Source organism: Polaribacter ponticola (genome assembly GCF_026191475.2).
Lineage (GTDB): Bacteria > Bacteroidota > Bacteroidia > Flavobacteriales > Flavobacteriaceae > Polaribacter > Polaribacter ponticola.
Genome location: NZ_JAOSLC020000003.1, coordinates 1,928,427 through 2,043,769 on the forward strand (window position 1 = coordinate 1,928,427; position 115,343 = coordinate 2,043,769).

123 protein-coding genes, 1 tRNA gene and 7 pseudogenes (2 of these 131 cut by a window edge) are annotated in these 115,343 nt (G+C 28.3%); 58 read left to right on the top strand and 73 right to left on the bottom strand.

The window, feature by feature from the left end; all coding sequences use genetic code 11:
- The 4 genes from N5A56_RS13870 to N5A56_RS13885 all read right to left on the bottom strand — a co-directional run.
- Positions 1-198, bottom strand: partial view of a YHS domain-containing (seleno)protein gene (locus N5A56_RS13870; protein WP_265725983.1) — the 5' portion only. 252 nt of this gene lie to the left of the window's left edge; 198 of the gene's 450 nt are visible here — the first part of the coding sequence; its start codon is at positions 196-198; its stop codon lies beyond the left edge, outside the window.
- Positions 199-278: 80 nt separating this feature from the next.
- The gene (locus N5A56_RS13875; RefSeq protein ID WP_265725984.1) at positions 279-992 is read right to left on the bottom strand and encodes a 3-ketoacyl-ACP reductase; all 714 of its coding nucleotides are present in this window, start codon (positions 990-992) and stop codon (positions 279-281) included.
- 23 nt (positions 993-1,015) lie between these two features.
- Positions 1,016-1,672, bottom strand: a complete 657-nt coding sequence (locus N5A56_RS13880) for a DsbA family oxidoreductase (protein WP_265725985.1) — start codon at positions 1,670-1,672, stop codon at positions 1,016-1,018.
- 155 nt (positions 1,673-1,827) lie between these two features.
- Positions 1,828-2,802, bottom strand: a complete 975-nt coding sequence (locus tag N5A56_RS13885) for a LuxE/PaaK family acyltransferase (protein ID WP_265725986.1) — start codon at positions 2,800-2,802, stop codon at positions 1,828-1,830.
- Between the two features lie 124 nt (positions 2,803-2,926).
- Between N5A56_RS13885 and N5A56_RS13890 the strand changes: the two genes are divergently transcribed.
- The 3 genes from N5A56_RS13890 (at position 2,927) to amaB (ending at position 5,402) form a co-directional block, all read left to right on the top strand.
- Positions 2,927-3,127, top strand: a complete 201-nt coding sequence (locus N5A56_RS13890; RefSeq protein WP_265725987.1) for a hypothetical protein — start codon at positions 2,927-2,929, stop codon at positions 3,125-3,127.
- A 238-nt stretch (positions 3,128-3,365) separates the two neighbouring features.
- Positions 3,366-3,647 carry a hypothetical protein gene (locus N5A56_RS13895; RefSeq protein ID WP_274270489.1) on the top strand — a complete coding sequence of 94 codons (282 nt, stop codon included), beginning with the start codon at positions 3,366-3,368 and terminating at the stop codon, positions 3,645-3,647.
- Positions 3,648-3,863: 216 nt separating this feature from the next.
- Positions 3,864-5,402 (top strand): L-piperidine-6-carboxylate dehydrogenase, encoded by a 1,539-nt coding sequence (gene amaB / locus N5A56_RS13900; protein ID WP_265725989.1) that lies wholly within the window; start codon positions 3,864-3,866, stop codon positions 5,400-5,402.
- A 174-nt stretch (positions 5,403-5,576) separates the two neighbouring features.
- On the opposite strand, the gene N5A56_RS13905 is transcribed toward amaB, so the two are convergent.
- The 27 genes and pseudogenes from N5A56_RS13905 to trxA form a co-directional block, all read right to left on the bottom strand.
- A complete protein-coding gene (locus tag N5A56_RS13905; RefSeq protein ID WP_265725990.1) occupies positions 5,577-7,226 on the bottom strand; it encodes a serine hydrolase in 1,650 nt (549 codons plus the stop codon).
- Positions 7,227-7,261: 35 nt separating this feature from the next.
- Positions 7,262-8,848, bottom strand: a complete 1,587-nt coding sequence (locus tag N5A56_RS13910; protein WP_265725991.1) for a serine hydrolase domain-containing protein — start codon at positions 8,846-8,848, stop codon at positions 7,262-7,264.
- Between the two features lie 156 nt (positions 8,849-9,004).
- The gene (locus N5A56_RS13915) at positions 9,005-9,544 is read right to left on the bottom strand and encodes a helix-turn-helix domain-containing protein (protein ID WP_265725992.1); all 540 of its coding nucleotides are present in this window, start codon (positions 9,542-9,544) and stop codon (positions 9,005-9,007) included.
- 431 nt (positions 9,545-9,975) lie between these two features.
- Positions 9,976-10,282: pseudogene (locus tag N5A56_RS13920) on the bottom strand (RNA-binding domain-containing protein); the annotation flags it as partial.
- A 2-nt stretch (positions 10,283-10,284) separates the two neighbouring features.
- Positions 10,285-11,148, bottom strand: a complete 864-nt coding sequence (locus tag N5A56_RS13925) for an aldo/keto reductase (protein ID WP_265725993.1) — start codon at positions 11,146-11,148, stop codon at positions 10,285-10,287.
- 1 nt (position 11,149) lies between these two features.
- Positions 11,150-11,902 carry an SDR family NAD(P)-dependent oxidoreductase gene (locus tag N5A56_RS13930; protein WP_265725994.1) on the bottom strand — a complete coding sequence of 251 codons (753 nt, stop codon included), beginning with the start codon at positions 11,900-11,902 and terminating at the stop codon, positions 11,150-11,152.
- 175 nt (positions 11,903-12,077) lie between these two features.
- On the bottom strand, positions 12,078-13,016 hold the full coding sequence (locus N5A56_RS13935) for a hypothetical protein (RefSeq protein WP_265725995.1): 939 nt from the start codon (positions 13,014-13,016) through the stop codon (positions 12,078-12,080).
- Positions 13,017-13,107: 91 nt separating this feature from the next.
- Positions 13,108-13,545: a hypothetical protein gene (locus tag N5A56_RS13940; protein WP_265725996.1), complete on the bottom strand. Its 438-nt coding sequence runs from the start codon at positions 13,543-13,545 to the stop codon at positions 13,108-13,110.
- A 138-nt stretch (positions 13,546-13,683) separates the two neighbouring features.
- Complete coding sequence (gene atpG / locus N5A56_RS13945) at positions 13,684-14,547, bottom strand: ATP synthase F1 subunit gamma (RefSeq protein ID WP_265725997.1); 864 nt, start codon at positions 14,545-14,547, stop codon at positions 13,684-13,686.
- Positions 14,548-14,591: 44 nt separating this feature from the next.
- Complete coding sequence (gene atpA / locus N5A56_RS13950) at positions 14,592-16,172, bottom strand: F0F1 ATP synthase subunit alpha (RefSeq protein WP_265725998.1); 1,581 nt, start codon at positions 16,170-16,172, stop codon at positions 14,592-14,594.
- Positions 16,173-16,193: 21 nt separating this feature from the next.
- Positions 16,194-16,751: an ATP synthase F1 subunit delta gene (gene atpH / locus N5A56_RS13955; protein ID WP_265725999.1), complete on the bottom strand. Its 558-nt coding sequence runs from the start codon at positions 16,749-16,751 to the stop codon at positions 16,194-16,196.
- A gap of 5 nt (positions 16,752-16,756) precedes the next feature.
- Entirely contained in the window at positions 16,757-17,257 is a 501-nt protein-coding gene (locus tag N5A56_RS13960) for a F0F1 ATP synthase subunit B (RefSeq protein ID WP_265726000.1), read from the bottom strand.
- 98 nt (positions 17,258-17,355) lie between these two features.
- A complete protein-coding gene (atpE, locus tag N5A56_RS13965; protein ID WP_013993139.1) occupies positions 17,356-17,544 on the bottom strand; it encodes an ATP synthase F0 subunit C in 189 nt (62 codons plus the stop codon).
- 36 nt (positions 17,545-17,580) lie between these two features.
- On the bottom strand, positions 17,581-18,717 hold the full coding sequence (gene atpB, locus N5A56_RS13970) for a F0F1 ATP synthase subunit A (protein WP_265726001.1): 1,137 nt from the start codon (positions 18,715-18,717) through the stop codon (positions 17,581-17,583).
- Between the two features lie 79 nt (positions 18,718-18,796).
- The gene (locus N5A56_RS13975; RefSeq protein ID WP_265726002.1) at positions 18,797-19,186 is read right to left on the bottom strand and encodes a DUF6168 family protein; all 390 of its coding nucleotides are present in this window, start codon (positions 19,184-19,186) and stop codon (positions 18,797-18,799) included.
- A complete protein-coding gene (locus tag N5A56_RS13980) occupies positions 19,179-19,421 on the bottom strand; it encodes an AtpZ/AtpI family protein (RefSeq protein ID WP_265726003.1) in 243 nt (80 codons plus the stop codon). Before N5A56_RS13980 ends, N5A56_RS13975 begins: the two co-directional genes overlap by 8 nt.
- Positions 19,402-19,740 (bottom strand): bactofilin family protein, encoded by a 339-nt coding sequence (locus N5A56_RS13985; RefSeq protein WP_265726004.1) that lies wholly within the window; start codon positions 19,738-19,740, stop codon positions 19,402-19,404. Before N5A56_RS13985 ends, N5A56_RS13980 begins: the two co-directional genes overlap by 20 nt.
- Before the next feature lie 29 nt (positions 19,741-19,769).
- On the bottom strand, positions 19,770-21,989 hold the full coding sequence (gene porW / locus N5A56_RS13990; RefSeq protein WP_265726005.1) for a type IX secretion system periplasmic lipoprotein PorW/SprE: 2,220 nt from the start codon (positions 21,987-21,989) through the stop codon (positions 19,770-19,772).
- Positions 21,990-22,100: 111 nt separating this feature from the next.
- Positions 22,101-22,796, bottom strand: a complete 696-nt coding sequence (locus tag N5A56_RS13995; protein WP_265726006.1) for an ABC transporter ATP-binding protein — start codon at positions 22,794-22,796, stop codon at positions 22,101-22,103.
- A gap of 47 nt (positions 22,797-22,843) precedes the next feature.
- A complete protein-coding gene (locus N5A56_RS14000) occupies positions 22,844-24,283 on the bottom strand; it encodes a DUF5687 family protein (protein WP_274270490.1) in 1,440 nt (479 codons plus the stop codon).
- A 51-nt stretch (positions 24,284-24,334) separates the two neighbouring features.
- Positions 24,335-25,042: a hypothetical protein gene (locus tag N5A56_RS14005; RefSeq protein ID WP_265726008.1), complete on the bottom strand. Its 708-nt coding sequence runs from the start codon at positions 25,040-25,042 to the stop codon at positions 24,335-24,337.
- Positions 25,039-25,737 (bottom strand): hypothetical protein, encoded by a 699-nt coding sequence (locus N5A56_RS14010; protein ID WP_265726009.1) that lies wholly within the window; start codon positions 25,735-25,737, stop codon positions 25,039-25,041. Before N5A56_RS14010 ends, N5A56_RS14005 begins: the two co-directional genes overlap by 4 nt.
- Positions 25,738-25,739: 2 nt before the next feature.
- Positions 25,740-26,414, bottom strand: coding sequence for a hypothetical protein (locus tag N5A56_RS14015; protein WP_265726010.1), 675 nt, complete (start codon positions 26,412-26,414; stop codon positions 25,740-25,742).
- Between the two features lie 2 nt (positions 26,415-26,416).
- The gene (locus N5A56_RS14020; protein WP_265726011.1) at positions 26,417-27,085 is read right to left on the bottom strand and encodes a hypothetical protein; all 669 of its coding nucleotides are present in this window, start codon (positions 27,083-27,085) and stop codon (positions 26,417-26,419) included.
- 2 nt (positions 27,086-27,087) lie between these two features.
- A complete protein-coding gene (locus N5A56_RS14025) occupies positions 27,088-27,741 on the bottom strand; it encodes a hypothetical protein (protein ID WP_265726012.1) in 654 nt (217 codons plus the stop codon).
- Position 27,742: 1 nt separating this feature from the next.
- On the bottom strand, positions 27,743-28,081 hold the full coding sequence (locus N5A56_RS14030) for a PadR family transcriptional regulator (RefSeq protein WP_265726013.1): 339 nt from the start codon (positions 28,079-28,081) through the stop codon (positions 27,743-27,745).
- Between the two features lie 237 nt (positions 28,082-28,318).
- Positions 28,319-28,678 (bottom strand): thioredoxin, encoded by a 360-nt coding sequence (gene trxA, locus N5A56_RS14035; protein WP_265726014.1) that lies wholly within the window; start codon positions 28,676-28,678, stop codon positions 28,319-28,321.
- A 211-nt stretch (positions 28,679-28,889) separates the two neighbouring features.
- On the opposite strand from trxA, the gene N5A56_RS14040 reads away from it, so the two are divergent.
- The 23 genes and pseudogenes from N5A56_RS14040 (at position 28,890) to N5A56_RS14155 (ending at position 50,136) form a co-directional block, all read left to right on the top strand.
- Positions 28,890-30,947 (top strand): prolyl oligopeptidase family serine peptidase, encoded by a 2,058-nt coding sequence (locus tag N5A56_RS14040; RefSeq protein WP_265726015.1) that lies wholly within the window; start codon positions 28,890-28,892, stop codon positions 30,945-30,947.
- Positions 30,948-31,175: 228 nt separating this feature from the next.
- Complete coding sequence (locus tag N5A56_RS14045) at positions 31,176-32,444, top strand: tyrosine-type recombinase/integrase (RefSeq protein ID WP_274270491.1); 1,269 nt, start codon at positions 31,176-31,178, stop codon at positions 32,442-32,444.
- The gene (locus tag N5A56_RS14050; RefSeq protein ID WP_274270492.1) at positions 32,407-32,913 is read left to right on the top strand and encodes a hypothetical protein; all 507 of its coding nucleotides are present in this window, start codon (positions 32,407-32,409) and stop codon (positions 32,911-32,913) included. Before N5A56_RS14045 ends, N5A56_RS14050 begins: the two co-directional genes overlap by 38 nt.
- 337 nt (positions 32,914-33,250) lie before the next feature.
- Entirely contained in the window at positions 33,251-33,670 is a 420-nt protein-coding gene (locus N5A56_RS14055; protein WP_265726018.1) for a hypothetical protein, read from the top strand.
- A gap of 80 nt (positions 33,671-33,750) precedes the next feature.
- A complete protein-coding gene (locus N5A56_RS14060) occupies positions 33,751-34,041 on the top strand; it encodes a hypothetical protein (protein ID WP_265726019.1) in 291 nt (96 codons plus the stop codon).
- 97 nt (positions 34,042-34,138) lie between these two features.
- Entirely contained in the window at positions 34,139-34,555 is a 417-nt protein-coding gene (locus tag N5A56_RS14065; RefSeq protein WP_274270493.1) for a hypothetical protein, read from the top strand.
- A gap of 5 nt (positions 34,556-34,560) precedes the next feature.
- Positions 34,561-35,244, top strand: coding sequence for a primase-helicase family protein (locus N5A56_RS14070; protein WP_274270494.1), 684 nt, complete (start codon positions 34,561-34,563; stop codon positions 35,242-35,244).
- Between the two features lie 318 nt (positions 35,245-35,562).
- Positions 35,563-36,405, top strand: coding sequence for a toprim domain-containing protein (locus N5A56_RS14075; protein WP_265726021.1), 843 nt, complete (start codon positions 35,563-35,565; stop codon positions 36,403-36,405).
- Between the two features lie 246 nt (positions 36,406-36,651).
- Positions 36,652-36,870, top strand: coding sequence for a plasmid mobilization relaxosome protein MobC (gene mobC / locus N5A56_RS14080; protein WP_274270495.1), 219 nt, complete (start codon positions 36,652-36,654; stop codon positions 36,868-36,870).
- Between the two features lie 2 nt (positions 36,871-36,872).
- Positions 36,873-37,496, top strand: a complete 624-nt coding sequence (locus N5A56_RS14085) for a hypothetical protein (RefSeq protein WP_265726023.1) — start codon at positions 36,873-36,875, stop codon at positions 37,494-37,496.
- Positions 37,493-38,287, top strand: coding sequence for a relaxase/mobilization nuclease domain-containing protein (locus tag N5A56_RS14090; RefSeq protein WP_265726024.1), 795 nt, complete (start codon positions 37,493-37,495; stop codon positions 38,285-38,287). Before N5A56_RS14085 ends, N5A56_RS14090 begins: the two co-directional genes overlap by 4 nt.
- The gene (locus N5A56_RS14095; protein WP_265726025.1) at positions 38,241-38,831 is read left to right on the top strand and encodes a ParA family protein; all 591 of its coding nucleotides are present in this window, start codon (positions 38,241-38,243) and stop codon (positions 38,829-38,831) included. The genes N5A56_RS14090 and N5A56_RS14095 overlap by 47 nt, the downstream gene beginning before the upstream one ends.
- A gap of 50 nt (positions 38,832-38,881) precedes the next feature.
- The gene (locus N5A56_RS14100) at positions 38,882-39,112 is read left to right on the top strand and encodes a hypothetical protein (protein WP_265726026.1); all 231 of its coding nucleotides are present in this window, start codon (positions 38,882-38,884) and stop codon (positions 39,110-39,112) included.
- 132 nt (positions 39,113-39,244) lie between these two features.
- Positions 39,245-40,330 carry a hypothetical protein gene (locus N5A56_RS14105; protein WP_265726027.1) on the top strand — a complete coding sequence of 362 codons (1,086 nt, stop codon included), beginning with the start codon at positions 39,245-39,247 and terminating at the stop codon, positions 40,328-40,330.
- A gap of 271 nt (positions 40,331-40,601) precedes the next feature.
- The gene (locus N5A56_RS14110) at positions 40,602-41,168 is read left to right on the top strand and encodes a restriction endonuclease subunit S (RefSeq protein ID WP_265726028.1); all 567 of its coding nucleotides are present in this window, start codon (positions 40,602-40,604) and stop codon (positions 41,166-41,168) included.
- Positions 41,158-42,684 carry a type I restriction-modification system subunit M gene (locus tag N5A56_RS14115; protein WP_265726029.1) on the top strand — a complete coding sequence of 509 codons (1,527 nt, stop codon included), beginning with the start codon at positions 41,158-41,160 and terminating at the stop codon, positions 42,682-42,684. Before N5A56_RS14110 ends, N5A56_RS14115 begins: the two co-directional genes overlap by 11 nt.
- Positions 42,685-42,693: 9 nt before the next feature.
- The gene (locus tag N5A56_RS14120; protein WP_274270496.1) at positions 42,694-43,893 is read left to right on the top strand and encodes a restriction endonuclease subunit S; all 1,200 of its coding nucleotides are present in this window, start codon (positions 42,694-42,696) and stop codon (positions 43,891-43,893) included.
- Positions 43,894-43,930: 37 nt separating this feature from the next.
- Positions 43,931-44,608 carry a DUF3800 domain-containing protein gene (locus N5A56_RS14125; RefSeq protein ID WP_265726031.1) on the top strand — a complete coding sequence of 226 codons (678 nt, stop codon included), beginning with the start codon at positions 43,931-43,933 and terminating at the stop codon, positions 44,606-44,608.
- A gap of 4 nt (positions 44,609-44,612) precedes the next feature.
- Positions 44,613-45,152: a hypothetical protein gene (locus N5A56_RS14130; RefSeq protein ID WP_265726032.1), complete on the top strand. Its 540-nt coding sequence runs from the start codon at positions 44,613-44,615 to the stop codon at positions 45,150-45,152.
- Positions 45,153-45,382: 230 nt separating this feature from the next.
- Positions 45,383-46,396, top strand: a complete 1,014-nt coding sequence (locus N5A56_RS14135) for a type I restriction endonuclease (protein WP_265726157.1) — start codon at positions 45,383-45,385, stop codon at positions 46,394-46,396.
- A pseudogene (locus N5A56_RS17545) lies at positions 46,381-48,540 on the top strand (type I restriction endonuclease subunit R); the annotation flags it as partial. The gene N5A56_RS14135 and the pseudogene N5A56_RS17545, both read left to right, overlap by 16 nt.
- Before the next feature lie 169 nt (positions 48,541-48,709).
- A complete protein-coding gene (locus N5A56_RS14150; protein ID WP_274270592.1) occupies positions 48,710-49,234 on the top strand; it encodes a M48 family metallopeptidase in 525 nt (174 codons plus the stop codon).
- Positions 49,235-49,587: 353 nt separating this feature from the next.
- A complete protein-coding gene (locus N5A56_RS14155) occupies positions 49,588-50,136 on the top strand; it encodes a hypothetical protein (RefSeq protein WP_265726034.1) in 549 nt (182 codons plus the stop codon).
- Positions 50,137-50,590: 454 nt separating this feature from the next.
- On the opposite strand, the gene N5A56_RS14160 is transcribed toward N5A56_RS14155, so the two are convergent.
- Both N5A56_RS14160 and N5A56_RS14165 read right to left on the bottom strand, forming a co-directional pair.
- Positions 50,591-50,664 (bottom strand) — tRNA-Ile (locus N5A56_RS14160).
- A gap of 63 nt (positions 50,665-50,727) precedes the next feature.
- Positions 50,728-51,699 (bottom strand): polyprenyl synthetase family protein, encoded by a 972-nt coding sequence (locus N5A56_RS14165; protein WP_265726035.1) that lies wholly within the window; start codon positions 51,697-51,699, stop codon positions 50,728-50,730.
- A 128-nt stretch (positions 51,700-51,827) separates the two neighbouring features.
- On the opposite strand from N5A56_RS14165, the gene N5A56_RS14170 reads away from it, so the two are divergent.
- From N5A56_RS14170 to N5A56_RS14185, 4 genes are read left to right on the top strand one after another with little or no spacing between them, the layout of a single operon-like run.
- Positions 51,828-52,424: a TetR/AcrR family transcriptional regulator gene (locus N5A56_RS14170; RefSeq protein WP_265726036.1), complete on the top strand. Its 597-nt coding sequence runs from the start codon at positions 51,828-51,830 to the stop codon at positions 52,422-52,424.
- Positions 52,425-53,756, top strand: coding sequence for a TolC family protein (locus N5A56_RS14175; RefSeq protein WP_274270497.1), 1,332 nt, complete (start codon positions 52,425-52,427; stop codon positions 53,754-53,756).
- Between the two features lie 11 nt (positions 53,757-53,767).
- Complete coding sequence (locus N5A56_RS14180; protein ID WP_265726038.1) at positions 53,768-54,940, top strand: efflux RND transporter periplasmic adaptor subunit; 1,173 nt, start codon at positions 53,768-53,770, stop codon at positions 54,938-54,940.
- A gap of 7 nt (positions 54,941-54,947) precedes the next feature.
- Positions 54,948-58,433 carry an efflux RND transporter permease subunit gene (locus N5A56_RS14185; RefSeq protein ID WP_265726039.1) on the top strand — a complete coding sequence of 1,162 codons (3,486 nt, stop codon included), beginning with the start codon at positions 54,948-54,950 and terminating at the stop codon, positions 58,431-58,433.
- Between the two features lie 78 nt (positions 58,434-58,511).
- On the opposite strand, the gene N5A56_RS14190 is transcribed toward N5A56_RS14185, so the two are convergent.
- Positions 58,512-58,916, bottom strand: coding sequence for a hypothetical protein (locus N5A56_RS14190; RefSeq protein ID WP_265726040.1), 405 nt, complete (start codon positions 58,914-58,916; stop codon positions 58,512-58,514).
- 116 nt (positions 58,917-59,032) lie between these two features.
- Here N5A56_RS14190 and N5A56_RS14195 point away from each other — a divergent pair, with 116 nt between their 5' ends.
- Positions 59,033-59,515 carry a regulatory protein RecX gene (locus N5A56_RS14195; protein WP_265726041.1) on the top strand — a complete coding sequence of 161 codons (483 nt, stop codon included), beginning with the start codon at positions 59,033-59,035 and terminating at the stop codon, positions 59,513-59,515.
- A gap of 35 nt (positions 59,516-59,550) precedes the next feature.
- On the opposite strand, the gene N5A56_RS14200 is transcribed toward N5A56_RS14195, so the two are convergent.
- From N5A56_RS14200 to N5A56_RS14215, 4 genes are read right to left on the bottom strand one after another with little or no spacing between them, the layout of a single operon-like run.
- Positions 59,551-60,357, bottom strand: coding sequence for a T9SS type A sorting domain-containing protein (locus N5A56_RS14200; RefSeq protein ID WP_274270498.1), 807 nt, complete (start codon positions 60,355-60,357; stop codon positions 59,551-59,553).
- A gap of 25 nt (positions 60,358-60,382) precedes the next feature.
- Positions 60,383-62,983 (bottom strand): glycosyl hydrolase, encoded by a 2,601-nt coding sequence (locus N5A56_RS14205; protein WP_274270499.1) that lies wholly within the window; start codon positions 62,981-62,983, stop codon positions 60,383-60,385.
- A 1-nt stretch (position 62,984) separates the two neighbouring features.
- A complete protein-coding gene (locus tag N5A56_RS14210) occupies positions 62,985-63,500 on the bottom strand; it encodes a nuclear transport factor 2 family protein (protein ID WP_265726043.1) in 516 nt (171 codons plus the stop codon).
- A 19-nt stretch (positions 63,501-63,519) separates the two neighbouring features.
- Positions 63,520-64,155, bottom strand: a complete 636-nt coding sequence (locus tag N5A56_RS14215) for a hypothetical protein (protein WP_265726044.1) — start codon at positions 64,153-64,155, stop codon at positions 63,520-63,522.
- 175 nt (positions 64,156-64,330) lie between these two features.
- Here N5A56_RS14215 and N5A56_RS14220 point away from each other — a divergent pair, with 175 nt between their 5' ends.
- From N5A56_RS14220 to N5A56_RS14235, 4 genes and pseudogenes are all read left to right on the top strand, one after another.
- A complete protein-coding gene (locus N5A56_RS14220; protein ID WP_265726045.1) occupies positions 64,331-65,281 on the top strand; it encodes an NAD-dependent epimerase/dehydratase family protein in 951 nt (316 codons plus the stop codon).
- A gap of 59 nt (positions 65,282-65,340) precedes the next feature.
- Positions 65,341-65,952: a thioredoxin family protein gene (locus N5A56_RS14225; protein WP_265726046.1), complete on the top strand. Its 612-nt coding sequence runs from the start codon at positions 65,341-65,343 to the stop codon at positions 65,950-65,952.
- 87 nt (positions 65,953-66,039) lie between these two features.
- Positions 66,040-66,525: an ABC transporter ATPase gene (locus N5A56_RS14230; protein WP_265726047.1), complete on the top strand. Its 486-nt coding sequence runs from the start codon at positions 66,040-66,042 to the stop codon at positions 66,523-66,525.
- A gap of 2 nt (positions 66,526-66,527) precedes the next feature.
- Positions 66,528-67,472: pseudogene (locus N5A56_RS14235) on the top strand (ABC transporter ATP-binding protein).
- A 234-nt stretch (positions 67,473-67,706) separates the two neighbouring features.
- Here the strand turns inward: N5A56_RS14235 and N5A56_RS14240 are convergent.
- From N5A56_RS14240 to gdhA, 8 genes and pseudogenes are all read right to left on the bottom strand, one after another.
- A complete protein-coding gene (locus tag N5A56_RS14240) occupies positions 67,707-68,582 on the bottom strand; it encodes an AraC family transcriptional regulator (RefSeq protein WP_265726049.1) in 876 nt (291 codons plus the stop codon).
- 36 nt (positions 68,583-68,618) lie between these two features.
- Positions 68,619-69,068: a 3-oxoacyl-ACP synthase gene (locus N5A56_RS14245; protein ID WP_265726050.1), complete on the bottom strand. Its 450-nt coding sequence runs from the start codon at positions 69,066-69,068 to the stop codon at positions 68,619-68,621.
- Entirely contained in the window at positions 69,065-70,171 is a 1,107-nt protein-coding gene (locus N5A56_RS14250; protein ID WP_265726051.1) for an NAD(P)/FAD-dependent oxidoreductase, read from the bottom strand. The genes N5A56_RS14245 and N5A56_RS14250 overlap by 4 nt, the downstream gene beginning before the upstream one ends.
- Positions 70,172-70,642, bottom strand: a complete 471-nt coding sequence (locus tag N5A56_RS14255) for a GNAT family N-acetyltransferase (RefSeq protein ID WP_265726052.1) — start codon at positions 70,640-70,642, stop codon at positions 70,172-70,174.
- Positions 70,629-71,719: pseudogene (dinB, locus tag N5A56_RS14260) on the bottom strand (DNA polymerase IV). Before dinB ends, N5A56_RS14255 begins: the two are co-directional and overlap by 14 nt.
- Positions 71,720-71,809: 90 nt before the next feature.
- A complete protein-coding gene (locus N5A56_RS14265) occupies positions 71,810-72,649 on the bottom strand; it encodes an alpha/beta hydrolase family protein (RefSeq protein ID WP_265726053.1) in 840 nt (279 codons plus the stop codon).
- Positions 72,650-72,873: 224 nt separating this feature from the next.
- The gene (locus N5A56_RS14270; RefSeq protein WP_265726054.1) at positions 72,874-73,281 is read right to left on the bottom strand and encodes a LysE family transporter; all 408 of its coding nucleotides are present in this window, start codon (positions 73,279-73,281) and stop codon (positions 72,874-72,876) included.
- 120 nt (positions 73,282-73,401) lie between these two features.
- A complete protein-coding gene (gdhA, locus tag N5A56_RS14275; RefSeq protein WP_265726055.1) occupies positions 73,402-74,745 on the bottom strand; it encodes an NADP-specific glutamate dehydrogenase in 1,344 nt (447 codons plus the stop codon).
- Positions 74,746-74,952: 207 nt separating this feature from the next.
- On the opposite strand from gdhA, the gene pheS reads away from it, so the two are divergent.
- The 4 genes from pheS to N5A56_RS14295 all read left to right on the top strand — a co-directional run bounded on the left by pheS (position 74,953) and on the right by N5A56_RS14295 (position 77,145).
- Positions 74,953-75,972 (top strand): phenylalanine--tRNA ligase subunit alpha, encoded by a 1,020-nt coding sequence (gene pheS, locus N5A56_RS14280; protein WP_265726056.1) that lies wholly within the window; start codon positions 74,953-74,955, stop codon positions 75,970-75,972.
- The gene (locus N5A56_RS14285; RefSeq protein ID WP_265726057.1) at positions 75,972-76,229 is read left to right on the top strand and encodes a hypothetical protein; all 258 of its coding nucleotides are present in this window, start codon (positions 75,972-75,974) and stop codon (positions 76,227-76,229) included. Before pheS ends, N5A56_RS14285 begins: the two co-directional genes overlap by 1 nt.
- A 31-nt stretch (positions 76,230-76,260) precedes the next feature.
- Positions 76,261-76,656: a hypothetical protein gene (locus N5A56_RS14290; RefSeq protein WP_265726058.1), complete on the top strand. Its 396-nt coding sequence runs from the start codon at positions 76,261-76,263 to the stop codon at positions 76,654-76,656.
- Between the two features lie 192 nt (positions 76,657-76,848).
- Complete coding sequence (locus tag N5A56_RS14295; protein WP_265726059.1) at positions 76,849-77,145, top strand: GIY-YIG nuclease family protein; 297 nt, start codon at positions 76,849-76,851, stop codon at positions 77,143-77,145.
- A gap of 89 nt (positions 77,146-77,234) precedes the next feature.
- On the opposite strand, the gene N5A56_RS14300 is transcribed toward N5A56_RS14295, so the two are convergent.
- A complete protein-coding gene (locus tag N5A56_RS14300) occupies positions 77,235-78,710 on the bottom strand; it encodes a Na+/H+ antiporter NhaC family protein (protein ID WP_265726060.1) in 1,476 nt (491 codons plus the stop codon).
- Between the two features lie 89 nt (positions 78,711-78,799).
- On the opposite strand from N5A56_RS14300, the gene N5A56_RS14305 reads away from it, so the two are divergent.
- Both N5A56_RS14305 and N5A56_RS14310 read left to right on the top strand, forming a co-directional pair.
- Positions 78,800-79,342 carry a pyridoxamine 5'-phosphate oxidase family protein gene (locus N5A56_RS14305; protein ID WP_265726061.1) on the top strand — a complete coding sequence of 181 codons (543 nt, stop codon included), beginning with the start codon at positions 78,800-78,802 and terminating at the stop codon, positions 79,340-79,342.
- 324 nt (positions 79,343-79,666) lie between these two features.
- Positions 79,667-79,999 carry a hypothetical protein gene (locus N5A56_RS14310; protein WP_265726062.1) on the top strand — a complete coding sequence of 111 codons (333 nt, stop codon included), beginning with the start codon at positions 79,667-79,669 and terminating at the stop codon, positions 79,997-79,999.
- 59 nt (positions 80,000-80,058) lie between these two features.
- Here the strand turns inward: N5A56_RS14310 and N5A56_RS14315 are convergent, their stop codons facing one another.
- The 6 genes and pseudogenes from N5A56_RS14315 to N5A56_RS14340 form a co-directional block, all read right to left on the bottom strand.
- Positions 80,059-81,090, bottom strand: a complete 1,032-nt coding sequence (locus N5A56_RS14315; protein ID WP_265726063.1) for a Kelch repeat-containing protein — start codon at positions 81,088-81,090, stop codon at positions 80,059-80,061.
- A 44-nt stretch (positions 81,091-81,134) separates the two neighbouring features.
- Positions 81,135-81,395: a peptidase associated/transthyretin-like domain-containing protein gene (locus N5A56_RS14320; RefSeq protein ID WP_265726064.1), complete on the bottom strand. Its 261-nt coding sequence runs from the start codon at positions 81,393-81,395 to the stop codon at positions 81,135-81,137.
- A gap of 51 nt (positions 81,396-81,446) precedes the next feature.
- Positions 81,447-82,715, bottom strand: a complete 1,269-nt coding sequence (locus N5A56_RS14325) for an MFS transporter (RefSeq protein WP_265726065.1) — start codon at positions 82,713-82,715, stop codon at positions 81,447-81,449.
- Between the two features lie 6 nt (positions 82,716-82,721).
- Entirely contained in the window at positions 82,722-82,928 is a 207-nt protein-coding gene (locus N5A56_RS14330; protein WP_265726066.1) for a hypothetical protein, read from the bottom strand.
- A 152-nt stretch (positions 82,929-83,080) separates the two neighbouring features.
- Entirely contained in the window at positions 83,081-83,380 is a 300-nt protein-coding gene (locus N5A56_RS14335; RefSeq protein WP_265726067.1) for a hypothetical protein, read from the bottom strand.
- Positions 83,381-83,423: 43 nt separating this feature from the next.
- A pseudogene (locus N5A56_RS14340) lies at positions 83,424-84,418 on the bottom strand (NAD(P)H-dependent glycerol-3-phosphate dehydrogenase).
- Between the two features lie 91 nt (positions 84,419-84,509).
- On the opposite strand from N5A56_RS14340, the gene dut reads away from it, so the two are divergent.
- On the top strand, positions 84,510-84,941 hold the full coding sequence (dut, locus tag N5A56_RS14345) for a dUTP diphosphatase (protein ID WP_265726069.1): 432 nt from the start codon (positions 84,510-84,512) through the stop codon (positions 84,939-84,941).
- On the opposite strand, the gene N5A56_RS14350 is transcribed toward dut, so the two are convergent.
- The 5 genes from N5A56_RS14350 to recA form a co-directional block, all read right to left on the bottom strand.
- Positions 84,938-85,402, bottom strand: coding sequence for a GNAT family N-acetyltransferase (locus N5A56_RS14350; RefSeq protein ID WP_274270500.1), 465 nt, complete (start codon positions 85,400-85,402; stop codon positions 84,938-84,940). The two genes, dut and N5A56_RS14350, sit on opposite strands and share 4 nt — an antisense overlap.
- A gap of 74 nt (positions 85,403-85,476) precedes the next feature.
- Positions 85,477-86,073: an amidohydrolase family protein gene (locus N5A56_RS14355; protein ID WP_265726928.1), complete on the bottom strand. Its 597-nt coding sequence runs from the start codon at positions 86,071-86,073 to the stop codon at positions 85,477-85,479.
- A gap of 32 nt (positions 86,074-86,105) precedes the next feature.
- Complete coding sequence (locus N5A56_RS14360) at positions 86,106-87,173, bottom strand: amidohydrolase (protein ID WP_265726789.1); 1,068 nt, start codon at positions 87,171-87,173, stop codon at positions 86,106-86,108.
- A 19-nt stretch (positions 87,174-87,192) separates the two neighbouring features.
- Positions 87,193-88,044: an AraC family transcriptional regulator gene (locus N5A56_RS14365; RefSeq protein ID WP_265726790.1), complete on the bottom strand. Its 852-nt coding sequence runs from the start codon at positions 88,042-88,044 to the stop codon at positions 87,193-87,195.
- 127 nt (positions 88,045-88,171) lie between these two features.
- A complete protein-coding gene (gene recA / locus N5A56_RS14370) occupies positions 88,172-89,179 on the bottom strand; it encodes a recombinase RecA (protein ID WP_265726791.1) in 1,008 nt (335 codons plus the stop codon).
- A gap of 99 nt (positions 89,180-89,278) precedes the next feature.
- Between recA and dinD the strand changes: the two genes are divergently transcribed.
- Genes dinD through N5A56_RS14385 form a run of 3 tightly spaced genes read left to right on the top strand, consistent with a single transcriptional unit; the run spans position 89,279 to position 91,491 of the window.
- Entirely contained in the window at positions 89,279-90,118 is an 840-nt protein-coding gene (gene dinD, locus N5A56_RS14375) for a DNA damage-inducible protein D (protein ID WP_265726792.1), read from the top strand.
- 1 nt (position 90,119) lies between these two features.
- Entirely contained in the window at positions 90,120-90,917 is a 798-nt protein-coding gene (locus tag N5A56_RS14380; RefSeq protein WP_265726793.1) for an aldose 1-epimerase, read from the top strand.
- 1 nt (position 90,918) lies between these two features.
- A complete protein-coding gene (locus tag N5A56_RS14385; RefSeq protein WP_265726794.1) occupies positions 90,919-91,491 on the top strand; it encodes a pseudouridine synthase in 573 nt (190 codons plus the stop codon).
- Positions 91,492-91,827: 336 nt separating this feature from the next.
- Here N5A56_RS14385 and N5A56_RS14390 read toward each other — a convergent pair whose 3' ends face one another.
- Positions 91,828-92,268, bottom strand: coding sequence for a GNAT family N-acetyltransferase (locus tag N5A56_RS14390; protein ID WP_265726795.1), 441 nt, complete (start codon positions 92,266-92,268; stop codon positions 91,828-91,830).
- Between the two features lie 165 nt (positions 92,269-92,433).
- Positions 92,434-92,862, bottom strand: a complete 429-nt coding sequence (rpiB, locus tag N5A56_RS14395) for a ribose 5-phosphate isomerase B (RefSeq protein WP_265726796.1) — start codon at positions 92,860-92,862, stop codon at positions 92,434-92,436.
- A gap of 677 nt (positions 92,863-93,539) precedes the next feature.
- Here rpiB and N5A56_RS14400 point away from each other — a divergent pair.
- Together N5A56_RS14400 and N5A56_RS14405 are read left to right on the top strand one after the other, a co-directional pair.
- Complete coding sequence (locus tag N5A56_RS14400) at positions 93,540-93,959, top strand: hypothetical protein (RefSeq protein WP_265726797.1); 420 nt, start codon at positions 93,540-93,542, stop codon at positions 93,957-93,959.
- A complete protein-coding gene (locus N5A56_RS14405) occupies positions 93,940-95,055 on the top strand; it encodes a T9SS type A sorting domain-containing protein (protein WP_265726798.1) in 1,116 nt (371 codons plus the stop codon). Before N5A56_RS14400 ends, N5A56_RS14405 begins: the two co-directional genes overlap by 20 nt.
- On the opposite strand, the gene N5A56_RS14410 is transcribed toward N5A56_RS14405, so the two are convergent.
- A complete protein-coding gene (locus N5A56_RS14410; RefSeq protein WP_265726799.1) occupies positions 95,056-95,235 on the bottom strand; it encodes a hypothetical protein in 180 nt (59 codons plus the stop codon). It abuts the gene before it with no gap.
- A gap of 111 nt (positions 95,236-95,346) precedes the next feature.
- Entirely contained in the window at positions 95,347-96,255 is a 909-nt protein-coding gene (locus tag N5A56_RS14415) for a diacylglycerol/lipid kinase family protein (protein WP_265726800.1), read from the bottom strand.
- 111 nt (positions 96,256-96,366) lie between these two features.
- Between N5A56_RS14415 and N5A56_RS14420 the strand changes: the two genes are divergently transcribed.
- The 4 genes from N5A56_RS14420 (at position 96,367) to tatA (ending at position 100,163) form a co-directional block, all read left to right on the top strand.
- A complete protein-coding gene (locus N5A56_RS14420) occupies positions 96,367-98,691 on the top strand; it encodes a ribonuclease R family protein (protein WP_265726801.1) in 2,325 nt (774 codons plus the stop codon).
- Positions 98,692-98,795: 104 nt separating this feature from the next.
- Positions 98,796-99,119 carry a heavy metal-binding domain-containing protein gene (locus tag N5A56_RS14425; protein WP_265726802.1) on the top strand — a complete coding sequence of 108 codons (324 nt, stop codon included), beginning with the start codon at positions 98,796-98,798 and terminating at the stop codon, positions 99,117-99,119.
- A 122-nt stretch (positions 99,120-99,241) separates the two neighbouring features.
- Positions 99,242-99,931: a head GIN domain-containing protein gene (locus N5A56_RS14430; RefSeq protein WP_265726803.1), complete on the top strand. Its 690-nt coding sequence runs from the start codon at positions 99,242-99,244 to the stop codon at positions 99,929-99,931.
- A 43-nt stretch (positions 99,932-99,974) separates the two neighbouring features.
- The gene (tatA, locus tag N5A56_RS14435; RefSeq protein WP_265726804.1) at positions 99,975-100,163 is read left to right on the top strand and encodes a twin-arginine translocase TatA/TatE family subunit; all 189 of its coding nucleotides are present in this window, start codon (positions 99,975-99,977) and stop codon (positions 100,161-100,163) included.
- A 187-nt stretch (positions 100,164-100,350) separates the two neighbouring features.
- Here the strand turns inward: tatA and N5A56_RS14440 are convergent, their stop codons facing one another.
- The 6 genes and pseudogenes from N5A56_RS14440 to N5A56_RS14465 form a co-directional block, all read right to left on the bottom strand.
- Positions 100,351-100,734: a LytR/AlgR family response regulator transcription factor gene (locus tag N5A56_RS14440; RefSeq protein WP_265726805.1), complete on the bottom strand. Its 384-nt coding sequence runs from the start codon at positions 100,732-100,734 to the stop codon at positions 100,351-100,353.
- Between the two features lie 689 nt (positions 100,735-101,423).
- Positions 101,424-102,281 carry a LytTR family DNA-binding domain-containing protein gene (locus tag N5A56_RS14445; protein WP_265726806.1) on the bottom strand — a complete coding sequence of 286 codons (858 nt, stop codon included), beginning with the start codon at positions 102,279-102,281 and terminating at the stop codon, positions 101,424-101,426.
- Positions 102,282-102,334: 53 nt separating this feature from the next.
- The gene (locus N5A56_RS14450; RefSeq protein WP_265726807.1) at positions 102,335-103,261 is read right to left on the bottom strand and encodes an SPFH domain-containing protein; all 927 of its coding nucleotides are present in this window, start codon (positions 103,259-103,261) and stop codon (positions 102,335-102,337) included.
- 127 nt (positions 103,262-103,388) lie between these two features.
- Complete coding sequence (locus N5A56_RS14455; RefSeq protein WP_265726808.1) at positions 103,389-103,943, bottom strand: hypothetical protein; 555 nt, start codon at positions 103,941-103,943, stop codon at positions 103,389-103,391.
- 2 nt (positions 103,944-103,945) lie between these two features.
- Positions 103,946-105,465: pseudogene (gene gltX / locus N5A56_RS14460) on the bottom strand (glutamate--tRNA ligase).
- A gap of 121 nt (positions 105,466-105,586) precedes the next feature.
- Positions 105,587-106,426: a hypothetical protein gene (locus N5A56_RS14465; protein WP_265726809.1), complete on the bottom strand. Its 840-nt coding sequence runs from the start codon at positions 106,424-106,426 to the stop codon at positions 105,587-105,589.
- A 318-nt stretch (positions 106,427-106,744) separates the two neighbouring features.
- Here N5A56_RS14465 and N5A56_RS14470 point away from each other — a divergent pair, with 318 nt between their 5' ends.
- The 7 genes from N5A56_RS14470 (at position 106,745) to N5A56_RS14500 (ending at position 113,244) form a co-directional block, all read left to right on the top strand.
- Complete coding sequence (locus N5A56_RS14470; protein ID WP_274270501.1) at positions 106,745-107,893, top strand: DUF4175 family protein; 1,149 nt, start codon at positions 106,745-106,747, stop codon at positions 107,891-107,893.
- A gap of 26 nt (positions 107,894-107,919) precedes the next feature.
- Positions 107,920-108,291: a hypothetical protein gene (locus N5A56_RS14475; RefSeq protein WP_274270502.1), complete on the top strand. Its 372-nt coding sequence runs from the start codon at positions 107,920-107,922 to the stop codon at positions 108,289-108,291.
- Positions 108,292-108,356: 65 nt separating this feature from the next.
- Positions 108,357-108,782, top strand: a complete 426-nt coding sequence (locus N5A56_RS14480; protein WP_274270503.1) for a hypothetical protein — start codon at positions 108,357-108,359, stop codon at positions 108,780-108,782.
- A gap of 5 nt (positions 108,783-108,787) precedes the next feature.
- Positions 108,788-109,915 carry a hypothetical protein gene (locus tag N5A56_RS14485; RefSeq protein ID WP_274270504.1) on the top strand — a complete coding sequence of 376 codons (1,128 nt, stop codon included), beginning with the start codon at positions 108,788-108,790 and terminating at the stop codon, positions 109,913-109,915.
- A gap of 1 nt (position 109,916) precedes the next feature.
- Positions 109,917-110,330 (top strand): rRNA maturation RNase YbeY, encoded by a 414-nt coding sequence (ybeY, locus tag N5A56_RS14490; RefSeq protein ID WP_265726812.1) that lies wholly within the window; start codon positions 109,917-109,919, stop codon positions 110,328-110,330.
- A 45-nt stretch (positions 110,331-110,375) separates the two neighbouring features.
- Positions 110,376-112,253 (top strand): tRNA uridine-5-carboxymethylaminomethyl(34) synthesis enzyme MnmG, encoded by a 1,878-nt coding sequence (gene mnmG / locus N5A56_RS14495; RefSeq protein WP_265726813.1) that lies wholly within the window; start codon positions 110,376-110,378, stop codon positions 112,251-112,253.
- 112 nt (positions 112,254-112,365) lie between these two features.
- On the top strand, positions 112,366-113,244 hold the full coding sequence (locus N5A56_RS14500; protein WP_265726814.1) for a class I SAM-dependent methyltransferase: 879 nt from the start codon (positions 112,366-112,368) through the stop codon (positions 113,242-113,244).
- A gap of 144 nt (positions 113,245-113,388) precedes the next feature.
- Here the strand turns inward: N5A56_RS14500 and N5A56_RS14505 are convergent, their stop codons facing one another.
- From N5A56_RS14505 to N5A56_RS14525, 5 genes and pseudogenes are all read right to left on the bottom strand, one after another.
- On the bottom strand, positions 113,389-113,787 hold the full coding sequence (locus N5A56_RS14505; protein ID WP_265726815.1) for a DoxX family membrane protein: 399 nt from the start codon (positions 113,785-113,787) through the stop codon (positions 113,389-113,391).
- Positions 113,788-113,798: 11 nt separating this feature from the next.
- On the bottom strand, positions 113,799-114,164 hold the full coding sequence (locus tag N5A56_RS14510) for a hypothetical protein (RefSeq protein ID WP_274270505.1): 366 nt from the start codon (positions 114,162-114,164) through the stop codon (positions 113,799-113,801).
- An 18-nt stretch (positions 114,165-114,182) separates the two neighbouring features.
- Positions 114,183-114,569, bottom strand: coding sequence for a VOC family protein (locus tag N5A56_RS14515; protein ID WP_265726816.1), 387 nt, complete (start codon positions 114,567-114,569; stop codon positions 114,183-114,185).
- A 2-nt stretch (positions 114,570-114,571) separates the two neighbouring features.
- The gene (locus N5A56_RS14520) at positions 114,572-115,030 is read right to left on the bottom strand and encodes a DUF1801 domain-containing protein (protein WP_274270506.1); all 459 of its coding nucleotides are present in this window, start codon (positions 115,028-115,030) and stop codon (positions 114,572-114,574) included.
- A 36-nt stretch (positions 115,031-115,066) separates the two neighbouring features.
- Positions 115,067-115,343, bottom strand: a pseudogene (locus tag N5A56_RS14525) (2-hydroxyacid dehydrogenase); it runs 661 nt beyond the window's last position.

Genomic DNA, 115,343 nt, shown 5'->3' on the forward strand with positions numbered 1-115,343 from the left:
TAAATTATCTTTAGTAGAAAATTTAAACTTTACACCATCATAAGTAGCTACAAATTTCTTGCTTCCTTCTACTGCTTTATTATTAAAATAAGCAACAACATCATATCCTTCTGCAACAAAACCTTTTTTTGTATTGTAATCTTGAGCGTTAAAAGTTATAGAAATTGTAAAAAAGAGTATTACCAATAAATTTTTCATCGAACTTGTTTTTTATTTGGTCGAAGAATATTTTAATTACATACAAATTACAAGTCTAAAAATAACATTTTAACTAATTTTTAAGGATTCGTAGACCATAAAGAACCACCAGCCATCATTGCTCTTCTAGGTAATTGCAAACCAGCAATAATAAATTTTGCAAAATCTTCTGGTTGTAAAACCGTATCTGTATTACCATCTGTAATTCCTAAATCTAAAGCCATATCTGTGGCAATTGTACTTGGTGTTAAAGTGTTTACTCTAATATTATTTTTACGAACCTCTTTCATTAAAGATTGTGATAAACCAATTACTGCAAATTTTGAAGCAGAATAAGCAGACGTAGTTGCATTACCATTTAAACCTGCTGTTGAAGAAATATTAATAATATCACCTTCATTTTTATCAATTAAATAAGGAAGCACTTCTTTGGTAACATAATACATTCCTAAAACATTGGTTTTAATAATGTTTTCCCAAAGTGAAGGTTCCATATCATTTAAAGAACCAAAAGCAGCAATACCAGCATTATTTACTAAAATATCTACGGTTCCTAAATTTGAAATTATATTTTTAATTCCGGTTTTAACCTCATCGTAATTTCCAACATCAAAAACTTCATAAAAGGCATTTACGCCTAAAGCTTTTAGTTCTAAAACTGTTTCGTTTAATTTAGCTTCGTTTCTACCTGTAATAGCAACATCTATTCCTAGTTTTGCAAACCCAATTGCAGTTGCTTTACCTAAACCTCTACTTCCGCCAGTAATAATGGCTTTTTTATTCTTTAACTCCATTTTATTAATGCCTATATTTTTAATTAAACTACTTGTTGTTCTTTTATGAGCTCTGTTAATACTTGTTTAAAAGTAGTAACAGGTTGTGCTCCTGTAACAGCACTTTTTCTATTAAAAACAATTGTAGGCACAGAATTTACCCCCATATTTTTCCATTGATTCTCAATTGTTCTTACTTTACTTTTAGCCGCTTCATTGTCTAATTTTTCTAAAGCTTCATCTGCATTTAAACCAACATTTAAAAGAGCTTCTCTTAAAATATCTCTATCTGAAACATCTTTACGATCACTAAAAAATGCTTTGGTAAGCGTCATTTTTAATTCAGTTTGCTTTCCGAAGTCTTTGGCGTATTCTAATAAAATGTGTGCTTCAAAAGTGTTTACAATTCTCATTTCATCAAAATAATCGAATTTAAAACCTAATTCTGCGCCAGCTTCTGTCATCATTTCTTTTGATTGGTTTTGTTGCTCTGTGGTAGAACCATATTTTTCTGTAATATGTTCATTTACATTTTGCCCTTCTTTTGGCATATTCGGATTTAACTCAAAAGGTTGCCATTCTATTTCTACTTGATCCTGAATACCAAGTTCTGTAATCGCTTTTTCTAAACGTTTGTAACCAATGGTACACCAAGGACACACAACATCTGAAACGATATCTATTTTTAATTTTTCTTTCATCTTTTAAATAAATTGTTTTTTAAAACTGATAAACCTTCCGTATAATAAACAGAAGGTTCAAAGCTACTTATATATAAATTAAATAGCACATTATGTTTTTGTAAGAAAAGTATTAAAACGAATAGTCTAAGATAATTTGAAATACTTGAATTTCTTTATAAAACCATTAAATTACAGCCTCTAATATCCGAATTATCAAAACGGCCAATAATTTCAAAAGTGCAATTTTTATGTACTTTTCCTAAATCTTGGGTTGCAATAAAAGAACAAGAATTATAATTAGCCAAATCAATTACATTAATTCCACCGTTTTTTCCTATCGGATTTATAGTTAATGCATCTTCTGTATCTCTAGTTAGAATTTTCATCCAAGGTGGTGTTTCAAAAACACCGTTTCCTTTCGAATAACCTTGACTTAATAATTCTGTCATTCCGTATTCTGAATGGATTTCTTTAACTCCAAATCTGTTTTGTAAAACAGCATGTAATTCTTCTCTTACTAATTCTTTTCTTCTTCCTTTCATTCCACCAGTTTCCATAATAATGGTGTTTTTTAGGCTGAATTGTTTCATTTCTATCAAATCTAACAAAGCAAAAGAAACACCAATTAAGAGTGTTTTTTGTCCGTTTTTATCTAATTCTATGAGTTTTTTTGCTAATTCTTCTAAGTTATCCAGATAGAATCCGCTTTCTAGATTGTTAGATTTTCTTATTAAATCATCTACCATAAAAACTAATGAAGATCCTTTTCGTTCTAAATAATTGGGTAATAAAGCTAAAACAACATATTCTTCTATATTTCCATAAAAATGAGCAAAGCCTTTTAAATAACTTTCTTTATAAACCTCAATGTCTGTTACAAAATGCTTACTAGTAATACTACCAGTTGTTCCTGAACTTGTAAAAATTTCTTGTATTTCATCTAAAGAAGAAACTACTTTTTTACTTTTAAAAAACTGAATAGGTAAAAACGGAATTTCTTCAACTTTAGAAACATCTGAAGGATGTATGTATAACAAATCGCAAAAAGACCTGTATACTTTATTGTTTTTAAATTGATATTTAAAAGTTTCTATGGCAATTTTTGAAAATTGCTCTTCAGATTGTATGTTAAAAATATTTTCTTGCATATTATTTTACAAAAATAGTTAATATATGAGAGTTTTTATCATCTTACTGATTCCATTACTACTCGTTTTAAATTCTTGCGAAACTTCAGACTAATTAACCTGCCAAGAAAAGGATCTAAGTAATTTGGTTGCCTTATTTACAGAAATTGAAGAATTAACCTTAAGTGTATCTTGTTTAGATGCTAATAGCTGGAAACTTACTGCTTATGGTGTAAAAGCTTGTGGTGATTCTCAAGGTTACATAGCATATTCTTCTGAAATTAATACTTCGCTATTTTTGGAAAAAATTGACGAATACACACTAGCTGAAAAAAATATAATATAAAATGGGGAATAATATCAACTTGTGATATGCAAAACCCTCCTATTTCTATAGAATGTAATAACAACTCACCTGTTTTAAAATATTAATATAATTAAATAATTTCTATTACTTTATAAAAATATTTTTTATGATTTTATGAAATTCTATTTTATGAAATTTATAATTAAATTAACATTAAAATAAAGAAAATGTAACTAATTTTGATTTCTTGTGTCATAATTTAAAGAAAACATAAAAAATGAACTTTCAATTATCTACTTATAGAACATTAAGCGGAATAACAGAAGTGTTAGAAATTCCAAGAAAAAAAGAAACACAATGGATTATTTATCAAGATAATAAGCCTAAATTTTTTGTAGACTTTTTTGACTTAGAAAGTGAGTCTAATACGATGATGAATAGTTTAGTATTGTGTGCTAAAAAAATATCTCGTTTGGGTCTTAAGAAAAAAATAAAATCGGAAATTAAAGTACTTTTCTTAGATCCTTTGCCAGAAGAATGGTTAGCATACTCAATGTAGTTTTAATATAAAACTACAAAATACTTATTCTTTCTCTTACATTTAGATAATCAATATCAGTTTACATTTATATCCTTTTAAATAAAAAGGGTATTTTTTTGTTGATTTTTTTGTTTAAATTTAAACAAAAAGTAATGTTTCTGTTTAATTTACTAATGTGTAAAATTATTCGTATTTTCGAACCTCAATTTAAACTACTAAAATTAGACAGCAAAAATGACAGATTTTGGAATAAAAGAAGCTTTGGCAGAATTAGGCTTAAAAGATATAAATAACGGAACTTCTACAGGTTCTAATAATTTTTCTAACGGAGAAATTATTGAATCGTTTTCTCCCGTTGATGGAAAATTAATAGGTAAAGTTGTTACATCTACTAGAGAAGATTATGAAAAAGTGATGGAAGCTGCTACAAAAGCATTTTTATCCTTTAGAAATATGCCTGCTCCTCAAAGAGGAGAAATTGTTCGTCAGTTTGGTAATAAATTAAGAGAAAAAGAAGCTCTTGGTAAACTTGTTTCTTATGAAATGGGAAAAAGTTACCAAGAAGGTTTAGGTGAAGTGCAAGAAATGATAGATATCTGCGATTTTGCAGTAGGATTATCTCGTCAATTAAACGGACAAACAATTCCGTCTGAAAGACCAGGTCATGTAATGCGTGAACAATGGCATCCAATAGGAGTTGTTGGTATTATTTCTGCATTTAACTTTCCTGTTGCAGTTTGGGCTTGGAATACAGCTTTAGCGTGGATTTGTGGTGATGTTTGTGTTTGGAAAGCTTCAGAAAAAGCACCTTTATGTTCAGTTGCTTGTCAAAATATTATTGCAGAAATTTTAAAAGACAATAATTTACCAGAAGGTATTTCTTGTATTATAAATGGAGATTATAAAGTTGGTGAAATGATGACTACGGATACTCGTATTCCTTTAGTTTCTGCAACTGGATCTACAAGAATGGGAAGAATTGTTGGTGCAACAGTTGCACAACGTTTTGGAAAATCTTTATTAGAATTAGGAGGAAATAACGCAATTATTATTACACCAACTGCAGATTTAAAAGTTGTTGTTCCTGGTGCTGTTTTTGGTGCTGTTGGAACTTGTGGGCAACGTTGTACATCTACTAGAAGATTAATTATACACGAATCTGTTTATGATAAAGTAAGAGATGCAATTGTTGGCGCTTACGGACAAATTAAAATTGGTAATCCGTTAGATGAAACAAAACACGTAGGTCCGTTAATTGATCATGATGCTGTAAATACATACTTAGCTGCTATTGAAAAAGCAAAAGCAGAAGGAGGAAATGTATTGGTTGAAGGTGGCGTTTTAGAAGGTGAAGGATATGAATCTGGTTGTTACGTAAAGCCTGCAATTATTGAAGCTGAAAATCACTTTGAAATAGTACAACACGAAACTTTTGCACCTATTTTATATTTAATGAAATATTCTGGAGAAGTAGAAAATGCTATTGAAAAACAAAATGGTGTTGCACAAGGATTATCTTCTGCAATTATGACAAATGAAATGAAAGAAGCAGAGAAATTTTTATCTTATGCTGGTTCAGATTGTGGAATTGCAAACGTAAATATTGGTACTTCTGGTGCAGAAATTGGTGGTGCTTTTGGTGGTGAAAAAGAAACTGGTGGCGGTAGAGAATCTGGTTCTGATGCTTGGAAAGTATACATGAGAAGACAAACAAATACGGTTAATTATTCTGATGAATTGCCTTTAGCACAAGGTATAAAATTCGACCTCTAAGAGGTTTAAGTATTTATAAATATTGTAAAAGCCAACTCATTTGAGTTGGCTTTTTTGTTATTATAAACAACGAAATATACTCGAATTTCTCAAAAAAACAGCTAACTTCGTTTAACTTCTGATAAAATGAATTAAAACTCACCTTATCATTATAGTTGTTCCTAATTTAGGTAATTACTTGTTAGATAACTGCTTTACTTTTTTAAGATTTTCTTTATAAAGTTCTAAAGACCTATGATTTACTTGTTCCCCTAACTCTACAGCTTTTTTATAGCAAACTATGGCATTTTCGTATTTTTTATAAGTCAAATATGCTTCTCCTAAACTATCCCAAGCATTTGAAGATTTTGGAAATCGTATTGTATTCTCTTTAAAAAAATCTAATGCGTAACTTGGTATATCTGAATATAAAAAATCATATCCAAATTCATTAAGTGTTCTTTCATCTGGATTATAATTACTAAAAAATACTGTTTTTAAACTATCTGCAACTTCAATTTTTCCTGCTTCCAAATGAATTTTCATTACACCTCGCATAGTACTATTTGATGGATTCACCTTATAACCACTATATTCTGAAAGTCTATTGAAGTAATCTTGTAAAGCTTTCATCCCTCCAGCTTCCCTAAATTTCTTGTGCGAACTTCTATTTGGATATCCTTTTAATTTAAAGTCATCTTTCAAATTATTTGCCCTTAAATGTATTTGATGCAAAATCTCTTCCGCTTTTAGATTACTTCTATTGGCTAGATAAATAATTGTTGTCTCATCATCATACATAGCAATAAAAGCACTATTTCCTGCTAAAGCACCTCCATGCCCATATAATCTTACCTTTATGTTTTTCTCTATGATATCATCCCAATTTCTTACCCAACCATAGCAATGACCATGTTTGTTTGGTGTTAGCATTACTCTTGTTAATTCCGAGGATAATAACTTATGTGATTTTACTGCTTCACTCCAAATAAATAAATCTTTAACTGTAGAATGCATTCCTCCTGCCGCATAAGAAGTAGATTGATCTCTAAAAGGAGCTTCAGTTATTTTACCTCCATGTTCAGAAACCCACCAATTCCATCCATAAACTTCCCTATAACTATAACCTTTAGCTAATTCTTTTGAAACATATGTATTAGTCCCAAATCCAGTATTTTTTAACTTTAATGGATTTACTATCTTTTCATTTAATAATTCTGCAAATGATTTACCCGAAACTTTTTCTAAAATAACTCCCAAAAGATCATACCCTAAACTACTATAATAATATTCAGTTCCTGGAGTGCTCACTAAACGAGTTCTATCTATTAGTTTTGCTAAAGCCTTTGGTGTGTAATTGGTGTTTCCAAACTCTTTTAAACTAACACCAATAGGCTGTAATCCATTATAATGCGAAATTCCAGAAGTATGAGACAAAAGCTGATGAATAGTGATCTGACTTGCTTTCTCTTTTGATAAGTATGGAAGGTATTTGCCAATAGTATCTTGAAGCTTTATACTTTTTTCTTCTACCAATTGCATAATTAGCATTGCTGTAAATTGTTTAGTTACAGAACCAATGCCATATTTAGTCTCAATTGTATTAGAAATTTTATTTACTCTATCAGATTCTCCATAGGCTTCTTTAAAAATAATTTTCCCTTTTTTAGCAACTAATACTGAACCACTAAACGGACTTCTAATTTTAATTTTTATTCCTGGGTCTTCATAACTCTCCATTAAATCACCAATAGTTCTTGGTTCTGGTTTAAAAGCAATATATGCTCCCCAAACTAACAATGCTACAATAATTACTAGACTACTTTTTAATATACATTTCTTCATATTTATATTTTCTATTCGAATATTGCTGATACTGTTTATTCTTTTATGATCTTGTCATTCATTTTTTTTAAATGATCTTCAAATGATAATAAATCTGTATGAAAATTATTCTTAGCTACCGCAACTGCTTTTATATATGCTTCTCTTGCTTTATTTAGACTACCTTCTTTTTCATAGAACTCTCCCAAACTACCCCATGTATTAGCAGATTCTGAAAATAATTTTGTATTCAATTTAAAATAATGCAAGGCTTTCACTTTATCAATTTTTAGAAACTCGTAAGCAACTCTATTTAGCATGTCTTCTGCATTTTGGTTTTTCTTAATAAACCTAACGAATATTTTTTCTAAAGGAATTAGATCCATTTTCTCTTTTAAATGCATCCTAAGTACTCTTTGCAAATAACTTCCAGAAGGAAACACCATAAATCCTGCACTTTTAGTTAACCTTTTGTGGTATGCTGTAATTCCTTTGTAGCCACCTTCTTTCATAAAAAGTGCTTTACTTTTAAAACCTGGCAAAATTATTCGTGTATTTTTAGATAAATCTTCGTTGTGTACTTTTCTGTAAATATCACTCACCAATTTATAGGGTTGAATTGGTGCAGTATTACATAATACAATAATTGTTGTTCCATCGTCTGCTAAAAACAGGTAACTAGCAAAACCATTTACACTTCCACTATGTCCGTAAAATTGTGCTTGCGGAATGTATCTTAAAATCTCTGTATCATTTCGCTGCCATCCATAGGTATAACCATTTAAGTTTTCTTTGAATAGTTTTTTAGTATTGCTTTTATTTAACAATTTGTTTGCTCGAAGAGCTTGTGACCACAAGTATAATTCGCTAGTTGTACTGTGCATTCCTCCTGCAGTATAAGTGTTACTCTGATCTCTATTTATATTTTCGGTATATGTTCCTTTTCTAAAGCGATAATTTTTTACAACCTCATTTTTCAAAAAGGTATTATTACCAAAACCTGTGTTCTTTAAACCTAGTGGTAATGCAATGTGCTTTTCAATCAACTCTGTAAAAGACAATCCAGTAACTTCCTCTAAAACAGCACCTAACAAAATATAACCCAAACTGCTATATTGAAATTTTGAATTTGGTATTGCAGACAGCCCTGTTTTATCAACCAACTGCGCATATTCTTTTGGTGTAAATTTTTGAGCAGAAAAATTTTTCATACTTTTTATATAATCTCTCAATCCTTCATAATGTGGTAAACCCGACATATTTGCAAGCAAGCTATGTATGGTTAAATGCATCCCTTTTTCTTTATTAATATATGGAAGAAAATCAGTGATTGGTTGCTTTAGTTTAATCGTTCCTTTTTCTACCTGCTGAAGTACTAAAAGAGCTACAAAGGGTTTAGTTAAAGAACCTATTAAAAATTTTGATTTTGTTGTTAATCGATCTTTTAGTTCTATGTCTGCATATCCGTAAGCCTTATTCAATATAACTTCATTGTCTTTTGCGACTAGAATTATACCATTAAAATTTGAACGGATTCCTAACTCTTTTCCGTTTTTAGCATATTGTGAAATAAATCCATCTATGTTTTGTGCATTAACACTACAAATAATAAGAAATAAAAATAATTGAACTATGTACTTCATTTTTTTGTTTTAAATTAAAACACAAAATTAGAATGAAGAATGGTGTTTTGTTGTGTCAGACTTGTAGCATTCTTACTTCATTTATACTTCATTACAAATGACCATGTTGTAAATCAGTAACTTATAAAAAAGCACTTGAATTAGTAAACAAAAAAATTAGAATAAATTTGGCACAAAAGAAAGCACATTTTTGCTCTTTTTATTAAGTTGAGAAGATGTTTTAACAATTATAAAAACATTGAACAATACAGCTAGTAAGTAAAAAAGGATACTAATAAAAAGCCCATCTCCTGCTTTTCCAATGATTATATTAGATATGAAAAGTGTAATTCCCATTCCAATAATAGCAACAATACTCCATAACAACTGAAAACTTATAATTTTACCAGCTACAATATTTTTAGATTGAATCTTTTTGCTTTTTTTCCATAAAACAATTGGAATAATAAGATTTATAAATGGTACGAATACTAAAAACAAAGTAGATAAATTCATTTTCTTTAATGATGAAAAAGATAATTGAGAGTTTTCATTATCAGTTGGTGTAGAAATTAACTCTGAAATATCAAAACCTAAAGTTTCTGCCAAAACTTTTATAGTAAAAGCACGAGGTTTTACTGTTCCTTTTTCTATACGTTGAATAGTACTTAATGACACATTTGCTTTTTCTGCTAAAGCTTCCTGTGACAGTCCCATTTTTTTACGAGAATTACAAATATTACTTGCTAAATTTGAATTTTTATTCGACATAAATCAAAGTATACATTATAAGTTTATAATTATATTTTCAATTCTTTAAAAATGATTAAACAGTAAAGATAATTAATAATCGTAATTCAAAATTAAATTGATAGAATTTTTAAAACAAACTAGGTACAACAAAGAACTGAGTTAAAAATCATATAAATTCTTCATTAAATTTAAGCATTAGTTTTCTGGCATTGTTGAATTAGAATAAATCTCATTTGATCGATTTATTTCCAATTTAACAAGCTAAAATTATCATTTTTATTTTTTTATTTCACTTTTAAGACTCAAACGTGAGTTTCATCATAAAGACAGCCTGATTTTGCAATCGCAAAACTTTGTTTTAATAGTTTATTGGAAACGGCTATTAATGCTAGCTGTAATCTTGGAAAAGCATATTTTTCATATTCAATTTTTGATGGATTGCTTAAGTACGCATTCACCAAATTTTGAATCTTGCTATCGTCAAAAAAATCGACACCAATTATTTTGTTTTCTTCATCTTCAATACCAATTACAATATAATAGTTGTTTTCAGGGTTTGAGTTTGAAAATGCACAAACATGTTTTAAAAACTTTGCTTTTCCTTCTTTAGAACTTAAAGATGATTTTTGCTTTTTATCATAAAAAATATTCTCATCATTATGATGAAAGCAGGTTTTTTATAAGTAAGCGTTTGTTTATTATTTTTAAGGCATTTCTTCTCCAATACTAGCTTCTAATAGCAAAAACCAATCTTGCAGTTCTAATTCTATTGAGGTTGCTTTATTCGCGTTTAAAATGCGTTCTTTATTTGTGGTTCCTATTACTGGAGATATTTTTGCAGGATGCTTTAAAATCCAACTTAACAAAATAACATCTTCTGTAACATTGTATTTTTCTGATACTACTTTTAAGACTTCTTTTATTCTCAAAGACTGAGGAGTTTCGTGTCTAAAAACACTTCCTAAAGGACTCCAACACATGGGTTGCATACTTTTCTGAAGCATTTGATCTAAACTACCATTTTGCATTGCAATATGATGCGTTAATGAGAATTCAATTTGATTTATAGAAACAGGAATTTTATCAGCAATTAAATCCACCTGTGAAGGTGTAAAGTTTGATACTCCAAAATTTCTAATTTTCCCACTTTTTTGTAATTCTGATATCGCTTCTGCGATTTCATTGGGTTGCATTAACGGACTTGGTCTGTGTAGTAAAAAAGTATCTAAATAATCGGTTTTTAAATTTTTTAAAGACTGTTCTACACTTTTAATAATATATTCTTTACTGTAATTATAATGTTTTACTTTATTATCTCTTGCTTCTCCAACAAGTTGGATACCACATTTTGAAACTAAATTAATTTCTTCACGAGCAATTTTACTTTCTACAAACGCTTTTCCAAATTCTGCCTCTGTAGAATAATCTCCATAAATATCTGCATGATCAAAAGTAGAATTTCCATTTTCTACACAAAACTGAATCATATCAACTTGTTCTTTGGTAGAAAATTGTTTTCCCCATTTTCCCCAAGACATACAACCAATTATTATTTCTGATTTAGGCATCTTATTCTTTATTTAAAATTGTTGGAGTTGCTTGTGCTGTTGGGTACACAACTAAATCTTCGATATTTACATGATATGGTCTTGTAACTACAAAGTGAATAATATCTGCAATATCTTCTGCTTGTAACGCTTTATAACCTGCATAAACAGATTTTGCTTTTTCTGTATCACCTTTAAAACGAACATCTGAAAACTCAGTTTCTACAGCTCCTGGATGAATTGCAGAAACGCGTATATTATACTTATTCAAATCTATTCTCATACTTTTGTTTAAAGCGTCTACAGCATGTTTAGAAGCGCAATAAACATTTCCGTTAGGATATACATCTTTTGCGGCTATAGAGCCAATATTTACAATAAAACCACTATTTCTTTCTATCATTTTTGGAATGATTGCTTTAGAAACATATAACAATCCTTTTACGTTAATATCTAGCATTGCATCCCAATCATCAATATCTCCATTTTGAATGCTTGATAAACCATGAGCATTACCTGCATTGTTAATTAAATAATCTATTTGCTGAAAATTTTCTGGAAGGTTTTCTATTTTATCGGCTACATCATATTTGTCTCTAACGTCAAACTGTAAAATAATTACTTCAGTAAGCTTATTTAATTCTTTTTGAAGATCTTGTAGACGTTCTTTTCTTCTACCACAAAGAATTAGTCTAACATTATTTTTTGCAAATAATATTGCTGTTGCTTTTCCAATTCCAGAAGTTGCTCCTGTAATAAATGCTGTTTTTTTCATCAATTTTATAGATCATTTAATTCTTTTTAAAATTATGAAAAGTAGCGGTGTGGTATTGTTATTTATATATAAAATTTTAAAAAATTATGAACAAGAAAAAACCACCCTCCTCAGGGTGGTTTTCCTTTTCAATTGATTATTAAGAATAACCAATCAAAAATCAACTAACCAAACTTTATTTTAAATTTCTTCTGTTCTTTTTCTCTCTTTTTACTTTAGTACGTTTTCTATTGTTATTTCTTACAACATCTTTAGTTGTTTTAACAATTTTTTCACTTTTTAAATATTGTACAAATCCTCTTCCAGAAAATTCGTAAGTTGTTTCAGAATTTATATGATAAAGATTAATTTTACTGTCATTAATAACGCTCAACTCAAACTCTTCTATATCTCCGTTATCATAATTAAGTGTTAAAATCTTTAAGTCTTCAAAACCTGTTACATCAAACACTTCATATCCTCCAATATAACTCCAATCTATAGAATCAATATCTGTGCCAAAACCATCTTGGGAACTATAAAATGTTGTTATATTATCGGGTGTAAATGCTAAAAAATTTTCATAATCAAAAGCATTAGCAACACCTCCTATAGCATCCGTTTTTTTCCATGCATCATACTCTTGCAAAAAGTATTCTATATTCTCATAGAAAAGTTTATCATAGTCAAAGTTATTTGCATCATACCCAATTAAATAATAATTTACATTTTGTCTATAATTATATAGTCTAATTTCGTTATTAGAAATAATAGTAATATCAAAATCATTGGCACCATCAAGATCATGATCTGTTTCTAACAAACCGTTAAAGGTATTATAGGTTCCTACATCAATTCCTAAACCACGACCAGTTCTTCCAATATCCGCTATATTATTATTAGCATATAAAATTCCATTGTTAAAAGATAATGTAAATGCTCTAGACATAAATGGAATATCTCCGTTACCAGAAGTTCTATGATAATCTACATACCATAAATCGTATTCAGAAACGACTTCTTCTAATGAAGGCTGATAATCATAATCATCAAAAGATTCTTCGAAAATAGTAGTACAAGAACTAAGTAATGTTCCTGTTATTATAATCGTGAAAAGTAATTTTAAAGTTTTCATAAGCTTTCATTTTAATGGTTATACTTATGATAATTCAAATTGTGTGCCAAAAAAAATCCACTCTAAAAGAATGGATTAATAATTTGATTTTTTATTGTTTCGGTGCTGAAGGGTAAAAAACTTGCTTACCTTGTTTTACTTCTTTTATTTTATAATATTTAAGCTTGTTATCTTCTTTATAACTAATAATTGCTTCTTTTTTACTTAAATTAAAAAATTCTTTTTTATCTGTATCTAAGAACTCACTATTGTCTGAAAAAAAACCAACCACTAATTTATTTTTTCTAGAAGGTTTTACTTCTAAATTTGCAACTTTGTCCTCGAAATAAATTTTATCAAATTCAATTGTTTTATTTGAACTATAATGGATTTCTACATTCATTCCTTTAACTCCTTGTTGCCCACCAGACCAATTGATAAAACTAGCAGTGCTTACTTTAAAAGGAGGATTGTTCTCTAATTGTAAACTTGCACATTGAGAAAAACTAAAAATAATAGTAAATATTGATAAAAGTTTAAAAGTTTTCATATTCTGATTTTAGGTGTATTTTCCAATTTTTATGCCAAGATAAAAAAAGCGAACCAATTTGGTTCGCTTTTTTAATATAATGTATGTTGTAAACATAGTTTTTAAAGTTAAAAATATTTAACTTTAAATAAACTACGATTAATTATTTAAAGCCTCTGCTCCACCAACAATTTCTAAAATCTCATTAGTAATTGCAGCTTGTCTAGCCTTATTGTAAGTTAATAATAACTCATCTCTTAAGTCTGTAGCATTGTCTGTAGCTTTATGCATTGCTGTCATACGCGCTCCATGTTCACTCGCAAAACTATCTCTAATAGCTTTATATAATTGTGTTTTTAAAGATTTCGGTATTAATGCTAATACTATTTCTTCTTTAGATGGTTCAAATATATAATCGGAATTTGTAATTGCTTCTCCACCTTCAATTGGCTTAATTGGCAAGAACTGTTCTACTTGTGGTAATTGAGTAGCAGCATTTTTAAATTGGTTATACACTAACTCAATTTTATCATAACTACCATCTGCGTATAACTCCATTAACTTTTCTGCAATTTCCGCAACATTATCAAAAGTTAAATCATCAAAAATATCGTTTCTCGAATCGGTTAAATTGTATGATTTAGATAAAACATCTCCTCCTTTTTTACCAATTGTAAATAAATCTACAGTAGCATCAGAATATTTTTCATTAACAGTTTTAACAACCTCTTTTGTAATAGAAGAATTAAAACCACCACACAAACCTCTATTAGAAGTAATAACAACCATTAAAACTTTAGAAACTTCTCTTTGAGTAGAATATGCTCCACCAACTTCACTATCTAAAGTTGCGCTTAAATTTTGCAACAACTCTGTTAATTTAGAAGAATAAGGCCTCATTGCTACAATAGCATCTTGAGCTTTTTTCAACTTTGCAGCAGATACCATTTTCATGGCAGATGTAATCTGCATTGTTGAACCAATTGAGGTGATTCTATTACGTATTTCTTTTAAGTTTGCCATCTACTTTAGTATTTGGTAATTATAGTTAAAATGCTATAATTAAATTATTTTGCAAAATGACTTGAGATTTCTTTAGCTGCTGCTGTTAAAGAAGCAATAACTTCATCTGTTAATTTACCAGACTTTAAAGTATCTAAAGTACCTCTATGTTTTGCATTTAAATAATCGATATAATCTCTTTCGAATTTCTTAACCTGATTAACAGGAACATCTTTTAACAAGTTTTTAGAACCTGCATAAATAATTGCAATTTGATCTTCTACAGAATATGGATCGTTTTGAGCTTGCTTTAAAATTTCAACATTACGTTGTCCTTTAGAAATTACACTCATAGTAGCTGCATCTAAATCAGATCCAAACTTTGCAAATGCTTCTAATTCACGAAATGCTGCTTGATCTAATTTTAAAGTACCAGATACTTTTTTCATAGATTTAATTTGTGCATTACCTCCAACACGAGATACAGAAATACCTACGTTAATTGCTGGTCTTACACCTGAATTAAATAAATCTCCATCTAAGAAAATTTGTCCATCTGTAATAGAAATTACGTTTGTTGGAATATATGCTGATACGTCTCCTGCTTGTGTTTCAATAATTGGCAATGCAGTTAAAGAACCTCCACCTTTTACAATTCCTTTTAAAGAATCTGGTAAATCGTTCATTTCACTAGCAATTTTATCATCATTAATAACTTTTGCAGCACGCTCTAATAATCTTGAGTGTAGGTAAAATACATCTCCAGGGTATGCCTCACGTCCCGGTGGTCTTCTTAATAATAAAGAAATCTCACGGTAAGCTACAGCTTGTTTTGATAAATCATCAAAAATAATTAAAGCTGGTCTACCAGAATCTCTAAAATATTCTCCAATTGCAGCTCCAGCAAATGGTGCATATACTTGCATTGCTGCAGGATCTGATGCATTTGCAGCAACAATTGTTGTATAAGCTAATGCTCCTCTTTCTTCTAACATATTAGCAATAGCTGCAACTGTAGAAGCTTTCTGACCGATAGCTACATATATACAATATACTGGTTCTCCAGCATCATAAAATTCTTTTTGGTTTAAGATAGTATCTAAAGCTACTGTAGATTTACCTGTTTGACGGTCTCCAATAATCAACTCACGTTGACCTCTACCTACAGGAATCATTGCATCAATAGATTTAATACCAGTTTGTAATGGCTCTGTTACTGGCTCACGATAGATAACTCCAGGAGCTCTACGCTCTAGAGGCATCTCGTAAGTAGTTCCTTCAATAGGACCTTTACCATCAATTGGGCTTCCTAATGTATCTACAACTCTTCCTACAATTCCTTCACCTGCTCTTAAAGAAGCAATACGTTCTGTACGTTTTACCGTAGAACCTTCTTTAATTGAAGTAGAAGCACCTAATAATACAACACCTGCATTATCTTCTTCTAAGTTTAAAACGATACCCTCTAATCCGTTTTCGAATTCTACTAACTCACCATATTGTACGTTAGACAATCCGTAAACACGAGCAATACCATCTCCTACTTGTAATACTGTACCTACTTCACTTAATGAAGCTTGAGCTTCAAAGTTTGTTAATTGTTCTTTTAAAATTGCTGATACTTCAGCTGGTTTAATACTTGCCATCTTATTTAATTTGATGAATAATTAAATTTTTGGAATATAATGACTATTGTCAAATTCCTTTCTTAATTCATTTAAGTGATTAGAAATACTAGCATCATACTGCACATCTCCAACACGTAAAATAAATCCTCCTAAAATAGCTGGATTTACTTCATTTTCTAAGTTTGCTTTTTCACCTGTTAAGGCTAAAACTTTAGCTAAAACTTTCTCTTCTACTTCTTTAGTTAAAGGTACTGCTGTAGTAACTTTAGCAACTTGAGTGTTTTTATAAAAATCAAAAATGATAGAATATTGCTTTGCAATAGCTTCTAACATACTAATTCTTTTATTTTCTTGTAAAAGGTTAAAAAGACCTAATGTAATATTACTTACATTATCTGAAAACATTGCTTTTAAAACTTTCATTTTATCAGCAGATTTAATTACAGGGCTTTTTAATACTACTTCTAATTCGTTATTCTCAAATATAGTAGTTGCAATTAACTGCATATCTTTGTTTACAGCAGATTCTTCTTTAGAATCTTTAGCAAGATTTAAGATTGCTTTTGCGTAACGTAATGCTGCTCTTGCGTCTTTCATATATATTAGTTTAAAGTAACATCTTTTAAGATTCCTTCAACTAAATCTAGCTGATCTTTCTCTGAAGACAATTCTTTTTTAATTACAGATTCTGCGATACCAATAGATAACTCAGCAACATTCTTTTTTAATTCGGCTAAAGCAGCTTGTTTTTCTTGCTGAATAGAAGCTTGTGCTTTTTCAATTAATGATGAAGTTACTTCTTTTGCATCTTCTTTAGCTTCAGCAATCATATTATCTCTAATATCTCTTGCATCTTTCATCATTGCATCTCTTTCTGCTCTTGCTTCTTTTACTAACCTTTCGTTATCTGCTTGTAAGTTTTGCATTTCTTTACGAGCATTTTCTGCTGCAGCTAATGCATTTTCTATTCCAGATTCTCTTTCTTCTAAAGAATTTAAAATTGGTTTCCAAGCAAATTTTATCATCAATGCAATTAATGCTAACAATAAAATTGTTGATACTGCAAATAATCCTGGTGAAAAATCGTTTAATAAAGTTTCCATTCTATAAACTAATTATTTTTTTATTTCTTTTTTGTTTAATTAAAAACACTCTCTGTAACCAACCGTTACAGAGATATGTTTTGTGTTTTTTGTTTGGATTATTTCCCTAAGAATAATGCACCAAATGCTAAACCTTCTAATAATGCAGCGATAATAATCATTGCTGTTTGAATTTTTCCAGTTGCTTCTGGTTGTCTAGCAATACCTTCCATTGCTTTTCCACCAATTTGACCTAAACCAATTCCTGCTCCGATTACGATTAATCCTGCTCCAATTAAATTGTACATAATAAATGTATTTTTATTAAATTAAACAAATGTGTATTAATGAGCCTCTGAATGGTCTGCTACAGCCATACCAATAAATAATGCTGAAAGCATTGTAAAGATATAAGCCTGTAAAAAAGCCACTAAAACCTCAATTAATGTTATAAAAAATGATAATACTAAAGACAATCCTGTTGCACCTACAACCCCTAGAGATTCTTTAAGTGTAAACATAATTGCTATTAGACTCATTACCACAATATGACCTGCTGATATGTTTGCAAACAAACGTACTAATAATGAAAATGGTTTAATTATCAAAGCTCCAGCTAATTCTATAATTGCTAAAACTGGTCTAATTAAAACAGGAACACCTGGCATCCAAATCATGTGCATCCAGTAATCCTTATTACCACTAACCGTGTAAATTACCAATGTAAATATTGCCAAACAAGCTGTAACTGCTAACTGACCTGTAACGTTAAACCCTAACGGAGTTAAACCTGCTAAGTTTAAAACCCAGATAAAGAAAAATACTGTTAATAAATATCCTGTAAATCTTCTGTAATGCTTATCTCCAATGTTTGGCCTTGCTATTTCATCACGAACATAGATTACTAATGGCTCTAAAACTCTTGCAAAACCAGTTGGTACTTGCTTTGTTTTATATTGATTTGCCAATCTAGAAAACCAAAACAACAATAAGAAACCTATAAATAAAATACCTACAACACTTTTTGTTATAGAGAAATCTAATAATTTATGAGCGTTTGTAGCATGGTGAGTATCATCAAAAGAAACTGTTGATGCACCTTTGTCTAATTCGAAAATCTTTGAGTGAATTTTCGCGAATTTTAATCCGTTTTTTTCAACGATTACATGACCATCATCATTATGATGAAATTCTGAAGACATAAAAGTAACTAAACCTTCACTAGACCAAATAATTACAGGTAATGGAAAACCAACATGCTTTCTCTCACCTTCATCACTTGTATATGAAAATAAAGAAAAGTCATGAGAATCTTTAATGTGATGCAAAATGTAAGCATCAACTTCAGCTTTCGTATTTACACGTCCGCCATCGTTTTGGTTGTCTTGTTTTTTATCTGTACCAGACGCAAAACTTGTAGCCGTAAAAAAGGCTATCATTGCTATTGTAAGAAACTTGATCGTTTTTTGTGCAATCTTCATTGTAAAATACGCTTTCTAAATTCGCCGCAAAGGTACGTAATAATTCAAAAACTCAAAGTCTTTTTTAATGTATTTTTAATTATTCTTTTTTATTTAAAATTCTAGACACAAAAATCACCTCTGTTAATAAGTATATAAACATTGGTATAAACAACGATATTCTTGCAATTTGAGTTAAATTTTCTTCTGCAAATAGCACCTTGTAAAAGATTGCAATAAAAACTATAATCTTTAAAAAAAGGATAAATAAATACACAAAACCTAATTGTTCAAAAATTTTATCAACAGTTGAGAAGGCCTTAAAATTGACACAAATTAACATTGAAAAACCTAAGTGAAAAAGATAAACTTTTCGAAGTGAAAAAGGTAAAATTACTTCTAAATTTTCGATATAATTTTCATGTAAATGAAAAGCTATAAAGAACAAAGAAAAAAACACTAATGAATAGCTAAAAATAGATTTAATCATTAATTCTATTTGCCTGTTTTATTAATGAATACATAGATAAAAAAATTGCTAAAAGCGTTATTGTTTCTTTTAAAAAATTAGTTTGAAAAGTAATGTCCAACCATTTACCTATTAGAAAACCAAAATAAATGGTGAGTCCCATTTGTAAACCTGCTCCAGAAAGTTGAAGTGCTTTATTTAAAGGTTTTTTTGGTTTTTCTTTTTGGGTTGGTTTTTCATTGGTTTTTTTCTTCATTTTTTAAAACCTGCATCGCGCAACTTGCATTAAAAGTTGCACCTGGTTCTATTGATAATTTTCCAACAGTAACGTCTCCAGAAATACTAGCGTTAGCTTTTACTGTTAACGTTTTTTCTACTTTAAGTTTCCCTGAGGTTTCTCCTTCTATATCTGCACTTGACGCAACAATATCTCCTTTAACAACACCACTTGTGCCAATTATTACTTTACCTTTAATTGTTAAATTACCTTCTAACGAGCCATCTATTCTATAATCGCCTTCAGATTTAATTTCTCCAACAATTGTAGTACTCTTGGCAATAACGTTTCTTTCCATAGTTTTTGGTCCAATTTTAAACCTAATTTTTACCTTTCTAGTTGCTTAATAATAGCTTTCGCTTTTTTACCTTCTTCTGTATTACCAAAACTTACAGCAACAAAATCTAGTGCAATTTTATAAGCTTGCTTATCTTTAAACTTACCAATTGCATAAGCTTTTAACAATTCGAATTTTGGAATTAAATTAGCATTAGGAATCGTAGCAACATATTCATCTATTTTTAAGACCACTTCTTCAAATTTATTTGACTTGTATAAATAATACATTTTTTTATACTCTTTTTCTATTTCGCTAACAGCAACTTCTTCCTCAATTTTTTTATTCGGATTTAAAATTACTTGGGCAAACTTAGTTTTGGAATATTTCGTTAGAATAACATTCTTAAATTTATTTGCTTTTTTAGTGTCTCCTAAATTATTATAAATTTGATATAAGTGCCAGTTTATTGGTAAAATTAATTCCTTTTTAGGCTGTAAACTTGCTACTCTTTCTAATCTTAATTTTGCTAAGTTTACATTTTTAAATTGCTCTTTATAAATTAAACCTAATTCATATAAGGCTTGATTTCTATCAGTTTTTAAACTGTCTATTGTTTCTTTTTTAGCAGGAATTAAACTTAAATAAGTATCTAAATCATATCTTAAATTGGTTTTTTTAACTTGTACAGAATCCTTTTCTATATTTCCGCTAATAGTTGCTTTTTCAGACCATCTCCAATCGTCTTCTAGTTTTCTGTCTCCCCAAATTTTCTGGAATTCTGTTTTACCAAAACTTAAAGATTGATTATTATAAAAATACCAGCCACCATTTCTTGAAGATTGCAAACCTCCACTTGAGTTGCCAAAAGCAATTTGATTTAACCTTAATTGAGCTGCAGCTTCATCTGCTTTCTTTAAGTTTTCGATATAATTTTCGAAAAATAATTTTTGATCCTCTTTTGTTAAAGAAGCAATTCTTACAATACTATCATTTAACGTTACTAAGTTTTCAAATTTAATTAAAGAAGCTAAATTTCTATGTTTTCTTTTAACTCTTCTTATTCGTCTATCTACACTATCTTTAGATACTTGTAAAACACTATCGTAAAAAGAACTTGCTAATAGATATTCTGAATCTTTAAAATACAAATCGCCTAATTTTTCATAGGTAAATGTTTTTTGTTTGTCTGTTCCGTTTTTAGCTCTTAAAGAGTTATTATAATTAACTAAAGCTAAATTAATACTATCATTATTTTGGTGTAAAACCGCTGTTTGATAATACAGTTCATCTAAATAAGGCCTATTATCTCTATTCTTAATTAACTTTTCCATTCTTTCCAAAAGAGTTGTTGATAAAGAATCTTTAGAAAAGTTTTTAGCTAATTCTATATTAGAATGAATTTTATACTTGTAAGGTGCTTTTTTAAAATTTGCTAGTTTATTAAAAATATAAAATGCAGAATCTTTTTTGTTTTCATCACTGTACATTTGCCCTAAAACAAACAAGTTTCTTGCTCCTTGGTTCTTGTTTTTTAAAGTTCTGGTTGCTAATTTTAAATGTTTTTTTGCTTTTTGTAAACTGTCGCTTTTAACATATGCCATCGCTAAAGCAGTGTGCGCTTGTTCCTTAATTACATCTGGTAAATCAGCCTCTAAAGTATCTCTAACAACTAATAATAATTTCATTGCTTCTATAGCAGTTTCTTCATTATCGTTTCTAGTATTAGCTTTAGCTCTCCAAACTTTAGTTTCTGCAATTAAATCTGCTTGTGGATAATTTGCAATTACATAATTAAAAGCTTCAATAGCAGGTATAAAACGTTGCGCATAGTAACGAGATTTTCCTAAAAGTAAATAAGCGTCATCAATTTGTCTATTTCGCTCAGAACCTTGAATATTCATACCATGTCTTTGAATGGCTTTTACTGCTTTTTCTTCTGCTTTTTCAAACGTAGTTAACTCTTTTTTCTCTTCTTCTTTTGCGCCTCCAAAACCTGCTCCTGGTCCATTATTAAAAGTTGACAAAACTATTTTATCTTCCTCAAATTCAATTGGCTCAATTGGTAGGCGTTTAAACCAATCATCCTTATAATTACTATTTATTTCTTCAACACCTTTTTTAAAGGCTTCCTTACCGTTAAATAACACATTATATTTTGTTGTTATAGCATGAAAATTTCTGCTAATAACAGTATCTTTTTTTGTGCTACAAGAATATATAGCTAAAAAAAGGATAAGAATAATAACTATTTTTTTGGTGTTTTTCACACAGATATATCTTAATTAATAAATTGTTTTTATAAAACTAAAAACTCTTAGTTAAAACTAATTTCTTTCGAAAATAGTATAAATCGGTGTGTAAAAATAAGAATAGTTTATTTAAACTGAAAAATAGCTTTCTAATTCTTTTAAAGTTTCTGTTGATGTTTCTAAATCTTTTACCATTTTACCTTTATCTAAAACAACTATTCTTTCACAAACTTCGGTAACATGTGTTAAATCATGACTAGAAACTAAAACAGTAATATCTCTATTTTCTGTAAGTTCTTTTATAATTGTTTTAAGTCTAATCTGTGTCGTTGGATCTAAGTTTGCAAATGGCTCATCTAAAATTACAACTTGCGGATTTCCCATCATTGCAGCCACAATACCTGCTTTTTTCTGATTTCCTTTACTTAAATCTCTTAAATATTTTTTCTTTCCTATTATTTCATCATTAAAAAACTCATCAAACTGACTAATAAATTTTGCTACATCAGCTTTATTCATTCCTCTTAAATCGCCAATAAAATCGAAATATTCTTCTGCTGTTAAATAACCAATTAAAAAAGATTCATCAATAAAAGAACCTGTAAAAGATTTCCATTCTTCACTCTTATTAACAACTACTTCATGGTTTGTAATTGCACCTGTTGTTGGTCTTATTAAATCTAATAAAATATTAAACAAAGTTGTTTTTCCCGCTCCGTTATTACCAACTAAACCAAAACTTTGTCCGCGTGGAATATCAATTTTTTCAACATTTAAAACCTCTGCTTTTCCGTATTTTTTTGATATATTATCTATTGTAATCATTGTGTATATTTTAATTTTAAATTATGCTTCTTTACCAAAAGCATTAATCATAACGTATTTGTCTTTAATGTATTTTTTTCAATAAAATTCATGGCGTAATTTCTTAACAACAAGCTTATAATACCAATTGCTGCAACCACTATAAAACCAGAGTTATACCCTACAAATTTATCGAAAACCCAAAATATTAACATTGGGAATAACATTAACGGAACAATTACTAAAAACTGTGTTGCACTTGTTCCTTGCGTATTACCAAAACCACCTTTTGTTAAATCTATTCTTTTTCTATTAAATGAACCAGCATACAATAAAAACAGAGAATTAAAACCAATATTAAAAATGGCACCTGCTGTTATCATTAAAAAAATCTTTGTTCCAAAATAAAGATAAGGAAAACTTAAAAGGTATAAAATTGTAGTCATAGAAACCATTAAAACCCATTTAGACTCTAGGAATTTTCGGTATCTAAAACTCTGGCTCATTAACATTTTATAATGTGCGCTATCCCAAGCTGGTATAAACTGACCGTAGTTTAAAGTAAAACCTCCAGTAATAAAAAGCGATGCAAACATTAACATTGCTGGCATTTTTTGATAGGTTTCTTGTGTAAAGAAAATTAATCCATAAAAAAGAAATAAAAACGACATTAGAAATACTGTTTTTGTTCTTTTATTTCTCCAAATTAATCGAATATCATTTTTAATAAACGGCGCTACATCTCCCAATCTATTTGCCCAAGATAAGTCTGCGGTATTTGCTTCTTCTACCTTTGTTGCAACAGCTTCATCTAAATAGACTTGTGTTTTTAATTGCTTATAATTTAATTGATACAAAGCAGCTAAAACAACAACTCCTAATAAGGAATAAATTGGATTTGCATAAATACCATCAAAAATTTTACCTCCAAAACCAACTACATCTGCTAATCCAAAATTTTGTAAACCAATTAAACTTACTAAAGTAACTGCAATAACAATAAGTGCTTTGTTGTTTTTATTGATTAAAAAATTTAAAAAATTTGACGATTGAATGATTAGAATCATGGTTAATAGCCAACCTAAAACACCTGCAGTATCATAACCTTCTTTTATTAAAACAAAAGAGAACGGAATATAAATAAATAACCCTAAAATATTAAATATAGAAAATGCAGATTTACCTAATACATAATGTATTAATTTACTTTTTTTAATTGGCAAAATAAGCAGTGGTTTAATATTCATTATTGGTAATTTTTGCATTAAATACCTAAATATTAAATCTCCTAAAACCGCAAAAAGTAAATAAGAGTTTACAATTTGTAAAGGGTCTGATTCTGGGAATTTTTTTCTCAATAAAAAGTATCCGCCAACTCCAATTGCTAAAAAAACAATTAAAAAATACAGTACAAAAAAGCCCATTATTATCTTTAATGCTATTCCTTTTTGCCAATGAGCAGACCTAAAATATTGTTTCCATTCTAAATTTAAAAAGTGTGAAATCATGTTTTGGTTAATTAGTTTAGTTATAAGTTAGTTGTTTTAAAATAGAATTTGTTACAAGTTATTTACAATTTTATACTCCGGATACGTTTCTTCTAGTAATTCTTCTGCTTTTTGTGGTATTAAATATGCCGTTACGTAGAATAGAATTATTAACATTGTTATTGAAAATGCTATTAGCAATAACCAATGTATTTCTAAGGTACTAAAAGGAACTTTTACTAAATTAAGAGAGTTAAATACATGAATAAAAGCAAAACCAGAAAACCCTTTTCTAGCTTCACCAATCATAGATTCTAGTAAAAAAACCTTTTCTTTTTTCTGTTTTGCTTTTTTGTGTTTTTTCTTAACTTTTGATTGTTTTATTAAATCATAAATAACCAATACTAAAAGTGAAACTAATAGAATATATTCTGAATTTTGTATTTGTAAAACCACAAAAAGAGCAAAAAAGATACTTAAAGTAGAAATCACTTTTGGCAATGTAAACCATTCTTTAAAAAAGCGCCACAAAATTTTTCTGTACCGCTTATTCATTTGTTTTTGCTTTTCTTCTACAACATCCATAAAACCAAAAATGCCGAATTTTTTGAATGATTTATCCCTTGCTTGTTCAAAAGATAATTTTGAATGTTCTATCCATATTTCTTCTATATCATTAGCTAAATGATCTACCAATTCCGATTGCACATCATAAAAATACACGTAATGTTTACGAGTAAATTTAAATAGGTCTTCTATTTGATGTTCTGTTAACTTCATGAAAGCAAATTATTACGCATCGTTTCTACTCTTTTAATCGCTTTTTTATATACTTGAAAACCTGAAATAGAAAGTACTAAATGTAACGGAACAATAGTAAAAATTATCATTTTATGGTAGGTTTCAGGTATCGATAAAAAATCGTTATTGCCCATAAACTGAAAAAATACATTTAAAATTAAAAAAGAAAAGCTCATATAATGCAAACCATAATTTTTATGAATAGAACTACCAAGTTTCTTTCTAAAAACAATTAAATATTCCCATAAAAACAATAAAGCTGGTAATAAAAATATTATAAAGTTTATTTTTAAAAAAGCATTATTAGAAACATTTTTAGATAACACAAATAATAAAAGTAAGCTCAAAATAAAAGCAATACTATTTTTTGGATTCTTAAAGAAATTACGAACTCCTAAAAAATATTCTTTTCGATATTTTTTACCAACATTTTTCCATCCTTCTTTATTCAATTTCTCAAAATTAGAACCATTAAAATTCTCTTTCCAGCCTAAAGAAACTAATGCTTCTTGTACTATTTCTTTAAATTGATATTCGGTGTTTTCAGGTTTTAAAATTCTCTCTACATCAGAAACTATATGATCTAACACTTCTATTCTAATGTCCCAATATTTTATACCATCATTTTCTAAACGATGATCTATAAATCGTATTTGTTCTTTTGTTAATTCCATTATTACACAACTACATAAGGGTATTGTTTTTTTACAACTTTTTTTGTTTGATAATACACGTGTTCTCCAGACCAATAAAAGAGTATTAGCAACATAAAAACAATTAATTCTAAATAATTAAAAGTATTATTTAAATAACTTTCTTCATTTCTATTTCTTGTTATAAAATTGAAGATCATAACTCCTAGATAAAAAGCATTAAAAAAATACATAGACATATTTAACACCAAAAACGTTTCTTTTTTGGTGTCTCTCATATTTACATTAAACAATAAACGAAAACCCATAAAGATTAGAATAAAACCTAGAATACTAAAAAATGTTTCTTTGTCATTTATAAAATTCATGATAAAAATAAGTAAGCCAAAAATTGAAACAGTGATTAAAATTTTTGGAAGTTTTAAAAATGAAATTAAGTGCTGTAAACTCTGTTTTAAAAATTGATTTTTAACAGATTTTGTTTTTTCTTCTAGCAATTTTTTAAAACCAGTATCAGAAAAACTATCTTGAATATTCGCTATTTCTTGTTTAAAATCTAATTTCGGGTTTTCAGCTAGCTTTTGTTCTAAAATAGTGGCAAAATGATCTATAATTTCATTTTTAACATCGTAATATTTTATTCCACTATTAGAAACGTAATTGTCTATTTGTAAAAGTTGCTCTTTTGTTAATTTCATAGTTATACAAGTATATTTGGATATTGTTCTTTAACTAATTTTTTATTTTGATGATATACAGATTCTCCACACCAAAAGAAAAGAAATAACAAAACATAACAGGCTATAAAAATATTGTTGTGAGTAGAATTCGTTAGACTTTCAATTGACCTGCTATAACTACTTTGTAAAAAAATTACAAAAATGTGATAAAACTGATAAAACCCTAAAGTCATACTTAAAGTTAAAAAAGTCTCTTTTTTAGTTCTTCTAAAAGCTCTAAAAAGAATTACAAACATTAATAGAACACTAACAAAAAATAATCCTTCAAAAAAATCTTGTGTTTCTATAAATAAAATTTGAATTTGAGTTAAAGAATAAAATAAAACTCCTGTAATTATAATTTTTGGAAATTTAAAAAATGAGATTAAATGCTTAAAAGATTGTTTGTAAAACTTTTTTGTAACTGAGCTTCTTTTCTCTTTTAATAAATTACTAAAACCTCTATCAGAAAAATTTCTATGAATGTTTTCAATTTCTCTTTTAAAATTGATATTAGGGTTTTTATCTAACTTTTGCTCTAAAATATTTGCAAAGTGATCTACAATTTCTGTTCTAACATCGTAATATTTAATACCACAAACAAAAACGTAATTGTCTATTTGTAAAAGTTGCTCTTTTGTTAATTCCATTGTTATGAAATTTTATATTTTTTAATTGCTTCTTTGTGCTTTTTGTAGAAATAACTACAGATATAGGCAACTGCAAAACCAGCAATTTGAAAACTGATTAGAAAAGGAATGAAACTTCCATCATCATTAAAATGATTTCCTATTAGAAGAGAAATTAATAAGAATATAATACCTGCATATTGAGTTTTAAGAATAAATCGATAAGTAGTTTTTATTTTTGTTTTTATGACTTTAATAAAAATAAAAATCGAATAAAGTAAAAAGAGAATATTTAAAACATTTAATGATGTATTTATAAAACCTATCGTGTTTTTAGAAAAAGTGATTGAAAAATTTGTGGTGATAATAATTGGTAAAACATAAGCTGTTAGATATAAAAAGAAAAAAGGTTTAAAAATTTTAATTGCTTTTTTTACTACAATTTTAGATTCTGAAAACTGTATGCCAAAATAAAAACTAGATGTCTCTCTAAAATGTTTTTCCCATCTAATTTTAGTCATAACAAAAGCATCTTCAAAAGAATGATCTTTAATTATTAAATTTTCAATATCAGACAATATATGATCTAAAATTTCTACTTTTAAATCGATAAAATCAAAATTTTTCTGCTTTAAAAAAGCTTCTACTTTGTGTATTTCTTCTTTTGTTAATTCCATATTACTCCAAACTAAATTTAGGGTTTACCAAATGTTGCATCGTTTTTAAAAACTCTTGCATTTCGGCTAATTTATTTGCAGTTTCTTTACTTCCACTTTCAGTTAACTTGTAATATTTTCTTAGTCTGTTTCCTACTTTCGCAACCTCAACATCTAACAATCCATCGGCTTCTAATTTATGTAAAGCAGGATATAGAGCGCCTTCTGTAATTTTTAATTCGCCTTTAGTTAATTCCTTTACTTTTTGCGTAATTTCATAACCGTACATTTTATCATTAGTTTCTAATAATTTTAAAATGATGGTTTGCAAAGAGCCTTTGTATAATTTCTGATTTCCCATTTTTAAAAATGTGTAATTGTCTAATCGTTTATTTGTGTAATTGCAAGAAACAGTGTAATCTTATAATTAAAGCAACAGATTGCTTCGCAAACTCGCAATGACGTTTTATCGCTCACCAAATATACATAATTTTCTTATACATTAGATTCTTATGTATATATTTTTAATCATAAAAAATCCCGAAAAAATAAATTTTCAGGATTTAGGAATGTTTTTTTGCTAGAAACAGTCTGTCTTTTATTTTGTCACCTTTAAAACATCAGCAATTATTCTTTCTAATTCTGCTTTTGGTAAAGCGCCATTTGCCATTTGTGGTTGCCCTTCTGCAGGACAAAATAACATAGATGGTATACTTCTAATACCAAATGCTGCAGCTAATTCTTGCTCTGCTTCTGTGTCTATTTTATAAATATCAATTTTCCCTTCGTATTCATCAGACAACTGCTCTAAAACAGGAGCTAAAGATTTACAAGGTCCGCACCAATCTGCATAAAAATCTATAAACGCGGGTCTTTTTCCTTCAAATTTCCACTCTTTGTTTTCTTCAAAATTAAAAACCTTCTTTAAAAAAGTTTCTTTTGTTAAATTTTCTGTCATAATTATAATCTTCTTATCGACAAAGTCGAAATTTCATTAAACTGTCATTCCCAATAATAGGGAATCTTATTATTTTCTTTACAAAAGTAGTCGTTTTTATATCGCTTAAATTACAAAATATCAATAATTATAAAAATGAATTAACTCAAAAACTTAAATTGGAAGTACTATTTTAGTGTCTTATAAAGTTAGATTTAAAAAAAAGTTTTTAATGTATCCAAAAACAAGAAAAAAACCAGTTGTAGATTCCTTTTTTGGGACTGATATTGTAGATAATTACAGATGGCTAGAAGATGATAAAAGCCCAGAAACAAAAGCTTGGGTAAAAGCAGAAAATGAGGTTACATTCAATTATTTAAATCAAATTCCATATCGAAATCAACTAAAAGAACGTTTGTCTGAATTATGGAATTATGAAAAGATAGGGATTCCTTTTTTAGAAGGAGATTATACTTATTTTTCTAAAAATGATGGACTGCAAAACCAAGCTGTAATCTATAGAAAAAAGGGAACTTCTGAGCCTGAAGTATTTTTAGATCCGAATACTTTTTCTGAAGACGGAACAACTTCTTTAGGTGTTTTAAGTTTTTCTGAAGATGGAAAAACACTTGCATATTCGATTTCTGAAGGTGGTTCTGATTGGAGAAAAATAATTATAATTGATACTGAAACTAAAACAAGAAAAGAAGATGTTTTAATTGATGTAAAGTTCTCTGGAATTTCTTGGTACAAAAACGATGGTTTTTATTATTCTAGTTACAATAAACCTGATGGTAGCGAGTTGTCTGCAAAAACAGATCAACACAAATTATACTATCATCAATTAGGTACTTCTCAAAATGAAGATACAGTTATTTTTGGTGAAATTGAAACTGAAAAACATAGATATGTTGGCGGTTATTTAACCGAAGATTATAGATATTTAATTATAACAGCTCAAGTTTCTACTTCTGGTAATAAATTATTTATCAAAGATCTATCCGAAGAAAAATCAACCTTAAAAACCGTTATTAATAATTTTGATAGCGATACACTTATTTTAGAAAATAAAGGAAGTACATTGTTTTTGGTTACTAATTTAAATGCTCCAAATAAAAAAGTAGTTACTGTAGATGCTAAAAATCCTACTCCAGAAAATTGGCAAGACTTTATACCAGAAACAGAAAATGTACTAAGTTTAAGTTCGGGTTCGTCCTATTTTTTTGCCAATTATATGGTAGATGCTGTTTCTAAAGTTTTACAATATGATTTTAATGGTACATTAATTAGAGAAATCATTTTACCCGGAATAGGAACAACTTCTGGTTTTAGCGGAAAAACAAAAGCGAAAGAATTATATTTCTCATTTACAAATTACAATACTCCAAATGCTTCCTATAAACTAAACCCTAAAAACGGAACGATTGAATCTTATTGGAAACCTACTGTAGATTTTAAAAATGATGCTTATATAAGTGAACAAGTTTTTTATAATTCTAAAGATGGTACAAGAATACCAATGATTATTACCCATAAAAAAGGTTTGAAATTAAATGGTGAAAATCCAACTATTTTATATGGTTACGGCGGATTTAATGTTAGTTTAACTCCTAATTTTAGTATTGCAAATGCAGTTTGGTTAGAACAAGGTGGTGTTTATGCAGTTCCTAATTTACGAGGCGGAGGAGAATATGGTAAGAAATGGCACGATGCAGGAACACAATTAAAAAAACAAAATGTCTTTGACGATTTTATTGCTGCTGCAGAATATTTAATCACAAAAAAATATACTTCTACTAATTATTTAGCAATAAGTGGTGGTTCTAACGGTGGCTTATTAGTTGGTGCAACCATGACGCAAAAACCCAATTTAATGAAAGTTGTTTTACCTGCAGTTGGGGTTTTAGACATGCTAAGATACCATGCGTTTACTGCTGGCGCAGGATGGGCATATGATTACGGAACTGCAAATGACAACAAAGAAATGTTCGATTATTTAAAAGGATATTCGCCAGTTCATACTATAAAAAAGGGTGTTAAATACCCAGCAACATTAATAACCACAGGCGATCATGACGATAGAGTTGTACCTGCACATAGTTTTAAATTTGCTGCAGAATTGCAAGAAAAACAAACAGGAAATAATCCTACTTTAATAAGAATAGAAACAAATGCAGGTCATGGAGCAGGAACTCCGGTTGCAAAAACAATTGCACAATACGCAGATATTTTTGGATTTACTTTATTTAACATGGGGTTTAAGGAGCTGCCGAATTCTACAAAAAAGTAATTGGTTTTAATGCATAAAAAAAGCATTAAAGATATTTCTTTAATGCTTTTTTGTGTGGTCCCACATGGGCAAAGTTAGTTTTTTAATGTTTTTTAACATACATTTACTACTGTTAATCAGCTTGTTACGAATGTAGTTGAATGAATTTTAATGTGGTTGAATGTGTTTTAATTCATTTTACCTCCCCTATTCAGCCCCCCAATTAAAAGGGGTAAAAAAAATTAAAAAATGAATTATTACTTTGAATTAAGAAAAGATAAAATAGATAAAAACGGTTTTGTTCCTATTAGATTAATTGTATCTGATAAAACAATAAGAATTAGAAAAAGTATTGGAGCAAAAACAAGAGTTAATGAATGGGACAATAACAATTATTATATTAAAAACGTAAAAGGGCAAGAATTCTATACTAAGATTGAGAGCTACAATAAATCGATTGGTTCTATAAAAGAAAAAGTAGACAAAATTTTTAAGTTTTTTGAGTATAACGAAATTCCATTTTCAAAAAATACATTCTTAGAAAAATTTGAAAAGTCAGAAGTAAAAGTTACAATTGATTTTTTTGATGCATTTGAAGAATATATTGAAATATCAAAACTTACCAAAACAAACTCAACTATTACAAAAATTAAATCTGTAAGAAACTTTGTTACTGCTTTTAAAGAAGAGTCTTCTTTTAATTTAAGGTTAGATAATATAGATTTTCGGTTTGAAGAATCTTTTATGGATTATTGTTTTAACACGAGAAAAACACTAAATAATTATTACGCAAAAATAATCAAGACTTTAAAGGCTTTTTTAAATTGGTGTTATGAAAGAGGTTATCATAATTCTTTAGAATTCAAAAAAATAAAATGCAAAGAAGATGATATAGAAGTAATTTATCTTAATATGGAGGAGTTGACAAAACTTTACAAACATAAGTTTAAAAACGCTTCAATGGATAGAGCAAGAGATATGTTCTGTTTTTTAGCGTTTACTGGTCAAAGGCATATAGATATATACGGACTTCAAAATGCAAATATTGAAGATGAATATTTAAACTTTACAGTACAAAAAACTAAAACTGTAGACCATCACGTTTATTTAATTAAGCAAGCTAAAGAACTTGTTGATAAATATAGAGATACCGTGTATTTTCCCATTCCTAGAATTACTTCTCAAAAACTAAATGAAAAAATACAACAATGTTGTGAAGAAATTGGATTAACACAAGAAATGATTTTAACTCGATATATAGGAGCAAGAGAAATTTCACAAAGCTTTAGAAAGTGCGATTTAATCACCTCACACGCTGGGCGTAAAACGTTTATAACCAACAGCTTAGTTTTAGGCATACCAGAAAGAGTGGTAAGAAGTATTTCAAATCATAAAGACGAAAAAAGTTTCAGAAAGTATGTTAATATTTCTGAAATTCACAAACAAAAAGAATTAGAAAGATGGAGTTCAGTTTTTAAGAATGCAACCAAATCATCAAAAAGAAAATCAACAACCTAAATGTATTATACTTAATAACTACATTGTACAAACTATTGACTTTATCTTAAAAGAAGACAATATTGATTATAAAAACACATTATTTACAATATTGAAAGTTATCAAATATGAAGAGTTAGATGAAATTATAACAACTATTAAATACAGCAATAAAACTAAATATAAGGAGTTAAATAAAGCCTCTAAAAATTTATTTAATTATAATGAAATTTTTAAAAATTGTAGATACGATTTTAAAACAAGGATAGAAGATGACTTTTTAAAACTTCATAATGATGCTAGAGATAGTTTAAGTACAGGTGATTTAGTTGCATTCTTATTAAAACAGCATTCCTATTACAAAAAAATAGATTCAGAAATAATAGTCCCTGCAATTAATTTAATTTTGGTTGAAATAATTAATTCTTTAAAAAAATATCCCACTTTTAAAACAAGAAATAAACCATCAATCATACTTACCTATATCTAAAGCAATTTATGTATTTCTTATTTCTCCTAAAAATGAGGCTATCAATAAGTTTAAAAGCATTATTCGAAAAGACTTAGATTATAAAAATAATTCAGATTTTCAATATGAGTATTTTGTTACAGTAGATAGGTTTTTTAGTAGATTAGGTCTTGATTACATTCCTTGTATAGAGAACATCCCTGAGAAGCATGATATTATATTAGCAAAAAAAAGTAATTCTATAACTAAATCAGAAATATCTGCTATAATAGATAAAGATGATTTTTTTAATGTGAATGTTCCTCTAATAAATTACGAACCAACCAAATTAATAAATCCAAATACTGATTTGGAGAATATGATAGATTTCACAAAAATCCTATCAGCTTTATTTGAATATTTTTACTCTAAAAATTATAATCAAAAATTAAAAATTGATTTAGGTAAAGTATTTATTGAAAATATTACACAACCTTATTCTAAATATCCTGACCATATTTTAATAAGAACCAGAGAAATTCTTAAAAAAATGTTTACCAATGATTCAGAATTTAAGAAGCTATTTTTCGCTTTTCTATATACAGAGAAAGAAGCAGATAGAATTAATGGATGGGTAAATAAGTTTCCTAAACTCCTAAATCACTACCTAGGAGGTTTAGAAAATCTAAAAGAAGGCACAATTAAAAAGCATTTTTTCAACAATAACAACAACCCAGTTGTTGGGTTTCAAAAGGAAATTAATGATTTCATAGAAAACAAAATAAACATAACCACTTGATAACCAGTGCTGGTTATGCTTGGTTAAAGCATATTCTGTTATATTAAAATAAATTTCGGCAAATTAAAACACATAAAAATATGCCTAAATTTATTAAAGATGATTCGAAAGAATTAAAAGAAACAATAGTAGTCGAGAATACAACACAACCAGAAAAAGAAATTTTATCTCCTTTGTATTTTCCACCTCAAGAAGACCAAATGCGCCAGAAAGATGTCGCAACAATGTTTGGAAAATCTATACAAACAATCTGCTCGTGGACAAAGCTAAACAAAATACCCTATTTTAGGTTAGGTGATTATCCTATATACTCCAGGAAACAACTAATCTTATTTGCTTCAAAAAACCACAAACTTATTTCTAATAAATAAAAAAAGCAACGAGGTACAAACTCATTGCTTTTTTATGTTTTTTTCTAATACATTATTAATAACGTATAGTACAAATATACTTATAAACTAAATAAATATGTCAGATATACCATATTTAAGGATAGTTACTTCCTATTACAAAATAGTACAGACACCTACAATTCATAATCAATTTAATGAAACCTTAGTTAAATGGGATAAAAACACCATTATACAAGATAAGAATAGAAATTATTTGAGTAAAATACCAAAATATGATGGTAGTATTTGTTTTCCCGACCATATCAATTTCTCAAAAACTATTCACGGATTTTATAATACCTATTCTCCTTTAAAACATAAACCCAATATTGGAAGCATTGAAAATACTTTGAAATTTTTTAGGCACATTTTCGGTAAACAATATGAGTTAGGTTTAGACTACTTCAAATTACTTTATGAGAAACCAACACAAGCCTTACCTGTACTGTGTTTGGTCAGTAATGAAAGGTCTACGGGCAAGAGCTCTTTTTAAAATTTATGAAAGAAGTCTTTGGACATAATATGACTTTTTTGGACTCGCACAGTTTAAACAGCAACTTCAACTTAGACTGGGGTAACAAACTTTTATTAGGTTTAGATGAAGCATTTTTTCAAAAAGAAGAAATTACAGAAAAGATAAAATACCTCTCAACTGCAAATAAGAATAAAATTGAAGCTAAAGGAAAAGAAAAGGTAGAAATAGATTTTTTTGGTAAATTTTTGATGTGTAGCAATAAAGAAGATTCTTTTATAAAACTAGATGCCGAATCCATAAGATTTTGGGTGATAAAAGTTCCAACTTTAGAATTTGAAGATGTTAATTTTTTAGAAAAATTAATTACAGAAATTCCAGCTTTCTTAGATTTTATACTAAAAAGAAAATTTGCTAGTGAAAGAAAAACTAGAATGTGGTTTACTCCGCAACAAATATACACACCTGCCCTAAAAAAATTAATAGACAATAATCGTAATCACGTAGAAAAAGAAATTGCCCATCTACTTTACAACATAATAGAAAAATTTAACCTTGAAGAAATCCACTTTAGTATTATGGACTTATTCGCCGCATTGAATAAAACTAGAGTTAAAACTGATTTAACACAACTAAGAAAACTACTAAATAACAGTTGGAATTTAGAAAAAAAGACAACTGTTTTAAATACGAAAAGTTTACAATTTTAAATGATGGGGAAATAGTTCTTACAAGTTCAAAAGGGAGATACTTTACGCTTAAAAAAGAGTTTTTACTCAAAAATTTTGATGACTTGATGACGAACTAACCTATATATACTTTAGAACTAGTAATAATAAAGAATTATACCGTCATCAAAACCGTCATCAAAGAGTCATCAAAAAAATACTGATGACAGAGTTTAAAAAAAGTTGATGATCTGATGATAAGTTGATGACTCAACTTATTCTTTATTGTAAAGGCTTTCAAGAGTTGCGTCATCAAATCATCAACTTTTAAACATTTTTCATCTACACAAAATATAACTTATGAATTGTAAAACAGCAAAGCTAATAGACCTAGTTTCATATTTAAAAAAACAGGGTTTTAGAATAGGCAAAACCAATACTAAAGAAGTTTGGTTTTACTCCCCTTTTAGAAATATAGAAAGAACCCCCTCGTTTAAAATTAATATTTCTAAAAACGTCTTCTTTTGCCATAGTTCTGGTATTGGAGGAACAGTCATTGACTTTGTAATGAAATACAATAATTGTTCAATTAAAGAAGCATTAGTTATTTTATCTAAAGATACTTTTCCTATTCACCAGCAAAAAAAACAAATTAACAGAGAGCCAACACCAACCTACTCTATTAAAAAAGTAACCGAATTAACAAATCAAAAATTATTGGATTATTTAAGCAGCAGGAAAATCAATTTACAATTTGCAAAACGATTTTGTTTTCAAGTTCATTACTCTTTTTCTAATGGAAAAGAAAACTACGGCATTGGATTTATGAATGATGTTGGCGGATTGGAAATTAGAAATAAAATTTTTAAAGGTTGCTTGGGAAAGAAAGAAATCACCACCATTAATAATAATTCTGATGTCGTTTCCATATTTGAGAGTTGGACTGATTGGTTGAGTTATTTAAGTTTAAAGAAGAAAATCACAAGAGAAAACTTTATCATTTTAAACTCAACTTCTATGGTGAGAAAAGTAATTGATTTAATAGGAAGTTATGCTCTAATAAAACTGTTTTTTGATAACGATGAGGCTGGAAATAAAGCGACAGATTTTTTAATAGAAAATACAGAGAGTAAAATAATAGACAACAGAATATATTATAAAAATTTCAATGATTTAAATGATTATTTATTAAATCAAAAATAATGCGGTCAGTTGTTACCAGTGGTGGGTAACGTGTCCACTGCGTTTCCTCTTTTACCCAAAACTGGCTATTCGCAACAAAAAAGTTGCTCATAGAAAAAACTGAATTTTGAAATTTAAAAATTGAATTTTCATGAATGAGAATAAGAAAAAACGAGTCATATTTTATTTAGACAAATTGGATAAAGAACGATTACAAAATCAATGTGAATTAATCCAGGTAAAGCCTTCTTTTTTATACGGAATTGTGTGCTTGAAAAACTAGGAAAACCAACATTACAAGTCAAAGTAAGAAATCTAGAAACGGAGCAATACAAATCTCAATTAATAAAGATTGGTGTTAACTTAAATCAGATCGCTAAGAAATTAAATTCAGGTGCCAAATTTATGATAGCTGATCAAAAAAAGGTATTAGACGATATAGATATTTTAAAAAGGCACATCATAGATATAAACTCAAAAATTTAAACATGGCAGACAATAATGAAGACATGATTATTCATTTGATGCAAACGGTATCTGATAAAATGGAAGACCTTTCATCAATAATTGACAGTGGTTTTAAAAAAGCTAATAAACCACCTCAAAAAGATGAACGTATTGATTCAGTATCTAAATCGATTGAAATCTTAAAAATTGAAATATCAGAAAATAAAGAACAGTTTTTTAAAGCTCAAAACGCATATCATAATCAACTCAAAAACACTTTAAAAAACTATAAACACACTTCACCGCAAATCACAAATAATGAATATGTTCTATTTGGAAAAGACACTCCCTTTACCTCTAGAAAATTAGTTGTTGTAATCTTACTATTGACTTTGACTTTAAATGCTATGAAGTATGTCCCAGATTATATAAATGACAGAAGCGATTTGAAGCTTGAACATAACGCTTATCAAAACTTTTACGATTATATGTTTCTATTACAAATCAAAAACAAAAATGATTTAGCGAATGAATTCACGAACCTCTTATCAAAATTTAGAAATAACGATCCTGCTATTTTGAAACAGCTAAATGAATTAAAAAAGGAGCATGTCAAACAAGTGCGTAAATTATCTTTAGAAAAAGAACTAAAGTCTCTACAATGATTACAAAATTACAATCAATAAATTATGGAGCAAATGCGCTTAGTTACTGTGAGCGTGGTGGTGAAATATTGACATCAAACAGATGTTTTGGTTCTGCACAGGACATAAATTCACAGATGAAAACCCATGAGTTGCTAAATGATCGGTGCAAAAAGAAAACCTTTCATATAAAAATTAGAAGTGCACCTGAAGATAAAGGAAAATTAAACACCAATGATTGGATTACCATATCGAAATTATATGCCAATAAAATTGGATTTCAATACAACCCTTATGCGGTTTATATTCATGAAGAAGGAACGGATAAAGAACACATTCATATTGTAGCCTCCAGAGTTATGGATAATAATTTAGCAGTAAGTGATAGCTACACACATTATAAGAATTTAGATTTTTCTAGAGAAATTGAGCGTAGATATAAGTTAAGAGAATTAGAGAGTAAGGTTGATAAAGCGAAGAAAAATGAAATTTTTGTTTCAACAGACAAAAGGCTTTTGAGACTAAAAGAATCAATATTTAAGGCGCTTTCTATGTCTGATAATATAGACGACCTTAAGTTTTATTTAAAAAATGAATCTAATATTAAAACTCGTATTGGCAGAGGAATTTCCTTCATAGATGCTGATGGTATAAAAATTAAAGGCTCTGCTATTGATAGAAAGTTATCATTAAAGGGAATAGAAAAAACACTCTCCTATAAAGGACAATCACAAAATTTAGAACAATCAATTTTACATAAAGCAAATGCCAAAAATAATACTATTAACAAGTCAGAAGGGAGGAGTCGGTAAAAGTACCTTAACCTTTAATTTAGCCAAGTGTTTTGCAAAAAGCGCAAACATTGTCATTTTAGATTTTGATACTCAAGGGAGTTTAAGTCAAATCTCAGAATTAGTATCAAACTTTAAAATACTTCAATACAAAAGGGAAATAAAAGAAATTCCCCTTTTGCCGTACGATTTCATCTTTATTGATACACCTCCATATTTTACAGACAATTTGATGGATTTAATAAAAATTTCAGATATAGTTTTACTACCTATTAAACCTGGTGTTTTAGATGTTTTAGCTAGTAAAAACTCTGTGGATTTTATTATACAAGCCAATAAAGAAAATAATGCAATGATTGTTTTAAATATGGTAAAACCAAATACAACTCTGACTCTAGATGTTTTAATTAGCTTAGAGGAATTTAATTTGCCAATAGCCAAGACAACAATCTCTGATTTAGTTGCTTACACTAGATCGGTTATTTTAAATACAGACTTAAAAGATTCTAGAGCTATATCACAAATGGAAAATTTGTCTCGCGAAATTTTGATGAAGTTAATATAGCGCTATAAATAAGTAATTCTACAAACCTATAAATATATAATTCTATAAATATGGAAAAAAACAAAAGTATAAGTAGCCTAATTAATAAGGCTTTAACCAAGCCGCAAAAGGTGACTATCCAAAAAGAAAAGGTAATTAACACAGAAAATGAAGAAGTTCAATTTTCATTTTATATAGAAAAACCATTATTAAAACAATTTAAATTGCATGCAACAGAAATGGATGATAGCATGAAGAATATTATAACTACTGCTTTAAAAAACTATCTAAACAAAAAATAAAAATCAATTATCTGTAGTATCTTGCAAAAGATTTTACAGATGTAAATAAACTATTTAACATATAAAGCGTTTAGCTTTTGACTTAGTAACTAAAATCGCCAAAATTTTAAGCACACTAATTTCAAAGTTAAGATGCCCACGTTACTGCGTGGGCTGTTCTTATTTGGTGTGCGGGTGTTTGGCGATACCTTGTTGCTGATAAGGTACAGTTCCACGCTTTTTTATTCACTTTATATCATGGAAAATCAACACAAAAAAATCGCCAATCTTCAATTACACATTTCTGAAAACTGCTCAGACCTCGAAAAGGAAATACTTACCGCCTACTGGGAAATAGAAAACAATGAATTTGTTAATTCTGTTAAGTACATCAGAGAAACTTTTAATATCAATCAATCTAACCTTTTAAATCTCTACCAGTACGCCAAAATTTCTTTGTACCTGCACTGCGAGCAGTGTAACTCGTATGAAAAAAATAGCGCTAGAAGCCAGTCCGCATTCAAAGATCACTTGAGAAAAGTAAAAAGGAAACGTCACTACGATTTTAAATGCGATCATTGTATAGAAACCCTTAAACAGGAAGAACTATTAGAGGAAAAAGCAAAACATGAAGCACTGATCACAAGACTCAAACAAGCCATTTTAAATAAAAACTGGAATAATCTCAATAATTTTGAGAAAAGTGTTTTAAAAAACTGTTTGCAAATGAGTTTTTATAAACTAAAAAGGCACTATGGCAAGATTTTAGGAAAAGGAAAATTTATAAACCTAATCAACGCTTTAGACCAAATAGAACAACAAAATCTAATAGTTTTGGAAAGGGACTACAGAAATTACATATTAAATTTCCAATATTTAGAAGTGTTAAAACAGAGTTTAGACGATATCATAATCACTAAAAATTTAAACGAATCTTCTCTACAACAAAATAAAGAAACCAATGAGTTAAAGTTTAAACTCTTAATAAATTCAGAAAAACACCATCCAGACAGCCCACTTTATGCTGGTACCATAGTTTTTAAAGAAAGAATTGTTATAGAACCTAATATTGAATATACTTTTGGGCAATGGGAAAGAGCAAATGACCAATTGTATTTAACCATGATTCCTACCTCTGAAATTGAAAAAGCACCAGAAGTAAAATCACTGTTTAAACAACCTAGACATATCAAAAATCATATTGAAGATTATTTTAAGCATATAAAAAATGACTTTTGATTACTAGTAAAATGTAAGCTGCAGTCAAACTAACTTTTTTTAATTCTTTTAAAAAAAATAGTACTTAAAACTAACAACAACTAAGACTATATATAATTATAGCCAAGTTTATTAACTCAAGATACTTATAATCTGATTTTTAGCACTTTAATTAAACAACACATACTTCATGTAAAAAAGTTGTACATAAATAACAATAAAAAAAATATAGATTTTATTAGGCAGGTAAAATAATTAAATATACATTTGTACATGAATAACAACAAATAAAATGAAATTAAGAGAGCTTGCTTTAATATCTTCAGGCATAAACGAACGCAGAAATCCACAAGGAACTATTTACTATATAGGTGCTAGTGACTTTGTAGCTCCTAGTCTACTAAATAAGCTGATCAAGCCTAGTATAATGCCTTCTGAAAAATTAGAAAAACATTTTTTAACGAAACAAGATGTTATTGTTTTAGGTAAAGGACATAATGGTTTTGTGGGGCACACTATAGTAGATGATTCTAAACCTATGGTTGCCTCTTCTAGTTTTATGGTATTAAGAGACTTTCATGTCAAGGTATTGCCAAAGTATATTGCATGGTATATTAATTTAGAAAGTACACAGCAAGAACTCCGAAGTTATAGTCGTGGTACTGCATTACCTTCAATAAACAGAACTATACTTGGTGATTTAGAAATTAAAATACCTCCTTTAAAAATTCAAAAACAAATTATTGAAATAGATGAGCTTAAAAAACAAGAATCAAAATTAACAACTCAATTAGACCAACTAAAAACCATTCAATTAGAATTATTATTAAAAAACAAAATAAAGAACTATGAGCAATAAAATTCAATCTGCAGACATCAATAAAATTATTTGGCAAGCCTGTGATACTTTTAGAGGAGTAATAGATCCTAGTCAATATAAAGATTACATTTTAGTAATGTTGTTTTTAAAATATGTGTCAGACACTTATACTGAAAAGTATGAAGCACATTTAAAAAAATATGATGGCAATGTAGAACGTGCAAAACGTGCTATGGCCTCAGAACGTTTTACAGTGCCAGAACATAGTCACTTTAATGCACTTTATAGCAAACGTAATGAGCCTAATATTGGGGAATTAATAGACATTGCTTTAGCAGATTTAGAGGATGCCAATCGTGAAAAACTAACAAGTAGTGATGGTGCTGGAATCTTTAGAAACATCAGTTTTAACAGTAGTAATCTAGGAGATAAAAAAGATAAAAATTCACGTCTTAAAAACCTATTGACAGACTTCAATAAGTTAGATGTAAGACCATCGTCTTTAGATGGACAAGATGTTTTAGGTGATACATACGAGTTTTTAATAGCCAATTTTGCAAGTGATGCAGGTAAAAAAGCAGGAGAATTCTATACACCAAAAGAGGTATCAACTTTACTAGCGCGCTTAACAAAGTCCAAATCGGGAGCACGTATTTACGATCCAACTTGTGGTTCTGCATCTTTATTAATCAAAGCAGGTCAACAAGTGAGTGATAACAACTTTTCATTATATGGTCAAGAGGCAAACGGAAGTACATGGGCATTAGCTATGATGAATATGTTCTTACATGGTTTTGATAATGCTTCTATACGTTGGGGAGACACATTACGTAATCCAAAACACGTTGAAGGTGATAACTTAATGAGGTTTGATACTGTAGTAGCAAATCCGCCATTTTCGTTAGATAAATGGGGACAAGAAATAGCTGAAGAAGATAAATACAACCGTTTTAATAGAGGCTTGCCACCAAAAAGTAAAGGCGATTGGGCGTTTATTAGTCATATGATAGAAAGTGCATACGAAGATACAGGTATGGTTGGTGTTGTGGTGCCTCATGGAGTATTGTTTAGAAGTGGTGCAGAAGGTAGAATAAGAAGACGAGTTATAGAAGATAATTTGTTAGATGCTGTTATTGGGCTACCTGCCAACTTATTTTTTGGTACAGGTATTCCTGCAGCGATACTTATTTTTAACAAAGCAAAAGACAAACGCACAGAAACTGTATTTATAGATGCCAGTGAAGAGTATGGTAGTGGTAAAAACCAAAATGTACTAAGACCTGAAGATTTAGTCCATATAGTAGAAACTTACAATAACTTTAAGGAGAACAAAACAGAACCAGGAGTTTTAGAAGAGAAGTATAGCTACGTTGCTGATTTATCAGAAATTACAGAAAACGAATACAACTTAAACATACCTCGTTATGTAGATACTTTTGAACCAGAAGCAGAAATTAATATTACAGAAGTACAAACAAAAATAGCTAAAATAGAAGATGAGTTGGAAGATGTACAGCAAAAAATGCAAGCGTATTTAAAAAAATTAAGTTTATAAACAATGGCTATGAAAAATGTAATAATAGAAAATACAAAAGGGTTTAAGGAAACTAAGTTGGGGTGGATTCCTGAGGATTGGGATATTATTAAGCTAGAAGATATTGGGCATACAGTAATTGGTTTAACTTATAATCCTCAGATGGTTTCTGAAGAAGGTATGTTGGTTTTGAGATCATCTAATGTTCAAGATAGAGCTTTAAAATTTGAGGACAATGTGTATGTAGATGTAAATGAAAACAAATTCAACAAAACTAAAACAGGTGATATATTGATTTGTGTAAGAAATGGTAGTCGCAACTTAATAGGTAAAAATGCCATAATAGATGAAGCTTCAGCAGGTACAGCTTTTGGTGCTTTTATGCTAGTTTTTAGAAGTTCTGATTACAAGTTTTTGTACCAATTATTTGATACTGCCTATTATGGTCGTGAAATTCATAGAAATTTAGGAGCCACAATTAATTCAATTAATACAAAGAATTTAAAACAATTTAGATTTCCTTTCCCTAAAAAGAAGGAAAGAATGCTTATCTCAACTTGTTTAAGCACTTGGGATACTGCATTAACAAACCTAAATTCACTAATAAAAGCAAAACAAAAGCTAAAAAAAGGCTTAATGCAACAGTTATTAAGTGGTAAAAAAAGATTGCCTGGGTTTGAACAAGAATGGGAAACTTGGTCGTTTGAAGAACTTTTTAAAAAAGTGAGTAGACCTGTAAATTGGAATGATGAAGAAACTTATGATCTTATTAGTGTAAGAAGACGTTCTGGAGGATTGTTCCATAGAGACAGTCTAAAGGGATCTCAAATTCTAACGAAGAAACTTTATATAGCTAAAAAAGGAGATTTTTTAATATCAAAAATGCAAATTCTCCATGGTGCGTCTGGGTTAGTGAATGATAAGTTTGATGGAATGAAAATATCCGGATCATACATTGCTGTAGTTCCCAAAAATGATACGCTTTTAAATATGAAATTTATGGAATGGTATTCTAAAACTCCTAAATTTTATCATCAAACGTTTAGGAGTAGTTATGGAGTACATATTGAAAAGATGACCTTTAATTATAAATTATTTGAAAAAGAAGAAATAATTCTTCCACCTTTAAAAGAACAGAATGCAATCACCAAGGTTCTAAATACTTCAGATAAAGAAATAGAGTTATTAACCAACCAACGCAATCAATTACAATTGCAAAAAAAGGATTGATGCAACAATTGCTTACGGGTAAAAAAAGATTGAAAGTATGTCAGAAATAAAAAAAACATTTAATTTATATTGTGATGAAAGTACTCATTTACAATATGATGAAAAACCATTTATGGTCATTTCTTATATAAAATGTGCTTATCCTCAAATAAAACAACACAAGGCATATATTAAACTTTTAAAAGAAAAACATAATTTTTATGGTGAAATGAAATGGTCTAAAATATCAAAATCTAATGCAGAGTTTTATAATGATGTGATTGATTATTTTTTTGCTACAGATTTAAGTTTTAGAGCTATTGTAGTAGATAAAAATCAAATTGACGAATCACGTGAAGGTTTTACCTATAATGATTTTTATTTTAGAATGTATTACCAGTTAATAGCTCATAAAATGCATTCTAAACATTTTTACAATCTTTATTTAGATATAAAAGATACACGTAGCCAACAAAAGCTAGTAGGGCTAAAAGAAATACTTAATAATAAAAGTAATGTTAGGAATATTCAATTTATTAAGTCTTATGAAAGTTATCTAATGCAGATAGCTGATGTTATGATGGGGGCAATAAATTATCACATAAGAGGTCTTAATAAAGTTACTGCAAAAAATAGAGTTATTGAAAAAATGCAGACTAACGCAAAAATAAATCTTAAAAAATCTACACCTAAAGAAGCAGAAAAGTTTAACCTATTTTACATAGATTTAAGTTAGTAGTATGCCTCATAATCAAATAAAAAAATACCCAGACTTATTAGAAATAATGCATTACAGTGAGTTTCAAAGGAAAAAATCACTGAGAGCTATTTTTGATAGAGATATCACAGATAATGATAAATTTATATTTAATAAAAAAATAATTAGACCCACTAAAATTGATGGAGAAATTGATTTAGGCACAGTTTTTAATCACTTAATCTCTGAAGATTATTTTGAAAAAGATGAAAACGGTAAAACAGTAAAAAGTCGTGTTTTTGAGAAAGATAGAGCGCATCGATTACATTGGTTAAAGCCACATATTGAAGTTAAAATTAAAGATACCGTTTTTCATTTTTCTGTAATGGAGCGAGATCCTAAGAAAAGAAAAGATGTACCTAGAACATATCTATTGAATACAACTCAAAAGTATGTAGTTGTTTTAGAGCCTCAAAATTCAGGACTAGATTATTATCTTATTACTGCATATTATCTCAATAAAAAATATGGTTTAAAACAGATGAAGAAAAAAATGAAAAATAAATTAGCAAAATTGTTATAAAACCGCAAGGCTCGGTACATATCTTGATGTATCGAGCCTCGAAACTCTGTCTTCCTATATATTCGGTAAGATGAGCGGTGCAAATGTAAAACAATTTTACTTGTAAACAAAATATCAACAATCATACCGCTTCGCTTAGAGCGGCTTTGTAAAGTATAAAAACTATGGAGACACCATCATTTAAAGAAGATCATATTTCTCAAATACCTGCATTGCAGCTATTAATTAATATGGGTTATAACTACCTAAATCAAGAGGAGGCTTTAAAAGCTAGAGGTAATAAAACCTCAAATATTTTATTAGAAGATATTTTACGAACTCAATTACATAAAATCAATAAAGCTCGTGTGTCTTCAAGTAAATCAGTCTCATTTACAGATAATAATATCGAAAACGCTATTATAGCTTTAACAGATATACCTATGGTAGATGGCTATATGATTACTAGCGAAAAAATATACGAACTACTTACACTAGGCATTTCATTAGATCAAAGCATTCAGGGTGATCGTAAAAGTTTTGATTTACAATATATTGATTGGAAAAACCCCTCTAATAATGTTTTCCATGTTACAGAAGAATTTAGCGTATTGCGTTCTGGATTAAAAGAGCATTATAGACCTGATATAGTATTATTCGTAAATGGTATACCACTTTGTGTTATTGAGTGTAAAAGACCAGATATGAAAGAACCGTTAGCTCAAGCCATATCTCAAAATCTTCGTAATCAAAAAGAAAAAGGTATTCGTCCTCTTTATGCTATGTCACAGTTAGTAATGTCTTTAACAGTTAATGAAGGTAGTTATGCAACAACAGGTACTCCAGAAAAATTTTGGGCAAAATGGCAAGAAGATTTTAAAAAACCAAATGGGGGCATTGATGAGAAAAAAGAAGCTGATTTTCGTCAAAAATTACATAAACTTAAAAATACGCCAATTAGTAATAACATAAAAGAGCGCCTTTTTACAGAGCGTTTTTACTATGTGCGTAAATATTTTGACGCATTAGAGTTAGAAGAAATTAAAGCAACTCCACAAGATGAATATTTATTTAGTTTATGTAGTAAAGAGCGTCTGTTAGATCTTATTTACAACTATACTTTATATGATAATGGCGCAAAGAAAGTCGCACGTTATCAGCAGTTTTTTGCAATTAAAAAGGCAATGAAACAAATAAAAAAACAAAAAATGGTCAGAGAACTGGTGGGGTTGTTTGGCATACACAAGGTAGTGGTAAATCGCTAACAATGGTTATGTTGGCTCAGGCTATAGCTATGGAATCTAGTATTTTGAACCCTAAAATTATTTTGGTAACAGACAGAACAGATCTAGATACTCAAATAACAGGTACGTTTAGAAAATGTGGAATGGATGTAGATAATGCAAAAACAGGCGCACAATTAATTGAGCTTTTGCATACAGAAAGTGATGCAGTAGTAACAACTATAATCAATAAATTTGAAACAGCTGTAAAAAAAATCAAAACTCCATTAACCAGTAATAATATTTTTGTTTTGGTAGATGAAGGGCACCGTACTCAGCATGGTACATTTAATATTGAAATGCAAAAAACTTTACCAAATGCATGTTTTATTGCATTTACAGGTACACCTTTATTTAAGAAAGATAAAAGCACATTGTCTAAGTTTGGTACTCTTATAGACAGCTATACTGTAGATCAAGCTGTAAAAGATAAAGCAGTTGTTCCTTTATTATACGAAGGTCGTCATGCATTACAAGATGTGAACGCAGCGCCTTTGGATAATTTTTTTAATATGGTTTCAGAACCATTAACTGACTATGAAAAAGCAGATTTAAAAAAGAAATTTTCTAGAGCAGATCAACTAAATATTGCAGATCAAAAAATACTGGCAATTGCTTGGGATATAACAAAGCATTATGAGAATAATTTTCAAAAAACAAAGTTTAAGGGTCAAGTGGTTTGTCAGTCAAAAGCAGCTGCTGTAAAGTATAAAAACTATTTAGATGAAATTGGTCGCGTAACTTCAGCGTTGGTAATATCACCTCCAGATGAAAGAGAAGGAGAAGATTCCGCATATGGCAAGACAGATGATTTAGTAAAAATATTTTGGCATAAAATGATGGATGAACATGGTTCTCCTAAAAAATATCAGAAAAACATTGTAAACCGTTTTAAGAATGATAGTGAGCCAGAATTAATTATTGTTGTCGATAAATTATTAACTGGATTTGACGCACCAAATAATATTGTTCTGTATCTCACAAGAAAATTGTTGGGTCATACTTTATTACAAGCTATAGCAAGAGTAAATCGTGTAAGCCCAGACAAAGACTATGGTTATATTGTAGACTATTATGGGGTTCTAGAGGAATTAGATAAAGCGCTAAAAACCTATTCTACTTTTGAAGATTTTGATGAAGATCAGTTAAAAGGTACTCTAACTAATATTAGTGAAGAAATAGAACAATTGCCGCAAATACATAGTGACCTTTGGCAATTATTTTCTTCTATTTCAAATAAAAAAGATGCAGAAGCCTATCAACAGTTACTAAGAGATGAGGCATTACGTAATAAGTTTTATGACCAATTAGCAAAATATGCACGTATTTTAAAGCTAGCTTTATCCTCTATTATATTTCATAAAGAGACAGAAGAAAAACGTATCTCAAAATACAAAGAAGATTTATCGTTTTTCATGAAGCTTCGCGCAGCTGTTGCTTCAAGGTATTCTGATAAAATAGATTACAAAAAATATGAAGGACAAATTCAAAAATTAATTGATACACATATTCCTACCTCAGATGTTGTAACACTTACAGACTTAGTTAATATTTTTGACAAAGAGGCTTTTGAAGAAGAAATTGAAAAAGCCACAGGTAAAGCAGCTAAAGCAGATATGATTGCTTCTAGAACAGCTAAGCATATATCAGAAAAAATGGATGAAGATCCTGCATTTTATAAACGTTTTTCGCAATTAATTAAAGAAACTATTGAAGACTATTTGCAAGGTAGAATTGACGAAACCGTTTATTTGCAAAAAATTAAAGAAGCTAGGGATGCTGTTTTAAGTAGAACAGATTCTAGCATACCTGCATCGTTAGAAAATAAGGAAGTAGCTAGAGCATTTTTTGGAATTGGCCTTGAAGAATTTGGCACGTTCTCAGAGCAAGAAGATATTGTTTTATTAATAGCTGAAGAATTAGCCCTAAAAGCTGATAGCATTATATTAAATCTTATGCAAGTCGATTGGTCTAAAAGTGTTGACATACCTAAAAAAATGGTTTTCTTAATTGGCGATTTTATCATAGATCATATTCGAGATAAATATGACCTTAAATTAAGTTTTCAAGATATTGATAAAATTGCCGAACGTATTGTTGAAGTTGCCAAAATAAGATATAAATAATGCAGCGTTCGCTTAAATATGGTTCTGAGGAAATAGTTTATACATTACAGTTTCGCGAACGAAAAACTTTGGGTATTACTGTACTACCAGATCGATCTATAATTGTTAATGCACCAATAAAAAGTAGCACAAAAAAATAGAAGATAAAATTCATAAGAAAGCAGCGTGGATATTAAAACAGCAAGATTATTTTTTATCCTTTGAACCACGAAAAACAATTCGGAAATATGTTTCTGGTGAATCTCACTTCTATTTAGGAAGACAATATCAGCTTATTTTAATAGATAGCGATGAAAAAACAGTCAAAAATATTGGAGGAAAAATTGAAATAAGAACACATAATTTTGATAATGCAGAAAAATTATTAGAAGCCTGGTATCTAAATAAATCAAAAAAATGGTTTCATAACATTGCAGAACCTCTTATAAACCAATTCAAAAAATATCAGGTAGAACCAAAAAAAATAGAAATAAGAAAAATGCAAAATCGTTGGGGCTCATGCTCAACTAAAGGTAGAATATTGTTGAACCCAGAATTAATCAAAGCACCTAAAGCCTGTATAGAGTATGTAATAATTCACGAACTCTGTCATTTAGTGCATAGAGACCATACCAAAGCATTTTTTGATTTACAGCAAAAGGAGTTTCCTGAATGGAAGAAATGGAAAAATAAATTGGAAGTATTATTGGCTTAATATTCCTTCGAAAAATGAAAACTTGAAAAGTATTACCGAAATAAAATCAGCCCTTCCTCATTCAACTGCTTAATTCTATTTAATTCATTGACAGGAAAAAATAAAAGAATATATAGAATAGCAATTACTTTATCTGTTGTTCGTATTTATAATACTAATACAAAAACCAAAATCATTATGAATTTATTTAAAAACATGTTTGCTTTAATGGAGCACTTGAGACAACTTAATAAAATACTCGTTGAGAACGAAATTGAAACTATAAGAAGATGAGTTATAAACTTTGTTTTTGAAGTACACTATTCGATAGATCAAATAAAAAAATAGAAATAGGATTTAAAAAAATTGATATTATGATAACAGTTGGACACAAACTATATGTCACTAAGCATATTAATAATGCAATGGTAAAATATGCAGAGCAAGTTTTATTAAAAAGACTGTTGTTACGTTTTGCCTTTGATGATTATAAAGAATTTAAAAAACCAAAAAAGGTATCAAACTTAATTGTTGATACAAGTTTTAATCTTGGACACAACCCTCCTGAAATTCAATATGAGCATATTCAATTAATTAACAAATTCCTTTCTGAACTTGACGAATCGGATTATACAGCTATGTATTTCTGGCTAATAGATAAAAAATTCTATGATTATGAAGATGAATATGAAAATGAAGAAGACGACTTTGATCAAAACATAGACTATGATACGTTTCTAGCTAATTATGGCAGAGAAATTGCCTACAAGATATACGACCCAGAGGGATCTAGGCTTGAGGAAGATTTATTTGGAGAGCTGACTAATTTTATTATTAATTTTGCTGACGAGTTAGATCTTTCACTAGTAGACAAGCAATCCATAGAAGATATCACTGATACATTATACCTTTACTGTAAGTAATAGTAACTACAAAGAGAAAATTAAAATATAGGAAGGTAGTCTATTGAGATATTCTTCGATAATCTAAATTATAAACCGATATTCAATACGAAAATTGTAGATCTCATAATTATTTCAATATTCAACTCACATGCCCAAAATTCAATTGTTATATCAAATCAATTATACTAGGTTTTTATAATAGAAAAACAACCTTACCTAATTAAACTGCGCAAAATCCTCACTAAGTTCGCTATGCTTCTTAGTTTAGATCTTTGCTTGTTTCTATTTCATTAAGTTCTAGTATTTGCAGTAAAATTTTATAAAATTTATGTGTAGCAGAAATGATGTTTTTTTATCAAAAATTAAGTTGATTTAGTAAAAAATGTAAATTATTGGATAAAAGTAGAACCCCCTAACCAGCCCCCTTAAAAAAATAAAACTCTCTTAATCAATTAATTAAGAGAGTTTTCTGTGGTCCCACATGGACTCGAACCATGGACCACCTGATTATGAGTCAGGTGCTCTAACCAACTGAGCTATAGGACCAATAATTAAGGCTGCAAATGTACTATTATTTTTAAATTATTTGCAAATAAATTTAAATAATAATTATACTGTTCTATTCATTAACCACAAGCCAAAAGATTTTAAGTTTTGTTTATTGCTTTCGCTTATATCCATATTAGACAAAGTATCAAACGCTTTTTGTGTATAATTCTCTATTTCTACCTTTATTAATTCTGGTATATTACAGTTTTCAAATATTTCTGTTACCTTTTTAATTTTAAGAGAGTTATCTTCTAATTTCTGATTAAATAACAGTTGTAATTTTTGTTTATCAACTTCATTAGAAGTCTCTAAAGCTTTAAGGTATAAAAAGGTTTTTTTGTTTTCTATAATGTCTCCTCCAACTTGTTTTCCAAAGGTTTCTGGGTCTCCAAAAGTATCTAAATAATCGTCTTGTAATTGAAAAGCTAACCCTAAATTTAGTCCGAAATTATAAATTAAATCAGCATTTTCATCTTCTGTTTCGGCAACAATCGCTCCCATTTTTAAAGCAGCAGCAACTAAAACCGATGTTTTTAAGCGAATCATGTTTATGTACTCATCAATAGTAACATCATTTCTAGTTTCAAAATCGACATCTAATTGTTGGCCATCGCAAACCTCTAATGCCGTTTTACTAAACAATTTAGCTAATTTTTGAAAAACAATAGGTTCGTAATTTTCAAAATATTGATACGCTAAAATTAACATTGCATCACCAGAAAGTATTCCTGTACTCACGTCCCATTTTTCATGCACTGTTTCTTTTCCTCGCCTAAGAGGCGCATCATCCATAATATCATCATGAACTAAAGTAAAATTATGAAAAACCTCTACAGCCAAGGCTGCAGGCAATGCCTTTTTATAGTCAGAAGAAAAAATATCTGCTGCCATTAAAGTTAAAATTGGGCGCATTCTTTTACCTCCTAATTGTAAAATGTAGCCAATAGGTTCGTATAAGTTTTTAGGCTCTCTAACCCAAACTTTAGATTTTAAATATTCTAAGAATTCTTGTTGATAATGTAAGATGTCCAAACTATATATTTTTTTGTAAAAATAATGTAAAGATTTTCTCTTTAAAAACTAAATGTTAAATAATCATTAAAACTTTGGAAACTTTTATTGTTTTTTAAGTTTCCTAATGTATATTTGCACCCGAAATTATGAAAGATAAAATTATAGAAAAAGCAGGAGAATTATTCTTAAACTTAGGTTTTAAGAGTGTTACTATGGATGAAATAGCCAATGAATTGGGTATTTCGAAAAAAACTTTATATAAATACTTTAGTAATAAACATGCTTTAGTTGAAGAAACTACAAGTTCATTACACAATTCTTGTTTTACAATTATAAATAAGGTAACCAATCAAGGTTATAACGCAATTAGAGAAAACTTTGAAATAAAAAAAACATTTAAAGAAATGTTTAAGAACGCTTCTTCATCACCCATTTATCAACTTAAAAAATACTACCCAAAAATCCATGAAAAAACAATGCAGAAAGAAATGATTCTCTTTACTGATTGTTTAAAAGAAAATCTGAAAAAAGGAATAGAAAAAGGATATTATAGAGAAGATACAAACATAGATTTAGCAAGTCAGTTCTATATCTACTTAGTTTTTAGTGTACATGAAAATACAATAGAAAACCATAAAACTCAACAATTAGAACAAGAGGTATTAATTTATCACACAAGAGCAATTGCAACTGAAAAAGGTTTGCAAGAATTAGAAAATCAATTAAAAATTAATCAATATTAAATGAATAAGTATATATACATATTTTGTTTTTTTGCTTTTACCTTTTCTATGAAAGGACAAGAAAAAACTATGGAAATTTCATTAGATGATGCAGTAAAATTTGCATTAAAAAACAGTTATAATAGTACTGTTGCTAGTAATGAAATTTTATCTGCTGAGAAAACAAAATGGGAAACAACAACAATAGGTCTACCTCAAATAAATGCAAAAGTAGATTATCAAAACTTTCTAAAACAACAAGTTACTTTAGCCGATTTTGATGGAGATGGTGTTAATGAAGAGTTTCTTTTTGGAACAAAACAAAATGTAAACGCTACAATTACTTTAACTCAATTACTTTTTGATGGTTCTTATTTAGTGGGTTTAGAATCTGCTAAAACCTATTTGAAAATTTCTGAACAAGCTAAAGAGAAAACAGAATTAACTACAAGAGAAACCGTAATTAATGCATATGGAAATGTTTTAGTTGCTGAAAAAAGTCTTGAAATTTTATTCAAAAATAAAATAGTTAACGACAGAATTTTAAAAGGTGCAAGATTAGGTTATGAAAACGGATTGGCTGAACTTGAAGATGTTGAGCAGTTTGAAATTATTGAAGGAAACATCAATAATAATATTAGATCTGCTAAAAGATTAAAGAATATTGCTTACAAATTATTAAACATTTCTTTAGGTAATAAAATAAATACGAAGTTAATATTAACCGACACTTTAGATACTTTAGTTTTAGCTAACTTAAATTTAAATATACTTTCTGAAAGTTTTAATTTAGAAAATAATATCGATTATAAAATAGCTGAAAATGATAGAGAAAGTAAGCGTTTGCTTATGAAGTTAGAACAAAGTAAAGCATTACCAAGTTTAAACGCTTTTCTAAATTATGGCGCACAAGCTAACTCAAACTCTTTCTCTTTTTTAAGTAGTAACCAAAGATGGTTCGATTCTTCTTTGTTGGGTGTAAGTTTAAATATACCTGTATTTAGTAGTTTTAAAAGGAGCGCAAAAACTGCACAGGCTAAAATAGCTTTAGAAAATGCAGACATTCGTTTAGAAGAGGCTAAACAACGTTTAAGTTTGGCTGCAGAAAGTGCTAAAAGTGATTATCAATTAAGTATTGATAATTACCAAACAGCTAAAAAGAACTTAAGCCTTGCAGAAAAAATAGAAAAGAAGCAGCAAATTAAATTTAACGAAGGAATTACTACTAGTTTCGATTTATTACAAGCTCAAAATCAATTATACACGCAACAAAATGCTTACGTTAAAGCAATGCTTAACATTATTGCTACAAAAGCTACATTAGAAAACGCATTAAATACCCCAATAAAATAACCCTATCAGCAATGAGAAAAATATATTCATTATTATTAGTAACAATCATTTTATCTTCTTGTGGAGATAAAAAAGTTAAGTCTTTAGAAGCTGTAATAGCTTCACAAAACTTAGAACAAATAAGAGCGAAAAAAACAGAATTTGAAAAAAGTGTTAGAGAAATTAATATTCAATTAGATTCTTTAAATGCTGCAATTTCTAAATTAGACACTGTAAAAAAATTACCTTTAGTAACTACTTTTCTTGCTAAACAATCTGTTTTTAATCATTATTTAGAATTACAGGGAAATGTTACAACAAAACAGAATGTTTTAGTATACCCAGAAATGCCTGGAATTATTGAAAGTATATCTGTTAAAGAAGGGCAATCTGTTAAAAAAGGGCAAATACTTGCAAAAATTGATGATGGTGGTTTAAGCCAACAATTAGCACAAGTAGAAACGCAATTAGCATTAGCAAAAACTTCTTTTGAAAGACAAAAAAGACTTTGGGATCAGAAAATAGGTTCAGAAATGCAATTTTTACAAGCAAAATCTTCTTACGTTTCACAAACAAAAGTAGTTGAGCAAATTAAAAGTCAGCTTTCTAAAGCAGTAATTACAGCTCCTTTTAGTGGTGTAATAGATGATGTTTTTAAAGAACAAGGTACCGTTGTATCTCCTGGAATGGGTTCTGAAGTTTTTAGAATTATTAACCTAACAAATATGTATATAGAAGCAGAAGTGCCAGAAAGCTATATTAAAAATGTTACTAAAGGAAAAAGAACTGAAGTATATTTTCCTGTGTTAGGTAAAACCTTTGAAACTACTATTAGACAAGTTGGTAATTTCATAAACCCAAACAACAGATCATTTAAAGTAGAAATAGGTGTTCCAAATAAAAACGGAAGTATAAAACCAAACCTTACTGCAAAAATTAAATTAAATGATTACACTAGTAATGAAGCTTTTTTAATACCACAAAGTATTATTTCTGAAAATGCAGAAGGGCAACAATATGTTTATATCGTAAATAATAGTAATGCTAAAAACGAAGGAGTTGCTGAGCGTGTAATTATTGAAACTGGTAAAACTCAAGGCGATGTTATAGAGGTGTTATCTGGTGTTAAAAAAGGTGCTCAAATTATTAAAGAAGGCGCAAGAAGTGTAAGAAGTGGGCAAACCGTTAAAGTAATTAAATACTAAACAGAAAATGTCAGAGAAAAACAAAGAAGTAAATAAAGAGTTTGGGTTTTCATCTTGGGCAATTTCCAACAAAACTACCATGTATGTAGTAATGTTAGTTATTTTTTATCTAGGTATTTCAGCTTTTTTTGAAATGCCAAGAGAAAGCTTCCCAGAAATTAAGGAAACAAAAATTTACATCAGTTCTGTGTATCCTGGTAATACTGCAGAAGATATAGAAAAACTAATTACAGATCCGTTAGAAGATAAACTTAAAACGGTAAGTAATGTAGTTGAAATTACATCAACATCTCAAGAAGATTATTCTATGATGGTGGTAGAATTTGATGAAAACATTACTGTTGAGCAAGCAAAACAAAAAATAAAAGACGAAATAGATTCTGAAACTTCTGGAGAAGATTGGCCTACATTTAATGGTGCAAAAGTAGAACCAAATGTATTTGCTTTAAGTATGAGTGAAGAAATGCCTATACTTAATATTAACATTTCTGGAGATTATACAATAGGAAAATTAAAAGAGTTTGCTGAACATTTACAAGATGAAATAGAAAATCTTAAAGAAATTAAGAAAGCAGATATTCGTGGTGTTCAAGATAAAGAAGTAGAAATTGCTGTTGACATTTATAAAATGATGGCAACAAAAGTTAGCTTTAACGATATAATTAATACGGTTCAAGGCGGTAATGTAACTATGTCTGCAGGTAATTTAATTACAAGCGGACAAAGACGTACCATAAGAATATTAGGGGAAATAGAAGACCCAAAAGAACTAGATAATTTTGTTGTAAAAGCAGAAAATGGAAACCCTATTTATCTAAAGGATGTAGCAAAAGTTACTTTTAAAGAAAAAGACAGAACAACTTACGCAAGAGAATCTGGTCATAGAGTAGTAATGCTAGATGTTAAGAAAAGAGCGGGTACAAATATGGTTGCAGCTACAGATCAAATAAAAGTAATTGTAGATGAAGCTATAAATAATTTTTTTCCTAAAGATTTAACAGTAACTGTTGCAAACGATCAATCTTCTGTTACTATAGCAGCTGTAGACGATCTTGTAAACAACATTATTTTTGGGGTAATTTTAGTGGTTATCGTTTTAATGTTCTTTTTAGGATTTAAAAATGCTGTATTTGTTGGTTTTGCTATACCAATGTCTATGTTTATGTCTTTAATGTTACTAAACTCTTTTGGTTATACATTAAACACAATGATTCTTTTTGGTCTTATTATGGGATTAGGAATGTTGGTTGATAATGGTATTGTAGTTGTAGAAAACGTATATCGTTTAATGGATGAAGAAGGAATGAGCAGAAAAGAGGCTGCTAAAAAAGGTATTGGAGAAATTGCTTTTCCTATTATAATATCTACTGCAACAACAGTTGCTGCATTTATTCCTTTAGGTTTATGGCCTGGTGTTATGGGTGAGTTTATGAAACTTTTACCAATTACTTTATCTATGGTTTTAGGTTCATCTTTAGTAGTTGCTATATTTTTTAATTCTGTTTTAGTTTCAGATTTTATGAGTATAGAAGACGAGAATATGCCTTTAAAAAGAATAATAAAAACTACAAGTATAATAGCTGGTATTGGAATTCTGATTTTAGTATTTGGAGGAACTTACAGAGCTTTAGGTAGTTTAATGGTTTTTACTGCAGTTATGCTTTGGGTATATCGTTTATTTTTAAGAAGATGGGCAAATAATTTTCAAACCAAAGTATTACCTCGTTTAGAAAATTGGTATGAACGCCAATTAAGAAGAGCTTTAAAAGGGAGAACTCCTTATTGGTTAATTGGTGGAACATTTGCTCTTTTAATTGCTTCTTTTATGGCTTTTGGTGCTTCTTTAGGAATGCAAAGAACTAAAGTTGAATTTTTTCCAGATAACAAACCAAATCAAATTGTTGTTTATATAGAATATCCTCAAGGAACAGATATTGAAAAAACAAATGCAATTACAAAAGAAATTGAAACCAAAGTATATGCTGTTTTAAATAATAAACAATATATGGATGGTGATCATAACTTTATGGTAGAAAGTACCGTTTCTCAAGTTGGTGAAGGTGCTGGAAACCCACAAACGGATGGTGGTTCATCTGCAGAAATGCCACATAAAGGAAAAATTACTGCTTCAATGCGTCAATATAAATATAGAAGAGGTGAAGACAGTGAATTATTAAGACAAAAAGTGCAAACTGCTTTAGTAGGTATTTATCCTGGTGTTTTAATTTCTGTTGAAAAAGATGCAAATGGACCGCCTGCAGGTTCTCCAATTAACATAGAAATTGAAGGTGATGATTATAATGAATTGATTGCGACAGCTCAAAAAATGCGTGATTTTATTAATACTAAGAGCATTCCTGGTATTGATGAGTTAAAAATAGATGTAAACAAAGACAAGCCTAGTATGCAGGTTATTGTAGATAGAAAAAAAGCTGGAGAATTAGGTGTTAATAGTTCTCAAGTAGCGCAACAAATTAGAAATTCAATTTTTGGTGCTAAAGCTGGGGTTTATAAAGAAGATGGGGAAGATTATGATATCTACGTTCGTTTTAATGAAGAAAATAGGTATAATACCAGCGCTTTATTTAACCAGAAAATTACCTTTAGAGACAATAGTGGTAAAGTAAAAGAAATACCAGTTTCTACGGTTGCTAAACATTCTAATAATTCTGGTTTTAATGCTATTAAACATAAAGACACAAGACGTGTAGTTACTTTATATTCTGCTTTATCTCCAGGTTTTACTGATGCAGCTGCCATTGTAAATCAAGTGCAGCAAGAAATGGAATCTTATAAAGATTTACCAAAAGGTATTAAGATTGATTATACGGGTCAAATTGAAGAACAAAATAAGCAAATGGCCTTCTTAATGGGAGCATTAGTTACAGGTTTAGGCTTAATTTTCTTTATTTTAATTTTCCAATTTAACTCAGTTTCTAGACCAACTATTATTATGCTTGCTATCTTTTTAAGTTTTATTGGGGTATTTGGCGGTTTAGTTATTACAGGTGATGCTTTCGTTATTATGATGACCATGATGGGTATTATTTCTCTTGCTGGTATTGTAGTAAATAATGGTGTTGTATTGTTAGATTATGCACAATTATTAATAGATAGAAAAAAGTTAAGTTTAGGTTTAGAAGAAGAAGAATTTTTAACACTAGATCAATTATACGAAGCAATAGTTAGAGCAGGTAAAGCACGTTTAAGACCGGTTTTATTAACTGCAATTACTACAATTTTAGGTTTAGTTCCTTTAGCTATTGGGTTAAACATAAACTTCTTTACTTTATTTAGTGAGTTTAATCCTCATATTTATATGGGTGGAGATAATGTTATTTTCTGGGGACCTTTAGCTTGGACAGTTATTTATGGTTTAATTATAGCAACATTCTTAACTTTAATTGTAGTACCTATTTTATTCTTTTTATCAATGAAATTTAAAATGAGAGTTAAAGGTTTATTAAAAACACCAGAAGCAATTACAGAATAAAAGAATTAATTTTTATTGAAATAAAAAGGCTTAAAATCTCTTTGATTTTAAGCCTTTTTAAATTCGTTAAAACAGGTTTTATAAACTTGAACTTATTACTTGGTTTTTACCCATTTTTATACTTATACTGCTTCCTTTAGAGTCTATAAAAACATACTCTAAATAACACATATCGTCTTTATAATCGTTCAATACATTAACATGCCTAAAGCCTAATAATAATTTAGGGTTCTTATAAAATTTAGATAAATAAATTAATAAGATTTTAAAAACTAACTGGTAATTTTCTTCAAAATAATGTATCGCATTTATTTGAAAATTATTCATACTATGCAAATAACTTACACTAATATTATCTGCGTATAAATTACAATAACCATCTGTTTCTATGTCTAAAAACACCTTATTACCAGCATCATTTACTTTTCTAAAACCTAATGATGATGATATATAAACATAATCATCGTAATCTCTTGTTTGCATTTGCTATAATTTATGTTTTTTGTAGATCTTAATACATCAAATATATTTTATTTTTCCTGAAAAAACGGAATAAGATTTCTAGCCATTAACTTTAAACCTTTTTGTAAGTTTGTCTAATGACCAAAAAAGTTTTTACAGTTGATGAAATTAAACGAAAACTAGAACAATATTGTGTTTATCAAGATAGATGTCATAAAGAAGTTGAGCAAAAAATGCGGGATTATAATTTAATTCCAGCAGCAAAAGAATTGATCCTTTTAAGCTTAATGCAAGACAATTTTTTAAATGAAGAGCGTTTTTCTAAAAGCTTTGCTAGAGGAAAATTTAGAATAAAAAACTGGGGAAAACAAAGAATTATAAGAGAATTAAAGTTTAGAGATATCTCTACTTACAATATAAAAACTGCCCTCAAAGGAATTGATGAAAATGAATATCTTAACACCATTTACAGAATTACTGAAAATAGAAATGACGTAATTTCTGAATCTAATATTTTTAAAAGAAAGAAAAAAATGATAGATTTTTTAATGAGAAAGGGTTATGAGAATGACCTAATTTTTAAAATTGTTAACGAAATTATACAAAAAAAGACCTCATAAAATGAGGTCTTTTTTATTTTTAAAAAACATCTAAGTTATTTTAATATCACCTTTTTTATAGCTTGTTTACCATCAATACTAATTTTAATAAAATACAATCCTTTGCTTTGATTAGAAAGATCTACGTTAGCCGAATTTAAAGCTACTTTGTTTCTACTTACTATCAATTTACCTAAATAATTATAAACTTTTACATCTGCTTTACCATCTATAGACCAAGAAAGATTAAATATACTATTAGAAGGATTTGGGTATACTAAAAAGTTTTTTTCAAATTCTTTACGTTCTATTGAAAGTACTTTACCTTCAATACCAAAATCATCAATAATTACTCCTTCTTCATTTTCTGCATCATCTGCAAAAAATTTGAATCTAAAAATCACACTCGATTCAGAAGTTAAAGCAGCTAAATCATAACTGTACTCATGTAAGTTAGCATTTGTACCTCCGCCAGAATTATTAGACTCTCCTAAACCTGTCCATTGCTTTCCTGGTAAATTTGAACCTCCAGAAGAATCTGTAGTAGCAGAGCTATTATACCAATTTGGAGAAGTAGCATCACCTAATATAGTCCAAGTTTTTCCTAAATCTTTAGAATACTCAAATGTTAAATAATCCCACTCATTTTCTATATCAAAGCCCATTTGAAATTTAACCTTTGGGTTTTCTATAATAGATAAATTATAGCAATTAGAGTAAAGGTAACTAGTAGTTTTATCTGGATAATTCTCACCTAATTTTGTTCCATAAACAAAATTTCCAGAAGATGCAGTATTTAATAAAGCATCTGTGGGAGCTCCAATTTCCCAAATATTACTGTCTCCTAAAGTTACTTCTTGCAATAAGCTTTGATCTGTACTTTCAAAATTATTGATAAATATTGGATCTGAAATAGAACTCGTTTAATTTAAAAGTAGAAGAAGCAAAATTATTATCTATAAAGCCATCATTAGTTAAGTTAATTGTTACATTAATACTATGATTTCCAGATGTTAAATTCTCAGATGGTAAAGCAATTTCTTTAGTTGCTAAAGAGCTTAAAGAACCATTCCAATCAAAAGATTTTGAAGTTCCATTATCATAAGAATATTCTATTGTAAAATTCGTAAGTGTATTTACACCATCGTTTTTAACAGTTATCATTGGTACAACAGAATCTCCACAAGTAATAGTACCGTCTAAATTAGAAATTTCTGTTAATTGAACATCTTCAGGAGCTAATACTTTAGGTATATCTGTAGAAAAAACACCTCTACCATAAGTACCAGCATATAATTTCGAATCTTTTTCGTTTATTTCCAAATCTCTAACAGCAATATTAGGTAAATTGTTATCAAATACTTGCCAACTAGTTTCATCATCATTTATATAATAAACACCTAATGCTGTTCCAATATATATTGTATTTTTTCCACTTCTATTATGGTATTTTAAAGTAAATTTACCTTCTGATGGCACATTTGTACCAAGAGTTTGGAATGTTGGTGATGCATCATTAATATTATTTGATACATACACATTATTATTTGTTACAACCCATATAGTATTAGAGTCATTTGGGTTTACTTCCATACCGTTTATAACTCCACCAGGAAATCCAATAGATGTAAAACTTATTCCAGCATCGTTGGTTCTATATAGTTGACTAGATTGTGCTAAAAATATATTATTGTCATTACTAGGATCTACTTCTATATGATCTAAATCTCCAGAAAACCTAAAAGATGAAGTTGCCACCCAAGCATTATTTACTAAACTATAAAGTTTTTTATAACCTGCATACAATTTACCCTTACTATCTGAAACTAAAGGCGTAACCCATTCTCCTCCACTATCATTAGTTCCTGTTTCTTCAGAAGGTGCTCCAACTCCACCATCTCTTGTTAAACCTCCATCTGTAGAAGTATACATAGAACCTCCATACTGAATAAAACCATGATATGTGTCTGGTGCTGCTTTACTAATTGCACAATCCATACCATCTGCTCCATGATACACATTCCATTTATCATCTGAATAAGCAAAACCACCATTATCTTGTAAACCACCAACAACATTACCAGAATTTTGTACGGCAACAGATATTTTATAAAATTGACTGATTGCTAGATTATTTGTTAAGTCTGTAAAAGAATTACCATTATCTGTAGATTGATAAAAACCTCCATCTGTTCCTGCTAATAATTTACCTTGACTATATCTTAAAAAATGAATATCACCATGTGTATATTTACGATCGTTTGGTGCATTCCAATTATTTACTTTAGTAAAATTATCTCCTCCGTCTGTAGTTTTCCAGATATTTAAACAACCTACAAATGCAATATTTTCATCAGTATCAGATACCGCTAAAGCTAAATCGTACCAAGCTTGGTTACTTTCTAAAATATTCTCTGTTTCTCCCATTTTAGTAAATGAAACTCCACTATTTACAGATCTGTACAAACCGTAAAAATCTCTAGAAGAATTATTTCGAGAACTCAAAAAATACACATACTCAGGGTTTGCTGGCGTAACATCTAAAACAATTCTTCCTGCTCCTCTAAATAAAGGTATAATTACAGGCATAAAAGAATCTCCACTATTTGTTGATCTAAAAACAGAATTAGTACTAGCTGCATACCAAGTAGTTGAATCTCCTGGCTTCATTTTTATATCTTTTATATTACCAGATAAAACTTGATTCCATTCTGTACCACCATTTGTAGTTTTGTAAACTCCTTCATTAGAAGCTACTAATAAAGTTTGTGTATCATTTGGAAAGATATAAATATCATTCATAGAAAAACTTGTAGAAGTACTTATATTACTTGTATTACTCCAATTAGAGCCACCATCTACAGATTTCCATACTCCAACAGAATACGTATCTCCAGCATCATCATCTCCAGTAGTTATGTAAATTATATTAGAATCCGAAGGATCTATTGCTATACCAGAAACTCCTATTTGTGGTAAGTTATCTACCAATGGTACCCAAGAGTTACCAGCATCTGTAGATTTCCATATACCTCCTGCAGGCGCTCCTACATAATAAGTACTTGGGTTATTAGGGTCTATTGCTACAACATTAACCCTACCTTGTCCAGAAGACCAAGAGGCTGTATTTGTATGAGAGGTTGGCCCTAAAGGTTGCCAGTTACTAACATCTACAGCAGCATTACTTTTGTTTCTTTGGTTTTTAGTTTCCCAAGCATCCCATAAATCTTTAGCAGGTTTTACAACACCTTGTTTATTTGTATAAAAACTCCAATGGTATTTCCATCTTTCAAATGGTTTTAAACCACTTCCTTTTGAATTTCTATCTATGGTTTTAAAAAACTCTTCTGCAGATTTAGATATTTCATCAATTGTTAAAGCCGAAGATTTTCTATTTTCTCTATTACTGTTCCAAGGAGCATTTGTTTGTATTTGCGATTGAGCAACTAAAGAAATAAACAGTAAAATAAATGTAGTTTTTTTTATCATTTTATAAATTTATTGAGGAATATTGAATCATTTTTTTCTTTGCTGATATTACAGCTTGTACATCATTATTAGGAATTGAAACCGATAAAACATAGTGTTTTATTTTCCAACTTTTTTTGTTTTTTTCTAAAACGCCAGACCCTCTACAAGTTCCCATCCAAGTAGTAAGTAGTTCATCGAACCAAACAAAATCTCCTGTTTTATTGATATAAATATTTCGTTCTAACGGTTTAAAGCTCCAAGCTTTACCGCTATCAAAATAGGGTTTACTAAATTCTTTAAATTCTTTTTTACCCCAATTCTCAGATGCATCTGTTCCAATAAAAACAGAAATACTATCCATTAAACCAAAATATTGATTAAATTTTGCTTCTGAAGCAGCTTTATGCCAATTATTAATTAGAGTATTAACCTCTGTTTTTATAGATGCTTTTTCATTTAATGAAATTTCATTTATTCCATTTTTACAAGATAAACTAAGAAATAAAACAAAAATAAAATGGTAGGTTTTCTTCATCTTTAGATCGTTTCTTTTTTTAACGAGAGCGGTTTTTTCTTTTTAGGATAATACACTTTCTTTTTTTCTTTAATTTCTGATCTAGAAACTCTTTCTTTATAGACTGCTTAGAAACGGTATCAATTTTAGTAGAGTCTAAACCTATAAAACTAACATCTACATCTATAGCTTCTTCAAAACGTTTTTTAGATAGTAAACTATTAACTTTAGAATTAATAGCAGAAAATGCTTCTAGTACTTTATCTGTTTGTTCGTTAATTTTTTTAGCTTCTATAGAAGGTATAAAAGTCATATCTGCCAACCTTAATGTTTCATTATATAAGATATTAACTCTAGCGTTAAAAGATTGTATACTAAATAACTTGGGTTTAACACTGTCTTTTAGCGACTTTACTAAACCTTTTAATTCTAAAGCATTACTTAAAACTTCGTTTGGAGATGCTTTTTTAAATCTAGCCATAAAATTGACTACAGCTATTAACTCTTTCCAATCTTCAATATCTTTTATATAAGTAGAGTTTACTTTTTGAACACTAAAATGCTCCTTAACAACACTTAAAAGAGGTTTTGATGTTTGTGTATCTTTTGTTTCTTTCTGTTCTTTACTACAAGAGAAAAATAAAGAAAATAATAAAAAATATAATAGGTTCTTCAAATTATAAAATTGAATTGTAAAAATAAACATTTTTATTACTTAGTCTTAAGTAATAAACAATAAAATATAAATCTAGTAAAAACATTTTTTTATTGAATAATTATTTAAAAACATTTTTAATTACGAATACCTAAATTAAGTACCTTTGTTTATTATAATAATTCAATTATATTTAATGAAAACGATTGTTTTAGTTTTAGGAGCGAGTGGTCAAATAGGTACAGAACTTACTCAAAGATTACGTCTTTTATATGGAAATGATAATGTAATAGCTTCAGATATTAGAGAAGCTAATGCAGAAGTTATGGCTTCTGGACCTTTTGAAATTATAGATGCAACAGATAAAGAAACTATTTTAGCAACTATTAAAAAGTATAATGTAAATCAAGTTTACTTATTAGCAGCTATGTTATCTGCAACTGCAGAAAAAATGCCTCAAAAAGCATGGGATCTAAATATGAATTCTTTGTTGGCTGTTTTAGATTTAGCTAAAGATAAACATATAGAAAAGGTTTATTGGCCTAGTTCTATCGCTGTTTTTGGGCCTACTACTCCAAAAGAAAATACACCTCAAAAAACAATTATGGAACCTTCTACTGTTTACGGAATTAGTAAGGTTTCTGGTGAGTTTTGGTGTAACTACTACTATGAAAAATATGGTGTAGATGTACGTAGTTTACGTTATCCTGGTATTATTTCTTGGAAAACGAAACCAGGTGGCGGTACCACAGATTATGCTGTTGATATTTACTTTAAAGCTTTAAAAGAAGAAAAATATGAATGCTTTTTATCTGAAAATACACGTTTGCCAATGATGTATATGAGCGATGCTGTTGAAGCAACAATTAAATTAATGCAAGCAGACTCTAAAGATGTAAAAATTAGAAATGGCTACAATTTAGCAGCAATTGATTTTACTCCTAAAGAAATAGCATTAGAAATTAAAAAACATATTCCGGAGTTTGAAATTACCTATAAACCCGATTTTAGACAACAAATTGCAGATAGTTGGCCTCAAACTATAGATGATTCTCAAGCAAGAAAAGACTGGAATTGGAAACACAAGTTTGATTTAAAAGCAATGACTGAAGATATTATCTTTAATTTACAAAAAATCAAAAACTAACTAAATGTAAGTTTTTCTGTTTTTTTTCGTCTTAGAAAATAAAATAAGTAAAATTAATTATGAAAAACATTATCAACAAAAGCTTAGAGAACACATATAGTTATCAAGAATATAAAGATTTAATTAAAAATCTATTAGCAGAAAATAAATCTACAGGGCCAAATCAATCAGACGATTTAACAAACTATAGTATGTTAAACGATAGAAGAATGAAGCGTTTAGATAAAACTATTAAAATTTCTGAAGAATCTACCACTGAAATTCAAAAAGTAAAAGAAGCACAAACTTGGTTAGTAATAACAGAAGGTTGGTGTGGTGATGCTGCTCAAAATTTACCTGTTATTAATAAAATGGCAACATTAAACAATAACATTGATTTAAAAATTGTTCTTCGTGATGATAATTTAGAATTAATGGATTTGTTTTTAACAAATGGAGGTAGATCAATACCAAAACTTATAGCTTTAGATAAAGATAATAATGTAATCAATACTTGGGGGCCAAGACCAACTGTAGCAACAAAAATGGTTGCAGATTATAAAGCAAAACATGGTAGTTTAGATCCAGAATTTAAACAAGATTTGCAAGTTTGGTATAATAAAGACAAAGGGAAAAGTACTCAAGAAGATTTTGTAAAATTAGCTAATTCTAAACCAGAAATTATCTCTTAAAGTTTAAAATAATAATTTATAAACCGCAAATTTGAATTCAAGTTTGCGGTTTTTCTTTCTGTATATTTGCAAAACTAAAATTGTACCATGTTTGTAGATTATAAATCGATTTCTAATGATGCTAAAGTTTGGGTGTATCCTTCAAGTAGAAAATTTTACCCAACTGAAATTGAAGAAATTGAAGAAAAAATAAAAACATTTGTAGAAAGTTGGAAAGTAGAAAGCGAAAACTTTAAGGCTTCTTATCAGTTTTTATATAACAGATTTATTGTTTTAGTTGCAGAAGATGAAACAGCAGCTTTAACAAATGTAGATATCGATGCTTCGGTAACCTTTATATTACAATTACAAGAAACGTATAAAGTTGAGCTTCTAGATAAAATGAATGTTTGTTTTAAACAAGGTGAACATGTACAATATAAAGAGCTTAAAGATTTTAAAAAACTACTTAAAAATAGAGCTGTTACTGCAAAAACTATAATCTTTGATAACTTAATTAACAATAAAGAAGACCTAGAAAATTTTTGGGAAATTACAATTGAAGATAGCTGGTATAACCGTTTTTTAAAATAGTTATGCTTAAAGTAAACAACATCTCTTTTGGGTATTCTAAAAAAAAGTGTTTTAGAAAATTTTAAATTTACCTTACATAAAGGTGAACACCTGTGTGTAATGGGAGAAAGTGGTTGTGGAAAATCGACACTTTTAAAAGCTATTTACGGCTTACTAGATTTAAATAAAGGAACCATTTATTGGGATGAAAACCAGGTTTTAGGCCCAGAATTTCATTTAGTACCTGGTATGGATTTCTTTAAATATGTAGCGCAAGATTTCGATTTGATGCCTTATATTTCTGTTTCTGAAAATATAAAAAAATTCCTATCACGCTTTTATCCTGAAGAAAGTGAAAAACGCACACAAGAATTACTAGAAGTAATAGAAATGAAACCTTTTGAACACACTAAAGTTAAGAATTTAAGTGGTGGTCAAAAACAACGAGTTGCTATTGCAAGAGCTTTAGCAAAAGAACCTGAATTGTTATTATTGGATGAACCTTTTGGTCAAATAGATAATTTTAAAAAAACTCTTTAAGAAGAAAATTATTTAAATATTTAAAAGAGAAAAATATTGCTTGTATTGTTGCTACACATGATAAAAATGATGCGCTTTCTTTTGCAGACAAATTAATAGTTATTAGAAAAAATAAAATTATTACAAACGAACACCCTTTAAATATTTACAATAATCCTAAAGAAAAATATATTGCTGCTCTTTTTGATGATGTAAACGAAATTAGAATCAATAATAAAAATCACCTTTTATATCCTCATCAAATTAAAATTACAGAAAATTCTGATAACCAAATAAACTTTGCTAAGGTTCAAAACTCATACTTTAAAGGCTCTTACTGGTTAATTAAAGCTATATATAATAAACAAACAATATTCTTTAATCACGCATTCAAAATATCTGAAGAAGAGGTAATTAAAATTTCATTTACGCTGCCAATAAACAATTAAGTGTTTTTTGAGAAAATAATAATACTAAAAAAAGAAACCACCTTTATTCTAAAATGAATTAAGGTGATTGAATTATATACTTTTTCATAAGAACCTAAAAGTTAAACTCTAAGAAAAAATAGGGGGGCTATAATTTTCTTTAATTGGAATATTAAATATTCTTTGACAAAATTATAAGAAAACGAAACACAAAAAAGGTAAAAAAACAACTTTAAACTGTAAAAAAGGGAAAAACTATGGTTTATGAATTTTTCTAAATGCTTCTGGAGTTGAATTTGTATACTTTTTAAAGTACTTATATAAATTAGTAGGATCATTAAATCCTACCTTAAAAGCAATCTCTTTAATAGAATAATCTGAATGTAATAATTGTCTTTTAATTTTTATAACTACTGTATCATTTATAAATTCTTTAGCAGGCTTATTTGCTACAAAATTTACAACTGTATTTAGCTTTTTTGTAGAATAACCTAATTTATTAGCATAATCAAACACTTTTTTTGTAGTAGCATATTCCTGCTCTAATAAGTTTTGAAATCTTATAAACTCTTTTAAGTAATTACTTAATTGCACTTTACTATGTCCTTCTGCTTTAATTCTGTAAATAAGAGTAATAAGAAGGTGAATAAGGCTTCTAATTATTTGTAAACTATATTTATCTTTAATTGTAAATATTTCATTCTCAATAGCTGCAACTAAATTTACAACTCCTGCAAAATCTTGATCTCTTAACTGCGTCTTAGGTGAAGTAAGCAGTTCGTTAAACATTTGAATAGATTTAGCTACCTCAACTTCATTTAAATATCTATTTAAAAATTCTTCTTTAAAACAAAGTAAATATCCTTTTGTATTGTTGTTTATATAAAACTTATGAATTTGATCTTTTCTAATAGACATAATAGAACCTTTACTATAATCATAGTCTGTAAAATCTATGGAGTGTATTCCATCGCCCTCAGAAATAAACAATAATGTATAAAAGTCTACTTTATGATTTGAAGTAATTTCCTCGCTATTTGGCTGTTTAAATAAGTCTTCAATTTTTAAAATATTAAAATTCGATTTTTGGAAATTTTTAGCGTAGTGGGTTATAAGGGAGTTTTTAGGCATTTTTTTGAGGGATTATGAATTATAAAAATACAAAATTTATTTTATCTTTTTAATAATCATCTCTTTACCATTAAAAATAATTTTTTTGTTTATAGTTTTACCTAATAATAATCTCCCTATTGGAGAAGAAACTGAAATAGCATAAAAAGTTTTATTTTCTGCATTTAACTCACCTGCAGAAATAGACAAAAAATAATTTTCAAAATTAGTTTCGACTATACTTCCTAAATGTACAATTTCAGATTTTTTATTAGGATTAATTTTTGATAATACCGCTTTCATTTTATAAACACCAGACAATTGTTGGCTCGCTTTTTCCATTTCTAATTGCAACATGGCTCTACCAGTTTCGTGTTTATCACCTGCAGAACTCTTAGTTTCTGTCTGTAAAGCTCTTTGGTTAGATGAAATAATATCTTCAATAGTATTTGCTCTATTATTTACAAATTCTAAGCATTGTTTAAAAAGTTTTTGTTTTATACTCATATTAAATCTGCCAATTCTTTACCTACCAAACTACCAATTGCAATACCCATTCCGCCTAAACGAACACCACAAAAAACATTATTAGACACTTGTTTTACAATTGCATTTTTCTGTTTACCAACTCCCATAATACCACTCCATCTATGCTCAATTTCAAAATTTGTATTTGGTAAAATAGTTTCTTTTAATATTTTTTCTAATTGATTTTGAATCACTTCAGTTTGTCCAAATTTCGAAGTTTCTTCACCTTCAAAGTCTAGGTTTCTTCCACCTCCAAATAGAATTCTATCATCAATATTTCTAAAATAATAATACCCTTTATCTAAATGAAAAGTTCCTTTAATATGTAAGTTTTTTATTGGTTTAGTAATTAAAACTTGTGCTCTTGCTGGTTGTACATTTTCTTTTAAAATATCAGAAGCAAAACCATTCGTTGCAATACATATTTTTTTAGTATAAAAATCTAATCTATTGGTTTTTATATGAATTTTATTATTATTTTCTTCAAATTTTTCTACAGAAATATTATTTAAAATTCTAACACCTAATTTTTGCGCTTTAAGTATTAATTTTGATGCCATTTTACCAGTATCAATCTGTCCTTCAAAATTATTAACAATGTATTTTTTATGCACTTTTTTAAAACCAAAAGTATTCTCTGAAATAGAAAAAACATCATTCTTAAAAATAGGTTTTAAAAGTTGATTAATATTCTCTTTTTGAGCTATACATTCATTAAAAAAAGTTTCAGAATCACATAATTCAAATCCTTTATTTTGCTGAAAACCGATGTTTTTATCTCCTAAATTTTTTCGTAAAAGCTGTAAACCTTTCCAGCGTTTATCAACCAAATTAAAAACCTCTTGTTCTGTATGCGAATTTAAATCGTCAATAATTTCAGATAAACTTCCAAAACAAGCAAAACCAGCATTTTTAGTACTTGCTCCTTGTGGTAACATTCCTTTTTCTAGAATTAAAACTTTTGCTATCGGATACCTTTTTTTAAGTTCTAAAGCACAATTTAAACCCACAATACCGCTACCAACAATTGTAAAATCGATGTTTGTAAACCACTCTTTTAATTCCCAATAACTATAGTTCATTTATACCTTTTTTTCAAAACAAATACTATTCTCCATCCCTTTGTATTGCCCATAATTTGGAATAATTTCATAGTTGCATTTCTTATAAAATTGTACCGCTTCTACTTGTCGTTTTCCCGTTTCTAAAACACAACTTTTAAAACCCAATTCCTTTGCCCAAATTTCTAAAGCTAACAATACTTTTTGCGCAACTCCTTTTCCTCTTTGTTCTTTACTAACAAACATTCTTTTTAACTCAACAGTAGTATCATTAAATTTCTTAAAAGCACCACAACCAACAGCAATTTTACCTTGTGCTGAATTTATTTCAGTATCAACATAAACAACTACAACATTTTTTAATACATCTACATGATTAAACTGATTATAGTAATCGTGTTCATCTCCATCCGTTATTTTTAAATAAGCATCTAATTGCTTTACTAAATTAATAAAATCTTTGTTTTCAGAATTTGTTCTAATAGCCTTCAAATTTTAGTTTTAATTGAACCCAAACAGGTTCTTTAATTATTGTATTTAAATTACCAAAAGAAAGCCCTAATAAACGCACAGAATTTGTAATTTTATCTTGATATAACAACTCTTTTACAACTGGAAAAAACTCACTTTTTTCTGCATAAAATTTGTTTTTGTCTTACTTCTTGTCTGTTGTGTAAAATCTGAATATTTGATTTTTAAAGTAATTGTTTTTCCTTTTGTATTAGATTTTAACATCCGTTTCTCTAGTTCATCTGCAATTTTTTCTAGCTTTTCTATCATAAAAATTTCTGAAGAAATATTCTCGAAAAAAGTACGTTCTGCTGCAATAGATTTTCTAATACGATTTGGTTTTACAGTACTATTATGAATTCCTCTAACAATATTGTAATAGTGTTTTCCAGATTTCCCAAAAAGGTGAGTGAGTTCTTCTAATGGTTTTTTCTTTAAATCGTTACCAACAAAAATGCCCAAATTATACATTTTAGCAGCGGTAACTTTACCAACTCCATAAAATTTATTAACAGGTAATTCTTCTAAAAACTGAATAACTTCATCTGGATGAACCGTTTTTTGTCCGTTAGGTTTATTAATATCAGATGCTACTTTTGCTATAAATTTGTTAATAGAAATACCTGCTGACGCTCTTAAACCTGTTTCTTCAAAAATTCGTTGTCTAATTTCTCTTGCAATTTCATTTGCAGACGGATTTCCTTTCTTATTCTCTGTAACATCTAAGTAAGCTTCATCTAAAGAAAGCGGCTCTACCAAGTCTGTATAATCGTAAAATATTTCTCTAATTTTCGCAGATATTTCTTTATAACGAGCAAAATCTGAGTTTACAAAAATTAAATGCGGACATTTTTGTCTTGCTAAAGTGCCACTCATGGCAGATTTTACTCCAAATTTACGCGCTTCGTAACTGGCAGCAGAAATAACACCTCTTCTACCTTCGCCACCAACTGCAATTGCTTTTCCTCTTAATTCTGGGTTATCCAATTGCGCTACAGATGCATAATACGCATCCATATCTACATGAATAATTTTACGAAAAGGAGGTTGTAATTCCATCTTTCGAAATTACAAAAAAGAAGTTATTTGTCATTACGAGGAACGAAGCAATCTACTAATTTAAGATTACTTCGTTCCTACCAATAATCGTTAAATTAAAAAATCTACACAAAGTTGCTTAACCTTTTCTAATTCTTTAGACATTTTATCGTTTTTCCAAGGATGAGAAACATTAAAAACATGATTTGCATTTTCTATAATTTTAAAATTACTTTTAGGATTCCAAGTATATAAGTTTTCGGCTTCATTTATAAAAACAGAAGTATCTTTATTACCATGAATTATTAAATGCGGAACCTTTATATTTTCTGTTGCTTTTTTTACGTCAAAACGTTCTTTGTTATTAATAAAGTCTTCATAAAACTGATAGAAATGAGGCATATTTTGTTTTGTTCTTCCGTTTAAAACATATTTTACACCGTCTTTTTTCCATTGTTCTAAATCGCCAACCGTTGCTGTTCTTTTTTCAAAATCACAAACTCCTGCTAACGTAATTACGTTTTTTACTCTGCTATCTTCAGCAGATTTTAATAGCACAATTCCGCCACCTCTACTGTGTCCAATAATTGAAATATTAGTTATATCAACTTCATTTATAAAATCTTCTTCGGATGAAATCCAATCTATAACACTTCCTAAATCATCTAATTCTTTAGAGTAATTATTGTTTCCAAAAGCTTCTAAATCTGGAAAATCTATGGGTTCTTCTAACGTTCCTCCATTATGAGAAAAATTAAATTTGATAAAGAAAAATCCTGCATTTGCAAAAGCTTCTGCCATTAAATTCCAAGCTCCCCAATCTTTAAAACCTTTGTAACCATGACAAAAAATAACTACCTTTTTAGGTTGATGCGTTTCGTTGTAAAAAACATCTGTTACTATTGGTTTTTGATGTTTCCCTTTTACTACAATGTTCTTGTTAATTTTCATCTGCTAATTATTAAAAAAAACTATTTTTAAAAATGTAAAAACAGCAACTATTCCGGTTATAAAACTTAAAATCAGATTAATATCTTTCGTTAATTTCCCTGTTTTTTGTTGAATTTTCTTAGCGCATTTTGCATATAAGGCAAGAATACAATACGTACCAATAAACGAACCGATTACAAAAATAAAAACAGGTAAAGCTTCAAAACTAAAAAGGTTAAACATTTCTAAGGTTGCTGTTGTTCCACAAAAAAAGGAATCGAAAACATGTTTAAAGAAGATAACGTTAATCCTTTTATAAAAGGGTTTTTACTACTTACTTTTTTTGTTTCTATAGGTTTCTTATCGTTTTTAGACTCTTTATAAAAATAATAGGAAAGAAAGATAAAAATAACAATTCCTACCTTTTCTAAACTAGCTAAAAAATTAGGGTTTTCAGTAATATATTTGGTTAATAAAATTGCTAAGTATGTTTGAATAAGAACAATCGTTGCAACACCTAATGCGTAAAGTTTAGCTTCCTTTTCATTTTTTTCTAAACTTATTTTAAGTGCAGTCATATTTAACATACTTGGTGTAATAGAACCAACAAATGAGAAGAAAAAGCCAAAGAAAAAATGTAAAACTATAATCATTATTAAAAATTAAATTGGTCGTTTATATTTTTTAAAAATTACGATATTAGGCAATGTAAACAAAAAAGCGCATCAATAAAATTGATGCGCTTTTAAGAATTTGAATTTACTACTGAATTTTTATACTACTCCTTGTGCTAACATTGCATCTGCAACTTTAACAAAACCAGCAATATTTGCACCTGTAATATAATCTACAGAACCATCTTCTTTAGTACCGTATTGTACACATGATGCATGAATATCTTTCATAATTTGTTTTAATTTCTCGTCAACTTCTTCTCTAGTCCAACTTAATCGTAAAGAATTCTGACTCATTTCTAAACCAGAAGTTGCAACACCACCAGCATTAGATGCTTTTCCTGGAGCAAATAAAATGTTTGCTTTTTGGAATTCGTGAATTGCTTCTGGTGTAGAAGGCATATTTGCTCCTTCTGCAACACAAATACAACCATTTTTAACTAAAAGTTTAGCTTCATCTCCATTTAACTCATTTTGAGTAGCACATGGTAAAGCAACATCACAATTTACAGACCAAGGTCTTTCTCCTGCAACAAACTTAGCATTTGGGTATTTTTCTACATATTCATTTATTCTTCCTCTACGAACATTTTTAATTTCCATAACGTGAGCTAACTTCTCAGCATTAATACCCTCTGCATCATAAATATATCCAGAAGAATCAGATAAAGTAACTACTTTACCTCCTAACTGAGTTGCTTTTTCAGTAGCGTATTGTGCTACGTTACCAGATCCAGAAACTACAACTGTTTTTCCTTCAAAAGAATCTCCTTTTGTAGCCAACATGTTTTGTGCAAAATACACATCTCCATAACCTGTTGCTTCTGGTCTAATTAAAGAACCACCCCAAGTTGCTCCTTTTCCTGTTAATACTCCCGTAAAAGAATTTTTTAATTTCTTATACATTCCAAACATGTATCCTATTTCTCTACCTCCAACACCAATATCTCCAGCAGGTACATCTGTATTATGCCCAATATGCTTACATAACTCACTCATAAAAGCATGGCAAAAACGCATTATTTCATTATCTGATTTCCCTTTTGGATCAAAGTCAGAACCTCCTTTACCACCACCCATTGGTAAGGTAGTTAAAGAGTTTTTAAACACTTGCTCAAAAGCTAAAAACTTTAAAATACTAGCATTTACAGATGGATGAAAACGCAAACCTCCTTTATAAGGCCCTATTGCAGAATTCATTTGAATTCTATACCCTCTGTTTACTTGAATTTCTCCTTTATCATCAACCCAAGAAACCCTAAAAGAAATTTGTCTTTCTGGTTCTACCATTCTTAGTAAGATATTCTTACCATGGTAAATATCATGATTTACGATATAAGGAATTACAGTTTCTGCAACTTCCTGAACAGCTTGTAAAAATTCTGGTTCATGGTTATTTCTAGATTTAACCAACTCCATAAACTCTTTAATTTTTAACTCCATAATTTTAGATATGATTTTTTACGAATTTTATAAAAATTTAACGCTGTAAAGATAAGTAATTTTCAATATCACAAAATTAAAATATTTAAAATATTTTTTTCTAATTGTCCATATTTCAATCGATTTCGATTGCTATTGTAGTTTTCTTAGTAAATACAATATAAAACTCTTTAAAAAAGATTAAATTTGCACCCTAATTTTGGTTAAATGTTAGATAAAGTAAAAGAACTTATTGGAGATGTAAAATCTTTTAATGCAACTACAAAAGAAGATGTTGAAGCTTTTAGAATTAAATACTTAGGTAGCAAAGGTTTACTTAAAGATTTATTTTCTGAATTTAAAAATGTAGACGCTTCCGTTCGTAAAGATTTTGGACAAGCATTAAATAATTTAAAAAAATCTGCAGAAGGAAAAGTTGCTGAATTAAATGAAGCTCTAGAAAACTCTGTAGAAGAAAAAGGATTTTATGGCGATTTAACGCGCCCTTCTGAACCGATTGAGTTAGGTTCTCGTCATCCGATTTCATTGGTAAAAAATCAAATTATTGAGGTTTTTAATAGAATTGGTTTTACCGTTTCTGAAGGACCAGAAATAGAAGACGATTGGCATAACTTTACTGCTTTAAACTTGCCAGAATACCATCCTGCAAGAGATATGCAAGACACGTTCTTTATAGAACAAGATCCAGATATTTTATTAAGAACACATACTTCTTCTGTACAAGTACGTTATATGGAAGAAAATAAACCACCTATTAGAACAATTTCTCCTGGTAGAGTTTTTAGAAATGAAGATATTTCTGCAAGAGCTCATTGTATTTTTCATCAAGTAGAAGGTTTGTATATAGATACTGATGTTTCTTTTGCCGATTTAAAACAAACACTTTTATACTTTACTAAAGAGATGTTTGGGAAATCTAAAATTCGTTTACGTCCTTCTTATTTCCCGTTTACAGAGCCAAGTGCAGAAGTAGATATTTATTGGGGATTAGAAACTGAAACTGATTATAGAATTACTAAAGGAACTGGTTGGTTAGAAATTATGGGTTGTGGTATGGTAGATCCAAATGTATTAAAAAATGCAAATATAGATCCTACTAAATATTCTGGTTATGCTTTTGGAATGGGAATAGAACGTATTGCTATGTTACTTTATCAAATACCAGATATTAGAATGTTTTATGAGAATGACAAAAGATTCTTAGAACAATTTAAATCGATTATATAATGAACTACTTTACACAAGTTTGGGACGAAAATAGAGATGATGAATATGCAGATTGGGGAACCTCTGTTTGGTATTTTGAAACTAATGATGCAGACGAAGTTTTAAAACAAATTACTGTTTACAAAAACGGAAAAACTGTAAAATATAGTTTAGATAATCTTGAAGATGAATTTGGTGGTTTATGTGAAGGAGCATTAACTATTGATGATTGTGATGGAGATGTTATCTCTAAAGAAGACTTTTATAAAATTTGGTAATAAAAAAATTACTAAATTAAGTTCTGCTCAAATGAAAAAAGACATTATAATACCAGAAGTTACAGGCGTAGAAATGGCAGTTGTTTATGAATATAATGATATTTATAAAACTAATGACTGGAACGTGTATATTATCAACAATAAAAATGTTGATTTAGAAATGATGGTAATTGTTACCCAAGGTTTTTCTGATACTAAAATAACCTCTTTATTTCGTAAAAAATTAGACAAACTTCCTGCAAATTCTTTTGCTAAGATTGAATTAATTCAACCTGAATTATTTAAGTTAAATAACCGTTTTCAGGTAACTTTTTTTGAAGGAAATACGTTATTCGAAAAGACTTATATCTTTAAAGAAAATACGATTAAAGAAGGGGCAATACGTATGATTGATGAAATTAAAAAACGTGGTGTTTTAGCGGATTAGTCATTGCGAACATAGTGAAGCAATCTCACTTAAAAAAAGAGAACTTAAAACTAACAGATTACTTCATTCGTTTCTCATTCTTAATGACATACGGTTTTGTCATTGCGAGTTTACGAAGCAATCTCTTATAAAATAAACAGATTACTTCGTCCTAACGTCCTCGTAATGACGTAAAAATAACTATATTTAAAAATGAAAAAGTACCACGTTTACTTTCTCACCAATAAAAATAATACTGTTTTATATATTGGTGTTACAAGTAAATTACTAAAAAGAATCTATCAACATAAAACAAAAGAATACAAAGGTTTTACAGCAAAATATAATTGTGATAAACTTATTTATTTTGAAGAATTCGATGATATAAATTCTGCTATTGTTAGAGAAAAACAACTAAAAGCAGGAAATAGAAAACGTAAAAACGATTTGGTAAATCTAGACAATCCTAAATGGAATGATCTATCTGAAGGTTGGTTGTTTCAGGTTTAATTTTGGAAGAGAATGTCATTGCGAACACAGTGAAGTAATCTCTCAATAAAAAAACAGATTACTTCATTCGTTCCTCATTCGTAATGACGCTACCCTAAAAACCCAATAACTAAATACATTAAAACAGTAATTACACCACCAACTAATGCATAAGGCAATTGAGTTTTTACATGATCTATATGATCACTTGCAGAAGCCATAGAAGATATAATAGAAGTATCTGAAATTGGCGAACAATGGTCTCCAAAAATTCCGCCTCCTAAAGTAGCAGCAACAATTATAGTAATATCAGAACCATGAATATTTGCCATTGGAATTGATATCGCTAACATAATTGCAAAAGTTCCCCACGAAGTACCTGTAGAAAACGCAATAAAAGAACTTATGATAAAAACTACAGCTGGTAACAATTCTGGAGACAACCATTCTTTGGTTGCGTTTGCAACATAGATTCCTGTTTCTAACTCTTTACAAGCATCTCCAATAGCAAAAGCCAACAACATTAATAAAGCCAAAGGCATCAACTCACTAATTCCTTTTAAAGTTAAGTTTACAGCTTCTTTTGGTTTTAAAATTCCTTGAATAAAATACATAATTAAAGCAACCATTATTGCAGTAATTACAGCATATAAAACAGATGAAGAACCAGAACCTTCACCAATTGCTTGTGAAGCATGATTTAAAAAAGAAGTAGAAGTTTTTACAGCATTCCAACCAGTATAAATTAAGTTGATTGGCATCATTAAAACCATTGTTAATAATGGTACAATCATATTGTATGCTTTGGCTTCAATTCCTTCTTTTGGCGGAAAAGAAGTTACGGCATCAGAAACCATTGGTTTAGAACCTTCATTCATTAATTTACCTGTTTCTCTGGTTCTTTTTTCGGCTTTTTTCATCAACCCAAAATCTTTTTTTGATAAGATGATAAAGAACAAAATTCCTATCGCTAAAAGCGGATAAAAATTGTATTTAATAGAAGCAATCATTACAGAAAAAGGTTTGTCAATTCCTTGTGTTAACAACAATCCCATAATAAAAGCTCCCCAGGCATTAAAAGGTATTAAGATTGATGAAGGTGCAGAGCTTGAATCTGCAATGTAAGCTAGTTTTTCTCTTGGAATTTTTAATTTATCAAAAATTGGTCTGTATAAAGTACCTACAGTTAAAGAAGAAATACTGGTTTCTACAAATAATAAAATTCCTGTTAATGCTGCCAAAACCTGAACCATTACTCTACTATAACCAGATTTTTTACCTTCTAATTTTACCAATTTTTTATTGATGATATTTATAAAACCTTCAACTCCTTTTGAATATTGGATAAAAATCAACAAAGAACCAACCAAAGCACTAAAAATAATGGTTCTTGTATTTCCTTTCGATTGAAAAACATTTACCATTCCTTCTATCATTGCCAAAGTTCCTTCTAAGGGATTCCAGCCTTTAATTATCAACCAAGAAAACCAAATTCCAAACAACAAAGCAATATATACTTGTTTGGTTCTTAGTGCTAAAATGATTGCAATAATTGGCGGTATTACTGATAAAAATCCATACTCCATAAAAAAAATTTATTTTGTCTAAAGGTAATAATTTATTAAACATTTTATAGACTGATATTTTGTAAATTGTGAGCGATAAAAACAATTTTATGGCAAAATTTACCACAAAAATTACAACTAGAATTCAAAAATTTATCGAAGCACAAAAAATATTTTTTGTAGCTACTGCTCCAACTTCTGGAAGAATAAACCTATCTCCAAAAGGGATGGATTCTTTTAGGGTAATAAACGAAAACAAAGTTTTATGGCTAAATGTTACTGGTAGCGGTAATGAAACTGCAGCACATTTGGCAGAAAATGAACGCATTACAATTATGTTTTGTTCTTTTGAGAAAATACCAAATATTTTACGTTTGTATGGCAAAGGAAAAGAAATTAAGCCTAATGATAAAGAATGGGAAAAAGTAATTTCTTTGTTTCCAAAAACTCCAGGAACGCGTCAAATATTTGATATTACCATAGAATCTACACAATCTTCTTGCGGTATGTCTATTCCGTTTTATGAATATAAAGGAGAAAGAGATGATTTAAACGATTGGGCAACTGAACAAGGAGAAGAAAAAATAGAACAATATTGGGAAGACAAAAATCAAACTAGTATTGATGGTTTGCCTACTAATATTTTAGAATAAAAATAACCAATAAAAAATAGAAATTTGGTTTGTTATTAATTATGAAATCAATTTTAGCAAATAAACTTTTTAATGCTAAGAATTAAATTTTTATTTTTTGATACTAAAACTTAAACCAACACAATCAATTGATAATCAATAGAATTAAAGTTTTAAAAAAATAAAAAAATTTAACGTTCAATTAAAAAATAGATTACATTTGATAAGATATTAAATTTTAAGGCTTATGAATATATAATTTTGCGCTACTTATTTTAAGTGTATTCTTTTGGAAAGAATTACTTTATATGTTTAAAAAATTACAATAACCTTAATATTAAAAAAATGAAAAAATTATACACTGCAGCTCTAGTGCTGTTTATTGCTTGTTCTTTTTCTGCTAAAAAAATTACATCTCAAGAAAATAAAGTAATTGCTACTTATAATAGCATTACAGATAAAGGGTTTTACAAATTTATTGATGCTAAAAATGTTGAACATCTTTTTTATGATTTAGACGGAAGCTTAGATATAGAATTAGAAGATGAAAATTACCTAGATAAAAAGTTTTCTATTACTTGGAAAACAAAAGAAATAGATGAATTGGATGATGAAGGTGAAGAAACAGGAAATAAAATTACTGTTAAAATTATCTTTACAATTAAAGAAGAAAAATAAAATTTTAAACCGTTTGTTAAATTAGCAAACGGTTTTTTTGTGTTTATTTTTAAAAAGAATTATAACCTTTTAATATTAATTGGCTTCGTTTTGTTAAACTCAGATATTTTTATATTGTAAAAACCATTTGAAGGGAATCTTCTAAAATCTTCTACATGATAACCACCCAATATATATAACGATTCCTTATTATAATGCATTTCTGAGTTGTTAAGGTTTAAATCTATAGAATACTCTTTAAGCATTTTTGTTTTTGGCTTAAACGTTATGATTCTGCCATCTTCTTGCAAATAAATAAATTCATTGTCTTTAGTAATGGCAGGTTTTTTCATCCCTCTAAAAAGCTCTCCTTCTTTATTCCATCGTCCAGTTTTAAAATTGAATGATTCTATTTCTACTAAATTCTTTTTATTAAAACCACCAAATAAATACAGTTTATCATTAAAAACGATACCTGTAACTTCTTTTCCTTTAGACATTTTTGTTAGTAAATACCAATAGCCGGTTTTTAAATCATAAAAATGAATGTCTTTAGAAAAAAGTACTTTTCCGTTTTCATATTGTTTTGTAGAACCTCCAAACACAATTATTTTATCATCATAAATTACGGTTCCAAAATCTACCGCTTGGTGCGGATTTGTTCCGTCTTTTTCTATTGATAAATCTTTGATAGAAAAACGTTCAATTTCATTTGCTAATAATTCTTTTATTTTCTTTTTAGAGTGTTGTTTTCCGCCAATTATAAGTACTGTGTCTTTGTAAAAAACCGCACTGTGATATGCTCTGTTATGTACTTTATTCTTTTCATTACTCCATTCTTTTTTATCAATATCATATAATTGAAAATCACCAATATATTTATTAAAACTAATAGGTTTAGGTTTGGTTAAAAACTTCATAATCTCTGTTTCATTACTAAACTGAACAGTACTTAAACCTTCTTTGTTTTTTTCATAAATACTAGAAACATCGCCACCAAAAAGGTAAATTTTATCATCATTTATAACAGACCCAAAAGAATACACTGCTTGTGGTAAATTTTGAAGTTTTTTAAAATTAAGAATTGCTTGAAGTTTTTTAGGTGCACTCATTTTTATACCTTCTAATAACTCTTGTTTTTCTGTAAGAAAGATTATTAAAGATACATCGCTATTTTTGTAAACAACTTCTTTGGTATCATATCTAAGATGAGAAATAGAAAACGTAATGCTATTTTTTTCTTTAGCTTAAACGAAAACTCACCTTTATCATTTGTATACATTGTTTTATTAATAAAAAAAACATGTGCTTTTTCTATTGGAGCATGTGTGTTAAAATCTAAAACTTTTAGTGTAATTTTTTGCGAAAAACTAGCTGTAGAACAAATTAAAAAAGTAAAAAGTAAAAATTTTTTCATTGAATGATTTTTGTTTTTAAACATCAAAAATTGTGCCTTAAAAATAAAATATTAATCCTCGTTTTCTGTAGCTTCAATATCTTTTGTTAAATCTAAATCTCTTAACGTTGGGTTTGCTATTCCGGTTGTTACAACAGTAATTAAAGTCATTGTACCACCAAAAACTACTGCAGCTACTGGTCCTAAGATTTTAGCGGCTAAACCACTTTCAAAAGCACCTAACTCGTTAGAAGAACCAACAAACATAGAATTAACAGAAGAGACTCTACCGCGCATATCATCTGGTGTTTTTAATTGTAAAATTGTTTGTCTAATAACCATAGAAATACCATCTGCAGCACCACTAATAAATAATGCTAAAATACTTACCCAAAAAATAGATGATAAACCAAATGCAATAATACTTAACCCAAAAACAAAAACAGATATAAGCATTTTCTTACCTGTATTTTTATCAATAGGAATATAAGTTGTAATAAACATGGTAACAATACTTCCCATAGAAATAGAAGCGTTTAAAATACCAAAACCTTCTGGTCCTACTTTTAATACATCTTGTGCAAACACAGATAAAATTGCAACTGTACCACCAAATAGAACAGCAATCATATCTAAAGTTAAAACGCCTAAAATTGCTTTATTTTTAAAAACGAATTGTACTCCTGCTTTTAAACTTTCTTTCACAGGTTCGCCAATTTTTTTGTTTAAAATTGGCTTCTTTTTAATTAAAAAAGTGAATATTAATGATAAAATAACCAGTACAAAAACAAGACAAAGAGTTTTGTCTACACCAATCCAACTAATAAAAAAACCACCAAAAAGAGCTCCAGAAACAGATGCTGTTTTCCAAGTACTTGTACTCCATGTTGCTGCATTATGATATATTTTTTTAGGAACTAATAATGCTACTAAAGAAAAAATTGTTGGTCCGAAGAAAGAACGTAAAAAACCTCCAAAGAAAACCAATCCATAAATTGAATATAAAACTGCATTTGTAGACCAACTTGCAATTACGCTTTCTGTAGTTAATAAAAATAACCCTAAACTAATTAAAGAAAAGGCTGCTGTACATGTTGCTAATAGGTTTCTTTTTTCTTTTTGATCTACAATATGACCTGCAAATAAGGCCATTGAAAAAGCTGGTATAATTTCCATTAAACCAATAATACCTAAAGAAAGAGGATCTTTTGTAATACTATAAACTTGCCATTCTATAACAATAAATTGCATAGACCAGCCAAAGACCAATAAAAATCTTACAAATAAAAAGATATTAAATTCTTTAATTCTTAAAGCTGCATAGGGATCTTGTTTACTCATAAATTTTTAACTCAATTTCATATCCATTAAGATAGAAAATGTTTGATTAATATCTCTTTCTTTTACTACAATTGTCATCTCATTTGTAGTAGAAATAATTTCTTGTAACGGAATATCTGCCCAAGCTAATTGCTTTAAAATAAAGTAATAAATACCAGATTGTTCTAAATTTTCTTTAGGAAGTTTTATAGTGATAGACGCCAAATCTAACATGGTACTTGTTAATGTTTCTTCTTCAAAAATTTGTTCTACAAAAGGCTGTAAATTTTTACTTGTAACTATATTAGTTTCAAAAATACCTTGAGAAACCGTTAAAAAATAATCTGTATTTTCAGAAGATTTGGTAAGAATTTTTGCTATTTCTCTTAATAAAGAAGGGTGTTTTTAAAAGTAAAATCACATAAGTCAGATCGTACAATAACATCCCCTAAATCTAAAGCTAGTTTTTTAATATTTCTTCTTATTCTTAATTCACTTGCTGGAGAAAGCCTATTTATTGCCATCATTACTGCACCAACTTTAACATCTTTTTTTAATGTTGCTGATACTTCTGGTAAAATAACTCTCGCTAAAGAAGAAACATTTATTAGTTTCTCATTTAGGGCTTCTTCAATAAAAGGGGTTTTTCTTATGGTACTTTCTACAACTTCTTGTATTGTTTTCATAGTGAAAGTTTAAAAACATAAATAATTGTTCAAAATTAAACAATTAATCTAATTTATTTGTCAACTTTTTAAATTCTTTTTTAGGATTTTTATCATTATATAAAACATTAAAAACGGCATCAATAATTGGCGTTTTTGCACCATTTTCTTCTTTAATTTTAAAAGCGCTTTTTGTTGCATAATATCCTTCTGCAACCATACTCATTTCTAGTTGAGCAGATTTTACAGTGTAGCCTTTACCAACCATATTACCAAATTGTCTATTTCTACTAAATATAGAATAACCTGTAACAAGTAAATCTCCTAAATATGCAGAGTTATTTATATTACGCTTCATCTTATGAACTTTTTTAATAAAACGTTTCATTTCTCTAATTGCATTACTCATTAAAACGGACTGAAAATTATCTCCATACCCTAAACCATGCGCAATACCTGCGGCTACAGCATAAATATTTTTTAACATTGCTGCGTATTCTGTTCCTATAATATCGTCAGAAATTTTCGTTTTTATATACCATCCTTTTATAGCATTACTCATAAGTTTTGCTTTTTTTGATCTTGACAAGCGATAGTTAAATAAGATAACCGCTCCATAGCAACCTCTTCTGCATGACATGGTCCTGTAATAACACCAATATTTTCTAGCGGAATATTAAAATATTTATTAAAATGTTCTCCAACAATTAAACCCGTTTCTGGCACAATACCTTTAATTGCAGAAAAAATAGTCTTATTTTCTAAAGATGCTTTTAATTTATTTAATTCACTTGTTAAAAAAGCAGATGGTATAGCAAATATTAAAACATCATAATTAGAAACCATGTAATTAATATCATCAGATAAATCTAAACGATTAGCATCTAATTCTGCAGAACTTAAATATCTTGGGTTATGATCATTTTCTTTAATATGCTCTATAGATTGAGTACTTCTCATATACCAACCAACGTTCTCTAAATTTTCTATCAACATTTTAACAATAGCAGTTGCCCAACTTCCTCCTCCTAAAACTGCAATCTTTTGATGTTTGTTCATACCTATAAAATTAGATTTCAAATGTAAGAAAACTATTAACTATTGATGAAAACTTGACTGATTTATTATATTTGCTTAATATACTACTAAAATGAACGTACAAATTATAAATAAATCTAAACACGCAACACCTAACTATGAAACAGAAGGTGCAGCAGGTATGGATTTAAGAGCAAATCTTATAGAATCTGTAATTTTAAAACCTTTAGAAAGAGCAATTATAAAAACAGGTTTATTTATTGCTTTACCCATTGGTTTTGAAGCACAAGTAAGACCTAGAAGTGGTTTGGCTGCTAAAAAAGGAGTTACTGTTTTAAACTCTCCTGGAACGGTAGATGCAGATTACAGAGGCGAAATTGGTGTAATTTTAGTAAACCTTTCTAATGAAGAGTTTATAGTAAATGATGGAGAAAGAATAGCTCAGTTAATTATTGCAAAACATGAACGTGCTGTTTGGCAAGAAGTTGATGTTTTAAATGAAACGGAACGTGGTGCTGGTGGTTTTGGAAGTACAGGAGTTTAAATTTCTTTATAAACCTGACTCATTTTTCTTACTTCATCATGCAATAAATTATAAGGCAAAAAAGTATGAGAATGGTATTTATATCCCCTCTTTTTATAAAATTGAAAAGCTTGAGGTTGCATATCCATTGCATCTAACCAAATAGCTTGGTAACCCTCTTTTTTAGCTTTTTCTTCTAACCAAGAAAGTATTTTTTTACCAATTCCGTTTCCTTGTGTTTTTTGGTGAAGGTAAATTCTGTGTAATTTAACTTGCTTTTCTTGCGATAAACCTGCTAATTTTTCATCCCAAATAATTCTAAGGTTTCCTACAATTTCATCATTAAAAACAACAAAATAATAATCTGCATTCTCAACCTCTAATTCTTTTAAAATATGATCTTTAGAATATTGAGAGTTTACATACCAATCTCCATTATCTGTCCAAAAATGACTATAAGCTAAAGGATAAACTTTTTTCATTAATGTAAAAAGAGATGCAGAGTCTGAGCTCAAAATTTCTCTTAATTCAATGTTTTTAGATACTTTAATCAATGTTATTTCTTATAAATTTCTTCTCCGTCAAAAATAGTTAAAACTACTTTAGTTTGGTTAATTTGATTTGATGAAATTGCAAAAATATCTTTATCTAAAACTACAAAATCTGCTAATTTTCCAGCTTTTAAAGAACCTACTTCATCTTCTTGTCTCATTGTATATGCACCATTAATTGTATACGCTTTAATAGCTTCTTCTAAAGAAATATTTTGTGGTGTTCTTATTACAGCATTCTGTATAGCAATAAACGGATTTAAGGAACTTACATTCCAATCGCTACTTAACGTTACTCTTGCTCCTGCATCTTTTAAAGATTTTATTGGCACTTGATTATTAGCCAAATCAACTCCTAATAAATGATCGTTATCATGCCAATATTGTGGTTGCGTAAACTCGCCACCAACTTGTGCATCTGCTGTAACATTTAATATTTTAAATCTATTTAAATCTGCATCCGTTATCATTTCTACATGTGTTAAACGATGTCTACCGTTTACTGTTCCGCTTTGTTGAATTGCATTTAAAGCTTCTGTAACTCCTCTATTACCTATAGCATGAATATGAAAATCGAAACCAGTTGCCTCTAAAGCAGCAATATATTTTGCAGTTCTTTGTTCTGTAAAATAATTTAATCCATTATTTGTTGGTTGATGAAAAAGTCTTCTTTATAATCTGTATGTAAAGCCGCAGTTGTGTTGTGTGTAATACCATCTGCATACAATTTAATTTGATTTATTTTTAAATAACTATTTTCATTATTAGAATACAGCGTTTTTAAAGATGCTATTTGTGTAGCATCATTCTCGGTTGGATACGCCCAAAGACCTAAGTTAAACCTTGCGGTAAGTTGATTATTATCTGCTAACTTTTTCCAAGTTTTATGTTGATCTCTTTTCCAATACGTTCTAGCATCAGAAACTGATGTTATACCATATTTTGCTAATTCTGGTAACACATACTCAACCATTCCATTATATTCTCCGTCTGCATCGTTTAAAGAAGAAACAGCTTGCTGAAAAACAACATCACCTGCATTATCAACTAAAATTCCTTGTAAAACACCATTGTCTTTTACAATAATACCACCTTGTGGATTTGGACTTGCTGCTGTAATACCTGCCAATTCTAGTCCTTTGGAGTTTATCCACATAGAATGTGAAGTTTGCTCCATTATAATTACTGGTCTATCAGAAACTGCTTCATCAATAATTTCTAAAGGATTTCTTGTTGCCTCTAATAATGAGTTTATAGAATGACCAAAACCAATTATCCATGTTACGTTTGGATTATCGTTTGCGGCTTTTTTAATTGCAGAAATATAGTTTTCTGCATTCGTTTCTTCTTCATTTAAAGAAAAAACAGTTGTTGTAGAGCCAACTTCCATTGGGTGCATATGAACGTCATGAAAACCTGGTAAAACCACTTTACCTGCTAAATCAATTTTTGTCGAGTTTACATCTGCGGTAGCTTGTGCATCTTCATTTGTACCAACAAAAAGTATTTTATTATCATCAATTATTAATGCTTCTGCCCATGGTTTTACATCGTCTGATGTAAATATTTTTCCATTAAAATATAATTTTTGCGAACTAGATTCAATTACAACATCTATAGGTGTTGTTGCAGTTTCTGATGAGCAAGATTTAGTGGCAAAAACTATACTAAAAAGTAGCATTAAAAATTTCATGTTTTTCATTTTATTTCTATTTGTAAAATCAATGTTTTAAAGGTATATAAATTTTAGTTTCGTATTCGTTTCTGTTATTTGTATGACTTTCATTTTTAATATAAAACTCTAAAAAAGGAGCTTCTGATATTTCTTTATCAGTAGTAAATAACCAACTTTTAAAAATTTTATCATATGTTTTACTAATAGATAGATAACTTCCTATATGAGTAAAAACTGCGTACTTTTGAGCGGGAATTTCTTTTACTTTAAATTTTCTATCAAGTATTTTTATTTTCTCATCAAAAACTATGCATGCATCATAATTGTAAGTAATAGACTCAGAAATTAAAGGTTCATCCCAAATAATACCAAATGATTCTGTTGGGTTAATATTCAGATTTTTAGTTTCTTCTAAAAGTTTATTCCAAACAACATCAATATCATTAGAATAATAATCTCCTTTAATGGTTTTGTAAATTACTTTTTTAGATGTTAACTCTATAATTTTATCTTCAAAAAAAGGTATAATTGTATTTTCTTCTTTTTTTATTCTAAGTATTTCTTCTTTTTTACTCTGGTATATAAAGGGAGAAATACCAAAATGTTTTTTAAATGATTTGCTAAAAGAATGTACATCTGCAAAACCTACATTATTTGCAATAACTTTTATTTTATCTGAAGTAAATAACAATAATTTAGCACTATTTTCAATCTTTATTCTTGTAACATAAGCACCAATAGTTTCTGTATATTCAGCTTTAAAAATACGTTGTAAGTTTCTATAAGAAAAATTAGATACTGCTTCTAATTCTTCGATTGAAATTTTATTATTGTATTTGGTTCTTAAATAAGAAACTACTTGTTGTAACCTTAGTTTATAAAATTCCTTCGTTTCCATATTACAAATATATTACTAGATTATAAATTATCTTTTGTCATAAATTGACAAAATACTGAGTACAAAAAAACTGCTATAGATTGATTACTTCTATAGCAGTTTTAATAATAGTTAGAACTTTTAAAAATTATTCTTGATTTTCAATAGCAACTTTGATTTTTCCTTCAAGTTCTTCTGCCAATTCTGGGTTATCTTTAATCAATCCTTTTACAGAATCCCTTCCTTGTCCTAATTTTGTTTCTCCGTAACTAAACCAAGAACCGCTTTTCTTAACAATTCCTAATTCTACAGCAATATCTAAAATCTCACCAACTTTAGAGATTCCTTCACCATACATAATATCAAATTCTGCAATTTGAAATGGCGGAGCAACTTTATTTTTTACAATTTTAACTTTGGTACTGTTTCCAATAACTCGGTCTCCATCTTTAATTTGTGTTCTTCTTCTAATATCTAAACGAACAGATGCATAAAATTTTAATGCATTACCACCTGTTGTTGTTTCTGGGTTACCAAACATTACACCAATTTTTTCTCTTAACTGGTTAATAAATATAACTGTACAGTTTGTTTTAGAAATTGTACCTGTTAATTTACGTAATGCTTGAGACATTAAACGTGCATGAAGCCCCATTTTAGAATCTCCCATTTCTCCTTCAATCTCAGATTTTGGAGTTAATGCTGCTACAGAATCAATAACAACAATATCTATTGCACCAGATCTAATTAAATTGTCTGCAATTTCTAATGCTTGCTCTCCATGATCTGGCTGAGAAATAATTAAGTTTTCTATGTCTACACCTAAATTTTCTGCATAAAAACGATCGAAAGCATGTTCTGCATCAATAAAAGCTGCGATTCCACCAGCTTTTTGAGCCTCTGCAATTGCATGTAATGTAAGTGTTGTTTTACCAGAAGATTCTGGTCCGTAAATTTCTATAACTCTACCTCTTGGATAACCACCAACGCCTAAAGCTAAATCTAACCCTAAAGAACCAGAAGAAATAGCATCTATATCATCTACTGCTACATCTCCAAGTTTCATTACAGAACCTTTACCATATGTTTTATCTAACTTATCTAGAGTAAGTTGTAATGCTTTTAATTTTGCTGCTTTTTCTTTATCTGCTGCCATGAATCCTCCTAATTTTATTTTTAAATAAGTGCCACAAGTTACGAAAAGAGTTTTATTTTTTTGCACTTCTTTTTTGTATTTTTATAAAAAAATTAAAAGATGAAAAAAGAGATTATACAAAACTTGACTAAAGATTTTGAAGATTATTCTCAAACTACAGAAAATAAAATAGAATTTTGGTTTGCAAGAGATTTACAACACTTATTAGGTTATACTGAATGGAGAAATTTTCAAAAAGTAATATTCAAATCTAAAACTGCATGTGAAATAACAAATAATAAAATTTCTGACCATTTTGTTGACGTCAACAAAATGGTACCCTTAGGTTCTGGAAGTGAAAGGGAAATTGAAGATATAATGTTAACAAGATATGCTTGTTATTTAATTGCACAAAATGGAGATCCGAAAAAAGAAAGTATTGCATTTGCTCAGAATTACTTTGCTATGCAAACTAGAAAGTTTGAGTTAATTGAGCAAAGAATTAAGGATTGGGAAAGATTAAATGCTAGACAAAAATTAACTTTATCTGAAAAAGATTTATCAGAATTAATTTATGAAAAAACAGGTAACGATAGAAATTTTGGACTTATAAGAAGTAAAGGAGATCAAGCTTTATTTGGAAGATCTACAAAAGATATGAAAGCTAAATTAGGAATTCCTAATAATAGAGCTTTAGCAGATTATTTACCAACTATAACCATTAAAGCTAAAGATTTTGCTACAGAAATAACTGTTTTTAATACCAAAGAAAAAGATTTAAGAAATGAAAGAAGTATTTCTGCAGAGCATATAACAAACAATCGTTCTGTAAGAAAAATATTACTCGATAGAGGTATTCAACCAGAAAATTTACCGCCAGAAGAGGATATTAAAAAATTAGAAAGAAGAGTAAATTCTGAATCAAAAAAAATAGGCAAAAACCCTAAAAAATTAAATTAATATGAAAAGTAGCTTATCTATAATTTCAGAAGATAAAATATCTAAAGTAACCATAGAAAACGGAGAATTAATCAGTTTTAAAAAAGACAACCAAGAATATATACATCAAAAAGGAGATAAAGGTTGGCGAAATTCTGATGATGAAATGTTTCCTGTAATTGGGCCAACGTCTAAAAATAATTTTAGAGTGCATACTAAAAATGGTAATGCTGTTTTAGATCAACATGGTTTGTTGCGAGAATTAGAGTATCGTTTAATTTCTTCGGATGAAAATTCGGCGAAATTCATAAAAAAATATTCTAAAAATACACTTGTTAACAATAGTAAATTTCCTGATAAATCTACTGAAGAAAAACTATATTGGCCTTTCGATTTTATTTTTGAGAAAAATTTTACTTTAGAAAATGAAGCTTTAAACATTGAGTTTATCATCAGTTCAGAAAAAGGAATGCCGTTTATGTTGGGTTATCATCCTGCATTTATGTTATCTGATACTGGTAAAGAAACTTTACAAACTGGTAAAAAAATAATTACCTTAAAAGATGTTTACAAAGCTGGATCAAATGCTTTTCCTGTTTTAGAAACAGATAAAATAATCTTAAAAAATATTGATAAAAACGATTTAGAAATTACAACAGTTGGTTTTCATAATTTTATGTTGTGGACAGAAGTTGACAATATGCTTTGTATAGAACCAATTACACAATATACTTCTTATACAGACCAAAAATTTTCTGAACAAAATATGCATTTATCAGCTGGGAAAAACAGTTTTTCTGTAAAAATTAAAACGATATAATTTGATAGAAAAACATCGTCATTTTATCATTCATAAACCTTGGGGATATTTATCTCAATTTGTAAATAATCAAACTAAAAGGAAGAAAAAAATGTTAGGAGAATTATACGATTTTCCTGAAGGAACCATGGCAATTGGACGTTTAGATGTACCTTCTGAAGGTTTACTTTTATTAACAACTGATGGCAAATTATCTGCAGAAATTAGAAGTAATAAATACGAAAAAGAATATTATGTTCAGGTTGATGGACTTATTACTGAAAACGAAATTGAACAATTACAAAAGGGTGTAGAAATTGGTTTTAATGGTAAAAAATACATGACAAAACCTGGTAAAGCTTTTATAATTGATGATCCTAAATTTCCGTTAAGAAGTCAAAAAATTAGAGATGAAAGACACGGACCAACTAGTTGGGTTTCAATAATTATTAGAGAAGGTAAATTTAGACAAGTTCGTAAAATGACTGCTGCTGTTGGTTTGCCAACTTTACGTTTAATTCGTGTTAGAATTGGAACAATTACATTGGATAATTTAGAAATTAGTGGCGTAAAAGAAGTGCATTCATTTATGTGATAAATATCATATAAAAAACACATTTTAACAGCTAATTTTGAGGTATGATTAATTCTAATACCACTTTATATATTGTTGCTGCAGTTATCATTTTACATTTTGTAATAGGTTTTGCATACTTAATTTACAAAATGACAAAAAAGAGTGATAAAAATTAGTTTCTACAATTAACAGCTCTAAAAAATAATACGATACCAATTATCAAAAATATAAAACCAAAGTAAAATAAGTATTGTAATACATCTATTTTAGTAGTAAAACCTATTCCAAAACTTAACCAACTTAGTATTATAAATATAATTGATAATATTATTTTATAACTCCTTTTTAATTTCATTATTTGACATCCATTCTAATATGCGGAATGCCATCTTCTAAATACTCCTCTCCTACTTTTACAAAACCATGAGATTCATAAAATTTTTGTAAATATACTTGTGCAGAAATGGTAATATCATCAACTTTAAAATTATCTTTTATAGCTTTTATAGAGGCTTTAATTAAATTATGTCCATAACCATATTTACGTTCTGAAGCAGTAACTACTACTCTACCAATACTTGAGTTTTTAAAATAATCACCAGGTTTAAAAATACGTGTATACGCTACAATTTTATCATCTTTAAAACCAATTACGTGTAATGCTTTTTGATCTTTATAATCTACATCTTGGTATACACAATCTTGTTCTACCACAAAAACTTCAGAACGTAATTGTAGAATATTATAAAGTTCTGTTGTGTTTAATTCTGAAAAGGATTTTGTGATGAAGTTCATAATTATAAATTATAAAAAGTGCTCGATACAATTTCGCTAAAAAAAGCGAAATCACTCGAACTGACAGTTATTTGATCTGTATATTAAATTTTATTATTGCGAGGAACAAAGTAAATTCTTTATTAATAATGAGATTGCTTTGTAAACTCGTAATGACATAAATTTTTAACAAGAAATTTTACCTACTCTATTTTGGTGTCTTCCACCTTCAAATTCAGTAGAAAGAAAGATATCTACAAAACCAATAGCTTGTTGTAAAGAAACAAAACGTGCTGGTATTGTAAGAATATTTGCATTATTATGTTGTCTTGTTAAGGCAACCAATTCATTATTCCAACAAAGTGCTGCTCTAATACCTTGGTGTTTGTTAGCTGTCATTTGTGCTCCATTACCAGAACCACAAAGAATAACTCCTAAAGATGCTTTACCGCTTTCTACTGCATCTGCAGTTGGGTGTATTGCATCTGGGTAATCCATAGAATCATTTGTATCGGTTCCAAAATTTAAAACTTTGTACCCTTTTTCTTCTAAATGTTTTATAATTTCGAATTTGTATTCTGTACCTGCGTGATCGTTTCCAATTGCAATTGTCATAATTTTATAATTAAGAAGTCATTACGAGTTAACGAAGCAATCTTTTCTTATAATAAGATTACTTCACTTCGTTCGTAATGACAGTGTTATATGTGCAAAAATATAGAAAATACCAGTTATTAACAGTTATAAACAATGATATTTTATACATTTTTAATAACTCTTTAATTTTAAATATTTTAACGTTTTAAGTTAATGTTAAGAAGTTGTAGTAAGAAACTCAAAACTTTTTTTGGTAGTTATAATTATTATTACAATACAAGCTCTTGGTTGATATATGCAAATTTAATTTTAAGTTTTTGATAAAAGTTTATCAACATTAAATCTACAATTTGTTTACATAGATTTGGTTGTTAACTATTAAGAATTTTACGTTAACTACTGTTTATAAGTTTTGTTAATAACTCAATTTTTTCATTGATTTTAAACTGATTAAATAACTCATAAGATGTAGATGGTTTTTAATAACTTATATTAAAAAATAAAAAGACATAATTTTATAGTAGCTATTAACACACTATTATAACCATTATAGTTTTTTTAAAATTTATAAAAGAAAAATAATTATAATATAGAATGTTGATAACTGTTGAAAACGAATAAATAGCTTCTTTTTTAAAATAATTTTTAAATTAAATTGTATATTTGGTTAGTAACCAACTTTAAATTAATATGTTATGTATAAAAAATTAATATTTCTTTTAATTTTTATTCCTTTTTTTCTTCAAAGTCAAACTCAAATAGGAGTTGATATTGATGGTAAACTAGCAGGAGACCAATTAGGTTGGTCTACAGCAATTTCTAATGATGGTTCTATTATAGCTGTGGGTGCTTCTGGAGTTATTTCTAATAAAGGGTACGTAAAAGTATATAAAAATGAAAATAACAATTGGATTCAGCAAGGAAATGATATTATTGGAGATAATATTGGTGATTTTTTTGGTTATACATTAAGTATTTCTAACGATGGGTTAATATTAGCTATTGGAGCATATGGTGCTAATAATAATTCTGGTTTAGTTAAAGTATATAAATTTAATAATAATAGTTGGTCACAACTTGGTAGTACTATTTTAGGTGAAAAATATTGCACTTAATCTTACTGGTACGCCACAAGCTAACCTAGAATTTAGGTATTCTTTAGATATAAACTCTGATGGTACAATTTTAGCTATTGGAGCTCCAAAAGCTAAATTAGATCTACATTCTACAAGTGATATAATTAATTGTGGTGTAGTTGGTATATATAATTTTGAAAATAATGATTGGAAATTAGATAATGAAATATTTGGAGAAGCTGAAGAAGATAATTCTGGTAATTCAGTAAGTATTTCTGGAGATGGTACAATTTTAGTAATTGGTGCTGCAAATAATGATGGTAATGGAAATAATTCTGGTCATGCAAGAATATATAAACACGAAAATAATAGTTGGAATGTTTATGGAGAGGATATAAATGGAGAAGCTGCTTATGATTTATCTGGTTTTTCAGTTAGTTTATCTAAAAATGGTAATAGAGTTGCCATTGGTGCAACAACAAATGATGGTGATGATGGAAATGATATAGATTCAGGTCATGTAAGACTTTATGAAGATGGAGTATCATCAATTAATAAATGGTTTTCTTCTTGGAATGATTATGATGGAGAGGCTTCTGTTGATCAATTTGGATATTCTGTAAGTTTGTCTAATGATGGTTATATTTTAGCTGCTGGATCTATTGATAATGATGATAATGGCTCTAAATCTGGCCATGTTCGTATTTTTACAAATTATGAAAGAGCTGAACAAATAGGTATTGATATTGATGGAGAGGCTTCTGGAGATCAATCAGGATTTTCTGTTAGTATTTCTGGAGATGGAACAAAAGTAATTATTGGAGCACCTTTTAATGATGGTAATGGCGGTAATTCTGGTCATGTAAGAGTGTATGATTTAAATGCTATTTTAGCTTCAGATAGTTTTGTTTTATCTAAATTTAGTATTTCTCCAAACCCAGCTAAAAATCTAGTTACTATTAAATTAAAAGACGATTTAAAGATAGAAAAACTTTCTATTTATAATAGTTTAGGCCAGTTTATAAAAAGTAGTAAAAAATTATTAATAAATACCTCTAACTTAACAAAAGGCGTTTATTTTTTACAAATTTATACAGATAAAGGTAAAGCAATAAAAAAAATGATAATAGAATAATTAAATTACTTCTATTTTCTTTTCTGTATTTAAAAGATACAAAGTGTCTTTTTGAATTTCTACAATTTCTTTAGTAATTTCACTTTTATTCAAAGAAGTATTTATAGTTATTACAGTTATAAAAATACCTGTAAGAAATATAAAGGCGAATAAAGCAATAATTTTACGTAGTTTTTTCATTTTAAGTTAATGTTCTTATTATAAAGACGCGCTGATTTAGAAAACGTTACAATATTTTTAAGATTTCTTTAACTTTTTTTATGAAATAGATTAAATGAATAATAGAATTATTTAATTTACCACAAAATTTATTGCTTTTTCTATAATTTTTACAGTTACTTTTCCACTACCAATTAGTTCTCCATCAGCTTGTATAAAAGGTTTGGTATCTATTGGTAAAACAGTAATTGTTTTAGTTTTATAGGTTTCAATTTTTTTGTGATGTACAATCGATCCTGAATATAATTTTCTAATATTAAAAATTAAATCGAAGATATTTAAGTTCTTAGCAATCGTAATATCTAATAATCCATCAGAAGGATTTACATCTTTTGTAAATTGCATTCCGCCTCCAGAGAAATTACATATTCCAAAAAGCGTCATTAAACAATTAGTTTCTATTATTTTATCATCAATAATAATTTTAAAAATAGATTTTTTATATAATAATAAACCAGCTAAACCGCTTAATAGATAAGCAATTGCACCAAAACGTTTTAAACTTTCTAGTTTATTAACAATGTATCCATCATATCCTAAACCAGCTACATTATTAAAATATGTTATAGTTTTATTTTCTGTTTCTAAAACACCAATATCTTGCGTTATTATTTTTTTCTTAGTAATAATTTCTATAACATTTTCTAATTTTTCTGGTATGTTATATGTTTTAATCCAATCGTTTCCAGTTCCAATTGGTATTACAGCAATAGTTATATCAGAAGTTTTTACATACCTTTGCAACATTATTCCGTTAACTACATGATGTAGCGTTCCATCTCCACCTACAGAAATAATGTTTCTAAAACCTTGTTGAATAGCCGTATCAACTAATTCAACCTCGTGTTTAGAAAACTGTGTAAAAGCAAAAGAATAGTTAATATTCTTGTTTTTTAATAATTGCTCAATTTCTTTCCATTGTTTAGAAAAGTTCCGATTTCCAGAAGTTGAATTTGCAATTATAAACCAAGAATTAGACATAAAAAATAATTTTAAAACGCCAAAATACAATAATAGATTGATAACTATTTTTTAATAAACAATCACTATAAATAATTGTAAATTGGTATCATAAATAAGAAGTAATAATTAATGACAAAAAAGAAGAAAAAAATATATAAAAAGAAAGGTAAAGTTGTAAAAAATTTAACTAGAAATATATTTAAAATTTTAAAAGAAAACAGCGAAAAATTTTATAATCATAAACAAATTGCTGCAAAATTAAAAGTTTCTGATACAGATGGTAAAACCCAAATTATAAAGAAATTAGCAGAATTAGCTGCTACAAAACAGATTAAAGAAATAGATAGAGGTAAGTTTCAAATAAATACAGATAGAAAATATTCTATTGGTACTTTAGATGTTACTTCTAGTGGTAATGGATATTTTGTTACCGATGATTATGAAGATGATATTTTTATACCAAATATTAATTTAGGTAAAGGATTACATAATGACACTGTTAAAGCGTATGTTTATAAAAGACGCAGCGGTAAAAAATACGAAGCAGATGTTGTAGAAATTGTAGCACGTGCTAAAACAGAGTTTGTAGGAGTTTTACAGAAAAATCCTACTAAAAACTTTGGTTTTGTAGTACCAGATAATAATAAAATGTATGCAGATATTTTTGTTTCTGAAAGTAAAATGAATGGGGCAGAAGATGGAGATAAAGTACAAGCTAAATTATTAGATTGGCCATCAAATTCTAAAAATCCGTTTGGGAAAATAACGAAAGTTTTAGGGAAACCTGGAGAACATAATACAGAAATGCATTCTATTTTATTAGAATATGATTTACCTTATGAGTTTGAACCCGAAGTAGAAAAAGATGCAGAAAGTTTATCAATAGAAATTACAGAAAAAGAAATTTCTAAACGTAGAGATATGCGTAAAGATTTAACTTTTACAATAGACCCTAAAGATGCTAAAGATTTTGATGATGCGTTATCTTTTACAAAATTAGAAAATGGAAATTTCGAAATAGGAATTCATATTGCAGATGTTTCGCATTATCTTCAGCCTAAAACTATTTTAGACGATGAAGCTTACAAACGTGCAACTTCTGTTTATTTAGTAGATAGAGTAGTACCAATGTTACCAGAAATGTTAAGTAATGGTGTTTGTTCTTTAAGACCAAACGAAGAAAAATTAACATTTTCTGCGGTTTTTGAAATCAGCCAAAAAGCCCAAATAGTAGGTGAGTGGTTTGGTAGAACAGTTACTTATTCAGATCAACGTTTTGCTTATGAAGAAGCACAATATTTAATTGAAGCGAATAGAAAAGAAAGACTAGAAAAAAGAGGCAAGAACCAAGATAAAACTGCTTCACAAGCAAACTTAAATGTTGTTACTTCGAGTGATTCTGCTGTTTTGCAGAATCGTATCGAGAAGTCTTTAAATTGTACAATACCTGCGGACGTTTCTATAACCGATAAAGAATACACAGTTACGCCAGAAATTGTAGAAGCCACTTTAAAATTAGACGAATTAGCAAAAATTCTTCGTAAAAAAAGAATGAAAGCAGGTGCAATTTCATTTGATAGAGTAGAAGTAAAGTTCAATTTAGATGAAGAAGCAAACCCTGTTGGAGTTTTCTTTAAAGAATCTAAAGACGCTAATAAATTAATTGAAGAATTTATGTTATTAGCTAATAGAAAAGTAGCAGAGTTTATTGGTTTTTCTAAAGGAAAAGCAACAAATAAAACTTTCATTTATAGAATTCATGATGAACCTGATGATGAAAAATTAGCATCGCTACAAAACATGATTAGTAAATTTGGTTATAAAATTAATACAGATACAAAAGAAACTACTTCAGACTCTTTAAATCAGTTATTAAGCGACGTTCATGGTAAAGCAGAATCTAATATGATAGAGACGCTAACAATTAGAACCATGTCTAAAGCTAAATATACAACTCAAAATATCGGGCATTATGGTTTAGCTTTTGATTATTATAGCCATTTTACATCGCCAATTAGACGTTATCCAGATGTAATGACACATCGATTACTACAACACTATTTAGATGGCGGAGAAACGCCTAAAGCAGATTCTTTTGAAGAAAAGTGTAAACATTCTTCAAATAGAGAAGAATTAGCTTCTAAAGCAGAAAGATCTTCTATAAAATACATGCAAATTAAATACATGCAAGATCATAACGATGCTATATTTGATGGTGTAATTACAGGTGTTACAGAATGGGGTATTTATGTAGAAATTTCTTCTAATAAATGTGAAGGAATGGTTAGAATTAAAGATATTAAAAGTGATTATTATACTTTTGATGAAAAACAATATGCTATCATTGGTCAATCTTCAAAAAATATGTATCAATTAGGAGACAACGTAAAAGTAAAAGTTAAAAAAGCCGATTTAGAACGTAAACATTTAGACTTTAATTTAATAGAAGATTAAGTTTTATAACTGTCAGTTCGAGTGAAATTTATTTTTCATAAATTTAGTATCGAGAACTTTTTATATCAATAATTATTGTAAAAAATTAATATTAAAAATAAAAAATGATTTTAACAACCACACCAAATATTGAAAATTTTAAAATTGTAGATTATTTAGGTATTGTAACAGGTACTGCTTATAATTCTAGTTATTCACATAAAGGAAGTAAAATGTCTTTTAAAGATATGTTTAATACTGCCAAATATTACGAAAATTATGCGGCTGGTTTAGAAGCATTAAAAGAAAAAGCATTTCAGAATTTAAAAGAGAATGCTGTAAAACTAAATGCAAATGCAGTTGTTGGTATCCAGTTAGATATTGAGCCTCTTGCAAATACATCTACTTTATTAGTATCTATAACGGGTACTGCTGTTAAAGTTGAATAAACTTTCAATTTTATATTTATATTAGATTCATAACTTTATTAATTTTGCCACAATAAAAACAAGAAAAAGTCTTTATAGTGGTATACTTATTGATTTAAGTTTATTAATCAAATTTTACAATAATGAAAAAAATAGTATTTATATACGCATTACTTATAAGTTATTCTGTAACTGCGCAATCAACAATTAATAAAAATCTAGGAGATTATTCAACTTTAAAAGTTTATAATGGAATAGAGGTAGAGTTAATAAAATCTGACGAGCAAAAATTAGAAATTACAGGAGAAAAATCTGATAAGGTTAAAATTAAAAATGTAGATAATACTTTAAAATTATCATTGCCATTTTCTTTAAAGCCAGAAAATAACTCAGCAGATGGTAAAATTTTAGTTAAACTTTTTTATAATAAAAACATTGCAGTTGTAGATGCTAATGAAGGTTCTACAATTACTGGTAAAAACTTTACTCAAGATAAATTAGAAGTAAATGCTCAAGAACGTGCATTTATAAATTTAGTAGTAAATATTAAACATTTAGAAGTAAGAACCTCTTCAGGTGGAATTATAAAACTTACAGGTACTTCTAAAAACCAAAATGTAGATGTAGATTTATATGGTGTTTATAATGGCTATGCTTTAAAAGTAGAAAATGCATCGAATGTAAAGTCTGGCACTGGAGCTAAAGCAGAAGTATTTGCTGGCGAAACTTTAAGTGCAAAAGTAAGTTTTGGAGGTTCTATTTTTTATAAAGGAAACCCAGAAGTTGTAAAAGATAAAAAAGTAATAGGAGGTATTATTCAAAAAAGAGATTAATAGAATCCTTTTTGTATCTTTGTAGTATTAAAAATAAGAATTTATGACTAGTTTATCTATATATTTAGGAATGATTGGAGGTCCTCAAGTAATAATTATTGTTGTAGTTATTTTACTATTATTTGGAGGAAGAAAAATACCAGAATTAATGCGTGGTTTAGGAAGTGGTATTAAAGAATTTAAAAACGCTTCAAAAGAAGATGGTGAAGAAAAAATAGAAGATAAAAAGTAATTTTTAATTTACTTGATTAAATAATAAAAGCTCAGTTTGATATTCAGACTGAGCTTTATTTTTAATTAAAAATCCCCCAACTTTTAATCTGTTGCAAATATATAATTGAAATAAATATATTTTTCAATTATATATTAAAATGTTATAAAAAGGAATGTTCTTAAAGGTTTTGGGATAAATGGGAAGGCTAAATAACCATTTTTTGAAGATCCGATTTATTAAAACTTCTAGAAACTGGTATTTGTTGTGTTATACTATTAGAACGTAAATAATAACCTCTAGCATTTCCAGAAATAGCATTTACATAATTTGTATTTATTATATAAGATTTATGACATCTAATAATATTATTATATTTATTTAATTCTTTTATGATAGCAGAAAGCGTATTTCTTAGAATTATTTCTTTTGTTTCAGAACCTGTTTTTATAAAGAAACTTGCATAGTTTCCTTGAGATGATATATAGATTAAATCGTTTAAGTTAAAAGAGATATTTTCTGTTTTATTTGTACCATAAAGAATAATTTCTTCTATTTTTTTGATTTCTTTTTTAGGTATTAGAAACTTCATAATTTCTTTTGAAGTTTTTATTCTTTTTACTCGATCTTTTTTTCTATTAAAAAAGTAGAAATAAAAATAGGAAACAGGCTTAATATAAATGTATAAGAAATCATTTTAAAGAAACTTAAAAAATAAGGATCTCCATAGGTTTCCATAAATTTATTATGATACAACCAATTAAATGTGCTAATTAAAGATACTAACAAACTTAAATTAAAGATATTTTTACCTACAGTCCAATTTTCTTCCTTATAAAATTTTTTAAAAATATTGGAAAAACTATTAAAACAAACATTTGAGTAAAAAATGTAATTATTCCAAAACCAATACAATATATAAAAACATCTTTTTCCATTGAAAAAATGCCAAAAGGTTTAAATATATATAGAAAAAGAAAGATAAAAATACCAATTAAAAAACTTAGGAAGAATATAAATTTTAAGGAAGAAATAAATTTATAAGGTTTTTTAAGCCAGTTTATCATAGGGATTGATAAATTTTAAGATTATTTGTAAATATATAAACTTTATTAAATAAAACTATTCTAGTTCTATTTAGTTAAATATTAAAAGCTCATTTTGTTTAAAATGAGCTTTTTTATCAAATAATAAATATCCCCCAATATTTATATTTAAAATAATAATTAAATTTATTATAATATTTAAGAATATAAAATATATATGATTAAAAGGGTTGTATTATAACGTTTTGGGGTAAACAGGAAGCTTTTTTTGAAGCAAATTTTCTAATTCTTCTTTATTAAAACTTCTAGAAACAGGTATTTTATTAGTTAACATATTAGAAATTAAAAAATATCCTTTTGCATTTCCAGAAATTGCATTTACATGTAAAGAATTTATAATATAGGATTTATGACATTTAAAAATAGTTGGGTACTTTTTAATTTGACTTAAGATATTAGAAAGTGTATTTCTTAAAATTAATTCTTTTATTTGTGCTTCTTCAATTATATAAAAACTTACATAATTTCCAGAAATTGTTATATAAATTAGATTTAAGATATCAATTTTAATTTTTTCTTTTTTCTTTTCTGAGTATATAGTTATTAAAGTATTTTCAACCGTTTTTTTAATTTTTTTATTCTTAGTTATTTTATCATTTAATAATATGAGTAATGGAGTAGATACTAAAGAAACAAACAATGTATATTTTAAAAACCTTAAAAACGGAAGTTTTAAAGAATAATTTACAAAATCTTTATAAAGACCACTAAAATACCAAGTAACAAAACCTAAACAGAAAATAAATAATCCATACCAAATTATTAAATGGCTAATAGTCCATTTCTTATAATTAATTTTCTTTAATAAAAATAAAAGTAATAATAAATTTATTGAATATAAAATACTAATTACAATAGCATAACCAAAAAAATTATGCTTTAATAGATCTAATTTAAATGGTTTAAATAGTGTTAAAAAAGTAAAAATAAATAAACCATAAGAAAAACTTAAATTTAGTTTATTACTAATAAAAGATTCAATTATAATTGGTTTATTAAATTTTTCTTTGATTGATTTTAATAATATAATCATATATATTAAAAAAAGGCAATTACTTTTGTAACTACCTTTTTATTTTTAAAATTTTACTCTTCTATTTTTTTATTTTTTGCATTTTTCATTGCTTCTCCAATTTGATTACTAGCAGTAAAACTTGCAACCATATCATTTAACATCTGGCTACCTGCTTGTGGTGAGTTAGGTAACAATATTAAATTACTATTTGTTTCTTGCCCAATTGATTGTAAAGTATCATAATGCTGCGTTACAACTATTAAAGCAGATGCTTCTTGACTATTTATACCAACTTTATTTAAAACCTCTACAGATTCTTCTAAACCACGTGCAATCTCACGTCTTTGGTCTGCAATACCTTGTCCTTGTAAGCGTTTACTTTCTGCTTCTGCTTTAGCACGTTCTACAATTAAAATACGTTGTGCATCACCTTCATATTGTGCTGCTACTTTTTCTCGTTCAGAAGCATTAATTCTATTCATAGCTTCTTTTACCTGTGCATCTGGATCTATATCTGTTACTAAAGTTTTAATAATATCAAAACCATAATCAGACATAGCGTCATTTAGTTCGGTTTTTACCGCAATTGCAATATCATCTTTTTTTACAAAAACATCATCTAACTTCATTTTTGGTACTTCTGCTCTTACTACATCAAAAACATACGATGTTATTTGATCATGCGGATAATCTAACTTATAAAAAGCATCATATACTTTATCATAAATTACTTTATATTGTACAGATACTTTTAACTTTACAAAAACATCATCTAAAGTTTTAGTTTCAATTATAACATCTAATTGTTGAATTTTTAAACTCAATCTACCAGCAACTCTATCTACTAGTGGAATTTTAAATCTTAAACCAGATTGCCTAATAGCATTAAACCGTCCAAAACGTTCTATAACTGCTGCAGTTTGTTGTTTTACTAGAAAAAATGAAGCAAATACAATAATAAAAGTAAAAATTAAAAAAATAATAAATAGTGGGTTCATAGTTGATTTTTATTGATTAATAATTGATTTCTTGTAAAGATACTGAAATTAAGTATTTATTTATTGGACGTTTTTTTATGCAAATGTTACAAATTTTGTTCAAAAATAAAACCCTATAAATGTACATTTATAGGGTTTTATTTAAAAATTTAGATAAATTATTCTTCTGGAAATATTTTATAGATTCTTTTATTATACTTAATCCATTTTTTATATTTTTTTCTGAAAGAAGCTCTTTAATGGATTTATCTAACTGCTTATCCTCTTTCTTAAGTGTTTCAGAAATTGGTTTTAAGTTTTCTGCCATTTTTAATTGAACTTTTGTTTGATTTGAATAATCACCAGTTTTTTTAGTATGTTTTTGGTGATTTTCTATCAATTCTTTAGTACTACTTAACAGAAAACTATTAATTCTAGCAATATCTTTAGTTCTTTTATTATAAACGGTTAAAATCTTATAAAACTTTTTTCCTTCATCAGAATTTATTTTTATGCTAGATTTTTTAGCAGCTTTTTTAATATCATATTCAATAATTCCTAAATAAACCTTTATATTAAAGTTAGGTTCTGGTGCTTTTTGTTGCGTAGGTTGAGTAAAATCTCTAATTCGTCTTCCATTTCTTACTTGCGCTTGTGAAATAGCAGTAAACAAAAGGATGAATATGATACTATTTTTCTTCATTATTATATGTTTTTGATTGCGTTTTCTAACCTTTTAATAGTTTCTTCTTTACCAATCATAGCAATAATATCAAATAAATGAGGTCCTGCTAATTTACCAACTAAAGATAATCTTAAAGGTTGCATTACTTTACTATAACCAATTTCTTTACTAGAAATCCATTCTTTAATTTCTTTTTCTGTATTTTTAGATGAAAAATCTTCAATTTTAGAAACTACTGTTGTTAATTCTTGCATTAAATCAGAACTTCCTTCTTTCCAACCTTTTTTAACAGATTTTTCATCATATTCTAGTGGTGTTTCAAAAAAGAATGCAGCTAATCCCCAAAAATCATCAACAAAAACAGCTCTTTCTTTTACAAAAGATACTATTTTTTGAACTTCTTTATTTGTTTTTTGAATTCCTTTTTTTCTAAAATAGGTTTAAATAATTCTGCCAATTCTGCATCATCTTTGGTTTGCATGTATTGTTGCTGAAACCATTTAGTTTTATCAAGATTAAATTTAGCACCTGCTTTATTAACACGTTCAAAATTAAATTTTTGTGTTAATTCTTCTATAGAAAAAATTTCTTGTTCTGTTCCAGGATTCCATCCTAAAAAGGCTAGCATATTTATAAAGGCATCAGCAAAATAACCATCTTCTTTATAACCTCTAGAAATATCTCCTGTTTCTTCATTAGTATATTCTAAAGGAAATACAGGAAAACCTAATTTATCTCCATCTCTTTTACTTAATTTTCCTTTACCAACTGGTTTTAAAATTAATGGTAAATGTGCAAATTTTGGAACTTCCCAATCAAAAGCTTGATATAATAAAACGTGTAATGGCATAGAAGGTAGCCATTCTTCACCACGAATTACGTGAGTAATTTCCATTAAATGATCATCAACAATATTTGCTAAATGATAAGTTGGCATACCATCTGACTTAAATAAAACTTTATCATCTAATGTATTTGTTTTAATAGTAATCCTTCCTCTAATTTCGTCTTGCATATACAAAATTTCGCCTTGTGGATTTTTAAAACGAATTACATATTTATCACCAGCATTAATTTTTTGTTGTACTTCTTCTTCAGATAAAACTAAAGAATTTATTAATTTCCCTTCTTCTCTATTTTGCCAATTATAGGTAAATATTTTTCCTTTAGAAGCATTAAAATCTCTTTGTGCTGTTAATTCTTCTGGAGTATCAAAAGCATAATAAGCAGCACCTTTTTCAACTAAAATTGCTGCATATTTTTTATAGATTTCTTTTCGTTCAGATTGTTTGTAAGGGCCAAATTTTTCATTGGTATTTGGACCTTCATCAAAAGGAATATTACACCATTTTAGTGCATCTATAATATATTGTTCTGCATTTGCTACATAACGTGTTTGGTCTGTGTCTTCTATTCTTAAAATAAAAGTACCATTATGTTTTTTAGCAAATAAATAATTGTATAAAGCTGTTCTTACACCTCCAATATGTAAAGGTCCTGTAGGACTAGGTGCAAAACGAACACGAACATTAGATTCCATTTTTTTAAATTTTTGAGGTTGCAAAGATAGTTTTTAAAAAAGATAATAGAAATTAGTAGAACGAAAAAAAGACCTCTTATAAAGTAGTCTTTTGTTTTATTATTTTAATAATAATTTAGCTTTAAAACTTATGATACACTCCAAAAGTAAATGCTCCTTGTTTGGCTACATTATTTCCAAAAAAAGCACCACCTAAACCTGCGTTTACACCAAATTTAGAATTTATTTCATAAATACCCTTAAATCCAAAACCGCCATATTCTTGGTCATTTACATACAAACCAGTTGTTAAGTTAGCGTTCGTTAATATTATATCTCCATTTTCTAAAGATTTAGTAATGTCTAGAAAACCAATTAACCAAAACTTTTCACCTAATTTTTTACCATATTCACCACCAATTTTAAAGTTAGAACTATAATTGTTTGTTCTAATATTTGCACCTATAAAAGTTTGTAGATAAGATTTTCCAAAGCTTTTACCTGCTAAAAAAAGAGGTGTAAAAGACCAAGCATCATAACCAGTTCTTATTCCTGATGCTTCATTATAAGTACTTGTATTTGCTTCTACAGAAAATTGCCCAGAAAGAATCCAATCTTTTTTATAAAAATTATGTTTTAAACCAATTTCTATATTTCCAAAAGCCGATTTTGATGCTTCTGTTGTTTTAAATACTTGCGAAAGGTTAGGGTTTACAAAATCTCCTGTTTTTATTAACTTAAATGGCAAATTAACGAGTAAAGAAGTATTATTTGTAATACCATATTCACCATAAAACTGAATTGTATTATCAGTTGTTTCTCTTTCTGTATTGTATTCCGGATCTCCGAATAAAGTATCGTAATTAGGTATTGTAGTTAAAGAAAGTTGTGTGTAGAATTTACCTTTTTCTTGTGTCCAAGGGCTTTGTGAAAATGCAGATAAGCTAATAAATAAGATTATAATTTTAATACTATTTTTCATTTGTTGATTTTTTATAGCTCTTTAGTTGCATATAATTTACAATACTTACAAATCGTTTTAACAATTATTTGATTGCAAATCAATGTAAAAACGGTATTTTTATAAGTTGATTATGGAAGGATACAAAAATATTGAAGATAAATTACATCAATTTACTAATAAATATTATACAAATGAATTGATAAAAGGAAGTATTTTATTTCTTTCTTTAGGATGTTTGTATTTATTTTTTACCCTTTTTTTAGAATACTTTTTTTGGTTAAAACCTACTGCTAGAACTTTTTTGTTTTGGTTATTTATTGTTGTAGAATTTTTTTATTGATTAAGTTTATTCTGATACCTATTTCTAAATTAATTGGGTTTAGAAAAGGAATTTCTTTACAACAATCATCAAAAATTATTGGTAGCCATTTTCCTGAAGTTCAAGATAAATTATTGAATATTTTACAGTTAAAAGAAAATGTAAATAATTCTGATTTAATCTTGGCAAGTATCAATCAAAAATCTGAAGAGTTAGCGCCAATTCCATTTTTAAAAGCCGTAGATTTTAAACAAAATAAAAAGTATTTAAAATATGCTATTATTCCTGTTTTAATTTTACTAACTACTTTATTTACAGGTAATAATAATATTTTAACAGATAGTTTAGAACGTGTTGTTAATCATAGAACTGCATATAATCCGCCTGCATTATTTTCTTTTTCTCTTTTAAATACTAATTTAAATGTTGTACAAGGAAAATCAATTTCTATTTTGGTTAAGACTCAAGGAAAAGTTTTACCAAACGAAGCGTTAATCCACTTTGAAAATCAACAATATTATATACAAAATAAAGGAAAAGGTACTTTTTCTTATACTTTTTTAGATGTGCAAAAACCTGTTAACTTTTATATAGAAGCAAATGGAGTTCAGTCTAAAGATTATCAAATTAATGTAACCGAAACACCAACTATTAATACAATTTATTTAAAATTAAAGTATCCGTATTATGTTGGTAAAAAAAATGAAACCATACAAAATTCTGGTAATTTAACAGTTCCTGAAGGCACAAAAATTACATGGCAGGTAACTACATTAAATACAGATTCTGTTGCTTTTATCAGCAATAAAAATAGAGTTAATTTTAATGGTTTAACAAATAATAATTTTGAATTTACTAAACGAATTAAAAATGCATTTAGTTATCAAATATCATCTTCCAATAAAAATTTAAAGGATTATGAAAATTTACAATTTTCTGTAGATGTTGTAAAAGACGAATTGCCTTTAATTTCTGTGAATTCAAATATTGATTCTATTTCTCGTGGAACAGCAGAATTTGCGGGTCAGATTTCTGATGATTATGGTATTAACAAATTACAGTTAGTTTACTATAACGTAAATACACCAGAACTAACCAATATTTATAACTTAAAGATTAGTAAAGAAAACATTCAAACTTTTTTTATCAGTTTCCAGAAGGTTTAAAGCTTACTAAAGGTACAAATTATGAAATGTATTTTAAAGTTTTTGATAATGATGCTGTAAACGGAAATAAATCTGCAAAAAGTAAAGTTTTTAATTATAGACAAAAAACAGAAGATGAAGTAGAAGAGGAGTTGTTGCAAGAACAAAGAAATACAATTAATGATTTAGAAAATTCTATTCAAAAGCAAAAAAAGCAACAAGATCAGTTAGAAACGATACAGCAAGATTTACAAAATAAAAAGAGTATTAATTGGAATGATAAAAAGAAAGTAGAAAGTTTTATTAAACGTCAAGAGCAATATAAAAAAATGATGCAACGTCAAACAGATAAGTTGCAGGAGAATTTAGATGAGAAGAAGGAAGAGAATGAAAATCTTCAAGAAAAAAAGAAGACTTAAAAGAACGTATTAAAGAATTAAAAAAATTAGAAAAACAACAAAAGCTATTGGATGAAATTCAGAAAATGGCCGATAAATTAAATAAGGAAGATTTAGTTAAAAAAGCTAAAGAATTAGCACAACAAAATAAACAACAACAACGTAGTTTAGAAAAAACATTGGAATTGGTTAAGCGTTTTTATGTTGAACAAAAGACAATGCAAATTGCTAATAAAATAGATGAGTTGGCTAAAAAACAAGAAGCTTTAGAAAAGAACCCAGAAGCTAATATAGAAGCTCAAAAAGAAATTAAGAAAGAATTTAATGCTATTAAAAAAGAACTTGAAGAACTTAACAAAGATAACGAGAAGTTAAAAGATCCAATGGAATTGCCAGATGTTGAGGATGAAAAAGAAGATGTAGATAATGAGCTTAACAAATCTGAAGAAAATTTAAAAAATAATAATAAAAAAGAAGCTAAAAAAGCCAGAAGCAATCATCGAAAAAAATGAAAGAGATGAGTGCTAAAATGCAAAAAGCAATGCTAGAAATGGAAGGAGAATCTATGGAAGAAAACATGGATGATTTACGTAAGATTCTAGAAAACTTAGTAATCTTTTCTTTTCAACAAGAAGAACTCATGAACAAGTTTAGTGAAACTTCTACTAAGCATCCAGATTTTGGAAAAGATCTAAAAAAACAAAATGAAATAAGAACTTATTTTGAACATATAGACGATAGTTTGTATGTGCTTTCTATGCGTGTTCCAAAAATTTCTAATAAAATTCAAGATGATTTATCTACTGCACATTATAATTTAGATCTTTCTCTCGATAATTTTTCTGAGAATATGTTTCCTCAAGGAATCTCTAATCAGCGTTATGTAATGACTGCTACAAATAGTTTAGCAGATTATCTAAGTAACATTTTAAATAACATGAAAGAAAACATGTCTATGAAAATGGGGAAAGGAAAAAAAGGAAAAGGCCAAGGTTTTAGTTTACCAGATTTGATTAAAAAGCAGGGTGATTTGTCTAAGAAAATGAAGGAAGGTATGAAGAAGGGTAATAAAAAAGGTCAAGGAAAAGAAGGTAAAAAACCCGGAGAAAACGGTAAACCTGGAGAGATAGGAAAGAATGGTAAGAGTGGAGAAGGAGGAGAGTCTGGTAAAAACGGTAAAAATAAGGGAAAAGGAAAAGGAAAAGGCAATGGAGATTTAGATGGCGAATTATATGAAATTTTTAAACAACAATCTTTGTTAAGACAAGAACTTCAAAACGCTATAAATGATAATCCTTCTGGTAAACCTGGTGGAAATGCAGCTGCCAAAAAAGCCTTAAAAACGATGGAACAGTTAGAAAATGACATATTAAACAAAGGTTTTAATAATGCTACTTTTCATAAAATGCAGCATCTAAATTACGAATTACTAAAGTTAGACAAAGCTACTTTAGAACAAGGTAAAGACAAGAAACGTAAATCGACAGTAAATAGAAATCAATTTGAAAAGAATAGAATTAAAGCCTTACAATTTAAAAAGCAGTTCTATAATCAAACAGAAATATTAAATAGACAATCGTTACCTTTGCAGCTTAATTATAAAAAGAAAGTTAGAGTTTATTTCTCTGACTCTATAAAAAAGTAAAATGATTGCATTTAATTATGAGAATTCTTTCATATTAAAAGATGAGAAATCTCTAGAAGTTTGGATAGAAAATATTGCTTTAGAAGAAGAATTCGAAGTTGGTGAAATTAATTATATTTTTTGTGATGATGCTTATCTTCATAAATTAAATGTAGAGTTTTTAAAACACGATACACTTACAGATATTATTAGTTTTGATAATTCTTTAGGCAAATTAATTAATGGTGATATTTTTATTTCTACAGAAAGAGTAGCCGATAATGCTAAAGATTTTAATGTTTCTTTTGATGATGAATTACATCGTGTTATGATTCACGGTGTTTTACATTATATGGGGTATAAAGATAAATCTAAAGAAGAAAAAACAGCAATGAGAAACGCAGAAAATGCTGCTTTGTTGCAATTAAATAATTGATAATCAATTAAATAAAAAATAAGTTTCACGTGAAACTATAAGATAATGAGTTTATTTTCAACAACATACGATGTAATAGTAGTAGGAGGAGGTCATGCAGGAAGTGAGGCTGCTGCTGCTGCTGCAAACATGGGTGCGCATACACTATTAATTACAATGAATTTGCAGAATATTGCGCAAATGAGTTGTAATCCTGCAATGGGAGGAATTGCAAAAGGACAAATTGTAAGAGAGATTGATGCTTTAGGGGGTTATAGCGGAATTGTAACTGATAAAACAGCAATACAATTTAAGATGCTTAACAAATCTAAAGGACCTGCAATGTGGAGTCCTAGAGCACAATCTGATAGAATGCAGTTTGCAGAATGTTGGAGAACAATGTTAGAGCAAACAGATAATTTAGATTTTTATCAAGATTCTGTAAATGGATTATTGTTTGATGGTGATAAAATTATTGGAGTTAAAACTGCTTTAGGTTTAAATGTAAAAGCAAAAACTGTTGTTATAACTGCAGGTACTTTTTTAAACGGATTAATTCATATTGGTGATAAAAGTTTTGGTGGTGGTAGAGCAGGAGAAGGGGCTTCTACTGGTATTACCGAAGACTTAGTAAAAAAAGGTTTTGAAGCTGGTAGAATGAAAACAGGAACACCACCAAGAGTTGATGGTAGGTCTTTAGATTATTCTAAAATGTTAGAGCAACCTGGTGATGAAAATACAGAGAAGTTTTCTTATTTACCAACTACAAGCGCTTTAGAAAATCAGCGTTCTTGTTGGTTAACATATACCAATCCAAAAGTGCATGATTTATTACGAGAAGGTTTTGATAGATCGCCAATGTTTAATGGTAGAATTAAATCTTCAGGACCTAGATATTGTCCTTCTGTTGAAGATAAAATAGATCGTTTTGCAACAAAAGAAAGACATCAAATTTTTGTAGAACCAGAAGGTTGGACTACTGTAGAAATGTATGTAAATGGTTTTTCTACTTCTCTTCCAGAAGATATTCAAGACAAAGCAATTCGTGCAATTGAAGGTTTTGAGAATGTTAAGTTTTTAAGATATGGTTATGCTATTGAATATGATTTCTTTCAGCCAACACAATTAACTCATTCTTTAGAAACTAAGTTAATAGATGGTTTGTTTTTTGCAGGTCAAATTAATGGTACTACAGGTTATGAAGAAGCAGCTGCACAAGGTTTAATGGCAGGTGTAAATGCGGCTTTAAAAGTACAAGGTAAAGAACCTTTTATACTAAAAAGGAATGAAGCTTATATTGGTGTTTTAGTAGACGATTTAATTACAAAAGGTACAGAAGAACCTTATAGAATGTTTACATCTAGAGCAGAATATAGAACTTTATTAAGACAAGATAATGCAGATTTAAGATTAACTCCTTTAGCTTTTAAATTAGGTTTAGCTTCTAAAGAAAGAATGGATAGAGTTTTAGAAAAGCAACGTAAAACAGATTTGTTAATAGATTTTTTAAATAAAACCAGTGTAAAGCAAGCTGAAATAAATCCTATTTTAGAAGCTAATAATTTAGCTTTAATTAACCAATCTATGAAGTTGTTTAAAATTGCTGCAAGACCGCAATTAAGTTTAAATGATTTTAAAAGTGTTGTAAAACTTAGTGATTTCTTATTAGAAAATAATATTGATAAAGAAGTTATTGAGCAAGCAGAAATTCATTTAAAATACTCTGGTTACATTAACAAAGAAAAGAACAATGCAGATAAATTAAATAGGTTAGAGAACGTTATGATTCCTTCTACTTTTAATTATCAAAAAGTTCAATCTTTATCTTTTGAAGCAAGAGAAAAGTTAACTAAAATTCAGCCTACATCAATTTCACAAGCTAGTAGAATTAGTGGAGTTTCACCTAGTGATATTTCTGTATTGTTAGTTTATATGGGTAGATAATTTTAAATATTTGTTAAGATGTTCCTCGTGGAACAAATTAAAATTTATATTAAAAAACATAGAATATTAAATTCCTGCTTAGGCAGGAATTTCAATTTTAAGATTATAATAAATGACAAAAGAAAAAGACTTTTATCAAAATTTACAACCTTTTTTAAATTGTAAAGATCATACAGTTTCTAACGAAGTTTATCAAGTTACGATAAACAAAGAATATGATATGTTGGTTACAAAACCAGTTCCTAAAAACTTAGGAGACTATTATAAAAGTGAAGATTATATTTCTCATACAGATTCTAAAAAATCAATTTTAGATAAAGTATATCAAGCAGTAAAAAACATCACTTTAAAAAGAAAGTTAAAACTGATTGATACCTCTCTTTTTAATCAAAATAGTAGTTCTATACCTGAAAAAAATATTTTAGATGTTGGAGCGGGAACAGGAGATTTTTTAAAAGTTTGTAAAGATAATTCTTGGAATGTTTATGGTGTAGAGCCAGATTTAGGCGCTAGAAATATTGCATCTAAAAAAGGAATTATACTACTAGAAGATTTGTCTAAAATTAAAAACAAACAGTTTGATATAATTACACTTTGGCATGTTTTAGAACATGTAGAAAATCTTGAAGAATATATTTCTACTTTAAAAAGTTTACTTACCAAAGACGGAAAATTAATTATTGCGGTTCCTAATTACAAGAGTTACGACGCAAAGTATTACAAAGAGTTTTGGGCAGCTTTTGATGTGCCAAGACATTTATGGCATTTTTCTCAAACATCAATTTCTAAATTATTTTCTAAAGAGGATATGATGGTAGAAAAAACACTACCAATGAAATTCGATTCTTATTATGTTTCTCTTTTAAGTGAAAAATATAAGTCTGGTAAAATGAATCCAATAAAATCTTTTTATAGAGGTTTTATATCTAATATGAAAGCAAGAAGCTCATCTGAGTATTCTTCTTTAATTTATGTGCTTAAAAAGCTGTAAAACCAATTTTAATAGCAATAGCATCAAATGTAAAGTATAATCTATAGAAACACTTTACCAAAAAAAGAAAAGCCCTTAAAACGCAAGTTTAAAGGGCTTTTTTTAATAAATAAAACTTATTAGGAGATTCTGTTATAATCAATTTTAACTATTTAATAAATATACACCTAAAACTGTAATGATAAAATAGACTGCTAAAGACATCGCTCCTGCATAATCTTTTGCAAGACGTTGCCCAATTAACAAGAAAATTAAAGTAATCGCAGAAAGCTCTATTCCTAATGAAGCAATTTCTTTTGCTTCTGAAGTGTATAATTGAAAAACGCCAACGCACATAAAAAAACCAGCAACAATTTCTAAAATTAAAATGATGCCTAATAAAAGAGGTACTGAGTTTTTTAATGGAGAGTTTTTAAAATGATCAGCTATAAAAGCAACGTTGCCTTTCCAATCTATAAGTTTGTCTATTCCAGATTGTATAAAAGTGACTATTAAAAAAAGTAATATTAATACTTCTGCTGGGTAATTTGATAAAAAATTCATGTGCTTGGTTTTTATTTTCCGAATATTCTTTGAAATATATTCTTAGATTTTTCTGTTACTTCTTTAATTTCTTCTTTTGCATCTTCTGCAAAATCAGCTAAATGTTCTACAGCTTCTCCTGTAATTTCAGATGCTTGCTCTTTAAGTTCGTTAAATGTTTCTTTTGCTTCAACACTAAACTCTAGTGCTTTTTCTTTCGCGATTTCTGTGTACTCATCTGTTTTTTGTTTTACTTTTTCTATATTTTCTTCAGATAGAGTTTCATTAAGTTTTTCTTTAGCAATTTCAAATACTTCTTTTGCATCATCTACAAATTCTGTGGCTTTTTCTTTTACATTCTCTACAAGATCTTTTTTATTTTTATGTTCTTCTGCCATAATTATTAAATTTTAATTTTATAAAAACGCTTTGTCTACGGGCTCCCAAAGCTCTATTTTGTTGCCTTCATTATCTAAAATCCAACCAAATTTACCGTACTCAAACTCTTGCATTTCTCCAACAATAGTTACGCCTTCTTTTTTTAATTCTTTTAATAAATCTACTAAATTTTCAACTCTATAATTAAACATAAAGTCTTTTTTTGAAGGTTCAAAATAATCCGTTTTATTTTCAAAAGCACTCCATTGTGTAGAACAATCATTCCCTTGTTTGTCTTTCCACCAAAAGGTAGATCCGTAATCATCGGTATTAAAACCTAAATGAGTTTTATACCATTCTTTAGAAGCTTTAGGATCTTCACTTTTAAAAAAGATACCACCAATGCCTGTAACTCTATTTTTCATTATTATTTCTTTTTAAGAACAGATTCGTAAGTGTTAATCCATTCATTAACAGTAAGTTTACTAACTAATTCGGCTATTAATTCATAAGGAATATCATCCATTTTTTTAAAACGAATACAACTTTTACCCATATCTAGTTTGCGTTTACAATGTTTAGGATATTCGTTTACAAACCATTTTAGTAATTCTGGTATTGCGTAAATACCACTATGATAAAGATTTACAGAGTTTTTTTGTGAAGCAATATTCATAAAAGGCAAAGGTAATTTAGGATTACAATGGTAACCATCTGGATATTTAGAATGTGGAACATAGTAACCCAACATTTTATAATTTATACCTTCTTCAAAACCTTTAGGTAAGTTTTTGTTGATGATTTTTCTTAATTTCTCAACAACTAATTTTCTGTCATCTGGTAATTGAGAAATGTATTCTTCTGGTGTTTTAGCTTCGTAAGTCATCTTTTTGTTTTAGGTTGATGATTAAAAGAGAGTAAGTTAATAAAATTTTACTTTAATTTTATCAACTATGGTTTGTGCTAGTTTTTCCTTGCTTTCAATAGTCCAACCAGCAACATGAGGAGATAATAAAACATTTTTTGAATTAATTAAATAATTGAAAGCATCTGGCATTTTATCATCTGAAAAAAGATTTTCGAAAGATGATTTCTCATATTCTAAAACATCTAAACCTGCACCTAATATTTTACCAGATTTTAATGCGGCAACTAAATCTTTAGTAACTACAGATGTTCCACGTGCAGTGTTTATTAAC

Coding starts and splice junctions, on each gene's coding strand:
- N5A56_RS14100 (WP_265726026.1), top strand. CDS start 38,882: ATGGAAAAAAACAAAAGTATAAGTAGCCTAATTAATAAGGCTTTAACC.
- N5A56_RS14195 (WP_265726041.1), top strand. CDS start 59,033: ATGACCAAAAAAGTTTTTACAGTTGATGAAATTAAACGAAAACTAGAA.
- N5A56_RS14350 (WP_274270500.1), bottom strand. CDS start 85,402: ATGAAAAAAGTTTATCCTTTAGCTTATAGTCATTTTTGGACAGATAAT.
- N5A56_RS14380 (WP_265726793.1), top strand. CDS start 90,120: ATGAAAAGTAGCTTATCTATAATTTCAGAAGATAAAATATCTAAAGTA.
- N5A56_RS14415 (WP_265726800.1), bottom strand. CDS start 96,255: ATGTCTAATTCTTGGTTTATAATTGCAAATTCAACTTCTGGAAATCGG.
- N5A56_RS14270 (WP_265726054.1), bottom strand. CDS start 73,281: ATGATTATAGTTTTACATTTTTTCTTTGGCTTTTTCTTCTCATTTGTT.
- N5A56_RS14465 (WP_265726809.1), bottom strand. CDS start 106,426: ATGAAAAATAGTATTAAAATTATAATCTTATTTATTAGCTTATCTGCA.
- N5A56_RS14295 (WP_265726059.1), top strand. CDS start 76,849: ATGAAAAAGTACCACGTTTACTTTCTCACCAATAAAAATAATACTGTT.
- N5A56_RS14450 (WP_265726807.1), bottom strand. CDS start 103,261: ATGAACCCACTATTTATTATTTTTTTAATTTTTACTTTTATTATTGTA.
- N5A56_RS14390 (WP_265726795.1), bottom strand. CDS start 92,268: ATGAACTTCATCACAAAATCCTTTTCAGAATTAAACACAACAGAACTT.
- N5A56_RS14500 (WP_265726814.1), top strand. CDS start 112,366: ATGACAAAAGAAAAAGACTTTTATCAAAATTTACAACCTTTTTTAAAT.
- ybeY (WP_265726812.1), top strand. CDS start 109,917: ATGATTGCATTTAATTATGAGAATTCTTTCATATTAAAAGATGAGAAA.
- N5A56_RS14020 (WP_265726011.1), bottom strand. CDS start 27,085: ATGGAATTAACAAAAGAGCAACTTTTACAAATAGACAATTACGTTTTT.
- N5A56_RS14445 (WP_265726806.1), bottom strand. CDS start 102,281: ATGATTATATTATTAAAATCAATCAAAGAAAAATTTAATAAACCAATT.
- N5A56_RS14095 (WP_265726025.1), top strand. CDS start 38,241: ATGCCAAAAATAATACTATTAACAAGTCAGAAGGGAGGAGTCGGTAAA.
- N5A56_RS14105 (WP_265726027.1), top strand. CDS start 39,245: ATGCCCACGTTACTGCGTGGGCTGTTCTTATTTGGTGTGCGGGTGTTT.
- N5A56_RS13915 (WP_265725992.1), bottom strand. CDS start 9,544: ATGGGACTGTCACAGGAAGCTTTAGCAGAAAAAGCAAATGTGTCATTA.
- mnmG (WP_265726813.1), top strand. CDS start 110,376: ATGAGTTTATTTTCAACAACATACGATGTAATAGTAGTAGGAGGAGGT.
- N5A56_RS14290 (WP_265726058.1), top strand. CDS start 76,261: ATGAAAAAAGACATTATAATACCAGAAGTTACAGGCGTAGAAATGGCA.
- N5A56_RS14420 (WP_265726801.1), top strand. CDS start 96,367: ATGACAAAAAAGAAGAAAAAAATATATAAAAAGAAAGGTAAAGTTGTA.
- N5A56_RS13925 (WP_265725993.1), bottom strand. CDS start 11,148: ATGCCTAAATCAGAAATAATAATTGGTTGTATGTCTTGGGGAAAATGG.
- N5A56_RS13910 (WP_265725991.1), bottom strand. CDS start 8,848: ATGAAGTACATAGTTCAATTATTTTTATTTCTTATTATTTGTAGTGTT.
- N5A56_RS14085 (WP_265726023.1), top strand. CDS start 36,873: ATGGCAGACAATAATGAAGACATGATTATTCATTTGATGCAAACGGTA.
- atpH (WP_265725999.1), bottom strand. CDS start 16,751: ATGAAAGACGCAAGAGCAGCATTACGTTACGCAAAAGCAATCTTAAAT.
- N5A56_RS14400 (WP_265726797.1), top strand. CDS start 93,540: ATGTATAAAAAATTAATATTTCTTTTAATTTTTATTCCTTTTTTTCTT.
- N5A56_RS14030 (WP_265726013.1), bottom strand. CDS start 28,081: ATGGGAAATCAGAAATTATACAAAGGCTCTTTGCAAACCATCATTTTA.
- N5A56_RS13895 (WP_274270489.1), top strand. CDS start 3,366: ATGAACTTTCAATTATCTACTTATAGAACATTAAGCGGAATAACAGAA.
- N5A56_RS14475 (WP_274270502.1), top strand. CDS start 107,920: ATGTATTTTAAAGTTTTTGATAATGATGCTGTAAACGGAAATAAATCT.
- pheS (WP_265726056.1), top strand. CDS start 74,953: ATGTTAGATAAAGTAAAAGAACTTATTGGAGATGTAAAATCTTTTAAT.
- N5A56_RS14115 (WP_265726029.1), top strand. CDS start 41,158: ATGAGCAATAAAATTCAATCTGCAGACATCAATAAAATTATTTGGCAA.
- recA (WP_265726791.1), bottom strand. CDS start 89,179: ATGGCAGCAGATAAAGAAAAAGCAGCAAAATTAAAAGCATTACAACTT.
- N5A56_RS14325 (WP_265726065.1), bottom strand. CDS start 82,715: ATGAGTAAACAAGATCCCTATGCAGCTTTAAGAATTAAAGAATTTAAT.
- N5A56_RS14505 (WP_265726815.1), bottom strand. CDS start 113,787: ATGAATTTTTTATCAAATTACCCAGCAGAAGTATTAATATTACTTTTT.
- N5A56_RS14455 (WP_265726808.1), bottom strand. CDS start 103,943: ATGAAGAAAAATAGTATCATATTCATCCTTTTGTTTACTGCTATTTCA.
- N5A56_RS14225 (WP_265726046.1), top strand. CDS start 65,341: ATGAAAAACATTATCAACAAAAGCTTAGAGAACACATATAGTTATCAA.
- N5A56_RS14015 (WP_265726010.1), bottom strand. CDS start 26,414: ATGAAATTAACAAAAGAGCAACTTTTACAAATAGACAATTACGTTTCT.
- N5A56_RS14180 (WP_265726038.1), top strand. CDS start 53,768: ATGAGAAAAATATATTCATTATTATTAGTAACAATCATTTTATCTTCT.
- N5A56_RS14285 (WP_265726057.1), top strand. CDS start 75,972: ATGAACTACTTTACACAAGTTTGGGACGAAAATAGAGATGATGAATAT.
- N5A56_RS14045 (WP_274270491.1), top strand. CDS start 31,176: ATGAATTATTACTTTGAATTAAGAAAAGATAAAATAGATAAAAACGGT.
- atpG (WP_265725997.1), bottom strand. CDS start 14,547: ATGGCAAACTTAAAAGAAATACGTAATAGAATCACCTCAATTGGTTCA.
- N5A56_RS14335 (WP_265726067.1), bottom strand. CDS start 83,380: ATGAAAACAATACAAGAAGTTGTAGAAAGTACCATAAGAAAAACCCCT.
- N5A56_RS14245 (WP_265726050.1), bottom strand. CDS start 69,068: ATGAGTATAAAACAAAAACTTTTTAAACAATGCTTAGAATTTGTAAAT.
- N5A56_RS14130 (WP_265726032.1), top strand. CDS start 44,613: ATGCCTCATAATCAAATAAAAAAATACCCAGACTTATTAGAAATAATG.
- N5A56_RS13875 (WP_265725984.1), bottom strand. CDS start 992: ATGGAGTTAAAGAATAAAAAAGCCATTATTACTGGCGGAAGTAGAGGT.
- atpB (WP_265726001.1), bottom strand. CDS start 18,717: ATGAAGATTGCACAAAAAACGATCAAGTTTCTTACAATAGCAATGATA.
- amaB (WP_265725989.1), top strand. CDS start 3,864: ATGACAGATTTTGGAATAAAAGAAGCTTTGGCAGAATTAGGCTTAAAA.
- N5A56_RS14520 (WP_274270506.1), bottom strand. CDS start 115,030: ATGACTTACGAAGCTAAAACACCAGAAGAATACATTTCTCAATTACCA.
- gdhA (WP_265726055.1), bottom strand. CDS start 74,745: ATGGAGTTAAAAATTAAAGAGTTTATGGAGTTGGTTAAATCTAGAAAT.
- N5A56_RS13885 (WP_265725986.1), bottom strand. CDS start 2,802: ATGCAAGAAAATATTTTTAACATACAATCTGAAGAGCAATTTTCAAAA.
- N5A56_RS14220 (WP_265726045.1), top strand. CDS start 64,331: ATGAAAACGATTGTTTTAGTTTTAGGAGCGAGTGGTCAAATAGGTACA.
- N5A56_RS14425 (WP_265726802.1), top strand. CDS start 98,796: ATGATTTTAACAACCACACCAAATATTGAAAATTTTAAAATTGTAGAT.
- N5A56_RS13980 (WP_265726003.1), bottom strand. CDS start 19,421: ATGAAGAAAAAAACCAATGAAAAACCAACCCAAAAAGAAAAACCAAAA.
- N5A56_RS13995 (WP_265726006.1), bottom strand. CDS start 22,796: ATGATTACAATAGATAATATATCAAAAAAATACGGAAAAGCAGAGGTT.
- N5A56_RS13905 (WP_265725990.1), bottom strand. CDS start 7,226: ATGAAGAAATGTATATTAAAAAGTAGTCTAGTAATTATTGTAGCATTG.
- N5A56_RS13880 (WP_265725985.1), bottom strand. CDS start 1,672: ATGAAAGAAAAATTAAAAATAGATATCGTTTCAGATGTTGTGTGTCCT.
- N5A56_RS14060 (WP_265726019.1), top strand. CDS start 33,751: ATGCCTAAATTTATTAAAGATGATTCGAAAGAATTAAAAGAAACAATA.
- N5A56_RS14320 (WP_265726064.1), bottom strand. CDS start 81,395: ATGAAAAAATTTTTACTTTTTACTTTTTTAATTTGTTCTACAGCTAGT.
- N5A56_RS14050 (WP_274270492.1), top strand. CDS start 32,407: ATGCAACCAAATCATCAAAAAGAAAATCAACAACCTAAATGTATTATA.
- N5A56_RS14125 (WP_265726031.1), top strand. CDS start 43,931: ATGTCAGAAATAAAAAAAACATTTAATTTATATTGTGATGAAAGTACT.
- N5A56_RS14210 (WP_265726043.1), bottom strand. CDS start 63,500: ATGAAGAAAACCTACCATTTTATTTTTGTTTTATTTCTTAGTTTATCT.
- N5A56_RS13985 (WP_265726004.1), bottom strand. CDS start 19,740: ATGGAAAGAAACGTTATTGCCAAGAGTACTACAATTGTTGGAGAAATT.
- N5A56_RS14040 (WP_265726015.1), top strand. CDS start 28,890: ATGTATCCAAAAACAAGAAAAAAACCAGTTGTAGATTCCTTTTTTGGG.
- N5A56_RS14430 (WP_265726803.1), top strand. CDS start 99,242: ATGAAAAAAATAGTATTTATATACGCATTACTTATAAGTTATTCTGTA.
- N5A56_RS14010 (WP_265726009.1), bottom strand. CDS start 25,737: ATGGAATTAACAAAAGAACAAATACGATTTATAGATCATCGTTTAGAA.
- N5A56_RS14190 (WP_265726040.1), bottom strand. CDS start 58,916: ATGCAAACAAGAGATTACGATGATTATGTTTATATATCATCATCATTA.
- tatA (WP_265726804.1), top strand. CDS start 99,975: ATGACTAGTTTATCTATATATTTAGGAATGATTGGAGGTCCTCAAGTA.
- N5A56_RS13960 (WP_265726000.1), bottom strand. CDS start 17,257: ATGGAAACTTTATTAAACGATTTTTCACCAGGATTATTTGCAGTATCA.
- dut (WP_265726069.1), top strand. CDS start 84,510: ATGAACGTACAAATTATAAATAAATCTAAACACGCAACACCTAACTAT.
- N5A56_RS13940 (WP_265725996.1), bottom strand. CDS start 13,545: ATGAAAACTTTTAAACTTTTATCAATATTTACTATTATTTTTAGTTTT.
- N5A56_RS14175 (WP_274270497.1), top strand. CDS start 52,425: ATGAATAAGTATATATACATATTTTGTTTTTTTGCTTTTACCTTTTCT.
- N5A56_RS14205 (WP_274270499.1), bottom strand. CDS start 62,983: ATGATAAAAAAAACTACATTTATTTTACTGTTTATTTCTTTAGTTGCT.
- N5A56_RS14410 (WP_265726799.1), bottom strand. CDS start 95,235: ATGAAAAAACTACGTAAAATTATTGCTTTATTCGCCTTTATATTTCTT.
- N5A56_RS14185 (WP_265726039.1), top strand. CDS start 54,948: ATGTCAGAGAAAAACAAAGAAGTAAATAAAGAGTTTGGGTTTTCATCT.
- trxA (WP_265726014.1), bottom strand. CDS start 28,678: ATGACAGAAAATTTAACAAAAGAAACTTTTTTAAAGAAGGTTTTTAAT.
- N5A56_RS14300 (WP_265726060.1), bottom strand. CDS start 78,710: ATGGAGTATGGATTTTTATCAGTAATACCGCCAATTATTGCAATCATT.
- N5A56_RS14240 (WP_265726049.1), bottom strand. CDS start 68,582: ATGCCTAAAAACTCCCTTATAACCCACTACGCTAAAAATTTCCAAAAA.
- N5A56_RS14510 (WP_274270505.1), bottom strand. CDS start 114,164: ATGGCAGAAGAACATAAAAATAAAAAAGATCTTGTAGAGAATGTAAAA.
- N5A56_RS14440 (WP_265726805.1), bottom strand. CDS start 100,734: ATGAAGTTTCTAATACCTAAAAAAGAAATCAAAAAAATAGAAGAAATT.
- N5A56_RS13930 (WP_265725994.1), bottom strand. CDS start 11,902: ATGAAAAAAACAGCATTTATTACAGGAGCAACTTCTGGAATTGGAAAA.
- N5A56_RS14515 (WP_265726816.1), bottom strand. CDS start 114,569: ATGAAAAATAGAGTTACAGGCATTGGTGGTATCTTTTTTAAAAGTGAA.
- N5A56_RS14310 (WP_265726062.1), top strand. CDS start 79,667: ATGAAAAAATTATACACTGCAGCTCTAGTGCTGTTTATTGCTTGTTCT.
- N5A56_RS14135 (WP_265726157.1), top strand. CDS start 45,383: ATGGGTTATAACTACCTAAATCAAGAGGAGGCTTTAAAAGCTAGAGGT.
- atpA (WP_265725998.1), bottom strand. CDS start 16,172: ATGGCAAGTATTAAACCAGCTGAAGTATCAGCAATTTTAAAAGAACAA.
- N5A56_RS14090 (WP_265726024.1), top strand. CDS start 37,493: ATGATTACAAAATTACAATCAATAAATTATGGAGCAAATGCGCTTAGT.
- N5A56_RS14250 (WP_265726051.1), bottom strand. CDS start 70,171: ATGAACTATAGTTATTGGGAATTAAAAGAGTGGTTTACAAACATCGAT.
- N5A56_RS14305 (WP_265726061.1), top strand. CDS start 78,800: ATGGCAAAATTTACCACAAAAATTACAACTAGAATTCAAAAATTTATC.
- N5A56_RS13935 (WP_265725995.1), bottom strand. CDS start 13,016: ATGAAAACTTTAAAATTACTTTTCACGATTATAATAACAGGAACATTA.
- N5A56_RS14170 (WP_265726036.1), top strand. CDS start 51,828: ATGAAAGATAAAATTATAGAAAAAGCAGGAGAATTATTCTTAAACTTA.
- N5A56_RS14000 (WP_274270490.1), bottom strand. CDS start 24,283: ATGATTTCACACTTTTTAAATTTAGAATGGAAACAATATTTTAGGTCT.
- dinD (WP_265726792.1), top strand. CDS start 89,279: ATGAAAAAAGAGATTATACAAAACTTGACTAAAGATTTTGAAGATTAT.
- N5A56_RS14065 (WP_274270493.1), top strand. CDS start 34,139: ATGTCAGATATACCATATTTAAGGATAGTTACTTCCTATTACAAAATA.
- N5A56_RS13975 (WP_265726002.1), bottom strand. CDS start 19,186: ATGATTAAATCTATTTTTAGCTATTCATTAGTGTTTTTTTCTTTGTTC.
- N5A56_RS14330 (WP_265726066.1), bottom strand. CDS start 82,928: ATGTTAGATTTGGCGTCTATCACTATAAAACTTCCTAAAGAAAATTTA.
- N5A56_RS14155 (WP_265726034.1), top strand. CDS start 49,588: ATGATAACAGTTGGACACAAACTATATGTCACTAAGCATATTAATAAT.
- N5A56_RS14315 (WP_265726063.1), bottom strand. CDS start 81,090: ATGAGTGCACCTAAAAAACTTCAAGCAATTCTTAATTTTAAAAAACTT.
- N5A56_RS14360 (WP_265726789.1), bottom strand. CDS start 87,173: ATGAAAAACATGAAATTTTTAATGCTACTTTTTAGTATAGTTTTTGCC.
- N5A56_RS14005 (WP_265726008.1), bottom strand. CDS start 25,042: ATGAAGTTAACAGAACATCAAATAGAAGACCTATTTAAATTTACTCGT.
- N5A56_RS14480 (WP_274270503.1), top strand. CDS start 108,357: ATGGCCGATAAATTAAATAAGGAAGATTTAGTTAAAAAAGCTAAAGAA.
- N5A56_RS14120 (WP_274270496.1), top strand. CDS start 42,694: ATGAAAAATGTAATAATAGAAAATACAAAAGGGTTTAAGGAAACTAAG.
- N5A56_RS14110 (WP_265726028.1), top strand. CDS start 40,602: ATGAAATTAAGAGAGCTTGCTTTAATATCTTCAGGCATAAACGAACGC.
- atpE (WP_013993139.1), bottom strand. CDS start 17,544: ATGTACAATTTAATTGGAGCAGGATTAATCGTAATCGGAGCAGGAATT.
- N5A56_RS14230 (WP_265726047.1), top strand. CDS start 66,040: ATGTTTGTAGATTATAAATCGATTTCTAATGATGCTAAAGTTTGGGTG.
- N5A56_RS14025 (WP_265726012.1), bottom strand. CDS start 27,741: ATGGAATTAACAAAAGAAGAAATACACAAAGTAGAAGCTTTTTTAAAG.
- N5A56_RS14055 (WP_265726018.1), top strand. CDS start 33,251: ATGATAGATTTCACAAAAATCCTATCAGCTTTATTTGAATATTTTTAC.
- N5A56_RS14075 (WP_265726021.1), top strand. CDS start 35,563: ATGAATTGTAAAACAGCAAAGCTAATAGACCTAGTTTCATATTTAAAA.
- N5A56_RS14365 (WP_265726790.1), bottom strand. CDS start 88,044: ATGGAAACGAAGGAATTTTATAAACTAAGGTTACAACAAGTAGTTTCT.
- rpiB (WP_265726796.1), bottom strand. CDS start 92,862: ATGACAATTGCAATTGGAAACGATCACGCAGGTACAGAATACAAATTC.
- N5A56_RS14070 (WP_274270494.1), top strand. CDS start 34,561: ATGAAAGAAGTCTTTGGACATAATATGACTTTTTTGGACTCGCACAGT.
- N5A56_RS14265 (WP_265726053.1), bottom strand. CDS start 72,649: ATGAAAATTAACAAGAACATTGTAGTAAAAGGGAAACATCAAAAACCA.
- N5A56_RS14485 (WP_274270504.1), top strand. CDS start 108,788: ATGAGTGCTAAAATGCAAAAAGCAATGCTAGAAATGGAAGGAGAATCT.